The following is a 111,880-nucleotide window of genomic DNA, read 5'->3' as shown; positions in this document are numbered from 1 at the left end:
GCCATCGAGAAGCTCCTCGACGGGCTGCCGGAGATGGAGTTGGCCGTCCCCGCCGAGGAGCTCACGTGGCGACCCGGTTGGATCCAGCGCGCCCTGTCCTCGCTGCCCGTACGCTTCTCGGTCCCTCCCGAATCCGCGCAGGCTCCGCCGGGAGCACGGTACCCGGTGACCGAACCAGGTGGCGACACTCCGACCGCCCCCTCCGCCACCGAGGGGGCACCGGCATCCCAGGCGTCGACGCCCCATGTGCCGGCCCGCTGGTGGCGCCACCTGGCGAACTGGTGGACCGGTAACGCAGACTGACGCCGCCAGGTGGGCGAATCCCCCAGCGGCTCTGGCGGACCCGACGGCGCAGGCTGCTCGGCGACGCCGAGTCGGCGCTCATCGGTCAGACAGCGTCGAGTTCCAGGCCGTAGTAGCCGCCGCCGACGGCTTGAGCGGGCCAGAATGGAGCTGGCCGCGCCCCTGCGTCGGCCGGGCGTCGCGGAAGTCGCCGCCCGCTGGCAGTTCGCCGACAGCAGCCACTTCATCCGCGCGTTCAAGAACCAGTACGGGCAAACGCCCGCCGAGTTCGCCCGCGCGAACGGAACGAGCAGGGAAACCAAGTGACTGCAGCCCCCGCTCGCACTAGGGACTGATGGGCGGCTGAACAAGGCCTCGATGATCGAGATGCCGCCCGGGCAGAAGCCGCTTGGCGGGCCGGGCGGGCTCAGCCGGTTCCGTCATCCCGCGCGTCCTTCAGGCACTCCCTCATGGGAGGACTTACGCCATCGGACGAATCGTGTTGACGATCTGCCGCAGCACCTTGTCGCTCACGGTCCCCGGACCGCTGCTGTTGGAGAAGACGTAGAAGGTGACCGGCGCCCCCTGTCGTGAGGAGAATGTGGCGACGTACACCGTTCCCCCATTCGGTTTGCACGCGGTCCCCTTGCCGCCCTTCGTCTTGGTCACGACCTTTACCACCACAGCCTGGAGGCCGCCGATCGTCGCGTGCTCGTCTCCCCCTTCCACCGTCCGGGGGAGCACGCCTCCGATTTGGTAACCGAAGTTCGCCCATTGGAGCGCGTTGTGGGCGGCGGTCACCCCGAGGGAGTCCAGCTGACCTGACGGGGCCGAGGTGATGCCCTCGCCACCGAGCAGCCCCGACTGGACGATCGTGCACTCGCTGTAGTGGGGGCCGTTCTGGCTGATGTCGGCGACACCGTTCGAACCGACGGCGACGTTCCCGCTGGCGTCGCCGAGGCCCACACCCGTGCTGGGCGCCTCCACTTTCCAACCCGGCGGGACGTTGTACACCACGCCGAAGTCGGGAGCGGCCACGACCTGCCAACCTGGGACCACCGGTGGCGATTTCGGGCTGACGCCGGGCGGTGTCGAGGCTGCGGTACCCGCGGTGGACTTGGCGGCCACCGGACGTGACGGCGCCTTGGCGGCCGTACCGCCGTGCAGGAGATACCCACCGGCCGCCGCGGCCGTCACCAGCACGACGGCCCCCGCGATCTCCGCCAGCAGACGCCCACGGCCGCTCTTGCTCGCGGCCCCGGCCGGCGCAGTGTCGTTGACAGTCGAGTCCGACCCCGAAGGATTCGCCTGAGGCCAGCCGGCTGTCGACTGCCAATTGGCCGTGGGCTGAAGGGCGGGCCCCGTCGACTCGCGGAGAACCGCGAGGGCGGCGGCCGCGCTCTGCGGTCGTGCGGCAGGGTCCTCAGCCAGGAGATCCAGCACCAGACGGTCGAGGTACGGCGGCACATCGGCCCGGCGGGACGCCGGCGGTACGGGGGGCGACTCTGCCGGCGGTACGCCCGTCAGCAGTTCATAAAGGACGGTTCCGAGGGCGTGCAGATCCACACGGGGATCGGCGGTGTCCGTCCGCGTTACGCCGGCGCCCAGGTTGCAGAGCTTCACGTCCCCGTTGTCGAGGAGGAACAGATCGGCCGATGTGAGGCCACCGTGAACGACGCTCTGGGCATGCGCGGCCGTCATGGCGTCGAGGGCCTGCTCGGCCACCTTGGTGACCTGCCCGACGGACAGTCCGCCGCCCTGCGCGGCCAGGACGGTCTTCAGGTCCTGCCCTTCGAGGTACTCGGTCACCAGGAACACCGGGGACTCAGCGGTCCCGATGTCCAACATCGCCTCGACCGCGGGATGCCGTACCGCCGCTGCCTTCTCGGCCCGAAGACGGAACGCGGCGACGCCTGCCTGGTCGGTGGCGGCCGGTGCGGCGAAGGCCTTGACGGTGACGACCCGGTTCAGCCGTAGGTCGAACCCGCGCCATACCTCATCGACCCCGCCGCCGAGGCTGCCGATCGCCGTGTCGAGACGGTATCGCCCGGAAAGTACCTGGCCGGGTTGCTGTCCCAAGGTGTTCCGCACGATCGCCCCTCATCGCTTCCAGAAAACGCCTCGGTCGATGCCAAGGTCGTAGGGTTTCTCCGTCCACTGCACGGCGGTGATGTCCAGGGACTTGGAGCCCAAGATGACCACGCATATGTCGTAACTGGCTCCGTGACGGAACCCGCCGTCATTGATGGCGACTGGGCGACACTGGCTGGGGTAGCCCTTTGGATCCGCCGACAGGATGGTCTTAATGACGGAGTTGCCCGCGGAGTCGATCCCTGCCATCACCGTCTCGGCGACGGGCTCAAAGTCTATGTAGGGGTCATCGGGTCCGAGATTGGTCAGCGTGAAATGGGTGTAGTACGGGATGTGGTCCTTGTCCGAACGCGACAGCGGCAGGTTGGCCAGGTCGGTCTTGGAACCCTTGACGATCGAGGTCACGGTCACCCCCACCGCATCCGTATGCGCCCCCTGGATGAGGGGCACTTTGGCCATCTCACCGATCCGGTGCTGCTCACCGGGCGTGGCCTGACCAGGCACCGTTTCACCGACCGGATGGAGCGTCGGAAGTACGGTGGAGGACGGATGCGTCGTAGCCGTTGTCCTCGACTTCGCGCCGTCGCCCCCGAAGCCGTTCGACAGCGCGAAGACCCCGGCTCCGACCAGCGCCGCCGCCAGCACGCCACCGACGGCGGCGACAACGCCCTTCCGGCTCTTCGGCGCCTCGATGACGGTGGGCGCGGCGACCGTCGTCCCCAGGGCTTGATCCACGGGAGACGGCTGCCGGCGCAGGTACGGCGGCGGACCGGCGGGAGGAACGGCGGTGTGCCCGGACCGGCGCAGGAAGTCCCGTACGGCGGCGGCGCTGACGGGCCTTTCGTCGGGTGCCTTGGCCAGCAGGTCCAGGACCAGCCGTTCGAGATGAACGGGGATGTCCGGGCGGTGTGAACGCAACGGCACGGGCGCCTCGTTGAGGTGTTTGTACATGATCGCGGCGAGTCCCGGGTCGTCCGCGTCGAACGCGGGTTTCCCCGTGAACAGCTCGTACAGCACCCCGCCGAGCGCATAGAGGTCAGCGCGGAAGTCGGCCGGCGCACCGCGGAACTCCTCTGGAGCCATGTAACGAGGCGTGCCGAGCAGCCCGCCGGTGGCTGTCAGCGTCGTATGGTCGGCCAGCCGGGCGATGCCGAAGTCACAGACCTTCACCCGGCCGTCCTGCTGCAGGAACAGGTTCGCCGGTTTGATGTCCCGGTGGACGACACCGCGTGCGTGCGCCACCGCGAGTGCGTCGGTGATCTGCTCCGCCAGTCCCACCACCTGGTCGATCGGCAGCCCACCGGGATGCGCCGCGACGACCCGGGCCAGGTCGGATCCCTGGAGGAGCTCCATCACGAGGAACGTCACAGAACCCTGGGTGTCGATGTCGAAGACCGCGCAGATGCCTGGGTGCTGCAGGCCGGCGGCGGATTCGGCCTCCCGGCGGAACCGCGCGACCCCGTTCGCGTCCTGCGCCACCTGCGACGGGAGGATCTTGATCGCGATCGGCCGGTTCAGGCCGAGGTCGACCCCACGCCACACCTGACCCATGGCGCCTGCGCCGATGGGGGCGTCCAGCCGGTACCGCTGGGCCAGCAGCAGCCCAGGCTCCAGGCTCAGCTCACCCGGCAACGCCTCTCCCCGAACGATCTTCAAACGGCCGCCCGATATTTCACCACGAAGAGCAATGAAGCAGAACGCATTCCGAAAAATGCGCGGAATCCGGCGACGGCGGCGAAAGGGTCGGCCGGGACTCCGCGCAGGTCAGCGGGGGAGTAGCCCAAGATTCGTGGCGCACCGTAAAACCGCCGGCGAGTGCGGCGTCGACGGCGACCAACGACACCGACGGCCGCACGCCGGACACCGCCTCCCTCGCTCGACCGGCTGTCCCGTCAGGACCGCGACGCCCTGCTCCGCATCGCGGCGCTCCTCGGCGGTCGGTGACCGGCGCGCAGGGCACCGACCGGTGACACCGGCAAACGGTCCCTAACTATCCACCATTGCGGCAAGATCCTTTTTGGGTGATCATGGGCGCGTGGCCGCGACCCACCGGTGCCCGTAGGTTCTGGGAGAGGACGCATGTCGTGATATTCGCTGTAGTGGGGCTGGTGCTGGTCGGCGTCGTCGGCGTGCTGAACCTGGCGATCCTTCTGGTCATGCTCCGCCGGTGGCGAGAGGTGGAGGCCTCGGGCGGCTTCCCCACCACTGGCGCCGTCTCCAACGTCCGGATCATCGACCGGATTCCGAGCTTCTCGGCCCGTGCCCTCGACGGCACCGCCGTGACGGAGCGGACCCTGCTCGGGAAGGAGACCCTGGTCGGATTCTTCTCGCTCACGTGCAAGGCCTGCGTCGAGGCCGTGCCCGTCTTCGCCGGGCACGCCGAGCAACTGCGGGCCGCCGGGGGGACCTCCCTGGCGATCGTCCACGGAGACGACTCGGCCGACAGCGAGCTGGCCGCGATGCTCGGCGACGTGATGGACATCGTGATCGCCGAGGACGCGAAGGCAGAGCTGTCGAAGCGGTACGGAGCAAAGCACTACCCGACCTACGCCTGGTACGGCTCCAACGGCGTGGTGACCTCGGCGGGCGTGGGCGTCGCCGCCCTGCGGACCGAACTGGTCGCCCCTTAGCGCCCCGAAGAGCCACCCCCCAATGCCCCGCGGGCCCCGGCCGCCGCGTTCGACCCTTTCTCGACGGCACTCGGCCCGTGCGTGGAAACAGATCACCCCCCCACAAGGAGGAACGATGTTCCAGAGCATGACCCGGCGCGTCACCCACGCCATCGAGGCGCTGCTTCCCACCACCACCGCCGACGCCGGCTGCACGCCGGACCAGTGGATGGAGTACAAGGAAATGGGCGGCACCTGCTTCGGCCGCACCTGCTCGCTCAATGGCGCCTGCGTGAAACACTGCGGCGCCTGGTACAGCTACAGCCAGAACTACTGCTGATCCCGGCCCGCGTGACACCTGCTTGACGGCCGCGTGGCCGCCCTCGGCGAGGGCGGCCACGCGGCCCCGGCGCTCTCCGAACGTCCGCCAGGGGCGCTCACGCACCACCTCTTTCAGGAGCTGCCGTGCTGTACGTATCGCTCGCCTGCCGCCTCACCCTGGCGGCGGTGATGACGCTGGCGGCGGTGGCCAAGCTGCGCTCACCAGGTGTCTTCGCCGCCTCCCTGAAGGACTTCGACTTCATTCCGGCGCGGCTGCGCCGCCCGCTGGCCGTCCTGGTCCCGGCCGCCGAGCTGCTCATCGCGCTGCTGCTGGCCCTGCCCGCCACCGTCACCGCCGGTTTCCTCGCCGCCGCACTGTTCTGCTGCGGCCTGACGGCCGTCCCGACCCTCGTCGTGGCCCGCGGGAAGAAGGTGACATGCGCCTGCTTCGGCGCCGGCGAAGTGCCCATGAGCGGCTGGCACATCGCCCGCAACGCGGTGCTGCTGGCGGCGGCGAGCCTGGGCTCGTTCGTGGCGATATCTCGCAGCGACGGCGTTCCCGGCCAGGTACCCGGGATCGCGCTGGCCGTGGTCTCGGCGGGCGTGCTCATCGCTTTGACCGTCTTCGTCGATGACATCGCCGCGCTCTTCCAGTCCCCGGTCGCGGCCAGGGACCTCGGCCGGTGAGACGCCGGAGCCGGAAAGGACATCCGTGGAATACCTCGTCGCAGGGCTCGTACTGGCCGCGGTGCTCACCGCGCTGAACCTCGTGCTGACCGTCGCCGTGGCGCGTCGCTGGCGTGCCCGTATGAGCGCTCCGCCGGCCGCCCACCACCACGGCCACGACCACGTCGGCGGGGACCCGGAGCTGGGCATCGCGCCCGGAGACCGGATGCCCGAGTTCACCGCGACCACCGCCGACGGCGCGACGGTCACCAGAGACGAGCTGGCCGGCCGGCCGGCGTTGCTCGCCTTCCTGTCGTTGGACTGCTCGAGCTGCGACGACAGCGTCCCCGGATTCGCCGAGCACGCGCGCCGGGTGCGGGACGCGGGAGGTCGGGTACTGGCCACGGTGGTCGGCGTCGACGCGGCCGGCAGTGAACTGGCCGCCCGGCTCGTCGGCGTCGCGGACCACGTGGTGCCCGAATTCCTCGACGCGCCCGTCGGCGCTGCCTTCGGGGTCCGCTTCTACCCGGGGTTCGCCCACTACGGCCCTGACGGGGTCGCCACCGCGGCCAGTGTCGGCCTGGAGGGGCTGGGCGAGACCGCGCGGCCTTCGGTGCCGTGAGCGGCGACGATGACGGGACGGAGTCCGGCGTCTCCGTCGTCCGCGGGATGAAGGCGGCCTACGCGCTCGCCTGGCAGGCCTGCCCCAGCATGCTGTTCGTCCAGCTCGTCATGGCGGCGGTCGGTGGCGTGGCGCCGGTGGCCACCGCCTGGCTGACCAAGGTCGCGCTCGACGAGCTCACCGCCTCCCATCCCCGAACCGGGGCGCTGATGTGGATGGCGGCCGGCATCGGCGTCCTGGGCATCGCGATGGCCTCCTCCTCGGCGGTCACCACCTATGCGCAGGGGCGCGCCCGGCGCGCCATCGGCCTGCTCTCACAGGACCGGCTGTTCGACGCGGTCAACCGGATGAGCGGGCTGGCACGCCTGGAGGAACCGCGCTTCCACGACCGGTTGCGGCTGGCCCAGCAGTCCGCCGAACACGCCCCGGACCAACTGGTCCAGATGGGCCTGTCCTCCCTGCAGGGGACCCTGGGAATCGTCGGGTTCCTGGGCACCCTGGTGGCGATCAACCCGATCATGGCCGGCGCCGCGCTGGCGGCCGCCGCACCCGCGATGATCGCCCATCTGACGCTCAGCCGGCGGCGGGCAGGGCTGATGTGGCGCACCAGCCCCGGCATGCGGCGCAAGATCTTCTACCAGATGCTGCTGACGGACCTGCAGGCCGCCAAGGAGGTCCGCCTGTTCGGACTGGGGAGCTTCCTGCACGGCCGGATGCTCACCGAACTGCGCGCGGCCAACAACGCCGAGGACCGGCTGGAGCGGGGCGTCGTTCGCGTCCAGGTCTTCCTCGCCGTCCTCGGGGCGCTGCTGGCGGCCGGGGGGCTGCTGTGGGCCATGCACGCCGCGGCCGCCAGGACGATCAGCATCGGCGACGTGTCGGTCTTCATCGGCGCCCTGGCCGGGCTCCAGTCCGGGCTCAGCGCCCTGGTGCAGGGCATCGCCATGGGACATCAGTCCGCGCTGGTCTTCCACCACTATCTGACGGTGGTCGGGAGCCAGGACGACCTGGCCCGGCCCTCGCAACCCCGGGAGCTCACCCCGCTGTCCCACTCCATCGAACTGCGCGATGTCTGGTTCCGCTACGGCGAGGACGCCCCGTGGGTGCTGCGCGGGCTGAACCTGACCATCCCGTACGGCACCAGCCTGGCCGTGGTCGGGCTCAACGGCGCCGGCAAGAGCACACTCGTCAAGCTGCTCTGCCGGTTCTACGATCCGCAGCGTGGCGCCGTGCTGTGGGACGGGGTGGACATCCGCGACATTCCCGTGGCGCAGCTGCGTCAGCGGATCGGGGCGGTGTTCCAGGACTACATGGACTACGACCTCACCGCCGCCGAGAACATCGGACTCGGGGACCTGGCGGCGATCGACGACACGGACCGGGTCCGGGCCGCCGCCGAGCGCGCCGGGGTCCACGAGATCGTCGAGCGGCTGCCGGCCGGCTACCAGACGATGCTGAGCAGGGTGTTCCACGCGGGAGATGAGGAGGACGACAAGGAGGAGCTCGCGCGGACGACCGGCGTCCACCTCTCCGGCGGACAGTGGCAGCGCCTGGCGCTGGCCCGCGGGCTGATGCGTCAGGGCCGCGACCTGATGATCCTGGACGAGCCCAGCTCCGGCCTCGACGCGGAGGCCGAGGCGGCGGTCCACGATCGGCTGCGGGAACTGCGCGCGGGCTCCACCAGCGTCCTGGTCTCCCACCGGCTCAGCGCCGTCCGCCGGGCCGACCGGATCGTCGTCGTGCAGGACGGCCGGATTCTGGAGAGTGGCGACCACGCCTCCCTCATCGCGTTCCCGGACGGGGTCTACGCCCGGCTCTTCCGCAGTCAGGCGGAGGGCTACCAGGAGGACCCGGCGCCGTCGGCGGACGGCGCGCCACCCGGGGAGAGCGAGACGGCGCCGACCACGGTGACCGCCGGATGAGCCCGGCCCTGGGCTGGGCCGTCACGGCGGCGCTGGTGATCGGGGCCGTGCTGGCAGCCCGGCTGCTGCTGTCCACCGTCACCGTACGGGGCGGCAGCATGACCCCGACCCTGCACCACGGTGATGTGCTGCTGGTGCTGCGCCACCGCCGCCGGGCCAGGCCCGGCCGGATCGTGGTCGTCCAGCGGCCCCACCGGCAGACAGGGTGGAACGGCCCCGCCGACCCCTCCGGAGCCGCCGGGTGGTACGTCAAGCGGGTCGTCGCGGCGACCGGGGATCCGGTACCGCCGTGGGTGGCGGGGGACCGGCCCGGCAGCGTGCCGCCGGGCATGCTGGTGCTGCGCGGAGACCACCCCGGCTCGGAGGATTCAAAACAGTGGGGTCTGTGCCCGGCGGACCGGATGTACGGAGTGGTGCTGCTGCGGCTGCGCACCGGAGGCGAGCGAGCCACCGCCTGACCGGAGGCGGGATCAACCGAAACGGTCAGGCCTCGGAGACCATGTCCCGGGCCTGACGCGGGCAAGGATGTCCGATCCGTTCATGCCAGACGTGGTCGTCTCTCCTAGCGTGTGGGGCATGACGAATCCGAGACTCGCGGTGATCTCCATCATCACGAACGACATGCCGGCCGCCGTCGCCTTCTACGAATCGGTCGGGCTCCGGCTGAGCGGCGGCGGCCCGGCCGAGCCGCACTCCGAGTTCGGCGGCGCGGGCATCAAGGTCATGCTCGACACCCGCGAGGTGATGCTGGCGATAGACCCGCACTGGGAACCGCCGAGCGGCGGACACGCGATGGCGCTGGCGTTCGACTGCGAGACCCCTGAGGACGTGGATGCCACGTTCGACCGGATGGTCGCGGCGGGAGCCGGGATCTCCAAGAAGCCGTGGGACGCGTTCTGGGGGCAGCGCTATGCCGTCATCACCGATCCCGACGGCAACCCCGTGGATCTGTTCGCGGCACTGGGCTGAGGCTCGTCGAGCGCCTGCTGGTCCCTCCACAGGTGGGAGGCGTCGGAGTAGCCGGCGGCGGCCGCCGCCCCCGCGCGTGTCCGGCCGGCGGCCAAGAGACGATCGGCCCTCCGCAGCCGGAGCACGCGCTGCAGGTGCTTGGCGCCGTAGCCGTACCACTGCCCGGCGAGCCGCTGGAGCTGCCGGGAAGAGTAGCCGGTTCGTTCGGCGACCTGGGCGATGGAGAGTCCCGAGCTCAGGTCGGCGGCCACGTGGAAGGGGCGTCGGTCGGGCGCGAGGTCGGCCACGGCGTCGGCGGCGAGGTCGACCAACGCGAGGTCCGGGTGCTCAGCGGCGGCCAGTCGCCTCTCCCACCGCCGAGCGTCGCGCCCGATCACCGAGTCGAGGCCGACGACGCTGTCGACCAGCTGGTCCGCCCCCGTCCGCAGCAGCTGCGGCAGGACTCCCGGCCAGAATCTCAGCCCGAGCAGGCATCCACCTTGGCCCGGCGCGAAGACACGAGCGCACGAATCGGCGCCCGCGACCAGCAGCGTCTCACCGGTCCACAGCAGGTCCATGCAGCCGTCCGGGACGATGACGGACTCGTCACCGGTGAACGCGTTGCGCCAGATCGTCCCGTACGCGGCCGGCGCCGTCCGCTCCTCGTACCGTCTCGCGCCCGTCACAGGACAAGAATCTAACCGAGGCCGCCGGGAGCACGCCTTGGTCTCGTCGCGACAACTGCATCAGAAATTTAAATAAGCTGCTGATATAGTCGTGCGATGACGAGCCAGGAGACCACCCGATCACGCGGTTCCAAGGCCCGGCCTGCCCCAGCCGAGGCCCGGCCGTTCCCGCTGGAGCCGACGCCGATCCACGTGTCCGACGACGTGCTCGACGACCTGCGGCGGCGCCTCGAGCTGACTCGGCTGCCGGTCGACGCGGGCAACGAGGACTGGTACTACGGCGTGAACCGTGCGTACCTGCAGGAGCTCGTCGACCACTGGCGCACCGGCTACGACTGGCGTACGGCCGAGGCCGCGATCAACGCCTACGAGCACTACCGCGTCGACGTCGACGGCGTGCCGGTCCACTTCATGCGCAGGCCCGGCGTCGGGCCGGACCCGACGCCGTTGATCCTCACGCACGGCTGGCCCTGGACGTTCTGGCACTGGTCCAAGGTCGTCGACCCGCTGGCCGACCCGGGCGCGTATGGCGGTGACCCGGCCGAGGCGTTCGACGTGATCGTCCCCTCGTTGCCCGGCTTCGGGTTCTCCACGCCGCTGCCGGACGACCCGGACATGAACTTCTGGAAGATCGCCGACCTTTGGCACGTCCTCATGACCCGGGTCCTCGGCCACGACCGGTACGCCGCCGCGGGCTGCGACGTCGGAGCCCTGATCACCGGCCAGCTCGGGCACAAGTACGCCGATGAGCTGCACGCCATCCACATCGGCTCCGGCCTGAGGCTCGACTTTTTCAACGGCGACCGGGCCTGGGACCTCAGCGGCGGCCGGCCCATCCCCGACGGCCTGCCCGCCGAGACCCGTAACCGGCTCGTCGCGTTCGAGAAGCGGTTCGCCGTCCACCTCGCCGCGCACATGCTCGCCCCGAGCACGCTCGCGTACGGGCTGTCCGACTCGCCCGCCGGAATGCTCGCCTGGATCCTCGAACGCTGGGTGAACTGGAGCGACAACGGCGGCGACATCGAGACCGTCTTCACCAAGGACGACCTGCTCACCCACGCCATGATCTTCTGGGTGAACAACGCGATCGGCACCTCGGTCCGCACCTACGCCAACAACAACCGGTACCCGTGGGCCCCGTCCCACGACCGGCGACCGGTCATCGAGGCGCCCACCGGCATCACCTTCGTCGGCTACGAGAACCCGCCCGGCGTCGGCACCGACCAGCGTGTCCAGCACTTCCTCGACAGCGACCGCGCCGACTGGTACCACCACGTCAACCTCACCGTCCACGACCGTGGCGGTCACTTCATCCCCTGGGAGATCCCCGACGAGTGGGTCGACGACCTGCGGCGTACGTTCCGGGGTCGCCGATAGAAGTGGGCCGAGTAGTGATCACGTCCCTCAGGGGTGACCGAGGCGCAGTACGCCGAGCAGGCGGTGAACCGGGTCTCGGAAACCGGTGTTCCGGTGGCTGGCGATCATCGACATGTCGCGGTAGAGACGCTCCATGCGGGCGCCCTTGACCATCACCCGCGCGCCGGCGCTGCGGAAGATGTTGCGCTCCGCGGTCTCCCACGCCTGGACGATGACCTCCCGGGCGATGGCCCCGAGGTGCTGGTCCTCCTCGAACCCGAACGGATCACCACCGGAGACGGCGCGCTCGCACAGCTCCGCGTGCATCTGCGCGCAGCGCAGCAGAGCGGCCTCCGCCGTCGCCAGCTGGACGTTCGCGGCGCCGAGCCAGCGCTGGTAGTCCGGGTCGGTGCTCCGCGGGACGAGCGGCGGCAACGAGGTGGGCCGCGTGCGCGCCAGCCGCTCGTACTCGTCCAGCGCGTTGTACCCCGCCCCGACCGTGATGGCGGCGAGGGTCATGCAGAAGACCCCGAGGTTCCGGCCCGCGTACATCGGGTTGCCGTGCAGGCGCAGGCCCGGAGTCCCGCCGCTGACGTCGACGTCCATCATGTTCGTGCGTTCGAGGACGTAGTGGTCGGGCACGCGCCCGCCGTCGAGGACGACGCTGTGCGATCCGCTGCCGCGCAGGCCCAGCTGGTCACCCCAGTCGTCGAGCATCGTCCACTCCCCGCGCGGGGCGAGGAACAGCAGCAGCTCACGCTCGACGTCCTCCGGCGCGGTTCCCTCCGGGATCGCCTGGCCGAGGAAGTGGGTCGAGTAGGGGATGCCGGAGCAGTACCCGACCTTGCCGTCCAGCCGCCAGCCGTCCTCCTCGCGCCGGGCGACGACCTCCGGGGCGGCGACCGACGCCGCGCGGAGCTCCCGCCCGTCCCCGAAGACCTCCGCCTGGGTCTGCTCGCTGAAGTACGAGGCCACCTGCAGCGAATGCGCGGCCGCCAGGCCGAAGCACCAGGCGGTGGACGGACAGCCCCGGCCGAGCTCGATGAGCACCCGGACGAACGTCTGCACGTCGAACTCGTGGCCGCCGTACCGCCGCGGGATGTAGATCCGGTAGAGGCCGGCTCGCTGGAACGCCTCGTGGGTCTCCGGCGCGTAGTAGGTGCGCTCCTCGGTGTCGGCCTGCAGCTCGACCAGCCGGGGGCGAAGCTCCCGGGCGCGCCGGACCAGGTCGTCGGGGGTCAGGTCGGTTTCGGGCGGAGCGGCGTTCACGTCGTTCGTGACGGCCACGAGTGATCCTCCTCGACAGGGCGTGAGGTGACGCGGACCCTCAGTCTCGCCGGGGTGGGACCGACCTGTCTCCGGGGTTACATCAAGTCGTTACAAAACACCAGAATCTTCCTGACGGGCTCCGTCAACCGAGGCGGGGCTCCCGGAGGTCGTCCGGTACGGAGGCCGGCCAGCGGCCCAGCATCGCGTCCTTGACCTCGGCCCGGGCCATCGTCATGCACCTGCCCGCCCGTTCGGCGCGTTCGTCGTGCCGTCTGGCGGTGTTCGCCTTGATGGCGACGCTGGCCAGCGAGGTGAACAGGTCGACGTCGCTTTCACTGTCGAGCCGTACGCGGATCCAGTCGCCGCCGGGGGCCATCTGCACCCGGCCGGACTCCAGCAGGGGACGGCGGAGACGCCCGATGACCGGCCAGGTCAGCCGCAACTCCGCGGCCCCGTCGGCGTGCAGGTGCACGAGCTGACGACCGCCGACGTTCAGCGCCGTCCCGAGACCGCAGGCGGCCCGCCCGCTGCGTACCCCGGGCCACGATGCGACCCGCGCCATCGCACGGTCGCCGTACGACGTGGTCTCAACTCTCTTCACCCGCATAGGAGCATGTTTCACCCTGGAGGGCGGTGATCGGTAGTCCTGTGGCAAAAGACACTTCGTGGGACGGATACCTCACCGTCATCCACGGTTCAAGTGAAGCCTTGCAACAGGCCGCAGATCGGAGCTCTTTCCCTCGTGCGAGTGCCGTACGGCCGGTCGTTCGGGGGGCGGGTTCAGGCGCGCTCGGCGGTCAGGCTGCCCGAGTCGGTGCGCAGGTACAGCCGGCGGGGGGCCGATGGGTCGTGGGGAACGGCGGAGATCTTCCGGGTGCCGCTGTCGCTGTTCGCCTCCACGTTGTACGGCCCGCCGGGGACGGTGACGTGGAGCGATCCCGAGTCGGTGGTCGCGCGTACGTTGGTGGGCGCGGCAGCGAATTCCAGCCGGAGGCTTCCGGAGTCGGACGACGCTCGTACGGTCGTGGATCGCAGGCCGATGGCGCGGACCGACCCGGACTCGGACGCGATGTCCAGCGTGCCCCCCAGGTCCTCGGCCGTGACCGAACCGGAGTCACTGTGAGCCCGGACCGCGCCCTTGACGGAGCGGACCTTGACGGACCCCGAGTCGCTCTCCGCGTCGGCGGTCGCGACGCCGCTGATGTCGAGCGTGCCGCTGTCGGAACGGGCCCGGACGGTGACGGAGGCGGGGACGGCCAGCTCGTAGTCGACGCTGCAGCGCGAGCAGCCCTTGGTGAACGTCAGGGTCCCGTTGTCGAGTCGCTGCCCGGGATGGGGGGTGCCGTCCTGGTAGTGGACGGTCCGGTGGATCTTCACCCCGGAACCGCCCGTGGTGATGGTCACGCGGCCGCTGTCCTCGTTCACGTCCAGGGCCTTCACCGGTCCGCTGACGTCGGCGTCGGCGGTCAGTTCGTGGCGGTAGCCGGCGAAGTGTACGCCGACGCCGCATCCGGGGAGGGCGGTCACGGCGAGCAGGGCAAGAGCCAGGCCACGCTTTCTCACGAACGAGCTCCTCCGGGTCGATTGCACCGCACGCTACTGGAACGCGGCGCTGGACCCCATGGGGGCGGCAGGCGTGACGCGGGTGGGGTTATCCCCCTACGCCGTCAGGTCTCGGACTCGCCGTCGGGTTGGGCGGGAGGCGGGTCCGTGGTCTCACCTGCGGAGCTCCACGATGTGGACCAGCCCGAGCCGGTCTCCCCGCCGAGCGGCGGAGACCCCCAGTTGCGGGTGTCCTCCTTCAGCCGGTCGAACCCGCGGCGGATGCTCTCCCAGCTCTCGTCCGCGAGTGGCGTGCCGACGTCGGAGGACGAGTCGATCGACGCGTCGCTCAGCGGGTCGGGGCCGACCACGGGGAACGGACCGCTCGACGTCGTGGCACCGGTCGGCGGCGTCCGGGGCGAGGGGATGGAGCGATCCGGTTCCGGCGGTACGGGCGCGGAGGGGGCGTCGGTGGCCGCCGACCGGCCGGCCGCCGGGAACGCCTCGGTGCGGGCCTCCGGCTCGGGCGCCGACGGGCCGGAGGGCGAAGGGCCGGGCAGGGCCCCGCTCTCGTCGACCGGCGGCACTCCAGGACCGCCGCGACGGGGCGGCTCCGCGGCGGCCGGCATCGGTCCGGTCGGGGGTTCGGCGGGCGGCCGGTCGGCGGGGGCGGTGACGGGCGATGGTCCGGTGGGGGACCGGTCGCCGCGGGAGGAGGCCGGCGACGGCCTGGCCGGGTCCCCGAACCCGGAGTCGGGGAACGGGGCGTCCGAGGACGGCTGCCGCCAGGACGACGGCTCCTCCGGACGCCGGGACCGCCGTGCGGAGGACTCCGGCGTCGAGGCGTTCGTCTCGCCTCGGTGCCACGCGGAGGCGTCGGCGGAGCGTTCCGGGGCCGAGTCGGACGGCAGCGGTTCCCACGACGACGACGGCTCGGTCGGCCGAGGCTCCCAGGGGGATGGCCGCTCGGCCGGTCGCGGTTCCCACGGCGATGACCGCTCGGTCGATCGGGGCTCCCACGGCGAGGAGGGTTCGTCGGAGCGTGGCTCCCAGGGTGAGGGGCCCGAGAGCCGGTCCTGCCGCGGGGAGCGCGTGGTCGAGCGCGGTCGCCGCAGGTCGCCCTCGGTGGGTGAGACGGCGGCGACCGGTGCGAGGGCCTCCTCCTCGGCGGCCCGGTCGGCCGCGAGACGCCGACGGCGCTGCCGCCAACCCAGGATGAGGCTGAGGACGAGCAGGGTGCCGCCGCCGCTCAGGACGGCGACGAGCATGAGATCGGGCCCGCCTTTCGCCGAGGACCCGGTGGGAGCGGGCGTGGTGGACGAATCCGGCTGCTTCACGCCGGCGCCGCCGTGCTCGGCCTTGTTGATGCGGGCGGCGGTACGCAGCGAGCCCAGCGCGTCGGCCACGCCGGTGCCGATCGCGGTATTGCGGCCGTCGGCTGGCCGGTGCGTCGCGCCCTCCTCGAGCGTCTGCTTGACCTCGTCCGGCGTGAGGCGGGGATAACGGGCCTTGACCAGGGCGCTCATGCCGGCCACGAGAGCCGCGGACGAGCTGGTCCCGGTCCCGAGCACGTAGCCATGCCCCGCGACGTCGGCGCTGACGATCTCGACGCCGGGTGCCGAGACCGACACGTACGCGTGGCGGTTGGTGAACTTGGTCGGCTTGAAAGCGCGGTCGACCGCGCCGACGGCGATCACCCCGGGGTAGGCGGCCGGATAGTTGCGCCGGTTTCCCGTGGCACCGTCGTTGCCGGACGAGGCCACCAGCACGACGCCCTTGCCGAGGGCGTACTTGATCGCCGCCTCTTCGAGCGGGTTGCCGTTGTAGAAGAGCTTGCCGCCGCCGAGCGACATGCTGATGATCTGCGCGCCGTGGTCCGTGGCGTACCGGATTCCCTTGGCGATGGCGTCGCGCGAGCGGGCGACCTGCGCGTGGTCGTCCCGCATCGGATCGTTCAGCTCCCACGTGACCCGGATGGACAGGATCTTCGCCTCCGGCGCCACGCCCATGATCCCCGCGTTGCCGCCGGCGCCGTGCCCGTGGCCCGCGATGAGACTGGCCATCTCGGTGCCGTGGCGGCCCCAATAGCGGTTGCCCGGTTTGCGCGCGTGCCCGGTGAAGTCGGGGCCGTCGACCACGCGGCCGCTGAGGTCCGGCTGGTGACCGTCGACACCGGTGTCGAGCACGGCCACGGTCACGCCGTCGCCCCGTGAGTACTTCCACGCTCGCGCAAGGTGAAGAGCGCCCAGTGTCCACTGCTGGCCGCGGTACAGGTCCACCGTCGCCGTACGGCCGGCCGGGCGGACCGCGCGACCCGGCACCGCCGACTGGGCGGCCGGGACGGACAACACCGCTACGGCTGCGCTGACCAGCAGCGCGGAGACGAGGCGAGGAAAGGTGCGGCGGGGCTCGGATACGGGCACCGGTTTCCTCCCCGGTATCGGCGGCGGGCGTCATTCTGCCACGGAGGCATGCGAAACGCTCTCGCGATCACCGGCATTTCAGTGCGCTTGGGACGCGACGCGTCACGGAGCGTGGCGGGAGTGCCAGGTCAGAGGCGCGCGCCGATCCGGGTACCTTTCTCGTGGTGGGACGGACTCCGGGCCCGGTCTCCGCCGGCCGCGCGCGGTACGTCGCGTGCCCTTCCCTGGCGGCCGGCCGTATACCGGCCCGGTTCCGTCTGCTCCACCCGACGTACGCCGGAAGCCTCCCGCCGTATGACGACCCCCAGGGTGGTCCGGGCGCACGATCGGGGCATGGAAACGATGATCCTCGCCGGGCACGGTCCCTGGCACCACGAAGGCGGCCCCGGTTGGTGGCCCGTCATCCCTCTCGCGTTCGGTCTCTTCTGGCTGCTCCTCCTCGGCGGAGGCGGCTACCTGTTCTGGCGGCGTACGAAGTCGCCGGCGAAAGCGGAGTCCGTCCTCGCCGAGCGCTACGCGCGGGGTGAGATCGACGAGGAGGAGTACCGCGAGCGGCTGGCCGTCCTGCGCTCCTGACTCCCGTCATGGCCTCACCCGAGTGACCGAGAAAGGCCCGAGGCGTCCGGTCGTACGGCCGGCGGAGGAATGCGAGCCGGTGCGGGCGGCCCAGGGTGCGAAGCGTTCGAGTCGGGCGGCCGTACGGGTGGTGCTCCCCGAGGCCGCTCGGCTCACCTGGGTGTGGTCTCGTGGGGGCGTTCGGTGCCTGGGGCCGTGGTGGAGTCCTCGGGTCGGTCGGCGGGCGGGCCGGCCGCCTCGAGGAGCCTGCCGGCTCCGACCTGGTCGATGGGGATGCTCGCCGCGGCGTCGCTGAAACGCCGCAGGAGGCGGGCGAACTGGGTGCGCTCCTCCGGGGTCCAGTCGGCGACGAGCTGGCGGATGAAGTGCCGCCGGAACTCATCGGCCATCTCCTTGATCTGCCGGCCGGCGTCGGTCAGCTGGAGATGGGCGCGCCGGGCGTCGACGGGCGACGCCCGGCGGGAGACGAACCCCCCGTCGATGGCGTGTCCGACCAGCCGACTGGCGGTCGACGGGTCGACGTCGAGGTGCTCGGCGACGGCACCGACGGTGACGTCTCCGTGCTCCTCGCTCTGCCGGCAGATGGCGTAGATCACCATCAGGTTGGACAGCTGGATGCCCTGGCCCTGCTCGCATTCCTCACGGAGCCGCCGCAGCAGCTGCGGTTTGATCCAGAGCCTGCGGAGCTGGAAGGCGGCCTGCTCGATCTCCGCGACGCTCGCGTCGATGTCGGTACCCACACCGTCACAGTAATTGAGCCTGCGGGCCGAGCCCGCATCTCGCGAGATCATCCCCACCAGAACGCCGTTGCGATGATTCCGTACAGCACCATCAGCGTCGCGCCCTCCAGCCAGTTCGACTCGCCGTCGAGCACCACCAGGACGGTGATCACCACGGACATGATCAGGACGGCGATCAGTAGCGGGGAGAGCACCAGGGTGAACGACGCGCCGACCAGCGGAGAGAGCAGGACGAGCGCGGGGGCGACGACCAGGGCGATCTGCAGCGGGCTCTGGAGGATGACCGACAGGGCGTAGTCGGACTGGTTCTTGAGGGCGAGCTGGATGCCGACGACGTTCTCGACGGCGTTTCCGGCGATCGCCACGATGACGAGACCGGCGAACGCCTGGGAGATGCCGAGGGAGTCCATGGCGGGCTCCAGGGCGGCAACGAACCAGTCGGAGACGAACGCCGCGCCGACTCCGGTGACCGCCAGCATGGTCAGGGCGACGGCCAGGGGCCACGACGGCCCGTGGGGGCCGTCCTCCGCGCCGCCGGTCCGCTCCGCCGTGCCGGTCTTCTCGGCAGCGGAGGCGGTCGCGGCCGCGTCGGTCTTCTTCGCGGTGCTCTCGCCGGCGCCGACGGTGACCAGAGCCGTCTCTCCCGCCGCGGCGGGCGCCTCACCGGCCTTCTGCCGCTTGATCGCGCTGGGAAGGGAGGCGACGAACAGGCCCAGCAGCAGGATCGACACCACGACGGACAGGTTGCGTTCGTGCAGGGCCGCCTTTGTCGCGTGCGAGCCGAGCGCCGCGGTGAGGGACGGGACCAGCAGCGCCGCCACGGACAGCGTGAGCAGCATCGAGAGGGTACGGGCGGCGTCGCTGCCGAACTTCTGCGGCCCGTGCTTGATGCCTCCGAGCAGGAACGCCAGGCCCAGCACGAGCAGGACGTTCGCGAGGATGGAACCGACGATCGTGGCGGTCGCCACGTCGTACAGCTTCTTCTGCAGCGCGAACAGGACGACGAACAACTCGGGGAGGTTCCCCAGCGCGCTCTGGACGACCCCGGTCGCGCCCGCGCCGAGGCGGTCGCCGAGGGCCTCGACGCTACGCCCGACCAGGCTGGCCAGGAGCGCCAGCGCGAGCGCCGCGACGACGAAGGGAATGACGGTGCCGCCGATCTTGCCGAAGTGCGTGACGCCGGCCGCGACGGCCGCCACCACTGTGGCGATCATCAGGCGCCAGTCCGAGCGCGAGAATCCCATGCGGGAGATCATGCCGCATTCGGACCTGCGGATTTGACGGTTCCTTGACGTTCAGTGCATCGATGGGGATGTGACGGATACGCGGACGTGAGCCCCCGGCGGCAGGCCCAGGCGCTGGGCGGCGTTTCCGGAGTTCACCGCGAGAGCCAGGCATCCCACGGAATCGACGTAGGCCATCAGCTCCCCGGGAGGCGCCGAGGCGAACGTCTCGCCGAACGGCACGGTGAGGGTGCGGCGCCCGAGCGTCACGGTCAACGACGTGCCGGTCACCGCGCCGATCCGGTGCAGGTCGTCGGCGGTCACGGAGAGCTGGACGTTCCCGAACCGGTCGCAGGTCAGCACCTCGCCGTCGGCCGTACCCTCCTGGACGCGTCGCGTCGGCCGGGGAAGCATCACGAGGTCGGCGGCGTCGAACTCCGTGCCGACCGCCGCGATGTCCAGTCCCGCCGCGAGGTGGGCCGCCACCGGCGAGAACATGTCGCGGCCGTGGAACGTCGCCGACAGGGGCTCGAGCCACAGCTTGGAATTGGTCAGCTCGAAGGCCCGCGTTCCGCTGTCGGGCAGCGCCCACGACAGCAGCCCGTTGTCCGGCCCGACGAAGACCCGGTCGCCCGCGGCGACCGCGACCGCCCGCCGCGCCGTGCCCACGCCGGGATCGACGACCGCCACGTGTACGCCTTCGGGAAGGTACGGCACGGTCTGGGCGAGTATCGCCGCGCCGCGGCGCACGTCACCGGGAGGAACGAGGTGGGTGATGTCGACGATGCGGGTGCTCGGTGAGATGCGTGAGATGACTCCGTGACAGGCGGCGACGAAGCCGTCTTCCAGCCCGTAGTCGGTCAGCAGCGTTACGCAGTTGGTGAGCGCCACGCTTGAAGACTACGTCGAGGCCGGTCCCTGAGAACACCGCCAACGAGTCGCCGATCACGCGTAGCATGACAGCCCCCCGACCCGTACAGAGGGGACCTGATGCAACCGGCGAACGCCCGGGGCGATGGCCCTGAAAAAGACAAGGACGGCCGCCTGAACCAGCGCGACCGGGAGATCCTCGACTTCGAACGACAGTGGTGGAAGCACGCGGGCGCCAAGGAGCAGGCGATCCGCGAGCAGTTCGACATGTCGTCGACCCGCTACTACCAGATCCTCAACCAGCTGATCGACCGGCCGGAGGCCCTGGAGCACGATCCCATGCTGGTGAAGCGGCTCCGTCGGCAGCGGTCCGCACGGCAGCGCCAGCGGGCCGCGCGCAGGCTCGGCATCAACCTTTAGTCACTCTTGGGGACGCTCGGCATCCGGACCCGACTCGCTGCGGCGGAGCGGCCCGTCCCGGTGCCCGCACGGGCCGTGGCCGGGAAGCGGTGACTGCGGGGGCCGTTCGGGCTGTGCCGTGGGGCCGTGACCGCGGCGGTCGTACGGGCCGTGACCTGAAAGCCGTGACTGCGGCGGTCGTATGGGCAGCGGTCGTCGGTCGTGCGTCGTAAAGTGGCGTGACCGGCCGATGACGGACCGTGTGTTGCCGTGACCGGCTGCGACGGGCTCGCCAACCGAACGAGAGGGACGATCGATGAGCGCCGAGGCCCTGGAAGCCCAGACGACCGCCGGAGCCGAGGGCCTGTCCGCGATCCGTGCCCGCCCGCGGCAGGCGCTGATCGGCTTCGATTTCGACGGGACACTCTCGCCCATCGTCGACGACCCGGCTGCGGCGCGCGCTCATCCCGGTGTCGTGCCGGCGCTGAGCCGGCTGGCGCCGCTCGTCGGCACGGTCGCCGTGATCACCGGTCGGCCGGCCGCGACCGCCGTCGAGCACGGCGGGTTCGCGGGCCTGGAGAACCTTCTGGTCCTCGGTCAGTACGGCCGGGAGCGCTGGGAGAACGGCGTCCTGCAGGTTCCGGAGGCGCCGCCCGGGGTCGCGGAGGTCCGCGCCAAGCTGCCCCAGATCCTCCAGAACGCCCCTGAAGGCGTCACGATTGAGGACAAGGGCCTCGCGCTGGCGGTGCACACCCGGCGCGCCGCCGAGCCGCAGGTCGCCCTGGATCGGCTGCGCAGCATCGTCGCGGCCCTGGCCGAGCGCACCGGCCTCGTCGTCGAGCCGGGTCGCTTCGTGCTGGAGCTGCGCCCGCCCGGCATGGACAAGGGCGGGGCGCTGCGTGCGCTGGTCGCCGAGCGCGGCGCTTCGTCCGTGCTGTTCGCCGGCGACGACCTGGGGGACCTCACGGCGTACGACGCGATCGACGCGCTACGCAAGGAGGGCGTCCCGGGCGTGAAGGTGTGCAGTTCCTCCGATGAGGTCACCGCGTTGGCCGAGCGCGCGGATCTCGTGGTCGACGGCCCGCCGGGTGTGGTCACTGTTATCGAAGCGCTCGCGAGCGCATTGGCGTGACGGTAGAGTCGTCGCCCCAACCGTCCGACAACGGACGAAATGCCCGATTTCGGGTATAGGTGACGACCGAAAGGGTAGCCCGGTGGCCATTCGCAAAGAGACCATCAAACAGCAGGCGAATGAGATGGTGGTCCAGGCCATGCAGCCCGGCGACCAGATCATCAGCGGCGTGTACGCCATCACCGGCCCGAGCCCGTGGCTGATGAACCAGCTCGGCCTGCTCGGCCAGTTCTTCATCGACTACTACTTCGTCGCCGTCACCCGTCAGCAGGTCATCTTCGTCAAGATGAACCGCATGACGAACCGGCCCAAGGAGATCTCCTACGCCGTTCCGCTCCAGGCCGTCCAGATCTCCGACTACAAGCGCGCCGCCCTGTGGAGCTCGTTCCGCTACGCCGTGCCGAACGCGCCCAAGCCGATCCGGCTCAACGTCCACCGGATCTGGAGGCAGGAGCTCGACGCCCTGGTGGGCGCGTTCGGCGTGCCCGCCGCCTGACCTCGCGAGCATGGGTGGGCGCCTCCGGTCCGTCAGGAGGCGTTCGCCCGCGCAGGTCCGATCCCGAACTCTGAGCCCCTAGCTCTCGACTCGCCGCGGGCTCACGTCGCGCTCGCCTCCTCACTCGCTCCGCGGCCGGCTCGTCCCTCACCGACCACTCCGCTCGCTCGTCGGCTCGCTGCGGGGTCAGTCGCCGTCGTCGGCGAGGATGCCGTACAGGCGGCGCCGTGCGTCGTTGATGACCTCGAGGGCGCGCTCGCGTTGATCCTCGCTGCCGGCGTGCATGACCTGCCGGATCGCCATCATCAGCTGGCCCATCGCGGTGTGGACGTGTGTGGCGGCCTCCCCGGCGTCCTCGGTGATCTCCGCCCACGGCGGCGTCGGCCCGGCGGACTCGGCCGCGCCGCGGCCGTCGTCCGTCAGCGCGAACAGCCGTTTGCCGGACGACTCCCGTCCCGAGATGAGCCCTTCGTCCTCCAGCAGCTGCAGCGTCGGGTACACCGACCCCGGGCTGGGCCGCCAGATCCCGCCCGTGCGGCTCTCCAGCTCCTGGATCATCTCGTAGCCGTGCATGGGGCGTTCGGCCAGCAGCGCGAGAATCGCGGCCCGCACATTGCCGCGCTTCGTGCGGCGCCCGCCGCGCCCACGGCCGCGCGGACCGAACCCGGACCCGAAGCCCGGCCCCCAGTCACCGAACGCGGCGCGTTCCTCGCGGTGCCGTGATCCTCTGCGCATGACCTCTCCCCGACGATGTTCGACGATATATCGTACGGGTGGTCAGCCCTTGGTCTGGATGCTGTCCAGGATCTTCTTGGTCAAGTCGGGCGAACCAGTCAGTTTCACGCGTACCCACATCGCGAACTTTCCGCTCGTGTCCCGCAGGCCCACCTCGTTGATCGTGATCGTCGTGCCGCAGCGCCACGGGGTGATCTGCCCGCTCAGCGTGCCGTGGTGGTACGGCTGGGCGGTGCCGGCGGTGCACTTGAGGCGATGCCGGCCCAGACCCGGCGGCGGCAGGGTGACGTTCAGGTCGTGGGTGAGCCCGGCGAAGACGCCCGGGGTCGGGACGTCGTCCTTGACGAACTGGGCGTAGTCGGGGGTGGCGCGCAGCGCGGGCGCCTTCGCGCGGTCCGACACCGCGACCGGCCAGGTGGTGTGCTCGGCCTGCAGCTTCCAGGTCGGCGGCACGCGGATGCTCAGGCGGCCCGTCACGTCGGTCACCGCGACGAGGCCGTCCCCGGGCTTGGTGTGAGACTTCGAGGAACCGGTGAGCTTGCCGATCGCGAACGCGCCCCCACCGCCGACGACCAGCACCGCGGCGAGGCCGGCGACGACGATCAACCGCTTGCGGCCCGGCGAACCGGCGGGTGATCCGCCGCCCGTGTCGCCCTTGCGGTGCGACCCCGGCGTCTGGGGGCCGGTGCCGCGATGCGCCCCGATCGGCAGGTCGACGACCGTCTCGTTGCCGACGTCGGCCGGAGGCGGCGTGTTGATCGTCCGGTCCCGGGCGTTCTCGTACGGCGGCGCCGAACCCGGATCGTCCACTGGCGGGACCCGGACCGTACGGTCCGACGGCGATCCGGCGCCCGGGCGGTCGGTTGAGCCGGGATCGTCGGGGACCGGAGGGACATGGAGCGTACGGTCCGGCGGTGCCCCGCCCCCTGGGTGGCCCGTGGTACCGGGGCCGTCGGGGCCTGGCGGTGACCCGTCCCCTGGGCGGCCGGTGAAACCGGGGCCGTCGGGGCCCGGCGGTGACCCGCCCTCAGGGCGGCCCGTGAAACCGGGGGCCGGCGGTGACCCGCCGCCCGGGCGGTCCGTGGAACCGGGGTCGTCCGGGATCGAGGGGACGCGGAGCGTACGGTCCGGCGGCTCCCCGGAACCGGGCGGGACCGCCGGGCCGCCTCCGGGCGACATGCCCGGGCCCGGGGGCGGACCGCCCGGGGCCCATTCGCCGCCCGATCCGGAGTCCATCATCGTCGCCATGTCGCCGGTCTCGGGGGCGTCTCTCCGCGTCGCGTCGTCGGCGACGGACATCAGCGGGACGCTCAGGGCGGCCGCGAAGGCCTCGGCGGACGGCCAGCGGCGTTCTCGATCGCCCTCCAGGGCGCGCATCACGATCTCGTCGACGGCCGGGGGGAGGCCCGGCCGCGCCGCGCTCGGCGGAGCGTCCACCGGCGCCGGACCCGGGGGATCGCCGGTGAGGAGGTGGTACGTCAGCGCGCCCAGCCCGTACACGTCGGCCCGGACGTCGAGGCCGCCGCCGAACCGCGCCTGCTCGGGCGACATGTAGCCCGGGGTGCCGACCGGCATCGTGAACGCCCCGGAGGCGTGCGCGAGCGCCTTGGCGAGCCCCAGGTCGGCGATGAGCAGGCGTTCGCCGCCGTCGGTGGTCGACTGGAACAGGACGTTCGACGGCTTGAGGTCCCGGTGGATCACGCCGAGCCGGTTGATGACCTCCACCCCGTAGGAGATCTCGATGGCCAGCCGCAGCGCCTCGGCGACCGAGATCTCCCGCTCCCGCATCCGGTCCGCGAGCGTGCCGCGGTCGGCGTACGACATGACGAAGTAGGGCCGGCCGTCCTCGAGCTCCCCGATATCGTGCACGCGCACCAGGCGTTCGGAGTCGGCCCGGCGCAGGATCCGGGCCTCTTCCAGGAAACGACTTCGCACGTCAAGGTCGTCGATGAGCCCCCCGGCCAGCACCTTGACGGCCACGAGGGCATCGAGCAACTCGTCTCGGGCGAGCCACACGGAAGCGAAAGCTCCGGACCCAAGAACACGATCGATTCGGTAACGGCCGACGTTCGAAGGCATGGACACCCCCGTATCATGCCCAATGCGGGGCGATAGCGAGGGCGAGGCGGGTTCATGGCGTACGACGAGCGGACCGAAGAACTGGCAGGACGGGCCGCCAAGGGTGACGCAGCGGCATTGAATGAACTACTCAGAGTGATTGAGCCGGACGTTTTGCGGCATTGCTCCCGGTTCCTTCCGTGCCGGCAGGATGCCGAGGAGGCGTGCCAGGACGCGCTCATGCAGGTCGCGCGCAACATCGGGCGGTTCGAGGGCCGTTCGCGGTTCAGCACGTGGCTGCACGTGGTCGTGGCCAACTCCGCGCGCTCGACGTACCGCTCGCTCAAGCGCCGGTCGGTGGAGCAGGCGGGCGAGCTGCCGCAGCAGCGCCCGGACCCGCACCGTACGAGCGTCATCGCCGGTTCGCGCGTGGACATCCTCGAGGCGATGGAGGATCTGGAGCGTCGCAAGCCGGACCTCATCGAGGCCCTGGTGCTGCGCGACGTGTCCCAGCTCGAGTACACCGAGATCGCCCAGCAGCTCAACCTGCCCCTGGGCACGGTGAAGTCCAGGATCCACGAGGCGCGCAAGCAGTTCCGGCAGTCGCTCGGCGACGATTACAGCTGAGCGTCCAGGGAGGCGAGCTGGGCGCCGAACCACTCGTGGGGAGGCAGCGCCGTCGCGGCGGCGGCCAGCCGGGCGCACCGCTCGGCGCGCTCGTCGCGCGGCATGAGCAGCGCCTGGTTCAGCGCCTCGGCGGTCTGTGACACGTCGAACGGGTTGATCATGAGGGCGTCGTCGTCCATCTCGGCGGCGGCGCCCGCCTCGCGGGACAGCACGAGGGCACAGCCCCGTTCCGACAGCACCGGCCCTTCCTTGGCGACGAGGTTCATGCCGTCCCGGATCGGGTTGACCAGGAGGACGTCCGCCAGGCCGTACGCCGCCAGCGAGCGCGGATAGTCGTCGTTGACCTGCAGGATCAGCGGCTCCCAAGTGGCGTCCCCGAACTCGTCGGAGATCTCGGCCGCGATCCGCTGCACGGCGGCGGTGTACTCGCGGTACTCCGGCAGGTCGTGCCGGGAGGGGTAGGCGAAGGCCAGGTGCACCACCCGGCCGTGCCACTCCGGGTGCTTGGCGAGCAGCTCACGGTAGGCCGCGAGCCCCCGCACGATGTTCTTGGACAGCTCCGTACGATCGATCCGCACGATGAGCCTGCGGTCGCCGACCTGCTCGCGCAGGGCCTGCTTGCGGGCCAGCACGTCGGGTTCGGCGGCGCGTGCCCGGAGGGAGCCGCCGTCGATGCCCAGCCCGTGCACACCGACGCGGGTGACGCGGCCGGCGTGGGTGACGGTGCGCGCCACCGGGTCGACCTTCGCCTGCAGGACGGCGGCACAGCAGTCGATGAACGCGTCGGCCCAGCGCTGGGCCAGGAACCCGGCGTGGTCGGCGCCGAGGATGCCCTCCAGCACCTGCCGCCCGATGTCGTCCGGCAGCAGGCGGTAGTACTCCGGCGGCGCCCACGGCGTGTGCGAGAAGTGGGCGATCTTCAGGTCGGGGCGGCGCTCACGCAGCATCCCGGGGGCGAGCGTCAGGTGGTAGTCCTGGATCGCCACCTTCGCGCCCGGCCGCGCGTCCCGGGCCAGCGCGTCGGCGAACGCCGCGTTGTACGCCTCGTAGGACTGCCAGTCCCGGCGGAACCGCGCGTCGAAGTGCGGCTTGTTCGGGCTGTCGTACAGCATGTGGTGGACGAACCACAGTGTGGAATTGGCCACGGCGTTGTAGGCGCGGTGGAAGGTGCCGGCCGGGATGTCCAGCATGCGGACGGCGCCGGCGCCGTAGGAGTCCAGCCGGCCGTCCTCCACGCGGCGGGCCGCGGCGCGGTCGGCGTACGACAGCGCCGTGCAGATCCACAGGATGTCGCCGCCCACGTCCGCCAGGGCCGAGACGAGCCCGCCGCCGCCGCGCCGCATGGACAGCGTCCCGTCGTCGGCCAGCGCGAAGGACACCGGACCGCGGTTGGACGCGACGAGGACCTGCGAGTCACCCATGGGGTGGAGGGTAGTCAACAGTTCGCCGCTGACGTGGCGCCCGGACGAATGTCGCCACTTCATTGACAATGCGTTAACAGATATGTACAGTCCGTGGTTGATCTGTGATGTTCGGTGTGCTAGCTGCGTACAGGGCCCCCGTTCCGCCGGAGAGATGGTCCGGGGCCTCCCCGTGCGCCGTTGACCGCACCGGTATGCCAGGTCGCAAGGGAACCCGCCGCCCTGGGAGCGGACCGCACGCGGGACGTGCGTCGCCGTCCAGGGTTGAACGTGGGGGACTAGTGCGCCCAAGACCGTTCGGGGCGTGCCGCTGTGCGGAGTTCACTCCTACTCAGCGTTAAGGAACGGTAACCGGTCGAAGGTATCGGGTCGAACGGTGGGCGGTTCGGGCTCCATCCGGCAGAGACGTCATCTCGCGCGGATCCGGGCGTCCGAACCGCCACCGACCAGTCCTCGTTGCGCTTCCCGGCCCGGCGCACGGCCCCGGCGGCGTCTCGCGACCTGAGACGAGCTTGGCGGAGAACCGGTCAGTCACGTATACAAGTCCACAGACAACTTAATAAAGCTCATCCAGAGGGGTGGAGGGACCGGCCCGTTGAAGCCCCGGCAACCCTCCCGGAAATGCGGTTCTACGCGTGCTTCGGCACGTCCCAACTCGCGCTGACAGCGAGGCCGCCCGGGACAGGTGCCAACTCCGGCTCGTGACCAAGGTGGCACGGGAAAGATGAGGAGAGAGGCCTCGCTTCATGTCGCAGTCCGCCGCCCGAAACCTCGGCCCCGCGACCGCACTGACGTGCCGCGAATGCGGAGAATCCTACGATCTGGGCCCTCGCTACGCCTGTGAGCTCTGTTTCGGCCCCCTGGAAGTCTCCTACGACCACGCCGACGTGACCCGGGAACAGATCGAGTCCGGCCCGCGCAACATCTGGCGCTACCGCGGCCTGCTGCCCGTTCCGACGAACGTCGTCGACACGCCCAACACCGAGCCCGGCTTCACCCGCCTCGTACGCGCCGACAACCTCGCCGAGTCGCTGGGACTGCGGTCGCTGTGGGTCAAGGACGACAGCGGCAACCCGACCCACTCGTTCAAGGACCGGGTCGTGGCGGTCGCGCTGGCCGCCGCCCGCGAGCTCGGTTTCAAGGTCCTGGCCTGCCCGTCCACCGGCAACCTCGCCAACGCGGTCGCCGCCGCGGCGGCCCGCGCGGGCATCCGCAGCGCCGTGTTCGTGCCGTCCGACCTCGAACGCCAGAAGATCGTCACGACGGCGGTGTACGGCGGGACGTTCGTCACCGTCGACGGCAACTACGACGACGTCAACCGGCTGGCCTCGGAGATCGCGGGCGAGCAGGAGGACTGGGCGTTCGTCAACGTCAACGTGCGGCCCTACTACGCCGAGGGCTCGAAGACCATCGGGTACGAGATCGCCGAGCAGCTCGGCTGGCGACTGCCCGAGCAGATCGTCATCCCGATCGCGTCCGGCTCCCAGCTCACGAAGATCGACAAGGCGTTCCAGGAGTTCATCAAGCTCGGCCTGGTCGAGGATCGGCCGTACAAGATCTTCGGAGCGCAGGCGACCGGCTGTTCGCCCGTCTCGGCGGCCTTCAAGGCCGGGCTCGACGTCGTCCAGCCCGTCAAGCCCGCCACGATCGCCAAGTCCCTCGCGATCGGCAACCCCGCCGACGGGCCGTACGTCCTCGACGCCGTGCGCCGCACCGGCGGAGCCATCGAGGACGTCTCCGACGAAGAGGTCGTCGACAGCATCGCGCTGCTCGCCCGCACCGAGGGCATCTTCGGCGAGACGGCGGGCGGTGTCACGCTGGGCTCCCTCCGCAAGCTGCTGGCCGGCGGCGCACTCGACCCCGAGGCCGAGACCGTCTTCATCAACTCCGGTGACGGCCTCAAGACCCTGGACGCGGTCGCCCCGGTGGCCGTGCCGTCCGCGAACATCGCACCCACCATCGAGGCATTCCGAAAGGCAGGTCTGGCGTGAGCTCGATCAGTGTCCGCATCCCGACGATCCTCCGGAGTTACACCGGCGGTGAGGCCGAGGTGAAGGCGGCGGGCTCGACCGTACGGGAGGTCGTCGCCGACCTGGAGGCCAACTACTCCGGCATCGCAGGGCGCATTCTGGACGACAACGGCAAGATCCGCCGGTTCGTCAACGTCTACGTGGGCGAGGAGGACGTGCGGTTCGCCGACGGCCTCGACACGCCGACCCCGGACGGCGTCCAGATCTCCATCATCCCGGCCGTCGCCGGCGGCTGAGCCCACCTCGGGTCGCCGCCCGGCGGCCCCGCCCCGGCAGCGGCGCCGAATGGGGCGCCGACCTGCCGTGGCTCACGCTCGCCGGCTTCGTCGCGGGAGTGGCCGCCTTGAGCGGCGCGTCATTCGAGGTCCGGTTCCGCGCCGGCCGGGGTGACGCCCCGTGATCAATACAAACCCGTGATCCCCGGCGGTTGCTGAGTCTCCGGACTCGGCGATCGCCGGGGATCTTGCGTTGGGCAGCCGAAACGACCGAGGTGGACGCTCCTACTCCGCTCTCCCGCGTGGTAATTCGGGCTCACGTATGCGGATTTATCGGTAGACGTCGCGAGTTCCGCCTACGGGGTTCTCTTTTTGACCGACATCGGCCGCCCGCACTTCTCGGGTAAAGGCTGTTCCACGGACGGTAGCCGTGTGTAGGGTCGGCGATGGCCGCCGAAGCCGAGTCGGCGGGCGATCGACGGGTTCCGCATTGGTCCGGCGGGCTCGAATCAGTGGCCGTGGCCAATGGTCGCGGGAATTGCCCTGGTGGGAGTTGTTGGGAATGGCGCAAGGCACCGTCAAATGGTTCAACGCGGACAAAGGCTACGGCTTCATCGCGGTCGACGGTGGCAGGGACGTGTTCGTGCACTACTCGGCCATCCAGTCGGATGGCTACCGCAGCCTCGAGCAGGGGCAGCGGGTCGAGTTCGAGATCACGCAGAGCGACCGGGGTCCCCAGGCGGACTCGGTGCGGGCACTCTGAGTCCCATAGCCTGACGGAGGCCCGGCGCTTCGGCGCCGGGCCTCCGACCGTCTGAACACGCGTACCCAGCCCCCTCCGCCGTTCCTCCGACCGTCCGAACGCCCGCGTCCATCCGGCTCCGACGTTCCTCCGGCCCTCTGATCGGCCGCTCGCTCGGCCCACCCGGCAGTCTGAACGGTTGCGGCGGCTTCCGGCGTTGGAAAGGCCGCAGCGGCTCGTGGTGTCTCAAGGGCTGGGCCCGGCCCCGCCCGTTCGGCCCTCCGGCGCCGTCTCCGTGCTCCGGCGTGCGCGCCGGTCGCCGGTGTCGGCGGTGGCTTGGCGGGCGTCGTTGAGCCGGACTCGGGACAGGTGGCCGCTGGGGGTGGGACCGTCGGCCGCCGTCCATCGGGTTCGTCGACGTTCCCGGTCGGCCGATGTCGGGTGACCGATCGGCGACCGGGCCGGCGATCCACGCGGGGCGCTCCCGGTCGTACGACGTCGGCGCCGCCCGTACGCCGGGGATGGTGAAGGCCACGGCGTGGCCAGCGGACCTGGCGTTATAACGTGCTGGGGAGGGTGCCGGAGCGAAATGGCGAGAAGTTCACCCTGGTGAGGGCGGACCGCGCTTGCACTCTCGGGGGCAGAGTGCTAAACAAGCGGTTGGCACTCTACTATTGAGAGTGCCAACGAAGTGATCGAGGCGATGAGGCCTCGTGCCCGGCGACGGCATGGAAGTCGCCGGACGTGGTCGTCCGTCGCGGGCGTCGACTCGATCCAGTGATAGCCACCCCGTTCCGGGAGGATCTGGAGCTTATGGCTGCAAAGATGATCGCGTTCGACGAGGACGCGCGACGCGGCCTCGAGCGCGGCATGAACCAGCTTGCCGACGCCGTGAAGGTGACCCTCGGTCCCAAGGGCCGCAACGTCGTTCTGGAGAAGAAGTGGGGCGCCCCCACGATCACCAACGACGGTGTATCCATCGCCAAGGAGATCGAGCTCGAGGACCCGTGGGAGAAGATCGGGGCCGAGCTCGTCAAAGAGGTCGCGAAGAAGACCGACGACGTAGCCGGTGACGGCACCACCACGGCCACCGTGCTGGCCCAGGCGCTGGTCCGCGAGGGACTGCGCAACGTGGCCGCCGGCGCCAACCCGATGTCCCTGAAGCGGGGCATCGAGTCCGCCGTGGAGCGCGTCAGCGAGGAGCTCTCCAAGATCGCGAAGGACGTGGAGACCAAGGAGCAGATCGCTTCCACGGCCTCCATCTCCGCGGGCGACCCCTCGATCGGCGAGATGATCGCCGAGGCGATGGACAAGGTCGGCAAGGAAGGCGTCATCACGGTCGAGGAGAGCCAGACCTTCGGTCTGGAGCTCGAGCTGACCGAGGGCATGCGCTTCGACAAGGGCTACGTGTCGCACTACTTCGTGACCGACCCCGAGCGTATGGAGGCCGTCTTCGACGACCCCTACATCCTCATCGTCAGCTCGAAGATCTCGGCCAACAAGGACCTCGTGCCGGTTCTCGAGCAGGTCATGCAGAGCGGCAAGCCGCTCGTCCTCCTCGCTGAGGACGTCGAGGGCGAGGCCCTGGCCACCCTGGTCGTCAACAAGATCCGCGGTGTCTTCAAGTCCGTCGCCGTCAAGGCTCCGGGCTTCGGCGACCGCCGCAAGGCCATGCTGCAGGACATCGCGATCCTGACCGGTGGCCAGGTCATCAGCGAGGACATCGGCCTCAAGCTGGAGAACACCACGCTCGACATGCTCGGCCAGGCCAAGCGCATCGTGGTGACCAAGGACGAGACCACCATCGTCGATGGCGCCGGCAACCCCGACGACATCGCGGGCCGCGTCAACGAGATCCGCGCGGAGATCGAGAACTCCGACTCCGACTACGACCGCGAGAAGCTCCAGGAGCGCCTCGCCAAGCTGGCCGGCGGCGTCGCCGTCATCAAGGCCGGCGCGGCCACCGAGGTCGAGCTCAAGGAGCGCAAGCACCGCATCGAGGACGCCGTTCGCAACGCGAAGGCGGCCGTCGAGGAGGGCATCGTGCCCGGCGGTGGTGTCGCGCTGCTGCAGGCGAGCGCCAAGGCGTTCGACAAGATCGAGCTCGACGGCGACGAGGCGACCGGTGCGTCGATCGTCAAGCGCGCGCTCGAGGAGCCGCTGAAGCAGATCGCGGTGAACGCCGGCCTCGAGGGCGGCGTGGTGGCCGAGAAGGTTCGCAACCTCGAGCCGGGCCAGGGTCTCAACGCCGCGACCGGCGAGTACGTCAACATGTTCGACGCGGGCATCATCGACCCCGCGAAGGTGACGCGCTCGGCGCTGCAGAACGCCGCGTCCATCGCGGCGCTGTTCCTCACCACCGAGGCGGTCATCGCCGAGAAGCCGGAGAAGGAGAAGGCTCCGGCCGGCGACCCCTCCGGTGGCATGGGCGGCATGGACTTCTAAGTCCGTCAACGCTAAAGGGGCGGTCCTCGGTACTGGGACCGCCCCTTTCGCATGCCCGGCCCCGGCCTTCCGGCGTTCGCGGTGCCCGGCGGCCGTACGCGAGGACCGCTCACCCGGTCCGGGACGGTACGGCCCGACTGCTCGCGGCCGGGCCGGCCGCTTCTGGGCACCGGCGTAGGGCCCGGTCACGGTTCAGACCCGCGATGCGTCCGCGTCGACGTAGGGGCCGGCCACCGCCAGTCCAGCCGTGCCTCCTCGTCGACGTACGGGCGGTGCCCCGCAGCGGTGCCGTCGTGGTCGAGGGCGTCCGCGATGTCGGCGAGCATCGCGGAGACCGTGGGCCAGACCGGTGGCGCATCGGCGCCCTCGATCCGGTCGTACGTCATCACGGAGCCCCGGAGACGGCCGTAGCGCAGATCGGCGAAGAGCACGATGCCGAGGCCGCTCGTGGCGAGCGGCAGCCAGTGCTGTGACCACCGGACGCCCAAGGTGCCGGCAGGGGCGCCGTCGACCTCCTCCGCCGTTCCCCAGCGCTCGTCGGAGCCGTCCCGCTCGGCGAAGGCGTTCACGCGGACCCGCTGGAAGCACAGGGCCTCCTCCAGCGGATACAACCCGTACACGGGCGGGATTAGGCATCCGGCCGTCGGTGCGTCCCACATGCCGTCGGCGGCACGGTAGAGGGCACGGATGTCGGCGGGAAGCGGGACGCCCACCGTCCATGCCGCGTCGTCGATCGCCTCGTCGGTCGCCGGGGGGTTCACGGCGGCGGCGGTCGTGGGCGCGTGCGCGTGCAGCCAGGTGATGATCCGATCCCAGGAGGATGCCACGTCCGTCGTCACGGCCGGAACGCTAGCGAGAACCTCCGACAGAGAACGCGCGGGCGGCGGCGACGGCGAGGGGAGCGCAGGCGAGTACGCCGAGCGCGACCGGCATCGTACGGCGCAGACCGCGCGGGGAGACCGCGCCCTCCCGTACGGCGCTCCGCAGAACCGCGACCCCGATCGGCAGGTTGAGGCCCACAGCGGTGACGAGGCCGGGCGCGTAGCCGCGCGCGGCGACGGCGGCGGGCACGTGGGGGAGGGCCACGTTGAGCAGCATCACCCCTGCCACGCCCGCCGGGAGGTACGGCTTCCAGGCGGAAGGGCGGCCGGTGGTTCCGACGGCGACGGCCGCCGCGCCGAGCCCGGAGATCACCGCCATGAGCCCGTTGAGGGCACCCTGGTCGAGTCGACCGGCCTGGTCGATCCGGCCCGCGAGGACCGGAAAGCGGCGCATGGTGAGCGCCTCCTCGGCGTTGTGCAGCGCGAACGCGCCCGCCAGTGCCCAGGACCACCGCTTCCATCCGACCATGGCCGTCTCCCTAACGAAACTATGAGTAGCGTAAATGGCGACTGGCATAATACGCAACCGTGAGTATCGGAAGACCGCGGGACGCGGCTCGGGACCGGGCGATCCTCGCGGCGACCCTGGAACTCCTCGCCGAGGGCGGCTACCCGGCCCTCCGCGTCGACGACGTCGCCCGGCGCGCCGGAGTGGCCAAGACGACGATCTACCGCCGCTGGCCGTCAAAGGGCGAGATGGTCCTCGACGCCATCGCCGAGCAGCTGGGCGACCGATCGACGGAGGAGACCGGCGACCCGCTGGAGGACCTGCGGCGACTGCTCCAGGTCACGTACGAGCGCCTCGCTGAGACCGTCGCCGGCCGGGCCCTCCCGGCCCTCTCCGCCGAGATCATGGCCGATCGCGCCCTCGCCGAGGAGTACCGACGGCGCTTCGTCCACCCGCTCCGTGAGCGCGCACGGGCGCTCATCCACCGCGCGGTCGACCGGGGAGAGCTGCGCGGCGACGTGGACCCGGATCTGCTGATGGACGCCCTCATCGGGCCGGCGCTGTACCGGCCGATCGTTCTCGGCGTCCCGGCCCCGGCCGCGTCGGCCTCGGCGATCTTCGACCTGGTGATCAGCGGAGTGGGCCATACGTAAGCGTACGTGGGGTTTAAAACGTAAGCTTCTGCCCGTGGATCTCTTCAACTCCCCCGTTCTGCTCGTCGAGCAGCCCAAAAAAGTGTTCGCGGTCGAGTCGAAGTACACCGTCTTCAACGCCCAGGGCCAACCGGTCGCGATCGTCGGCGAGCCGAACCTGTCCGGGGGTAAGAAGGCGATGCGCTTCATGTTCTCGGATCTTTCGAACAACACGCGGCACACCCTGCACGTGATGCGTCCCGACGGTGTGCCGATGCTGATCATCGACAAGCCGTTCGCCCTGGCGACGCCGAAGGTGAAGATCACCTGGCCGAACGGCCAGCCGATCGGCGCCATCCAGTGTCACTTCGGGCTCAAGCCGCGCTTCACGATGCTGGACCCGCAGGACCGCCAGATCGGGGAGATCCGCGGTGACTTCTTTGCCTGGGACTTCCGGGTCACCGACTGGCAGGGCGTCGAGGTCGCCCAGGTCAACAAGCAGTGGGAGGGCCTCGCCGCCGCGTGGTTCACGACGGCCGACCGGTACGCCGTGCAGATCCCGTACCAGCTGCCCGACCCGCTCCGCACCCTCGTCATCTCCACGGCCATCACGATCGACGTGGTCCTGCGCGAGAACAAGAAGTAACCGCTGATCGCGCGGACGCGCCGGGCCCAAGGCGTCGCCTGTTGGTTCGTTGGAGTTAAGTCGGCCTACCGTTTGAATTCGTGATTTCGGCCTGTCTGTAACCGCATGATCGTCGAGAATCCTCTCGTGATCATGCGGAAGGCCGTGTCGTGGTCTTATTTCGTCGGCTCGGCGCTGTCCAGTTATCTCGGCCCGGCGTTCACCATAGTGATCTTCGCGCGGCTCGCCCCGGCCGGCACCGCGGCGCTCCGTATCTGGAGCGGTGCTCTCGTGCTCGCCGTGTGGCGGCGCCCGTGGCGGACTCTGCGGGCCGCCGACCCGGCCGGACGCTGGCTGATCGTGGCGTGGGGTGCCGTCCTCGGTCTGCTCAATCTCGCCTTCTACCAGGCGATCGCCATCCTGCCGCTGGGCACCGTCGCTGCGATCGAGTTCCTCCCGGTGATCGTCCTCGCGACGTTCGGCGCCCGTACACCGCGGAACATCGCCGCGGTGCTCGCCGTCACCGCGGGCGTCGCGGTACTGACCGACGCCCGGCTGACAGGGGCACCGCTCGGGTTCCTCTTCGCCTTCGTCGACGCGGTGACGTTCGCGCTCTACATCGTGGTCGCCCACCGGGCCGCACGGCGCCTGCCCGGGCGGCTCGGCGGAATCGACGGGCTGGCGGCGGCGATGCTGGTCGCCTGTGTGGTCACCGCGCCGTTCGCGGTACGGGAGGTCGTGCCGGTGCTCGCCGGCCCGCGTGCTCTCGCCGCCGCGCTCGGTGTGGGCGTCGCCTCAGTGCTGCCGTACGTCTGTGACCAGATGGCGATGGCCCGGATGGCGCGGTCGACGTACGCTCTGCTGCTCGCGCTGTTGCCCGCGACGGCCACGGTGGTCGGCGTGGTGGTGCTCCGGCAGTCGCCCTCGCTTCTCGAGATCGCGGGCCTGACGGCCGTCATGCTCGGGGTCGCCGTCCACGAGCACGGCCACGACGCCGAGCCGCCTCCCGAGGAACAGGCGGTCGAGGAGGCCGCGCCCGCCTCGGCCGACCTGGTCGGCTCATAGCCGGAAGCCCAGATCTCCGCACACCGACGAAGCCATCGAGCGGTGCTTTTGGTTAGGGGAGGCCGATCAGGTCGGCCATGCGGTCGACGGTGTGGTCGAAGAACGCGTCGGCGGGGTCGAGGGCGTTGGCGTACTGGCCGAACAGTTCGAACGTGACCATGCCGAACAGCTGGGTCCAGGCCACGGCGCCTCGGACGATCAGGTGGCCGGGGATGTCCGGTGCGATGAACGCGGCGATGCGGGCGGTCTGGTCGGTGAGGACCGGCGGCAGCGGGTCCTCGTGGGCCGGGGCGGCCAGCGCGCCGGCCTCATGGGCGTCGCGGGCGATGGCCATGATGGCGATGGGCACGCGGGTGGCGGAGGCGATCGTCGCCTCGGGGGCCTCGTATCCCGGCACCGGTGAGCCGTAGACCAGCGCGTACTCGTGCGGATGCGCGGTCGCCCAGGCGCGCACCGTGCGGCAGATCGCCTGCCAGCGCGCGCGGAAGCCGGCCGTGGCCGCGGCTCGGTCGGCGGCCTCCACCTCGTCGGCGAGCGCCGAGTACGCGTCGATGATCAGTGCGGTGAGCAGCTCGTCGCGGCTGGCGAAGTAGCGGTACAGCGCCGAGGAGACCATGCCGAGCTCGCGGGCCACGGCGCGCAGCGACAGCCCTTGGGCGCCGGAGACCGCCAGTTGCCGGCGCGCCTCGTCCTTGATCTCTCGGGTCAGTTCGGCCCTTGCCCGCTCACGGGCGGTACGGCTCGCGCTCATGGACGCAGTCTGACAGGGATGAGATCGGCGGACAAATTCGAGAGCAGTGCTCTTGCTTTGCGATCGACCTCTGGTGCACACTGCTCTTAAGCGAGAGCACTGCTCACAAAGGAGTCGAGATGACCGCCGCCACCCAGCCCCGCCACGTCCAGGCCGCCGGGTTCGAGATCTACTTCAACAAGTTCGTGCACTTCCTGACCAGGAAGGGGATCAGCCTCTTCGGCACACGGGTCCTCGCCGTCCGGGGCCGCACCAGCGGCGAGTGGCGCACCACCCCGGTCAACCTGCTGACCCACAACGGCGTCCGCTACCTGGTCGCGCCGCGCGGCCACACCCAGTGGGTGCGCAACATCCGCGTCGCCGGCGGCGGCGAACTGCGCCTGGGCCGCCGCGTCGAGTCCTTCACCGTCACGGAACTGCCGGACGACCAGAAGCCCCTGCTGCTGCGCCACTACTTCAAACGCTGGGGCTGGGAGGTCGCCCGGTTCTTCGACGTGGACATCAAGAACGCCGACTACGAGGTGCTCGCGGCCGTCGCGCCGACCGTCCCGGTGTTCCGGATCGACTGAGACTGAGTCAGATCTCCTCGTCGGTGTAGACGGCGTCGGCGTCGACGATGCGGTAGGCGTAGCCCTGCTCGGCGAGGAAGCGCTGCCGGTGGGCGGCGTAGTCCTGGTCGAGGGTGTCGCGGGCGACGACCGAGTAGAACCGCGCGCCCTTGCCCGACGCCTTCGGGCGCAGGACGCGGCCGAGCCGCTGCGCCTCCTCCTGCCGCGACCCGAACGTCCCCGACACCTGGATGGCCACCGAGGCCTCGGGCAGGTCGATGGAGAAGTTGGCGACCTTCGAGACGATCAGGACGGACAGCTCGCCGCTGCGGAAGGCGTCGAACAGCCGCTCCCGCTCCTTGATCTTCGTCTCGCCCTTGATCACCGGCGCGTCGAGGAGTTCGCCGAGCTCGTCGAGCTGGTCGATGTACTGGCCGATGACGAGCAACTGCTCGCCGCGGTGCCGCTCGACGAGGGCCTTGACGACCGATGTCTTGGTCGCCGTCGTCGCGCAGAAGCGGTAGCGCTCCTCCTGCTCGGCGGTGGCGTACGCGAGGCGCTCGGAGTCGGTGAGCGTCACCCGGACCTCGACGCAGTCGGCCGGGGCGATCCAGCCCTGGGCCTCCATCTCCTTCCACGGCGCGTCGTACCGCTTCGGGCCGATCAGGGAGAACACGTCGCCCTCGCGGCCGTCCTCGCGGACGAGCGTCGCGGTCAGGCCGAGTCGGCGGCGGGTCTGCAGGTCGGCGGTCATCCGGAAGATCGGCGCGGGCAGCAGGTGCACCTCGTCGTACAGGACCAGGCCCCAGTCGCGGGCGTCGAACAGCTCCAGGTGGGAGTAGACGCCCTTCCGGCGGGTCGTCATGACCTGGTACGTCGCGATCGTCACCGGCCGGATCTCCTTCTTGGTGCCGGTGTACTCCCCGATCTCGTCCTCGGTCAGCGAGGTGCGGCGCAGCAGCTCCTGTTTCCACTGGTGCGCCGAGACGGTGTTCGTGACGAGGATCAGCGTGGTGGCGGACGCGTGGGCCATCGCGGCGGCGCCGACGATCGTCTTGCCCGCGCCGCAGGGCAGCACGACGACGCCCGAGCCGCCGTGCCAGAACGACTCGGCGGCGTCACGCTGGTACGACCGCAGCTCCCAGCCGTTCTCCTCGAGGGTGATCGGGTGGGCCTCGCCGTCGACGTACCCGGCGAGGTCCTCGGCCGGCCAGCCGAGCTTGAGCAGGGCCTGCTTGAGCGTGCCGCGCTCGCTGGGGTGGACGGCCACGATGTCGTCCTCGACGCGCTGGCCGAACATCGCCTTGAGCTTCTTGGCCCGCAGCACCTCTTCGAGCACCGCGCGGTCCGAGGAGGCCAGCACCAGCCCGTATGTTGGGTGCTTCTCCAGCCGCAGCCGGCCGTACCGGCCCATCGTGTCGGCGATGTCGACGAGCAGCGCGTGCGGCACGGGGTAGCGCGCGTAGGTGATGAGCGCGTCGATCACCTGCTCGGCGTCATGGCCCGCGGCGCGGGCGTTCCAGAGCGCGAGCGGGGTGATCCGGTACGTGTGGATGTGCTCGGGCGCGCGCTCCAGTTCGGCGAACGGCGCGATCGCCTTGCGGCAGTCGGTCGCCAGGTCGTGGTCGACCTCGAGCAGTAGGGTCTTGTCGGACTGGACGATGAGCGGGCCGTCGGTCACGGGATGCCTTTCTGGGTGGAACCTCAGTGTCCAACACCCGGAACCCCCGTGAGGCTTCCCTCGCGCGATCGGTCAGTACGTGCCGCTGGTGCTCGACGAGTGATTGGCGAACGTGCCGATGCTGTACAGCACCACGAACAGGATGACGACCAGCACCACGTTGAGGACGACGCAGACCCACGACCACAGGGTCAGCTGCTTGGCGGACTCCGGGTCGGTGTTGTTCCGGTTCATGGCCATCGCGGCGAGGATGATGCCGGGCAGCCAGGCGATGCCGCCGCAGCAGAGCACGGCGGAGATGATGTTGGCGACGAGCGCCGCGACCGTGCCCCCGTTGGAGCCGCCGGCCGGTGCGCCCGGCGGCCCGTAGTAGCCGTAACCCTGCTGTTGCTGCCCGTAGGCGTTCTGCTGGGCGTACGGGTCCTGCCAGCCGGGCTGGGTGTTCTGCCAGCCCTGCTGGCCGTAGGGGTCCTGCCCGTACGGGTTCTGGCCAGGCTGACCGTACTGCCCATACGGGTCCTGCCATGTCACGGTGAGCCCCCAGGTCGACGGTCCAAGGATGTAAACGGCACGCCAAGCATGACGGATAAGTACGACTCATCCGATCACCGTTTGGTTCCATCTTGCCGCCCCGAAAGTCAATTGTCCGGGGGACCTTCCGGTTCGACGAGGAAGAGGCCCAGCACGAGAGCGGCGACGGGGACCGCGCCCAGGCTCAGGAAGACGCCCTGCGGGCCGTACGCCTCGGCGATGAGGCCGAATACCGGGGAGATCAGGCCGCCGACGCTGACTCCCAGACCCAGGGTGACCCCGGCCGCCGTGCCCGGTCGGGTCGGCAGGTAGTCCTGGCCGAGCTTGACGAGCACCGCGAACGGGATGTTCAGCGCGACGCCGCTGAACACGGCGAACAGCAGCGGAACGACCGGACCCGGGGCCAGGCGGAGCCCGACCAGCGCGGGGATCGCCAGCGCGCCGCCGATCTGCACCGTACGGACGAGGCCGATCCGGTCGGCGACGCGGCCGCCGAGCAGGGTTCCGGCGACGCCCCCGACGAGGAAGCACTCCAGCGCGCCGCCCGCGACCTCGCGCGAGGCGTGCAGATGCCGGATCCAGTACAGCTCGATGAAGGTGTTGACGCCGAAGAAGGCCACGGACCGCACGATCTCGACGCCGGTCAGCACGAGGAACGGCGGCCAGCGGTCTGTTCCCGTCCGCACCGCCGCGGACGCGGACCCGACCTGTCGCCGCCGGTTCCGGAGGAGGACGAAGGCGATCAGCAGAGCGGGAGGGATGAACAGCGCGGTCGCCCCGACGCCCATCGACACCAGCGCGGGCGTCGCCAGGACCGGAGCGAGGAAGAAGCCGACGCTGCCGCCTGCGGCGAACAGGCTCATCGCGGTGGCGCTGTCGCCGGCCGCCTCCCGAGCCCCCTTCCCGGCGGCCGGATGGAACATCGCCACGCCCAGCCCGGAGATCAGGATCAGGCTCCAGACGAGGGCGTAGGAGCTCACCAGGCCGGACAGTCCGAGGCCGAGCCCGGCGACCGCCACACCCGCCGCGGCCAGCCAACCGAGTCGGAGCCGGTCCACGGCCACGCCGATGAACGGCTGAGGCAGCGAACTGCCCAGCGTGGCGGCGAGGGTCAGCCCGGAGGCGGCCACGTAGCCGTAGTGACGGTCCAGCACGAAGTACGGCACGCTCGCGGGGACCAGGCCCTGGTACAGGTCGTCGACCGCGTGCGCGACCACCCACACCCACATCCGCCGCAACGCCGAGGCCGGTTCCGGCGCGGCCCGTTCCAGGGTGGTCGGTTCCAGCGGGGCCGACTCCGGCGTGGTCGGCTCCACGGCTGCCGGTTCCAGCGGAGCCGACTCCAGCGCGGCCCGTCCTGGCCGGGCCGGTTCCAGCGAGGTCGGCTCCGGCGCGGCCGGTCCTGGCCGGATCGGCTCCGGTGTGGACGGCGCGAGAGCGTCGGCCGCTCCGCTCACGGTCTCCGTACGGGGTGTTCCGTCGCCGACACGGGCCCCTTCGGCGGTCATGATCGAGGTCCTGAGTGACACATAGGCCCAGGATCGAGCCCGGCACGGGGAGCGGGCTTCCGGTACTCTGCCAACAAATGTCGGTAACCCGCCAACATCTCACCGGCCCGACGCGCAAGTCGTTGCAGCACGGTGCCCGGATCGACTGGCACGACCACGCCGGGCACCAGCTCGTCCATCCGAGCCGGGGCGTGCTGGAGGTCTCGACGAGCGCGGGTTCGTGGGTCGTCCCTCCGCACCGCGCCGTGTGGATCCCCGCCGCCGTGGCCCACGCCCACCGGGCGTACGGTCCGACGCAGATGCGGACCCTGGTCTTCGACGCCCGGGTCAACCCGCTCGGGCTCGCCGCGCCCACCGTCCTGGCGGTGACTCCGCTGATGCGCGAGGTGATCATCGCGCTCAGCGACGACGACGAACTGACCGCCCGCCAGCGGCGCAACCTCGAGGCGGTCGCCCTCGACCAGCTGCGCCGGGTCGAGGCACTCCCACTGTGCCTGCCGACACCGGCCGACCCCCGGCTCCGCGACGTGACGGACCTCCTGACCGCCGACCCCACCGACCAGCGCTCCCTCGCCGAACTCGGGCGGTCCGTCGGGGCGGGCGAACGCACGCTCAGCCGGCTGTTCCGGGAACAGACGGGGATGACCTTCCCGCAGTGGCGCACCCAGCTGCGGCTGCACCACTCCCTCACACTGCTCGCCGCCGGGGGCTCGGTCACCGCCGTCGCGGCCGCCAGCGGCTTCCGCAGCCCGAGCGCGTTCATCGAGTCGTTCCGCCACGCCTTCGGGGTCACGCCGGGCCGGTATGCGAGCGGCGGGAGCCCGCGCTGAGTCTTTGCCGCCCTACGGGTTGGCGATGGGCGCGGCCCGGTTACGCATCACGGCGTGACGCAGGTGATGAGTGTTGGGGAGCGCGAGGCGTTCCTCGCAGGAGTACGGCTCGGCGTGCTGAGTGTGACCGAGAGCGGCGGAGACCGGGCGCCGGTGACGGTGCCGATGTGGTACGCCTACGAACCCGGTGGCGAGCTGTACTTCATCACCGGGGCGAAGAGCCGAAAGGCCGAGCTGATCAGGGAGGCCGGCCGGGTCACGCTGTGCGTGCACAATGACGACCCGCCCTACCGGTACGTCGCCGTGGAGGGGCCGGTCACCACCGTCGACGAACCGGCCGGGGACGCCGAGCGCGCCGCGCTGGCCCACCGTTATCTGGGGCCGGAGCTCGGCGAGCGGTACCTCCAGAGCACCAGCGGAGAGGGCCTCGCGCTGATCCGGATGCATCCCGTGCACTGGTCCAGCGCCGACTTCGGCAAGCGCGGGGGATGATCCGCCGCGAGATCGAGCCGTGCTTCGCCGCGAGGACACGGCCGTGAAATGGGGAGGGTCGAGGGGCCGTATTTCGCTGGCCCCTCGACCCATGTCGGTGTGGTGAGCTGATGAATTCCGGCATCAGCCTGCCCCTGATGTGTTAACGGACGTTGTTGTAACGGCGGGCCGAGTAGCTGGCCACTAGGGACTTCGACCAGGTGTGGATGCCCGCCTTGGTGCCGGGGCGGGATTCCTCCCACACGACCACACGGCCCCTGCTCGCCCGGCTCATGAAGATCGCGACGTGCCCCTTCGAGGTGCTCTGGGGGTAGCGGGTCAGCACGTCACCGTACCTGAGCGAATTCTTGGAGATGGCGTGCGAATAGTTCAGGAGGCTTCCGGTCCACTGGGAGGTGTGGAGCCCCCAGGCCATCGAGACGTAGCCGGAGCAGTCCTGCCGGTAACGGCCGTAGCCGTTGCAGTAGTAGTGGCTCTGGGAGTACGTGACCTTGCCGAGCCAGCTGTGGGCGCGGGTCTTGATCTGGGCTCGGGTCAGGTGCAGGTTGCTGCCGGGGTTGCCCTTGCAGCTCTGGGCCGTGACGTCCGAGGCCTTCGCGGCCGCCGGCGCGGCTGCGGCCGGCGCGGCGACGGCGGCGTGTGCGGTCGCCATTCCGGTCGTGGTCAGGCCGGCCGCCATCATCGTCGCTGCCAGGGTCTTTGCGGTAATGCGCATCTGAACTCCCTTGTGGAGAGATGACCATGGGCATTACGGTCGGCCGACCGTGCGAAACCCTGCCTTCTGTGACGCGTGGGCCGCAAGTGCAAAAGAGTTACACTCGTGTGCGTTCGGTGACATTCGCGGATTGATCATGGAATACCGGCGCAGAGTGCCGGTGACCGGAAACGGCCATGGCGGCCGGGTTTCGAAGCCGAACGAGCCCTTGACGTGGGCCGATCCGCTGCTGCGGACCAAGACGAGCCGCCGGCGTCGGCGGGGCCGGTGCTGTGGGTTGGGATGGGCTGTTGACGTGGGCGGGGCTCGTGCTGTGGGTCAAGGCGAGCCGCCGGCGTCGGCGGGGCCGGTGCTGTGGGTCGGGACGGGCTGTTGACGTGGCCAGGGCCAGGGCTGTGGGTCGGGGCAGGCTGTTGACGTGGGCGGGGCCGTTGCTGTGGGTCAGGACGAGCCGCTGACCTCGGCGGGCCCGGGGCTGTGGGTCAGGACGAGCCGTCGACCTCGGCGACGCCGGTGATGCGGTGCAGGGCGAAGCGCTGTACGGCGGCCCGCGTCGCGTCGTACGCGGTGAGGAACCCGCCCTCCACGCGGGCCGGCTCGATGATGCGGCTGGACGCCTGCCCCTGCTGGTCGAGGTAGCCGATCCACACGCGGGCGCCCCGGTCGGCCGCCTGCCGGAGCTGCTTGACCATGGCCATGGCGGGGGAGCGCGGCGGCGCGCCGCTCGGGACGGTGGCCCGCGCGGCGTTCTCGCCCGCCCGGAGCGCGCGGACGGCCGCGGTCACGACCGACGGGTCCGGGCCGGCCACGCCGACCTGGGAGTGGTGCGCCGGTTCGTACGTGCCGTGCGTGGTCTCGGCCCGGCGCGCGTCGAGGCGGGTGACGACGACGGAGCCCTCCGGCGACTCGGCCACCGGCGCGTACCCCAGGGTGCGCAGGGACTCCAGCAGTTCGCCGCGGGAGATCCGGGAGGCCAGGACGGTCGGCGCGAGCCGGTGCAGCCGCAGCTGGTCCGAGCGGCGGTCGGCGAGGATCTCGTCGAGGACGGCCGGGTCGTCACAGCGGACGTACGCCGAGGCGACGCCGACCCGCAGCCGGCCGTGCCGGCGGGCGACGTCCTCGATGAGGTAGGTCAGCGGCTGCGGCAGGTCGGTGGTCGAATGCCGCTTGAGCAGGTCGATCAGCTCGGACGCACCGCGGCCCGCGTCGAGGGCCCGGCGCACCGACTGGGGGGTGAATCGGTAGACGGTGGCGCCGCCGGTGGACTCGACGTCGGCGGCGAGCGCGAGTTCGCGGGCCAGGTCGCTGACGAGCGGGCCCGGAGCGACCGCCGTCAGGTCGGCCTGGATGAGCACGTGGTCGACCGGCTCGGGCAGCACGGTGGCGAGCGCCTTGGCCGCGTCGCCGCCGGAGAGGAGCGCCCGGGCGTGGCCGGACAGGGCGCCGAGCCCGGTGACGCCGAGCACCTCGGCCTCGCGAAGGGTCCAGCCGACGAGGCGCTCGCGCAGGATGCCCCCGCGGCGCGGCTGCTGCCACGTGAGGTAGGCGAAGATCTCCTCGGCCCGGGGCGCGGTCCCCCGCTCGGCGTCACCGAGCGCGCCGAGCACCGAGCGTCGTACCTGCGGAGCGCTCACCCGTACGGCCTCGTCGGACAGCGCGTTGATGAGCCGGTCGCGGTCGTCGCGTTCGCCCGCGAGGCCGGGTGCCCGGTCGGTCAGCAGCCAGGCATTGGCCAGGTCCGTCCAGCGGCGCTCGACGTCCCGCAGCCGCCACAGGTCGTACGCCTGGCCCGGCAGCCACGCGGCGCCCGCCGGGCCCTCGTGGTCGCCGTCGCGGGCGAGCAGCCCGGCGGCGTACGCCACCTCGATGAGCAGCGCGGCCGTCCACTCGGGCACGTCGAGCTCGGTGGCGGTGGCGCGAAGGTCGCGGATGCCGAGGCCGCCGCCGCGCAGCACGCCGGGCGCGGCGACGCCCCAGCGGTCGAGCAGGTCCTCGATCGTGCGTACGAACGTGAACGCCTGGCCGCCGGCGGTGCGGTCGACGAGCGATCGCGGGCGCGCGGTGCCGTCGAGGGGCGGCGGTGCCGTCCGCAGCTCGGCGAAGACGCGGCCACCGCGCAGGTGCAGCCCGACCTCGCGGGGCAGCGTCACGGTGCGGTCGTCGGTCGCGGCCAGCAGGCCGCGCGCGAGAAGGCGCTCGATGGGGGAGGCGGCCGTGGCGAGGCTGACGGGCCGGCGGGCGCCGTCGACCCGGCCGACGGGCGGCCCCCAGGTGAGCCGGTCGAGCGCGGCCCTCGCCTCCGGGCCCGCGTCCTCGATCAAGACGGCGATCCGGCCCGGGATGTCGTCGACCGACTCCAGGCCGAGGTCGTCGAGCAGTTCCGCCAGCCGGTCGGAGGGATAGGAGGCGAACGCCTCCCGGAGTGACGGCCCGAGCCCGGCCGGGTGCGGGATGACCTGCCGCCCGCCGGGAACCACCCGGAGGGTCTCGTCCTCGCCCCACACCAGGGCCAGGGTGCGCAGCCGGTCCACGGTCTCCCGGATCCGGGCGCCGGTGGCCGGCTCGGCGGAGACGGCAGTCAAGAGGTCGTCGTACGTGGTGGGCGTGGGGAGGACCAGGAGCGCCTCGAAGACGTTCAGCGCGAGCCGGTCGAGGCGGTCGAGCGCCCGCGACACGGCGGATGCCGCGGACGCCCGGGCGGCCAGCGCTCCCATGTCGGCGGGCACGGGAGTGATCAGCTCGGGGCGAGCCTCGAACAGGGCGCGCAGATCGTCGTCGTCGCGCGCCCGCAGCCAGTCGGCGTAGGTCTCCGTGCTCACGACCACAACGGTATTCGTGGATGGCGACCTGATGGTCCCGCAGGGGCACGGAATCGACCGCCACCGCGCCCTTCCCCGCGTCGTGGCCGGAGGGCGTCAGGGAGCCGTCCCGACCTGTGCCTCGGCCAGGCGGCCGGTGGGGAGCCGGCCGCTCCTGTTCACGAAGGTCAGCGCGGTCGCCGAGAAAACGGAGAGGACCAGCAGCACGAGCCACGGCAGGCCCGCCACGTTCAGTGCGCGCGACAGGCCCATCGCGGCGGCGCTGAGCAGGTTGCCGAAGACGGCGCCGACTCCGGACAGCAGGTTGTTGACGCTGTAGTACGTCCCGACCCCGCGGTCGCCGGCGAGGTCGGCGATGGTGGCCATCTCGAATGGGAAGACCATCATCGTGCCGACGGTCAGGATCGCGGCGCACAGCAGGATGGGGAGCAGGCGGATGAGCGGCCCGCCGTGCGGGGGCGGCAACATCAACGGGACGAACGCGACACCCATGACGATCAGGCCGCGCACCATGACCTGGCCGGGTGTCCAGCGGCGCTCGCACCACTGCGTGAGGCGTACCTGTCCCACGAGACCGAGCAGGGCCGACAGGACGAACAGGGCCGTGATGCCGCCGCGCCCTCCGGACACGTGGCGTACCTCGATCGGCAGGCCGAACGTGAGCTGGTAGACGAGCGAGTACGACGCGAACATCGTCGTGGCGAAGGCGATGAAGACGCGGTCGCCGAGCGCGTCCCGCCACTCGGCCCAGAGCGGACGTTCCGAGCCCGCGTGGGCGCCGGAGCAGGCCGGCAACAGCCACCACTGCGCCAGCGTGAGGGCGGCGAAGACCCCGGCCGCCGCCACGCACAGCGTTTCGAAACCGGCGTCGACCAGCAGGATTCCGATGAGCGGGCCGATGAGCAGTCCGACCCGGCGGCAGACGCTCGCCAGGGCGAACGCCTCGACCTTCCGGTCGGTTTCCACCTGGGCGAGGTACGCGCGCCGGGCGGGGACGAACAGCGCGCGGGCGAGCCCGCTGAACAGCGCTGCCCCGATCAGCCATGGCACGCTGGTGGACAGGCCGAACAGCGCGCAGCCCAGCGCCTCGAGCCCGCATCCGGCCACGAGCATCGGCTTGTAGCCGACACGGTCGCCCAGTGTGCCGACGAAGGCGAACAGGCCCTCGCTGAAGTGGCGCAGCCCCAGGAGGATGCCGACGAGCCAGACCGCGAGCCCGATCCGGTGCGTCAGGTGGTCGGCGAGGTAGGGCGCGAGCATGAGGAGCCCGGCCGTCTCGCCGCTCTCGTTGATCAGCAGCACCTTGGCGGGACGGCCCATGGACATGAACCCCCGCACCGTGGCGATCACTGTTCTTCCCCTCGTACGGACATGGCGCTCCGATCGGACTGCGTGAGCGGGCCGTTGGGGGGCGGAACCCTCGGCGTGGGCTCCTCGGCGCCGTGATGGCCGACGACTCTATGGAGCAGCTTCTTTACTGTCCGTGACGAGTGGCGAACAGGGTTGAGGGTCCTTCCCCGGCCGCCACATCCTCACTGGCCACTGCAGTCTCGTCGGCCCCACCAGAGATGATTACCTCTGCTTAAGAGGTAATATCCAGACTTATGGGGAGTGACGGCGTTCGGCTGGGTGGCGACCTCATGGACGTGACCATGGCGATGCGCCGCCTTGTACGGCGCAGGCTGCGCGGTGTGACACCGCCGCCGGACCTGCGCCCGGGCCAGGTCGAGCTGATGCTGGTCGTCGACCGCCATCCCGGTGTGAGCGTGGCGGCGGCCGCCCGCGAGCTCCGGCTGGCCGACAACTCGGTGAGCACCCTGGTCAACCAGCTGATCCGGGCGGGGATGCTGCGCCGGGAGACCGACCCGGACGACCGGCGCGCCGCCCGGCTGGAGCTCACGGACGCGGCACGCCGGCGCATCGCGAACTGGCGGGACCGCCGGGCCCACCTCGTCGGGGCACGGCTCGACGAGCTGTCCGACGAGGACCGGGCGTCGATCGCCGCGGCACTGCCCGCCCTGCGTCGGCTGCTCACCCGCCTGGAGGAGCCGGTGGGCGACGCCGCCGACCGCCTGGCCGCGCCACCCACGGCGCCGGCCGGCGACGGCCGCCCGGCGGCGACATCCGCGCAGCCGTCCGACGACGAGGCCGACCGCCCGACCGCACTGGATGACGCTGCCGGTCGCCCGGCAGCGTCGGACGATGCCGTCGAACGCCCGGCCGCGTCCGACGACACAGCGGGCTGCTCGGCTGCTTCGGACGATGCCGTCGAGCGCCTGGCCGCGTCTGACGACACGGCAGGCAGCCAAGCCGCTTCAGACGACGCTGTCGGTCGCCCGGCGGCGTCATCCGCACACGCGTCTTCCGACGGGGGTGACTCATGAGCGACGAGAGCGACCAGGCAGACCGGTACGCGGTGGTGTGCCGGGGGTTGCGGCACGCGTTCGGCGGCAACGTCGCGGTCGACGGTGTCGACCTGGACGTGGCCGAGGGGGAGGTCTTCGGCCTGCTCGGCCCGAATGGAGCGGGCAAGACCACGACGATCCGGCTGATCACCACCCTCCTGCCCGCCGCGCCCGGCATGGTGGAGGTGTTCGGGCTCGACGTGGCACGCCATCGGATGGCGGTGCGCCGGGCGATCGGCTACCTGCCCCAGCAACTGTCCGCGGACGCCGCGTTGACCGGCCGGGAGAACGTCGAACTCTTCGCCCGGCTGTTCGACGTGCCACGCCGCGAGCGGCGCGAACGCGTCGAGGAGGTCCTGTCCGCGGTCGGGCTCGCCGACGCGGCCGAGCGGCGCGCGCAGACGTACTCCGGGGGGATGATCCGGCGGCTCGAACTCGCGCAGGCCCTCGTCAGCGCCCCGCGCCTGCTCATCCTCGACGAGCCGACCATCGGCCTGGACCCGGTCGCGCGCGACGGGGTCTGGGAGCGCATCCAGGAGGTCCGGCACGCGACCGGGATGACCGTCCTGGTGACCACCCACTACATGGACGAGGCGGACCAGCACTGCGGCCGGATCGCGCTCATGCACCGGGGCCGGATCCAGGCCCTCGGCACCCCGGCCGAACTCAAGTCCGGGCTGGAACCCGGCGCCACCCTGGAGGAGGTGTTCCGTGCCTACACCGGAGACCGGCTCGACGAGCCGGGAGACGGATTCCGCGACGCGCGCCGCACCCGACGCACCGCCGGTCGGCTCGGCTGAGCCCGCGGCCCCGGGATCGCTGGTCGGCTCGGTTGGGCCCGCGGCCTCGGGATCGTCGGCCGGGGCCTCGGGATCGCCGGTCGGTTCGGCAGAGCCTGCGGTCTCGGGTGCACCGGCCGACACGGCTGTGCCTGCGGCCTCGGGGCCGTCGGTCGGCTCGGCTGAGCTTGCGGCCTCGGGGCCGTCGGTCGGCTCGGTTGGGCCTGCGGCCTCGGAATCGTCGGCCGGATCGGCTGAGCCTGCGACGTCGGGACCGCCGGTCGGCTTGGCTGAGTTCGCGGCCTCCCGAATGCCGGTGGACTCGGCCGGGCCGCCGGCGCGCCGGGCCGCGTGGCGTCTGCTGCTCGCGCGGGTAAGCGCGATGTGCGTGGTGGAGCTGCAGAAGATGCGGCACGACCGGACGGAGATCTACACCCGCGCGATCCAGCCCGCGCTGTGGTTGCTGATCTTCGGGGAGACGTTCTCCCGGATCCGGGCCATCCCCACTGGACGCGTGCCGTACCTGGACTACCTGGCGCCGGGCATCCTCGCTCAGTCCGCCCTCTTCATCGCGATCTTCTACGGCATCCAGATCATCTGGGAACGCGATGCGGGCGTGCTGGCGAAGCTGCTCGTCACGCCGACGCCGCGGGCGGCGCTGGTCACCGGAAAGGCGTTCGCCGCGGGAGTGCGCTCCCTGGCCCAGGCCGTGGCCATCATGGTGCTGTCCGCGCTTCTCGGCGTGGCGCTGACCGTCAACCCCGTGCGCTGGCTCGGGGTCGTCGTGGTCGTCATGCTCGGCACCGCGTTCTTCTCGTGCCTGTCGATGACCATCGCCGGTCTCGCCATGTCCCGGGACCGGCTGATGGGCATCGGCCAGGCGATCACGATGCCGTTGTTCTTCGGGTCGAACGCGCTGTACCCGGTGAGCATCATGCCGGAGTGGCTGCGCGTCATCAGCCACGTCAACCCGCTGAGCTATGAGGTCGATGCCCTGCGCGACCTGCTGATCGGCACGCCGGGGCATCTCCCTCTCGACATCGCGGTGCTCGTGGTGGCCGCGGCGGCAGGCATCATGGCCGCGTCCGCGCTGCTGGGTCGGCTCGTCCGCTGAGCCGGCCCCGCCCCGCCGAGCCGGTTCCGGGAGCGACTGGACGGCTTGGCGGAGCGTGCCGCCGGGCGTGACTGGGCGCTCGCGGAACGGGCCGTCGGCCGTCGCTGGGCGCTCGCGGAGCGGGCCGTCGGCCGTCACCGGACGCTTGCGAAACGGGTCGCCGGGCGTGACTGGACGGCCTCGCGGAGCGGGCCACCGAGCGTCACCGGGCGCCTCGCGGAGCCTGCCGCCGGGCGTGACCGGGCGCCGAGCGGGTCACCGAGCGTCTTGCGGAGCGGGCCGTCTGGCGTTACTGGACGGCCTCGGCGGTCGTGCCGACCAGGCCCATGGCGAGGCGGGACCAGCCGTTGATGAAGCGCTCTTCGTCGATGCGGTTGGGTGCGGCGTACAGGGCGTCCTGGGCGAGCCAGTAGTTGACGATCGCCCCGCCGAGGGAGAGGGCGACGGCGTCCCAGTCCTCGTCGATTCCGGCCATCTCCGGCTGACCGGACAGCCACTTGCCGAACAGGTCGTAGAGGGGGTTGGCGATGCCCTCGCGCATCTCGGCGACGAGGTTGGGGAACTTGTCCAGATCGCGGAAGAGGACCCGGATGAGGTCGGCCTCCTCCCGCATCTTGGCCAGGCCCGCCGACGCGGCCACGCGCAGCCGGTCGACCAGCGGCTGGTCCTGGATTCCGGCCGACTGCTCGAAGGTCGTGGCGATCTGCTCGGCCGTACGGGCGATGTGCTCGCGCACGGCGGCTGCCAGAACCTCTTCTTTGGAGCGGAAGTGGCGGTAGAGCCCACCGGCACCGGGGGACAGGCCGGCCGCGGCCTCGATCTCCGCCACGGATGTCGCGGCGTAGCCTCGCTCGGCGAACAGCCGGAGCGCCTCGGCGACGATCCGTTCTCGGGTAGATCTCTGCATTTTCGTGTGCTCCTCCGAGAAAGAGCGTAAGCCATGGAACGGTCGCTCGATGTCGGACGGATTCGTCGTCTCACGCGGTGTGACAGTGCGCGTACGCGCGCGGCTGTCAGCGAATCCGCCGGATCAGCCCGGCGCCCACCCTTCCGGCGATGAGGTACACGACGGCGGCGATCCCGTAGTTGACGAGCACCGCCACGCGTTCGTCCTTGGGCGTGAACATGTCCCGGAACTCCCACGCGAGCCCCTCCGCCCGGTCGTTCACCGTGCGGACGATCGGGTTGGCGGGATTCGCGGAGAACACGACGAAGGCGATGTGCAGGGCCAACACCACCGTGACGACCGTCGCGGCGACCGCGACCACGGTGGCCGCGACGCCTGCGGCCCTGGCCAGGCCCCTTCGGAGTGGATCGCCGTCCGGCCGGTGTCGGCCGGCCTGCGGAACGGTCCGATCGGCGGAGGACTCGTCTCGGCCGGAATCCTGGGCGACATTTCCTGACTTACTGCGCCATCTCGCCATTTTCTTTTCTTACTCTCGGGATCGGTTTGCCGTCGGTGTGGTTCGGAGGGCGGTCACTGGGTATATCCCGCATCACGTAACCGCAGTTACGGGCTTGTAATTAATGCGAGCTCGGCCGGTGACCAGATCAATAGATCCAGATTTCGCGCAGACTCCGCGCCCTCCCACTCGGATCCCGTCGCATCGCCACTACCGGGAGGGCGCGGGCACGCGTGACTCGGCATGGTCCGTACCCTAAGGCGCGTGCTCGCTGTGGGATTCGATCTGGACATGACCCTTGCCGATACCCGTACGGGGATCGCCGCGGCCTTCGAGAGGCTGTCGGCGGAGACCGGGGTGCCCATCGATACGGCCGCCGTGGTCTCGCGCCTCGGCCCGCCGCTGGAGACCGAACTCGCCTACTGGTACCCGCCCGAGGACGTCCCGGAGTTGGCCGCGCGGTACCGCGCCTTCTACGGCGAGGTCGCCGTGCCCCGTACGTCCCCGATGCCGGGTGCGAGCGCGGCCGTCGACGCCGTACGGGCCCGTGGCGGACGCGTCATCGTCGTCACCGCCAAGAACCAGCGCGACGCCGAGGCGACCGTCCGGTTCCTCGGCCTTAACGTCAACGCCGTGGCCGGCGGGCTGTTCGGCGCCGGGAAGGGCTCGGCGTTGACGGAGTTCGGCGCGACGGCGTACGCCGGGGACCACGTCGCCGACATCGACGCCGCCCGAGCGGCGGGCGCCCGCAGCGTCGCGATCGCCACCGGCCCGTACGATTCGGAGGCGCTGCGGGCCTACGGAGCCGATATCGTGTTGCCCGATTTGCGGGGATTCCCGGACACTTTGAACGAACTGATCAACCCTGGTTCCCCGTCGAGGCAATAACCTTGATGTGACCCGCCCGGACAAGAGCTAGCAACGAGGTCCCCTGTGCCCACTGGCAAGGTCAAGTGGTACGACGCCGACAAGGGATTCGGCTTCCTCACCCGCGATGACGGTGGTGAGGTGTTCGTTCATTCCTCCGCGCTGCCCGGCGGCGTGACCTCGCTCAAGCCGGGGCAGCGCGTCGAGTTCGGGGTCGTCGAGGGCCGCAAGGGACAGCAGGCGCTGAGCGTCCGCACGCTCGACAACCCGCCGTCGGTGGTCAAGGGCAAGCGCAAGAAGCCCGACGAGATGGTGGAGATGGTCGAGGACCTGATCAAGCTCCTCGACGGCATCTCCACGACCTACCGCCGGGGCAAGCACCCCGAGGGCAAGATCGCCAAGAAGATCGGCGAGGTCCTGCGCGCGGTGGCGGACGACCTCGATCCGCAGTAGTCACGCGGCCGTGCCGACGATGCTCGGCGCGTCCTTGGGGTAGTGGTCGCACGGTGGTGCCGGCGACGCTCGGCGGGCCCTCGGGCGGCGATCGCAAGGTAGTCCTGGCGGCCGCTCGGCGCGTCCTTCGGGCGGTGGTCACGCGGTCGTGTCGGCGACGCTCGGCTCACCCTCGGCGGCGCGCTCGCGGCGTCGTACGGCGCGGCGGCCGCTGCGCCGGGACGCCAGCGTGACCAGGGACAGCGCGAGCGCGCCCGCCACGAAGGCGAGGGCGAGGTGGCCGTTCGAGGCGACGATCGACATGCCGAGCCCGGTCAGCCCGCCGACCACCCAGACGAGCTGGTGCACCGTCTCCGTCACGGCGAACGTCGACGAGCGGACCTCCTCGCCGATCTCTCGTTGCACGATCGCGTCCAGGCCGAGCTTGCCCAGCGACTGACCGAGCGCGCCGACGAACGCCACCACGAGCGCGGCGACGAGGCCGAAGAACGCCGCGCACACCGCCGCCGTCACCGTCGCGGTCGCCAGCGTGCCGAAAACGATCGCGCGCGGCGCCCGCGCCTTGACCAGCGCGCCCAGGCCGGTTCCGGCCAGCCCGCCCGCACCGGCGGAGGCCGCCAGCAGACCGAGCGCGATGTTGGGTGAGACCGGCTGGACGAACCCCTTGGTCCGCAGCAGGAACGCCAGATAGAGGATCAGGAACCCGGCGAACGCCCGCAGGGCCGCGTTCGCGAGCATCGCCTCCCCGACCACCGGCCCGACCCGCAACAGGGTCCGCCAGCGGCCCCCGCCGCTCGCCCGGGCCTCCTCCGGGTCCCCCGGCCGGGCATCCGTTTCGGGCGTGTCGACGTGGGACGGCAGCCGCATGGCGGAGATCGCGCCGATCATGAAGACGACCGTCGCGACGCGCAGGGCCCAGCCGGCGTTCGTCACGGCGACCAGACCGGCCCCGAGCGGCGCCACGATCGACGCGGCGACCAGGCCCGTGAAGGACGCGCGGGCGTTCGCGGTGACCAGCGCGAGGCCGTCGGGCAGCACCCGCGGCGTGACGGCGCTGCGGGACACCCCGAACGCCTTCGACAGCACGAGCGCCCCGAACGCCGCTGGCATCAGCGTCACCGGGTCCTTGTGCAGGACCGCCCCGGCCATCCCCCAGCACAGCAGGCCGCGCGCCAGCATCGTCCCGGCGATCGCGATGCGCCGGGCGTGGCGCATGTGGTCGAGCACCGGCCCGATCAAGGGCGCGACCAGCGCGAACGGCGCCATGGTGACCAGTAGGTAAAGGGCGACCTGGCCCCGGGCCTGCTGAACGTCAAGGTTGAAGAACATCGTGCCCGCCAGCGCGACCGCGATCAGCGCGTCCCCGGCGCTGTTGAGCGCGCCCAACTCGATCAGGCCGCCCAGTCCGCTGCCGCCCGCGCCCCCGGCGTGCGTGGCCCGGCGCGTCGTCCGGGCGGCCTTCCGGGCCACCCCGCGCATCGACCGTCCGGCGGCGCGCGTACGTGACCACAAACTCATGCCGTCAAGTCTGCCTCTTCCCGGCGAACCCATGCCCATCGATGAGCGACAATCGTGTATGTGAGTCCTGTGCGTTCCACCAGTCCGGCCGCCACGAGGCGGAGCCGTACCCCCGTGATCGACGCCATCGCCGCCGAGGCCGTCGATCTGGCACGCGCGGCGGCCGAGGAGACCTCCCGGCCGGAGTTCGTCGGCGAGCACCTCGGCATGGTCCCCGAGGGGGACCGGGTCGTCAGCCACTACTTCGCCTGCCTCGACCCGGCCTACCACGGCTGGCGCTGGGCCGTCTCGGTCGTCCGCGCCTCCCGCGCCAAGCACGCCACCGTCAGCGAGAGCGTCCTGCTGCCCGGCGAAGACGCCATGCTCGCTCCCGAATGGGTGCCGTGGAGCGACCGGCTGCGCCCCGGCGACCTCGGCCCCGGCGACCTGCTGCCGACGCCGGCCGACGACCCGCGCCTGGCGCCCGGATTCACGAGTACGGAGCAGATCGACGCCGAGCTCGGCTGGGAGCTGGGCCTCGGCAAGGCCCGCGTGCTCTCCGCCGAGGGCCGCGACGACGCCGCCGCCCGGTGGTACGGAGGGGAGTCCGGCCCGGAGGCGCCGGTCGCCCGTTCCGCGCCGGCGCAGTGCGAGACCTGCGGTTTCTTCGTGCCGCTCGCGGGCTCGCTGCGACAGGTGTTCGGCGTGTGCGCCAACGAGTACGCCCCCGACGACGGCAAGGTCGTCTCCGTCGACCACGGGTGCGGCGCCCACTCCGAGGCGGTGGTGGCGCCGCCCTCGGCCGAGGTCGCGCCGCCGATCGTCGACGAGATGGGCTATGACGTGATGCCGTCGGCCGTGCTGACCGACGAGGAGGCCCTCGGCCACAGCTGACCGCCGCCCGGGACGTCGCTCGGACACAGGCCGGGAGGCCGCTTGGGCACAGGTCGAGAGGTCGGTTCGGGTGCAGGCCGGGAGGCCGCTTGGGCACAGGCCGGGAGGTCGGTCGGGTGCAGGTTGGTCGGGTAAAGCTCGGCGGGTGAAGTTCGTCGGGTGAAGCTTGTCGGGAAAGTCCGGCAGTCGTGGAGAGGTACGACATGGACGACCCGTTCGGCACTGCGGCGATCCGTGCCCGGGTGCTGGATGCCTGGGCGGCGTCGCCGGCCCGGTTCCGCGAGGACGCCAACGCTGAAGAGGATCACACGCGGGGCGGCTACCGCGACCGGGTGATCGTCGAGCTGGCGCAGAACGCCGCCGACGCGGCCGCCCGTGCCGGCGTTCCCGGCCGGATCCGGTTCACCCTGCGCGACGGCGTGCTGAGCGCCGCCAACGTCGGCGCGCCGCTGGACGCCGCCGGGGTCGAGGCGCTGAGCACACTGCGGGCCTCCGCCAAACGCGACGAGGCCCACACGGTCGGCCGGTTCGGCGTCGGTTTCGCCGCCGTCGTCGCGGTCAGCGACGAGCCGTCCATCGCCTCCGGTGGGGTGGCGGTCGCCTGGTCGGCCGAGCGCACCCGCGAGGCGGTCGCGCGGATCCCCGCCGCTGCGGAACTGGACCGCCGCGGCGGCCACGTGCCGGTCCTGCGCCTGCCCTTCGCCGCGCCCGCCGGGCCGGTCGCGGAGGCGCCCGCCGGATCGGTTACGCAGGCCGCGTCTGCCACGCCGGTTTCGGATGCCGCGCCTGCTGGGCCGGTTTCGGGTGCCGGGTCCGCTGGGCCAGTTGCGGAGGCCGCGTCCGCCGGATCGGTTGCGGAGGCCGCGTCTGCTGGGTCGGTTGTGCAGGCCGGGTCTGCTGGGTCGGTTCCGGATGCCGCGCTCGAGGGGCCGGTTTCGGAAGCCGCGTCCGCCGGATCGGTTGCGGAGGCGGCGTCCGCTAGGCCGGTTGCGGGGGCCGCGCCTGCCGGGTCGGTTCCGGAGGGGTACGACACGCTCGTTCGGCTGCCGCTGCGCGACGCGGACGCCGAGACGCTGGTCCGGCGGCTGCTCGCCGAGACCGGCCCGGCCCTGCTCCTGTCCCTGCCCGCCCTCGCCGAGATCGCCATCGAGGTCGACGGCGAGGCCCGTACGCTCCACGCCACCTGGGACCCGCCGGCCGAAGGGGACGCGACCGGCTCGGTCACCGTGAACGGCACGACCTGGCGCACCGCCGAGGCCCACGGGGAGATCGCGGCGGACCTGCTGGCGGACCGACCGGTCGAGGAGCGGCCCTACTGGCAGGTCCGCTGGGCGGTCGCCGACGAGCCGCTGCCCGACGACGTACCGGCCGTGGTCCACGCGCCGACGCCGAGCGACGAGCCGCTCGGCCTGCCCGCGCTGCTCATCGCGTCGTTCCCACTCGCCCCCGACCGGCGGCACATCGCCCCCGGACCGCTGACCGACTTCCTCATCGAGCGGGCGGCCGAGGCGTACACCGCGCTGCTGCCGCCGGACCCGCGCCTCCTCGACCTGGTGCCCGGCCCGGTCGCCAAGGGCGAGTTGGACGCCCGGCTGCGCCGCGCGATCCTCGCCCGCCTCCCCGACCTGCCGCTCCTACCGACCGTCCCCGAGACTCGCGGGCCGGACCTCGCCGAGCCCGCGGCCGATGCGGACCCTGCCCGCTCCGGCGCCGATGCGGGCCCTTCCCGCTCCGGGGCCGAGCCGGGCATCGTTCGGCCCGGGGCCGAGCCGGGCATCGCTCGGTCCGGCGAGGAGACGGGCCTTGCCCGGTCCGGGGACGAGGCGTATCTCGCCCGGCCCGGGGGCGAGGTGGGTTTTGTCCGGGCGGGCGGCGAGGCGAGTGCGGCGGCGGAGCTGGCGTGGAGCGACGGACCGGTTCGGGTCCGGGGACGGGACGCCGTGGTCGTGGACGGCTCGGCGGCGCTCACGGAGGTGCTGGCGGAGGTCGTGCCCGGCCTGCTGCCCACCGGCTGGCCGGCCCGTCATCCGGCCCTGGTCGCGCTCGGCGTCCGCCGTCTGGGCCTCGCCGACGTCGCCGACCTACTCGCCGGTCTGGACCGCGAGCCCGTGTGGTGGCGGCGTCTGTACGCCGCGCTGGACGGCGCCGACCGCGACGCGCTCACCGGGCTGCCGGTGCCTCTCGCCGACGGCCGTACCGTACGCGGCCCGCGCGGGCTGCTCGTCACCGACCCCGAGGGGCTCGACGCCCTCGGCCTGCGCGTCGTCCATCCGGAGGCCACGCACCCGCTGCTGCTGCGGCTCGGCGCCGTCGAGGCCGGGCCACGCGCCGTCCTCACCGACCCGGCGACGCGCGGGGCGGTCGCCGCGTCGTACGACGAGGAGGACCCGGAGCCGATCTGGCACGCCGTCCTCACCCTCGTGGCCCGCGCCCACCTGCGGCCGGGTGAGGAGCCGTGGCTGGCCGAGCTCGCGCTGCCCGGCGACGACGGCGAGCCGTACCCGGCCGGCGAGCTTCTGCTGCCGGGCGCGCCGCTGGCCGAGGTGATGGCCGACGACGCGCCGTTCGGCGTCGTGGACGCCGACCTGGTCGAGCGGTACGGCGCGGAGGTGCTCGAGGCCGCCGGGGTGCTGCGGACGTTCGCGCTCGTCCGGGCCGAGGACGTCATCGAGCCGGAGTTCCACCTCGACGGCGAGGAGGAGTGGGCGGAGCCGTTCGACGCCGGGTACGTCATCCCGGAGTTCACGGCAGTGCGCGACCTGGAGTTCGTCGCCGACTGGCGGGCGGCTCTGCGGCTGCTGGCCGAGCCGGACCTGCGCGCCGCCGTCGTGAACCCCGCCCGCGTCGTCCTCGCCGACGGCCGCCAGGTGGACGTCCCCTCGTACACCGCGTGGTGGCTGCGCCGGCACCCCGTCCTGGACGGCCGCCGACCCGGGGAACTGTGCCTGGGCGAGGACCTGGCCGACCTGTACGACCCGGCCCCGGCGGATCTGGACCCACGCGTCGCCGCGGCGCTCGGCGTACGCACCGGCGTCGACGCGCTGCTGGCCGAGCCCGACGGCCCCGCCGAGCTCCTCGACCGCCTCGCCGACCCGGCCCGTACGGTGTCCCGCGAGCGGCTGCGGGAGCTGTGGGCCGCGCTGGCCCGTACGGACCTGGACGTCGACCCGCCGGACCACGTACGGGCCCTGGTGGACGGCGAGCCGGAGGTCGTCCCGGCCGAGGACGCCATCGTCGTCGACCGTCCCGACCTGCTGCCGCTTCTACACGGCCAGCCGCTGCTGTTCGTCCCGCCGCACGTCGCGGACGCGCTCGAGCTCTCCCTGGGCGGCGAGGAGGTCCCCGGCGTCGTCGAGTCGGCCGGCGAGGAGCGTCCGGTGCCCGCGGTGGCACGGGTGGTCCTCGCCGAGGCACCGGAGACGTACGTCCACCACGAGCGCCTCGTCGTGGACGGCCAGGAGGTCGCCTGGTGGTACGGCGACGGTACCGTCCACGCGAGCGGTCCGGCCGGCCTGGCCCGGGGCCTGGCGTGGGCGTGCGACCGCTGGCCCGACCGCCTGCTCGCCGAGGCCGCCCTTCGCGAGCCGGAGAATCTCCCGGACCTCCTCGCCGAGGAGGACCTGGGCGCCTGATCGCGGACGCACCTGATCTGTGCGCGGCCGGTGACCGGTCCGTCACCCGGACTGAATTAGGTCCCAGGTCCCTTGTGTGCCGCCGGAGCAGAGCCGTAGGTTCCGGCTGTCCATTTCCGGAGATCTCGGGAGACCCCTGGGTGACGCGGGTGGTTACGGGGTGACGCATATCAGTCCGACACCGGACGAATCAGCGGCCGACACACCTGGCGACAAGAACGCCGACGGCCTCCCCGAAGGGGACCAGATCCGGGGGAGCCGGCCGCGCCCGCCGGCGGTCCTCTCGGCGTTGGCCCTGCAGTTCCGGGCCGCTCCCGTCGGTGCGTCGCTGCTCGTGTGCGTCACGGCCGCCTACGGCGTCGGGCCGGCCGTCATGGCGTGGCTCGGCAAGCTGCTGTTCGACGAGCTCGGTGGTGGCCACGCCGACGCGGGGCGAGCCGTCGCGTTGGGCACGGCGATGGCATTGACCGGCGCCCTCACCGCGGTCCTCGGGCAGGTGGGCGGCTACCTCGACGAACTGGTCCGCCAGCGTCTCGTCGTGAACGTCGAGCGCCGGCTGTTCGCCAAGGTGAACGAGTTCCGGGGGCTGCGCAGGTTCGAGGACCCGGCCTTCCACGACCGGCTGAGGCTGGCTCAGCAGGCATCCCAGGACGCGCCGCACAACATCACGCTCTTCGGGCAGCAGGTCGTCCAGACCGTCGCCTCGGTCGGGGGGTTCCTCGGGGTGCTGCTCTCGGTGTGGCCGCCGATGGCGGCACTGCTGCTCGCCTCGTGTGCCGCCGCGCTGATCTCCCGGCTGGCGATAGCCCGCCGTCAGGTGGAGGTCTCCGAGGCCGTGTCGGCCAAGTACCGGCGCCGGATGTTCTACCGTTCCCTGCTCACGGATCCTCGGGCGGCGAAGGAGATACGCCTCTTCGGGCTGGGCGGCTTTCTCCACGGGCGGCTGGTGAGCGCCGTCGGCGGCGCGACGGAGGCGGAGCTGGCGGTCACGCGGCGCGTCGCGCTGACCCAGTCCGGGTTCGCCGTGCTCAACGGCGTGGTGACGGGCTTCGGCATCCTCGTGGTGGTGATCGGTGCGGCTCACCAGCGCTTCACCGTCGGCGACGTGACGCTGTTCATCGCCGCGGCGGCGGGCGTGCAGGGAGCGTTCGGCGGTGTCGTCCTCCAGGCCGGGTCGGCGGCCGAGGCGGTTCGGCTGTTCGGCCATTTCCTGGACCTGATGGAGGACCGCGACGACCTCGTGGCGGGTAACGGGCCGGCACCGCCCCTGCGGGGGCAGGTGGAGCTCCGCGACGTGTGGTTCCGGTACGACAAGGACGGCCCGTGGGTGCTGCGCGGCGTGAATCTGACCCTTCCGGCGGGTTCGTCGCTGGGCCTGGTCGGCGTCAACGGTGCGGGCAAGAGCACCCTCGTGAAGCTGCTGTGCCGGTTCTACGACCCGGAGCGCGGGGCGATCCTGTGGGACGGCGTCGACCTGCGGGACATGGACGTCGACGCCCTGCGCAGACGCATCGGCGTGACCTTCCAGGACTACATGACGTACGACCTCACCGCGGAGGAGAACATCGGCCTCGGCGATCTGCCGCGGGCCACGGACCGGGATCGGGTTCGCGCGGCGGCCCGGCTGGCCGGAATCGACGCCACGCTGCGACGCCTGCCGAACGGCTACGAGACGCAGCTCAGCCGCGTCCACCTCGACGAAGAGGACGGCGGCACGGGCGTGACGCTGTCGGGCGGGCAGTGGCAGCGGGTGGCCCTGGCCCGTTCGCTGATGCGTTCCGAGGCGGACCTGCTGATCCTCGACGAACCCAGCGCGGGGCTGGATCCCGAGGCCGAACACCAGATCCACCACACGCTCGGCGAGCACCGCGCCGGACGGACCGGCCTGCTCATCTCCCACCGGCTCAGCGCGCTGCGCGACGCCGACATGATCGCGGTTCTCGAGGACGGACGGATCTCCGAACTCGGATGCCACGACGACCTGATGGTCCTCGACGGCGGTTACGCCAGGCTCTTCAACCTCCAGGCCGCGGGCTACCGGCCCGCGGCCGTCTCCTCCGCCGCGCGCGGCGCGAACGACCAGAATGAGGTGGCTTCGTGACGCGTCGTGCGGTCGCCCGCCGGCCGGATTCCCTGCCCGTCCTCGCCGGCGTGACGGTGTTGCTCTGCGGCACCGCTGCGATCGTCCTTCGCTCGCGGCTGGCGCTGGTCCGGGTGACGGGGAGCAGCATGGCGCCCACCTTCGCCGACGGCGACCGCCTGCTGGTGCGTCGCACCGTACGACCACGGCGCGGGGACGTGGCGGTCTTTCGTAATCCCGTCGCAGGACCGGACACCGAGCCCGACCCGCCGTGGCTGGTGAAGCGTGTCGCGGCCGTACCGGGAGACCGGGTGCCGGAGGAGACGCTCGCCGCGGTCGGCGCCGCCCGCGGTGCCGTGGTGCCGCCCGGCCGTCTCATCGTGCGTGGCGACGCGGAGCGGAGCCTGGACTCCCGGCAGTTCGGATATGTCTCCGCGACCATGGTTCTGGGAACGGTGCTACGCCCGCTGTGAACACCGCGTCTTCGATCGTGTTCCGCCGAAAGAACGGGCGGCCTCCCATCGGCGTACGCCTTCCGGGAGACCGCCCGAACAACCGGCTTATCGGTTATCGACGACTAGCAACGCGTGGTCGTCTTAACGCACGGGCCGTTGCAGCTGTAGATGTACTTGTACCCACCAGAACACTTGCAGTACGTGCCGTGCTCGGGAACGCAAGCGCCGGCGGTCTGCTCCTTCAGCACTGCGCTCAGCAGCCTGTCGCTCATCGCGGCGAACATTCGAGTCACTGCAACCTCCTTAAGCGATGGAAATCGACTGGCTGTAATATATGTGGCTTCTCCGACCAAGATCAAGTCTTGCGCGGGGCTTTATTTCCAGCTATTCATAGAGGTATGTTCGCCCCTTGTTTGCATGCAAGGGGACTGTAGTCGGTAACGCTTATTCTATTGTTTATTGTCGGCGATTTCGCAACTCTATAAACGTTGAAATGGTTCCGGCTGTTCGAGTCTGATGTCTCACTCACCTGATCGGAGAGTCATCCATGCCCTACGTGGTCGCGGCACTGATCATCCTCGCCGTGGTCTGCCTGCTGAATCTCCTGCTGACGTACGGCATCATCCGTCGGCTGCGGTCGCAGAGCGGCGGGCATCATGACCCGGCCGAGGATCTGATGCTGCCGGTGGATGCGGTCGTACCGGAGTTCACCGCACGCACGACGACCGGTGGCACGGTCTCGCGGTCGACCGTGAGCGGCGGTGTCATCGCGTTCTTCTCTCCCGGCTGCGGCGCCTGCGAAGTGCAGCTACCGCGCTTTGTCGACCTCGCCCGTACGCTCGCCGGAGACGAGGACCGGCCCGTTCTCGCGGTCCTCCACGGCGGCGAAGAGGAGACCCGGGAGCACCTCGCCGCGCTGACGTCGGTCACCGACGTCGTCGTTGAACAGCCGGACGGTCCGATCGGCACGGCCTTCGACGTGTCCGGCTACCCGACATTCGCCCTGATCGACGCGGACGGGAAGATCACGGCGAGCTCCTTCGCGGTGAACCGGCTTCCGCTCCCGGCCGCGGCCGCTTCCGTCGCGCGCGCCGAATAGGCGCTGTGGCCGGACGGCGGGATCGCCTGGAGGGTGGACCGGCTGCTCGGGCGGCCGGTCCGCCCTCGTCCCTCGCGGTCTTCCCGCCGCCAGGGTCGGGGGGCGTCGCCGTCGGCGGTCAGGATGTCGAGCCGGCGGATCAGGCGGTCGCCTTCACGGGTCATGATGTGCTCGCCGCGGTCGGCGCGGCCCACGGGCGGTGGTGCCATCCGACTGTCTTGTCGTGCGTGGCGACGCGGAGCGAAGCCTGGACTCCAGGCAATTGGCTACATCTCGGCGGCCACCGTGCTGGGGACGGTGCTGCGGCCCCTTTGAGAACCGCCGTATCGATCGTGGCGCGAAACGAGCGGCCCCCCATTGGCGCACGCTTTCCGGGGAGCCGCCCGGACAGTCGAATTATCGGCTATCGCCCACTAGCAACGGCCGTCGTCCCACCGGCAGATGCCGTTGCAGTCGAAGATGTACTGCCACCCGTTCAGGCATTTGCAGGGTGAGCCGTGCTCGGGAACGCATGCGCCGGCCGACTGTTCTTTGAGGACTGCGCCCAGCAGCCTGTCGCTCATCGCGCCCAACAATCGAGACACCTGCAACCTCCTTAAACCGCCGGAAATCGGTTGGGTGAAACCTATGCCGCTTCCGGACCAAGATCAAGTCTTGTGTGAAAAGGCGGTGCAAGCTACCAATGGAGGTATGGTCGCTCCTATTTGTCGGTGCGATCGGTATTGGTTTTTCCATCATTCCGATGCCGAATAGGCGAAAGCGGTCACGTACCGGAAGTCAGGGTGTCGAGCCAGCGGATCAGGCGGTCGCCTTCACGGGTCATGATGTCGGGGTCGCGCAGGGCGTTGGTGAGGAGCGACATGCCCTGGTAGCCGGCGACGAGCGTGACGGCGAGGTCGCCGGGGTCGGGGAGGCCGAGCGCGCGGAACTGGTCTTCCGCCCAGTCCAGCAGCACGCGGATGACCCGGCCCACCTCCCGGTCGAGGGTGCCGTCGGCGCGTTTGTCGAGTTCGGCGGCGAGGGTGCCGGTGGGGCAGCCATAGCGGGCGGCGGTGTCGCGTTGGCTCACCCATGCCTCGACCAGGGCCTTGAGGCGGTCGAGGGGGTCGGGGAGCTTGTCGAGCTCGGCGGTGAGCTCGGCCAGCGACCCTTCGTGTTCGGACAGGGCGGCCTGGACCAGCTCGTCCTTGGTCTTGAAGTAGTAGTAGACGTTCCCGACGGGGACGTCGGCGGTCTTGGCGATGTCGGCGATCGTGGTGCGCTCGACCCCTTGCCGGTGGAGGACCTGGGCGGCCGCCGCCGTCAGGCGGCGGCGCTTGTCCACTCCGCGCACCCGGGACTTCGTTGAGTCAGTCACCCAACTAACTATAGACGGTCGCTCTGGACGGAGCGCTCAGGCTGCGTCACCGCGCCCCCAGGACCACAACGCCTCCAGGACCGGAGCCAGGGCACGGCCCCGGTCCGTCAGCGCGTACGTCACGCGCGGTGGCCAGGCGGGGGTCCGGTGACGTTCCAGGATCCCTGCCTCGGTCAGCTGCGCCAGCCGTTCGGAGAGCACCTTGTCCGACAGGCCCGTGAGGGCGGCGGCGAGCCGGGAATAGCTCAGCTCACCGGAGCGCAGGAACTCACCGAGGATCAGCGGGGTCCAGCGTCCCCGGAGCGCGCCGAGGGCGATCTCGACGGGACAGTTCGGGTTCGGCTCGACGACCGGGCCGGAACAGGCGTCCAGCAATTCCCTGCCGTGACCAACGCCTTGGTGAGCCACGAGCGTGCCTCCTAACGTCCTCGCGGACGATGCTCGACGAACGACGAGGAAGTGTCATGCGAGTACATCATCTGGACTGTGGATCCATGAGTGTGATCGCCCCGGTCGGTGAGGAGGTGCCGCCCGCGCGGGCGGTCTGCCACTGCCTGCTGATCGAGACGGACTCCGACGGCCTGGTCCTGGTGGACAGCGGATTCGGCGACGAGGATGTGGCGAACGCCCGCGAGAGGCTCGGCGCGGACTTCCTCGCCTTCGCCGAACCCGTCCTCGACCCCGGCCAGACCGCGCTCCGGCAGGTCGCCCGGCTGGGCTTCGACCCTGCGGACGTACGCCACATCGTGCTCACCCACCTGCACCGCGACCACACGGGCGGCCTTCCCGACTTCCCGCACGCCACGGTCCACCTCCACGAGGAGGAGTACCGGGCCGTCACCGATCCGGCCGCCGAGCATCACCGGGAGAGCGTCGAGCGCTTCATGCCGGCGCACCGGGCGCACGGCCCGCTTCTGACCCCGGCCCGGAGCCACCCCGGCGACTCCTGGTTCGGGATCGAGAACGTCGCCCGCCCGGAAGGCCTGGCAGCCGACATCCTGCTGGTGCCGCTCCCCGGGCACACGCCGGGGCACAGCGGCGTGGCCGTACGATCCGGCGACCGCTGGGCCCTCAACGCGGGAGACGCCTACTTCTACCACCGGGAGCTCGACGCGGACCCTCCCGTGTCCCACCCTGGGCTGGACCTGATTCAGCAGAGCGTCCAGGTCGACCCGGAAGCCCGGCTGGGCGCCCTGCACCGGCTGCGCGCCCTGCACCGCGTGCACGGCGACGAGGTCGACATCTTCTGCGCCCACGACCCGTGGGAGTTCCACCGCTCGGCCGAGTAGACCACGGCTTGGGAGGACGGCCTTGTCGCGCGGCAGGTCCACCCACGATCGGGTCGTCGGCCCGCTCCAGCGCAGGTGTCAGCCGGTCGTGTGGTCGGCGGAGTGCCGGTGGGCGGCGGCCTCGCGGGCACGCTGGAGGCGCGGGATGTACCAGCAGCCGAAGAGGCCCATCGCGCAGCCGACCACGCACACCCAGCGCCACCAGTGGTCGCGGGCGGGGAGCGGGACGATCAGGAGCACGATGAACGCCAGGGCGAACGCCGCGGCGCCGGCGGCCGCGGTCAGGACGTCGTTGGTCTTGATGGGCTCCGTGACGTGACGTCGCTCGCGACTCATGAGAATCAGCGTAACCGGCCGGCGTGATCGCCGCTGGATCGCGTTACGCCCTGGCGCCGTCCGAGCCGTACGGCCCGGGCGGCGAGAATTCGTCGATTTCCGCAGGTCCCGGGGTGCCGCGCAGGGGTGTGGTGCGTTACCTTCCCGGCAAGTGCTCGCCGGAGGGTTCGTCGACGGCCGGGCTCGGTGATCGGTGGCACGTTGTGCCGTTCTCCGGGAGGAGGGGCAGAGTCGTATGCATTGCTAACGACCTTGCGGAATACGAGTCACCCGCGTATCGTTAGCAAGAGTAATGACTCATGCTAAAGAACATGCCAACTTCGCAGACCAGAAGCCGTGCGGGCCTGGCAGCGGCCCTGCGCGTCTCCGTAAGCAGGCTGTCACGACGAATGCGCGCTCAGGCGGGACAGTCGCTGAGCGTCACCCAGCTCGCCGCGCTCGGCGCGGTCTCGCGGCACGGCGCGCTGACACCGGGGGAGCTGGCGGAGCACGAGAAGGTGCAACCCCCCTCGATGACCCGAGTGATCGCGGCGTTGGAGGAGCGGGGCCTGCTGACGCGCAGCCCGCATCCGACCGATCGGCGGCAGGTCATCCTGAGCGTGACGGAGGAGGGCGAGAAGCTCCTGAAGGAGGAGCGGCGCCGAAAGGAGGCGTGGCTGGCCCAGCGGCTGGCGGAGCTGACCCCCGAGGAACGGGAGATCCTGCGCCAGGCGGCGCCGATCCTGGAGCGTCTCAGCAAGGTCTGAGCCTGTTCCGGTCGCTGCGCAACCGCAACTACCGGCTGTTCGCGTCCGGTCAGGTCGTCTCCAACACCGGTACGTGGATGCAGCGGGTCGCGCAGGACTGGCTGGTCCTCGACCTCACGCACGGCAGCGGCGCGGCGCTCGGCATCACGACCGGCCTGCAGTTCCTGCCGCTGCTGCTGTTCGGCCTGTACGGGGGCGTGCTGGCCGACCGGTACCGCAAGCGGCGCGTGCTCATGGTCACCCAGGCGGTGATGGGCGTGCTCGCGCTGGTGCTCGGCCTGCTCGCGGTCACCGGCAGCGCCCAGGTGTGGCACGTGTACGCGCTGGCCTTCGGCCTGGGCCTGGCCACGGTGGTGGACAACCCGACCCGGCAGACGTTCGCGGTGGAGATGGTCGGTCGCGCCGACCTGTCCAACGCCATCGCGCTGAACAGCGCGATCTTCAACATGGCGCGGATCCTCGGCCCGGCGGTCGCCGGCGTGCTGATCGCCGCCATCGGCACCGGCCCGGTCTTCCTCGTCAACGCCGGCTCCTTCGGTGCCGTGCTGCTCGGGCTCTACCTGATGCGCGAGGACGAGCTGAACCTCCGGGAGCCCGTCCCCCGGGCGAAGGGCCAGCTGCGCGAAGGGCTGCGGTACGTCCGGCAGCGCCGCGACCTGGTCATGGTGCTCACGCTGGTGCTGTTCGTCGCCGCGTTCGGCATGAACTTCCAGATGACGACCGCGCTGATGAGCCGCCAGGTCTTCCACAGCGGCGCGTCCTCGTTCGGCCTCGCCTCGACCATGCTGGCCGTCGGCGCGCTGTCGGGTTCGCTGCTGGCCGCGCGTCGCAAGAACCTGAGGATGCGGCTGCTGTTCGCCGCGGCGACGGTCTTCGGCGTCCTGGAGATCGCGACCGGCCTGATGCCGGACTACGTGTCCTTCGTCGTGCTGCTGGTGCCCACGGGCATCGCGCTGCTGACGTTCAACACGGCCGCCAACGCGGTCATGCAGCTGAGCGTGCCGTCGGAGATGCGCGGCCGGGTCATGGGCCTGTACATGCTCGTGTTCGCGGGCAGCTCCCCGATCGGCTCCCCGCTCATCGGCTGGCTGGCCGAGGTCTTCGGGCCGCGATCGAGCATGATCATCGGCGGCGTCGTGTCCCTCGCCGCCGTCTTCGGGGTCGTCGCCGTCATGGCGCCGCGACCTGCGCTCGACGCCGTACGGGCAGGCAGGCTCCGGGAACTGCTCGCGACGACGCGGTGACGGCCTGGACGTTGGTCGGGCTGATCGGTCGGGGGCGGGGTCGAGGCCGGCCTCTCGTCGACGGGTCGGCCTGACGGTCCGTGAATGAGAGGCTGGCGCATGTGAGGCTTTTCGTCGCGCTCATTCCGCCGGAGACCGTGCTCGACGAGGTCGAGGCCGCGTTCCGCCCCCACCGCGCCGCGCATCCGGACCTGCGCTGGACGCGCCGGGCGTCGTGGCACGTGACGCTGGCGTTCTACGGCGAGGTGGACGATCGGGTCGTGCCGCGCCTGCTGCCCCGGCTCGAACGCGCCGCCGGGCGGCATCCGCACCGTACGGTGATGTTCGCGGGCGCGGGTGCCTTTCCGCGCCCCGCGTCCGCCCGGGTGCTGTGGACCGGTCTCGAGTCCGACCTGCGGCGTCTCGCCGACTCGTGCGTGGCCGCGGCCCGCAGGGAAGGCGTCGACGCGGACGAACACAAGCGCTTCCACCCCCATCTCACGCTGGCCCGCGCCCGCGAACCGCTCGACCTGCGGCCGCTCGTGGCCGAGGTCGGCGCGTTCGAAGGCAGCCTCTGGACGGCCGGCGAGATCCACCTTGTCCGTAGCCATCTCGGCGGTGAGGCACCACGGTACGAGACCCTCGCCGCGTGGCCCCTCGCATGAGCCGTGCCGCGACGGCACGACAAGAACCACGTCACATCGTCGCGACCGACCAGGTGACGCCGTAGGGGGCGAGGGCGTCCAGGAAATCGGCCGCCTTGAACGCCTGTGCCGGGGCCAGGACTCCGGAGGCCGCTCCGTCGACGGCCAGCCGGTGAGCGGCCTCCACCGCGATCACCGCGGTGGATCCCTGTATGTCGCTGCCTTCGGCCACTCCCCGCGCCCGGCCGCCCTCACGCCCCGTCGCCTCCACCACGAGGGTCCATCTGCCCGCGCTGCGGTGCTCGTCGGCCGGTCCTTCAGGCACGGCGTCCAGCAGCTCCGGAGTGATCGCGGAGAACGCGGCCACCAACTCGGCCTTGGCGACGCCCGACACGTGCCGGGCGGGAACGTGCCGGGGCACGGTGACGACGCCGGGCAGCGGGAACTTCCGCACCGCCGCCGGCCGGTCGTCTCCGGGGAAGGCCATCGAGTCGCGTCGTGTGGGGATGTCCTCATGCCACCGGCCGTCCTCGTAACCCAGGCCACCGCTGCTGAAGGTGTCGATGTTGGTGAGCGCGGTGCGCAGGGTTCCCCGTGACGGTGCCCCGCCGCCGCGGGCGAGATGTACGCCGATGACGACCTCCTCCACCGTCCCCGCCTGCTCGGCGACCAGGTGAGCCAGGAGGTCGGCGGGCAGCCCGTCATCGTTCACTCCGGGCACGACGCTCACCCCGGCCTTCTCGGCGGGCCCGGTGAAGGTGTCGAAGGTCCGGTGCATGTGCAGTTGCTCGCCGGCGATGTCCACGTAGTGGCAACCGGCGGTGATCGCGGCGCGTATCACGGCGTCGCCGGTCACCACGAACGGCCCGGCACAGTTGATCACGACATCGCAACCACGGAGAGCGGCCGCGTCTCCGGCCTGAGCCACCCGGAGCTCCGCGTCCGGCACGCCCGCTCCGACGGCCGCCGCGCGCAGCCGCCCCTGATCGCGCCCGGACAGTACGACGTCGATCCCCCGCCGGGCCAGTTCCGCCACCACCAGCCTGCCTGTGTAACCACCGGCCCCGTATACGACGATCTTCATCTCGACCTTCCCTTCAGTGATCACTGTTCACCGTAGGAGGTCCGGGCGGCAGAACGTATACGTCAGACAGTCGTGATCATACGTCTGCGTCTTCGTCCAAAGAGGATCAGTAAGCTCCCCGCATGGACGTACTCAGCGACGCGATCATCGCCATGCGGACCGGGCGACCGCATTCCGCGCGCACTGAACGGCGAAGCCCCTGGGCCGTGCGCCACCCGCCCTTCGTCGGTGCCGGGTTCCACGTGGTGCTGCGGGGGATGTGCCGTTTGATGGTCGACGGGAGTCCGCCGATCATGCTCGGCGCGGGCGATGTGGTGTTCCTGCCGCATGGCAGCGCCCACGAGATGGCCGACCCTTTCTCTGCGCCGACCGATCCGCGCGTCACCCCGCTGGTCGAGCTGGAGGACCAGATGCCGCACGACCGGCCCGACGCGTCGACGGTCACACTCTGCGGGGCCTACCTTCTGGATCGGGCCCGGCCGCACCCGCTGATCAACGAACTGCCGGAGGTCATCCACCTCCCGGTCCGGATCGGGCATGACCCGGCGCTGCGCGCCGCCGTCGGCCTGCTCGGCGAGGAACTGGACGGACGCCGACCCGGCGCGGACGTCAACATCCCCGCGCTGCTCGACACCCTGCTGGTCTACATGCTGCGGAGCTGGCTGGACCAACAGTCCGAGCACGGCACCGCCATCGGCTGGGCCGCCGCGCTAAGCGACCCTGCGATCATGGCCGCCCTGAGCGGCATCCATGGCGACCCTGCACGGCCATGGACGGTCACCGGCCTCAGCGCCCGTGCCGGCCTGTCCCGAGCGGCCTTCGCGAGGCGGTTCTCCGAGCTGATCGGCCAGCCGCCGCTGCGGTACCTGACCTGGTGGCGGCTGACCATGGCCGCCCGCCTGCTCCGTGACTCCGACGACCCCCTCGCCACGGTCGCCCACCAGGTCGGCTACACATCCGAATTCGCATTCGCCAACGCGTTCAAGCGGGAGTACGGCGTCGCCCCTGGCAGGTACCGCGCGAAGAGACCAGGGATCGACCGAGCCGGGGGCTCGTAACACGATCAGCTCCGCCCCGACCGCCAGGGCGAGCCGGTGATGCGCTCGTAGAGCTCGATGTAGCGGGCGCGGCTGGCCGCGACGATGTCGTCCGGGATCGGCGGGCCCGGCGGGGTGCGGTCCCAGTCGGTGACCGTCGCCGACCAGTCGCGCACGAACTGCTTGTCGAGGGAGTGCTGCGGACGGCCGGGCTCCCACTCGTCGGCGGGCCAGAACCGGGAGGAGTCCGAGGTCAGCAGCTCGTCGGCGAGGACCAGCGTGCCGTCCGGCGCCCGGCCGAACTCCAGCTTCGTGTCGGCGATGACGATGCCGCGCTCGGCGGCCAGTGTCGCCCCCCGACGGTAGATCTCCAGGGTCGCGTCGCGGAGGCGCTCGGCGGTGTCCGCGCCGATCTCCCGCGCGACCTCGTCGAAGGTGATGAACTCGTCGTGCCCGGCCGTCGCCTTGGTCGTCGGCGTGAACACCGGCTCCGGCAGCCGCGACGCCTCGACGAGGCCCGGCGGCAGCGGCACCCCCGAGACCGTCCCCTGCTTCTGGTACTCCTTCAGGCCCAGGCCGGTGAGGTAGCCCCGGGCGATGAACTCGACCGGCAGCATCTCCAGGCGGCGACAGCGGATCGCCCGTCCCGCCCACTCGGCCGGGACGTCCTCGGCGGAGATCACGTGGTTGGGCATGACGCCGGCGAGCTGCTCGAACCACCACAGCGACAGCTGTGTGAGGATCTTCCCCTTGTCCGGGATCGGCGTCGGGAGCACGACGTCGTACACGCTCACCCGGTCGGTCGCGACGAGGATCAGATCGTCGCCGTCCGCGTAGACGTCGCGGACCTTGCCCGAATGCACCAGCTCCATGTGTTCTCGCAATCTCATGCCCACGGCCCCGCTCGGGCCGACTCACCGCTACCTGAGAACGTACCGGTCGCGCAGGTGAACGGCCCGAGCGGGGATGGAGTGGTGCGCCGTCGGTCGCCGGGTGTCAGGCGGCGTGGCCGCCGTCGATGGCGAACGCGGCACCGGTGACGTACCCGGCCTCGTCACCGGCGAGGTAGGCGACCATCCCGGCGATCTCGTCGGGCGCGCCGAAGCGGCCGACGGCGGTGAGCGACCGCTGCCCCTCGGCGAACGGGCCGTCCGCCGGGTTCATGTCGGTGTCGATCGCACCGCAGTTCAGGACGTTCACCGTGATACCGCGCCCGCCCAGCTCGCGGGCCAGGCCCTTCGTGAGGCCGAGCAGGGCGGACTTGCTCATGGTGTACACGCTCATCCCCGGAGCGGGCACGTGCGAGGTCAGGCCGCTGCCGATGTTGATGATCCGGCCTTCGTCACCAAGGTGCCGGGCCGCCGCCTGCGACGCGAGGAACACGCCCCGCACGTTCACGGCCAGCGTCTGGTCGACCTGCTCGAGGGACAGATCCTCGAGCGGGCCCATGACACCGATGCCGGCGTTGTTCACCAGGATGTCGAGCCGGCCGAGGTCCGCCGCGACGCGGTCGACCGCGCCCACGACCGCCTGCGGGTCCGCCGCATCGGCCTGGACGGCCATCCCACGCCGGCCCGTTGCCTCGATCTTCGTGACCACCTGCTGGGCCTGCTCGTCGGAGTTCACGTACGTGATCGCGACGTCGGCACCCTCATGGGCCAGCCGATACGCGATCGCAGCGCCGATGCCGCGGCTGCCGCCGGTGACCAGGGCGACCTTGCCGTTAAGACGGGACATGCTCATCCTCATTTCTCAGCGGTGGAAGGGGTCAGGGTGTCGTTGACGGCCGCGGTGTCCCAGTAGAAGGGGCGGAACTCGGTGATGAGGCCGTCCCGGACCGTGATCAGCTGGAGCAGCGTCGTCTCGATCGACCGGCCGGTGGCGCGAGCGGTGAGGCGCCCGTGGTTGGCGACGATGACGGTGTCGCCGTCCACCCAGTGCCGGCGTTCGAGGAACTCCAGCGACCGCCAGGTCTCACTCATCGCGGCCATGAACCGCTCCATGCCGTCGTGACCGCGCCACACCCCGCCGTACGGCAGCGTCGGCGCCTGGTGCATCACGACGTCGGGAGCGAGATGCGCCGCCATGCCGCCGAAGTCGGCGACACCCGGCCCGCCCGCCGTGATGTAGCCGGCCTCCGCCGCGAAGAACGCGTCGAGCACGGTGAGGACGTCGCTCATCGGCACCCGGACCCTTTCTCGTCATGTCGGCAGCACGCCGGCGCACCCCCGTGGTGCACCGATTTCGCACTGCCGCCCCATGAACCCCGCGCCGCCGGGATCGGTTGCACCGGATGCACGGATTTCCCGCCGGAGGCGAAATGCGGGGCGCCGGGTCCTACTGGCGGCGAAGGGCGCGGGTGATCCCGGCGGCGATCGTCGTGGCGAGGATCCAGCCGACGACGACGAACCCGTACATCAGCCACTGCTGCCACCCGGCAGGTGGCAGGTACGCCTTCCGCTGCCCGAGGTCGATGATCGGCAGCAGCAGGTCCAGCGTGTAGATGAACGGGTTGAACGGCGGTGCCTTTCCGGGCTCCGCCGCGACCGGGTGCCGCGTGTGGAAGGCGACCGTCCCGATGACCAGCATCAGCGCGAGCCAGCCCGCTGCCCGCCACGGCCGGTAGCCGTACCCGACCGTCGCGTCCTGCAGGAATCCCCAGACCTTGATCGGCAGGGGGAGACCCGACCGGCGGCGGCGTTCCTTCGCCAGGAGTACGTTCCGGGCATAGGCGTCGTTGCCCGTGCGGCGGTAGGTCTCGGCCAGTTGCTCGTACGGCTGGGGCCGGAAATCGGGGGGTGTCCTGTCGAGCCAGGCCAGCCCCGCGTCCACGCTGGTGGACGGCGCGATCGCGTTGTAGGTGAGGCCGTCGAGCCGCAATGTGCCGGGCAGCGCCCCCGGCGCGTACTCCAGCAGGCCCAGCTGCGCGTACCGGAGGTCGACGGTGCCGCCCGGTGGGACGGCCGGCCGCAGGATCAGCTCGCGGGCCGTGAGCCACCAGCACCCCAGGCTCAACGCCGAATCGTCCTTGAAGCAGGCGCGGGAGAAGTCCAGCGGGCCGGTGATCCGCGCTCCCGACAGCCGGACGCTGCCCTCGACGGTGAAGTCGTCGCGGCAGTACATCCCGTCCGCCGCCAGGCCGCTGGCGTGCAGGCCGATGCGGTGCGGGTTGAGGATCCGTGCGCCGTCGAGGATGAGGGGACCGATGATCCGGGCGTTGAGCAGGCGCAGCTCGCCGTGGGCGGTGAAGCCGGCGGTGCAGCGCATCTCGCCCTGCACGGTGAGCCGGGCCCCGCGCAGCGCGTACCCGCCCGGGTCGCTCAGGCGGGCTCCGTCGAGGTCCAGCCGGCCTTCGACCGTCGCACCCTCCACGTCGATCGACCCGTTCGCGGAGAAGGAGTTCCGGGCGAGGAAGTCCCCGCCGACGACGATCCGGGGAGCCGCGAGCGCGCACGCCTTCGGATTGGAGAGCGTCGCTCCGTCGAAGTCGATGCTGTCGCCGATGCGGGCGCCGGGGAAGCGGACCTCGCCGTTCGCGTGGAAGCCGTCGCGGCACAGCAGGTCGGCATCCACCTGGAGACGATCCGCTTCGAAGACAGGGCCGCCCGGACCGCCGCCGGGATCGCCGAGCCGTGCTCCGTCCATGAACAGCGCCCCGGCGATGCGCGTGGCGATGAGGCGGACCGTCTTGTCGATCACGGTGTCGGTCAGCAGCAGGTGACCGTCGATGAACGCCGTCGACGCGTAGAGCCCCTCGCGAAGGTGCGATCCATGCAGGTCGATCTCGCGGGACCGTACGCCGTGGAGGTCGAGCGTGCCGGCGATGTGGCAGGAGCGCAGGCTGAGCGGATGGGTCACCGAGGCGAACCTGAGGTCGAGCGTGCCCACGATGCGCGCTCCGGTGATCCGTACCGCCGGAACGCCGGCGCGGCTGGGCGGCGTGACGCTGACGAGGAGTTGGCGGATCACCTCCGCCCGGATCGTCCGGTCGGATCCCCAGGCGCCGCCACGTCCCGGGTCTCCGCTTCCCAACCTCAGGCGTTCCCCGATCGAGAACGCCTCTGCCAGCTTCCGCTCCGAGGCGGTCAGTTGCTTGATCCGCACGAACACCTCCACATCAGTGATGTCCCGGAGAACGGGACATGTCCCATGAGTGGCCGGGATCGGTCGCCGCCGATGGGACGCGACGTTTCCGCGAAGGGCTCCGTGCGAGGCCGAGATCCGTGGGGTGAACGTGGGACGGCGGACGCCGAGGCGGTCTATCGTGATCGTTGACCGGCCGCACCGGACGGGCGCGCCGGTCGCGTCATGACTCGGGGATCACGATGGGGGTGGGCGTGAACGGCCGCACCTCCTCTCAGCAGCGCCTCCTGACGCTGCTGGCCGGATTCTTCGGCTTCGTCATGACCGCGGTCCTCGCGGCGATTCCCGGGACGGCCGTCGCCGACGTCATGCGCGCTGGCGGCACGGAGAGCGCGAACACCGCCGGGACCGGTGGGTCCGCGGCGACCGTCGCCTCCCTCGACCGGGGCCGCCGCTCCGCCCGCACGGCCGTGGCGGCGGACACCGCTCGCATCCTGGGCCGCGGAACGCCGGCGCACGTCGTTCCCCCGGAGGCTCCGGACACCGCCGCGGCACAGGCGACGGCACGTGACGTCCTCCGCTTCGCGGCGGCCGGCGCGCACCATGCCGGCGTCGTCGTGCTGCCGGTCGGCACCGGAGCCGGCGAGGGACGGCGCGTCGCGGACGTTATCGCGGCGCGCTCGGTGGCGCCGCCGGCCGTCTTCACCTCCGCCGTACGGCTTCGCGGGCCACCGCCCGGCACGGGTTCCTGACGTTCCCAGTCGTTGACCGCGGCGTTCCCGTGAACGCTGCGGTGTTCCCGTGCGGAGGCATGTCATCTCTCGTATCACCCTGCGGCGAGCACGTTCGGTGCTCGCCGGGTCACTCGCGTTCCCGTCCTCGGAGTCCCTCGCCCGTCCCACCGGCCACGGCACGGCCGTTCCCCGGGAGGACGGATGCTGACCGCGTTCGTCCGGGCCTGCCGGACCCCTGAACTGCGCCGGAAACTGCTGTTCACGCTCGGCATCGTCGTCGTGTTCCGGTTCGGCCAGAACCTGCCCGCGCCGGGCGTCGACGTGTCGGCCGTCCGGGCGTGCGCGCAGGCCGCCGCCCACGGCGGCCACGCCGACGTCTTCAGCCTGATCAACCTGTTCAGCGGCGGAGCGCTGCTCAAGCTCTCGGTCATGGCGCTGGGCATCTACCCGTACGTCACCGCGAGCATCATCCTGCAGCTGCTGACGGTGGTGATCCCGCGGCTGGAGGCCCTCAAGAAGGAGGGGCAGGCCGGCACCACCAAGATCACTCAGTACACCCGCTATCTCACGGTCGCGCTGGCGATCCTCCAGGGCACGACCGTCGTGGCGATGGCGGCGTCCGGGAACCTTTTCCCCGGCTGCGGGCAGCGGATCCTGATCGGCACCGGGATCCTCACCGTCGTCACGATGGTGGCCTGCATGGTCGCCGGCACCGCCGTCATCATGTGGCTCGGCGAGCTGATCACGGAGCGGGGCATCGGCAACGGCATGTCCATCCTGATCTTCACGCAGGTCGTCGCCGTCTTCCCGGGCGAGTTCTGGAGCATCTACACCAGGAAGGGCGGGTTCACCTTCACGCTGGTGACGGTGACGAGCCTGGCGGTGATGGCCGGGGTCGTCTTCGTCGAGCAGGCCCAGCGGCGCATCCCCGTGCAGTACGCCAAGCGGGTGGTCGGCCGGCGCGCGTACGGTGGCACGTCCACCTACATCCCGCTGAAGGTCAACCAGGCCGGCGTGATCCCGGCGATCTTCGCCTCATCGCTGCTGTCCGTTCCGGCGCTGGCGGCCCAGATGTGGCCCCGGAACACCGTCCTCAACCGGACCCTGGCCCCGCTCACCCGGCAGGACGACCCCTGGCACATGGCCACCCTGTTCGGGCTGATCGTGTTCTTCACCTACTTCTACGTCGCGATCACCTTCAACCCGACCGAGATCGCCGACAACATGAAGAAGTACGGCGGGTTCGTCCCCGGCATCCGCCCGGGACGGCCCACCGCCGGGTACCTCGACTACGTGCTCACCCGGATCACCGCTCCCGGGGCCCTCTACCTGGGACTGATCTCGCTCATCCCGATGGTGGCGCTGTCCCTGTTCGGCGCCACGCAGGACTTCCCCTTCGGGGGAACGAGTCTCCTGATCGTCGTCGGCGTCGCGCTGGACACCGTGAAACAGATCGAGAGCCGGCTGCAGCAGCACAACTACGAGGGGTTCCTGCGGTAAACGTGGCGGCCCGCCACACCGTCCCTAGCCGCGCAGGCGGTGGTCGAGGGCGGTGTGGCGGCGTCCGGCGCCGGCCGTGCGGACGGCGGCGGCCAGGGCCCTGGGGGAGCCGGCCAGGACGACGAGCTTCTTGGCACGGGTGACGGCGGTGTACAGCAGGTTGCGCTGCAGCATCATCCATGAGCTCGTCGTCAGCGGGATGACGACGGCCGGGTACTCGCTGCCCTGCGAGCGGTGGATCGTCACGGCGTACGCGTGGGCGAGCTCGTCCAGTTCGGCGAAGTCGTAGTCGACGCTCTCGTCCTCGTCCGTGAGCACGGTCAGCGTCTGCTCCTCCAGGGACATGCCGGTGACCACGCCCACCGTGCCGTTGAAGACCCCGGCGGCGCCCTTGTCGTAGTTGTTGCGCAGCTGGGTGACCTTGTCGCCGACGCGGAACACCCGCCCGCCGTACCGGCGCTCGGGCTTGCCCTCGCGGTGCGGCGTGAGCGCCTCCTGCAGCAGAGTGTTGAGGTTCCCCGCGCCGGCCGGTCCGCGGTGCATCGGCGCGAGCACCTGGACGTCGCGGCGCGGGTCGAGCCCGAACTTACGCGGGACCCGCTGCGCCACGATCTCGACGGTCAGCTCCGCGGTGGGCTCGGCCTCCTCGCACGGGAACAGGAAGAAGTCCGGGAATCCCCGTGTCTGCGGCGACTGTCCCGCGTTGATCCGGTGGGCGTTGACCACGATCCCGGACTGCTGGGCCTGCCGGAAGATCTTGGTGAGGCGTACGCGGGGGATCGCGTCGGCGGCCAGGAGGTCCCGCAGCACCTCCCCGGCGCCGACGGACGGCAGCTGGTCGACGTCGCCGACGAGCAGCAGGTGCGCGCCGCGCGGAACGGCCTTGACCAGCTTGTTGGCGAGGATGACGTCGACCATGGAGGACTCGTCGACGACGACGAGGTCCGCGTCGAGCGGATTGTCGCGGTCGAACTTCGGGTCGCCGCCGGGCTGCAGCTGCAGCAGCCGGTGCACGGTGGCCGCCTCGTGACCGGTCAGCTCGGCCAGCCGCTTCGCCGCCCGTCCCGTCGGCGCGACCAGCACGACCTTGGCCTGCTTGGCCCGCGCCAGCTCGACGATGGACCGTACGGTGAAGCTCTTCCCGCAGCCGGGACCGCCGGTGAGCACGGCGACCTTCTCGGTCAGCGCCAGGCGTACGGCCTCCTCCTGCTCGGGGGCCAGGTCCATTCCGGTCCGCTGCCGCAGCCAGCCGAGGGCCTTGTCCCAGTCGACCCCCTGGAAGGCGGACAGGCGGTCCTCACCGACGCCCAGGAGGTCGAGCAGCCCGGTCGCCAGCGAGCGTTCGGCGCGGTGGAAGGGCACCAGGTACACCGCCGGCACCTCACCCTCGGCGACCGCCACGCGCTCCCGGACGATCTCCTCCGCGGCGACCGCCTCCTCCAGGCAGGGGCCGACGAGCTCGCGCGGCACCTCCAGGATCTTCGTCGCCTCGGTGAGCAGGTTCGGCTCGGGCAGGTAGCAGTGCCCGTCGTCGGCCGCCTGCGACAGCGTGTACTGCAGGCCCGCCTTGATCCGCTCCGGGCTGTCGTGCGGGATGCCGACCGCCTGGGCGATCGTGTCGGCGGTCTTGAACCCGATGCCCCACACGTCGGCGGCCAGCCGGTACGGCTCCTTCCGCACGACCGAGATCGACTCGTCCCCGTACTGCTTGTAGATCCGCACCGCCAGCGACGTCGACACGCCGTGCCCCTGCAGGAAGACCATCACCTCCTTGATGGCCTTCTGCTCCTCCCAGGCGGCGGCGATGCGGTTCGACCGCTTCGGGCCCAGCCCGTACACCTCGACCAGGCGCTCGGGCTCCTCCTCGATCACGCGCAGGATGTCGGTGCCGAAGTGCTCGACCATCCGGTCGGCCATCACCGGGCCGATGCCCTTGATCAGGCCGGAGCCGAGGTACTTGCGGATCCCCTGGACGGTGGCGGGCAGCACGGTCGTGTACGACTGCGCCTCGAACTGCCGCCCGTACTTCGGATGCGACGTCCACCGCCCCGTCAGCCGCAAACTCTCGCCGACCTGCGCGCCGAGCAACGGCCCCACGACCGTGAGCAGCTCCGCGCCGGTCCGCTGTGTCTCACCCCCATGGCTACGCCCCGCCGCCCCCGAGATGGCGACCCGCGCGACGGTGTACCCGGTCTCCTCGCTGGCGAAGGTGATCCGCTCGAGCACGGCCTCCAAGACCCGCGTCCCGGGCGGAGAAGGCGTCTGTGGCTCCGACACGTGGACATACTGCCCGAGATCAGCGACAGCCGGTCAAGCTCGCGTTTCCGGTGGAGATCGATCCGGTGCGAATGCGGAGGGCGAGGGGGCGCTGACGGTCCGTTCGGTGGCGGCGACACCCGAGGCGGGGGCTGCTCGATTCTTGCGCTGGAGCGCATAGGCTCGGCTTGTGAACCGTGCTCCTCGATGGCTGTTGCCGACCGTGCTGGCGGCGCTCGTTTTCGCCGTCGTCCTCGGCACGCTCCTCCATTGAGGCGGATGCGCCGGGGCGGGTCCCCCGGTCGATCGGCGCGGGTCAGGGCGCGTACGCTCGCCGCTCTCCTGGCCGTGGGCGGGCCGCTGGTGTGGGCGGTTCCCGCCCGGGCGGCGGCGCCCGTACGGGCCCTCGCCGAGGGGGCGAAGGAGCTCTGCACGATCGACGACCCGCGCATCGACGAGTCCAGTGGGCTGGGCGCGAGCCGGCGCCATCCCGGGATCGTCTACACGTTCAACGACTCGGGCGGCAGTAATCGGCTGTTCGCGCTGGGGATCGACGACTGCCGGGTCCGGGCGGCGATCACGCTCGGCGGGGCGCACAACCGCGACTGGGAGGCGATGGCGGTCGGCGCGGACGGATACCTCTACGTCGGCGATATCGGTGACAACCTCACGGACCAGCCGTACTCCACCGTCTACCGCATCCCCGAGCCGAAGACGATCCGTACCCAGACGGTGCGCGCCAAGGCGTACCGGATCAAGTTCGAGGACGGATCGCACAACGCCGAGACGCTCATGGTCGACCCGCGGACGAACCGGATCTACATCGCGAGCAAGGAGTTCGGTGGATCGCTGTACGAGGGGCCGAAGAAGCTGAGTACCAGCGGCTACAACGTCATGCACCGCGTCGGTGACGCTCCGCTGTATGCGACGGACGGGGCGTTCGCGCCGGACGGGCGCACGTTCGTCATCCGCGGCTACTGGGACGCCGAGATCTACACCGCGCCCGGCAAGGAGCTCACCGGGGTCAAGGTCCCGGACCAGAAGCAAGGCGAAGGCGTGACGTACACCGCCGACGGCCGGTCGCTGCTGTTCAGCTCCGAGGGCGTACGGCAGCCGCTGTGGCAGGAGCCGGTTCCGAAGGAGGCGCTGCCGTCGCCGTCGCCGACCCCGAAGCACCGGGCGGCCCCCGGCGACCGGACCGGCGACGGAATGCACAAGGGCCACACGATGCTGGGCGTAGTGGTGGTCGGGGCGCTCGCCCTGGCCGGTGTGGTGGTGTTCGCTCGCAGACGAGCGTCATGACGAATGGGACGCTGACATGTCACGATCTGTTCTCGTGGACCTCGAGCTGATCGGCCTTCGGGCCCCCGTGCGGCGGTCGCGCCCCGTCGCGCCCGGCCCGTTCGCGCTGTTGTCCCTGCTGGTGGCCCTTCTCCCCATCGAGCAGCCCGCCGTCTGGATGGGATCCGTCGTCGCCTGCAACCTCCTGCCGTGGCTGCTCGGCCTGCGGGCGCACCGCACCGGCGTCTGGCGGCTGTCGGCGGCGGGCCTCGAACGCCTGGCGCCCGACGGCTCGGTCGAGGAGGCGTACGAGCGGGACCGGATCGAGGAGTTCACGGTCACCGCCGACGACGAGGTCTTGACGATCTTCCACAAGTTCGGGTCGACCGCCGCGGGCACCCTCACCGAGATGGGCTTCGACCCGCTCACGTTCTACATGACGGCCCGCCGGCTCGGGATCACCACTCACGTCATCGACGGCGACCGCTCGGTCTTCGACGAGGGCGACCTGCCGTCGGAGGAGGACGCGCCGCGCGCCCTCGGCCGCCGCGCCGAGCAGCGCCTGCGTGACCAGGAGGCGACGCTGCTGGCCGTCGCCCACGAACCGTACCCCGCCGCGCAGACGGCGCCGGCGACCCTGGACACCGCGGTGGCCGGGCGGCGGCGCTCGGTGGCGCTCGGGATCCTCCTCGCGCTGCTGGCCTTCACGATGCTCGTCCGGTCCGCCTTCGACGGCGGCCTCGGGCTCGGCGACCGGGTCATGGGCGGCCTGTGGGCGGTCGTCGGCGCGGTCGCGGTCCTCGGCGCGCGCCGCCGGCGGCTGACCGGCGCGCCGCTGTCCTGGGCGATCACCCCGACCGAGCTGCGCGTCCGGCACGCCACGGTCGCCGAGTGGCGGGTGCGCGCCGACCACGTCGCCGCCGTCGTCGTCGGCCCGGGCACGGCCGTCGACCCGGTGACGGGCCGGCTGACCGGGCGGCACACCGTCGCCACGGTGTTCGGGCACCGTTTGCAGGTGCTGGCGCGCCTTCCCGCCGAGGGTCTGGACGTCTTCCAGCTCACGCACGCCCTCAGCGAGCGCGGCTACCAGATCGTCACGCCCGAGCAGGGGGTGCGGCGGCCCTCCCAGTACGGCCTCGCGGGGCTGCCGGACATCTTCGCCCGGGTGCCCGGCGGCCGTCTCGTCGTCGACGAGGACGGCATCGGCTGGGCCGACGGAGCGGGCGACGTCATCCTGCGGATGCCCCGCGAACGCATCGGCGGCATGGAGCTCCTGACCGTCGACGGACACGCCTGGCTGCGCATGTACGACGACGACGGCGACGAGTTCCTGGCGGCGCCGCTGTCGATGCTCCGCATCTCCCGTACGGACCTGAGGGAGTCCGCCCGGCGGATGCGCCTGCCGATCACCGACGCGGAGTACGACGCGTACGTCAACGCCGCCTTCCACGGCTCCATGACCCGCATCGAGTCGGCCCTCGAACCGTCCCCCGCCCTCACGGAGCCGGAGACGAAGACCCTGCCACCGGTACAGCTGGACGTGCCCCGGCGCACCCGCGTGCTGGCGTACGCCGTCACCGCGACGCTCTGCGAGCTGGTCGCGGTGCTCGGATCGGTCTGGCTGCGCGGCGACCTCGGCGGGTTCTGGACCGCACTGTCGTGGGCCGCGCCGACCGGACTCGTCCTCGGGCTCGCGGGCACGTGGCTGTACGACCGCAACCGGCCACAGCTGCGCATCTCCGCGTCCGGGATCTCGTCGGTGACGCGGCTCGGGCGTACGGAATGGAGCGTGACACGGCAGGCGCTCGGCGGCGTGGGCATCGACGAGTCCGAGGCGCCGAGGCTGGTGGTGTGGAGCCCGGTGGGCCGGGTCCTGCGGCGGGTGTCGTTCCCGCCGGACCTGGCCGAGCTGCGCCGCGCCTGCGAGCGCCACGGCCTGCCCTGGGGCCCGCCCGACGCCGGCCACGCCGCCGCCCCACCCCCGGAGCTGTGACCGGCCGCTAGGGGTGTGTCCGGTGGATCTCCGTCCGGTTGGACGCCGCTCGCTGCGAACAAGATCCACCGGACACTCCTAGGCCGCCGCTTCCGCCTTGGCCTCGCGCACGCCGCGCAACGCGCCGGACCAGGCGATCACCTGGTCGAGCATGCCGCGGACCGAGACGTCGAGGCCCTCCGTCGGGACGAAGCCGCCGGTCGCGAACGCGGGGATCAGGGGGACCGCGGGCTGCGCGCGGACCGTGGCCACCTGGAGCTCGGCGAGCACGAGCCGGAGCGCCTCGGCGGCCCGGACTCCCGCGGCCCATCCGCCGTAGCTGACGATGCCGGCGGCCTTGTCGTTCCACTCCCGGTAGACGTAGTCCAGCGCGTTCTTGAGCGCCCCGGAGAAGGAGTGGTTGTACTCCGGGGTGAGGAACACGAAGCCGTCGAAGCCGTCGATCAGCGCAGACCAGTCGCGGGTGTGCGCGTGCTCGTACTGCTGATGGTTCGGATTGCCGCCCTCGTCGAGGTTGCCGAGGCCGTGGTGAGCGAGGTCGATCAGCTCGTAGTCGGCGCCGCCGTGGGCGCGCGCCGTGTCGAGCACCCAGGAGGCGATCTGTTCGCCCCGGCGTCCGGGTCGTGTGCTGCCGAGGATGAGGCCGATGCGGAGTGCCATGGTGTCCTTCCGAAGGAGTTGACGCGTCAACTCTAGGCAGCGCAGAGTTGACGCGTCAACTGCGGCCTCGTCGGTATGATTCCCGTCATGGCGGAGACCCTGGAACCCGAGGAATGGGAGCTCTGGGACACCTGGATGCGCGCGCAGCGCCTGCTCGTCCGGGAGCTCGACCGCGGTCTGCAGCGCGACTCCGGCATCTCGAAGGCCGAGTTCAGCGTGCTCGTGACGCTGTGGCAGGCACCCGGCCGCGAGATGCGCGTCGGTGAGCTCTCCGAGTCGCTCGACTGGGAGAAGAGCCGCGTCTCACACCAGCTGACGCGCATGGAGAACCGCGGCTTCGTGGAGCGGACCCAGAGCGGGGCCGCCGGCCGCCGCACCGGGATCGGGCTGACGGCGAAGGGCCGCCGCGTCGTGCAGAGCGCCATCCTCGGGCACGCCGGCAACATCCGCCGTTACTTCCTCGACTCGCTCACGCCCGAGCAGACCGCGGCCATCCGGGCATGGAGCGAGCAGATGATCGACAGCGTCGAGCCGAACTGCGGCGAGGCCGGCGACGGCGCCGCTTAGGGCCAGTCCGACGGTGGCCGGACGTAAGTGCCCCTGTCGGGAACCGTCCTCAGGTACCCGATCCGTTCGAGATGCGACAGCGCCCGGTGGACCGCCCGCCGGTCGACCTGGAGTATCGGGGCGAGCTCCTCGCCGGAGAGGATCTTCCGGCCGGGCGGCCAGTCGCCGCAGACGATTCGGTCCCGCATGACCTCAGTCGCACGACGGACGTTCGCGTCGTCCACAACGCCTGCCACCGACCGCCCTGGCGTTCTCGCGGCCAGCTCGACCTCGCCGATCCGGTGCAGCAGCCGGGACACGGACGTCTCATCGATGATCATCGGGTCGGTACTGATGGCGGAGAAGGCGGTGAACGCCTGCCGCCAGGCCGACCAGATGATGACCCACCCGCCGTACGTGCTCTGCAGGCTGGTCGCGACCGCCTCCGCGTGGAGGTTCCGGCCCGCGCCGCCCGGCGCCCGGGAGCGTCGCCGGGTACGGCCCGCCGAGCGCGTCACCGGCCCTCCCGCGTCCCGGGACACACGACCCACAGGACGCGAGCGATCTTGTCGGCCGCCTGAGCGATGTCGTCCGCCGCGCAGAGCGGCTCGTACTCCGGCGGCGATTCGCGGGTCGGGCCGGACCACTGCCAGAACCACATCAGCCGCCCGTCGCCGCCGGTCCCGCACATCACGGTCTGACGCAGGCCGGGATTGATTGCTTTCGCGTGGCGGTCACTGTCGGGCGGGTCACCGGCGGGATTGCTCGCCAGCACCCAGGCGCCACGGGTCACGCGGGCACGCAGACCCCGTGCGGTCAACGCGTCCGCCAAACGCTCGACGAGCTGCGACGTATGCGCCTCGACGGATGCCGGAGTCACCGGGCCCGCGGTGGGAGAACTCGACATCGGGACGTCACCCTTTCGTGTCTGCCGATGACGTTGAGTGAAGCCGCTGCGGAGACTCCGGAAGAAGGCCGATACTGGGCGACACAATGTGGACACTGTCTGTGTCCGGGTGTTTCGGGGACGAGCCGGAGGGCGCGATCGTGACTGGTAGCGGGACGCCGCCACGGTGGGCGGCGCGGTTACGAGCGGAACGAGAGCGGCGCTCGTGGAACAAGCACGAGATGGCCCGCCGGCTGCAGAAGGCCACCGGCCGGGCGTATCCGCCCGTCAGCTCGCTGGTCCGGCAGATCCTCGGCTGGGAGAAGGGCGAACACTTCCCCCGCGACTGGACGGCGGCGTACGCCACGGCGTTCGAGATGACCGAGGAGGAACTGTTCGGACTTTCTTCATATTTGGGCCTGGCGGGGGGTGGCGACGGCGGCGCAGGCTCGGCGTGGAGGGAGGTGGACCCCACGAAGCGCCGCGATGCCCTGAGACTCGGTATCGCCGCCACTGTCGCGCCGGCCGCGATGGCCGCTGTGCTGGGAGAGGCGGCGTCCGAGGCGATGGAGTTCACCCGGATGGCCGGGGCCTCCGCAGTGGGGGCCGCGACCTTCGACCACCTCCAGGCGGCCGTCGCCGCCATCGACCGGTCCTACACGACGGAGCCGCCCGCCGAGGTCTTCGCCGTCGCCCGCGCCTACCGCGCCCGCGTTCAGGAGCTGATCCGCAGCCCGCACACGCTCAAGCAGGGGCGCGAGCTGTACGTCTGGGCCGCCTGGCTGTCCGAACTGCTCGCCTGGCTCGCCCACGACCTGGGTCACCCCCTCACCGCCGAGGCGTACGCGATCGACTCCTACGAGCACGCCGACCAGGCCGGCCACGACGAGCTCTGTGCCTGGGCGGCCGACGCCCTCGCCTCGATCGCCACCTACACCGACCGCCCCGAGCGTGCCGTCGCCGCCGCCCACAGAGGCATCGCCAGGGCTCCCGCAAGCCATCCCATCGCCGTCCGCCTGCGCGCCAAGGCTGCCCGGGCCCATGCCTGTCTCGGCCAACGGGCCGAGTGCGAGGACCTGCTCCGAGGAGCCGAAGAGTTGCACGACCGCCTGCCCGCCCGGCCACCCACCCGCTTCGGCACGGACACCGGCCCACTCGCCGAGTACGCCGTGACGGCCTATCCCGCCTCGGCGTTCATCTGGCTTGCGGACTACGAGCGGGCGAGACGCCATGCGGAACGCGCGGTGGCCGTTCACACATCGACGCCGTCGACGGACCCGTCTCCGGGCCACGTGGCCATCGCACGGATCGACCTGGGGATCGCGCTGTGTCACCTTGGTGCTCCGGACGCGGCCGCCGCAGCCGGTGCGACCGCGCTCGCATCGCCGCGTGTCTTCGAAGCACTGCGCTCTCGCGCCGGGGACCTGGACGCCGCGCTGACGGCCCGATACGCCGAGACGGGGCACGCGCGGGACTTCCATGAGCGGTACCTGGAGCTGAGAGGGTGAAGCTCTGACGTCGAGGTGATACTTCCACCCATGATACTTCCAAGTTTGGAAGTATCCTCGGTGAGTGGACCATTTCATCGGACGTCAGCGTGAGCTGGCGTTGCTGGATCAGATGCTGGGTCGCGTCGCCGGCGGTGGCCGGGCCGGGCGGCCGGGGCGGGCGTTGCTCATCCGTGGGCGCCGCCGAGTCGGCAAGTCCCGGCTCGTGGAGGAGTTCGTGGACCGGGCCGGAGTGCCGCACGTCTACTTCACGGCCTCGGCTCAGCCGAACGTCGAGGCTGATCTAGCGCTCTTCGCCGAGGCCGTCGCCGGTAGCGATCTACCGGCCGCCGCGTTCTTCGCCGGACAGTCACCACGGACCTGGGATGCCGCGCTTCGCCTGCTCGCCGGGGGTCTGCCGGACCGGCCCTGTGTGGTCGTCATCGATGAGATGCCTTACCTCATCGCCAACGACCCGGGCTTCGAAGGCACCTTGCAGAAGCTCTTCGATCGAGAGCTGTCCCGGCGTCAGGTGTTCCTGATCTGTATCGGGTCGGATCTGGCGATGATGGAGGCCTTGAACGAGTACGGTCGGCCGTTCTACCAGCGCGCGACCGAGATGGTGGTGCCGCCGCTGAGTCCGGCGGACACGGCCGCGATGCTCGGGCTGTCGGCGGCGGAGGCGTTCGACGCCTACCTGGTGACCGGCGGTCTGCCGCTGATCCTCGACGAGTGGCCGAGCGGATTGCCCGCACTGGACTACCTGGCCGAGGCCGTCACCGATCCCACGTCGGCGGTGTTGGTCAGTGGCGAGCGGTCGCTGGCAGCCGAGTTCCCCGCCGACTCCCAGGCGCGGCTGGTGCTCGGCGCGATCGGATCGGGCGAGCGGACCTTCACGCAGATCGGCCGGGCGGCAGGTGACCTGCCGCATGCGTCGCTGACGCGGGCGCTGGACCTTCTGGTCGCCAAGCGCATCGTCGACGTGGACGTACCGCTGTCCGTGAAACCGTCCCGGGAGAGCCGCTATTCGGTCGCCGATCCGCACCTGCGGTTCTGGCTGGCCCATCTCGGCCCGTACATGGCGGAGATCGAGCGTGGTCGGGGCGACCTGGTGATGCGGCGCATTCGCGGTTCGTGGACGAGCTGGCGCGGCCGGGCGATCGAGCCGGTGATCCGCGAAGCGCTTCGCCGCTTGCCGGAACGTCTTCCCGAAGGCACGCAAGCCATCGGCGGGTACTGGACGCGCACCAACGACCCGGAGATCGACGTGGTGGGGGCCGACCGCGCGCCGGTGGCCAAGGCCATCACCTGCGTCGGGTCGATCAAGTGGCTCGAGAACCGTCCGTTCGCCGGCGCGGATCTCAGTCGGCTGATCGTGCATCGGTCGAAGCTGCCAGGCGCCGACGACTCGACACCCCTGCTGGCGATCTCACGAAGCGGTGTCGACCAAGGCCTCACCGGCGTTTCGACCTTCGGCCCGGAAGACCTCATCACCGCATGGCGGGCGGGCGCGTGACGTTCTGACAATCTAGGCATATAGTGTCAGCATGTCTGGCTCGATGGTCGAGAAGCGGGAGCAGGTCGTGGCCGCCGCGCTCGGTGTCTTCGGCAGGTACGGGTACCGCCGTACGTCGATGGATCTCATCGCCCAAGCGGCGCGGATGTCCCGGCCGGCCGTCTACCAGCACTTCAAGAACAAGGAAGAGATCTTCCGTGCGGTCGGGCAGCTGATCGCCGAGCGGGTCACGGCGGCGGCGCGAGAGGCGGGACGGGCCGGGCGGCCGGTCGCGGATCGGCTGTACGGCGCGCTGGTCGTCAAGCTCGACCTGTTCGCGGGCACGATCGACGCGGAGTTCCGAGCCGAGTTGTTCAGCGAGGCGGCAGACATCGCCCAGGACGTCGTCCGGTCCTTCGAAGACGGCTACCGCGACGTCGTCGAGGCCGTACTCCTCGACTGTGCCGGCGAACTGGACCTGCTCGGCCACGCGCTGTCCGCCCGCGACGCCGCCACGCTCCTGCTCGACGCCCTGGCCGGGATCACTCAGGCCCGGGAGGAGCCGGAGATCCTGCACGCCCGGCTGCGGCAGCTCGTCGAGCTGACCGTACGAGGCCTCACTGGCAACCCCGAGAAGAGATGATCACATGAGTCTGGTCCTGAGCTTCCTCGCCGGAGTCTTCGGTGCGAACGCCACCCCGCACTTCATCAAGGGCATCACCAAGGAGTGCTTCCCCTGTGTGTTCGGCAGCGGCCCGCTGGTCAACCTGGTCGCGGGCTGGGCGATGTACGTCATCGCCGCGCTGACGGCCGTCGCCGCCGACATGACGGCCCATCCCGTGCCCGCCTTCTCGGCCGCGGCCGCCGGTGTTCTGGCCATGGGAGTGTTCCACGCCACCATCGGCGCCTTCGGCAGGGGCCGGGCGGCCTCGTCCTCTGGATCGTGACCCGAGCGGGCGCCGTCGTGTGACGCTCCGGCACCCCCGTGCGGTCTCTCGCCGCCCGGCCCAACGCCGCCCGGACCCCCGGGCGGCCGCTGTCGCCGAGTCGCCCGGGTCAGGCCGTCTTCACCGGCCGCCGGGTCAGGCCGTCTTCACCGGCCGCCGGGTCGGGCCGTCTTCGCCGGGCGGCGCTCGGGGCGGCGGCGCTGGCCGGCGTAGAACATCGTGGCGCCGGTCAGCACGAACAGCCCGGCCGCGATCTGCGCGGTGACGCTGAGCGGCGGGTGATCCGGCCCGTCCGGCAGACGCGGCTTCAGGAGTCCCAGCGGGTCCTTGCGGAGCGTGACCCGCTGGAGGGCCTTGACGTCGTCGTAGCAGTTCTGCTGTTCGGAGAGCACGTACGTCTTGACCTCACCCGCCGTCTCGACCACCGTGCAGAAGAGATCGGCGCCGCGGCGGTTGTGCCGGTCCTCCACCTTGGTGACGGTGGCGGAGGCCGGCGTGCCGAGCGTCTTCATGTACAGCTCGTAGAGGCCGGGTCCGGCGAACAGCGTCAGGGCCAGGCCGCTGCAGGAGACCACGACGGCGGCTCCAGCGCGATGCCAGACCCCGCCGGCGAGGGTTGCGGCGACGGCCCAGGTCGCGAGGGCGACGATCACGCCGACGACGATGAGGCCGTGCGGATACTGGGCGAGCCATGCCCCGAGGACGAACAGTACGGGGATGGCGCAGGCCCACGTCAGGGAGCTGAACAGCCGGCGGGCGGGCGAGAGGGGCCGGTCCGCGCCGGTCGTCACCGGCGGAACGGTGTCGTGTGACGCCATCGGCTCAGAGACGCTCGACGACGTGGTCGACGCAGGCGGTGAGCGCCTCGATGTCGTCCGGGTCGATCGCCGGGTACATCGCGATGCGCAGCTGGTTGCGGCCCAGGCTGCGGTACGGCTCGGTGTCGACGATGCCGTTGGCGCGCAGGACCTTCGCCACCTCGGCCGCGTCGACGCCCTCGAAGTCGATCGTGCCCACGACGTTCGAGCGCTGGGCGGGGTCGGTGACGAACGGCGTGGTGTAGGAGGTCTTCTCCGCCCAGGTGTAGAGCCGACGCGCGGACTCGGCGCTGCGCCCGGTCGACCAGGCCAGGCCGCCCCGCTCCAGGAACCACTCGATCTGCTCGGCCATGAGCAGCAGCGTCGCGACCGCGGGGGTGTTGTACGTCTGGTCCTTGCGGGAGTTGGTCACCGCGATGGTCAGGTCGTAGAAGTCGGGGATGTAGCGGCCGGAGGCGGCGATCTCCTCGATCCGGGCCAGCGCGGCCGGCGACGTCAGCGCCAGCCACAGCCCGCCGTCGGAGGCGAACCCCTTCTGCGGCGCGAAGTAGTAGACGTCGGTCTCGGCGACGTCGACAGGCAGTCCGGCGGCGCCGCTGGTCGCGTCGACGAGCACGAGCGCCGACCCGGCCGACCCCGCCGGCCGCTCGATCGGCATGGCGACGCCGGTGGAGGTCTCGTTGTGGGTGAACGCGTAGGCGTCGACGGTGTCGTCGGCCACCGCGGACGGATGAGCGCCCGGCTCGCTCTCGATCACCGACGGGTCGGCGAGCCACGGGGCCTTCTTCGTGACCTTCGCGAACTTCGAGGAGAACTCCCCGAACACCAGGTGCTGCGACCGCTCCCGTACGAGCCCGAACGCCGCGGCGTCCCAGAACGCCGTGGTGCCGCCGTTGCCCAGCACGACCTCGTAGCCCTCGGGCAGCGAGAACAGCTGCGCCAGCCCTGTGCGGACGCGCGTCACGAGGGACTTGACCGGCCGCTGCCGGTGCGAGGTGCCGAGGTAGGTGGCGCCGGACGCGGCCAGGGCGGCCACCTGCTCGGGACGGACCTTCGACGGCCCGGAACCGAAGCGGCCGTCGGCGGGCTTGAGGCCGTCGGGGATCACGATGTCGGTCACGTTCAGCAAGCGTAGTTGAGGCACGGCGTCGTGCAGCGGACCTTTCCAGAGCTTGAGACGCCCCGTACGTGTCCGTACGTCTGCCGGCGCGGGTGGCCCCAACCCCTCGATCCGAGTCAGAGACGGCGGCGGAGCGCCCACGCCACCAGGACGAGCAGGCCGAGCGCGCAGCCCACGGACACGGTCGCCGGGTAGAACCACGGGCGGCCCGCGCGGTGGGCGTCCAGCGCCGCGCCCCCGGAGTCGTACGACAGCAACGCGAGGGCTCCGGCCATCACCCAGGCGACGATCTTCCAGGAGAGCGCGTCGCGACGACGGGCGTGCTCGCGCCGCTCGCGTTCCTGCCGCAGCAGCTCGACATCGCGCTCATCGGGCTCCTCGTCGCGGGGGCCGGTGTACATGACCCCATCCTCCCTCCGGCCGAAAGGCGAACGGCCCGTGGTGCCGGAGCATCACGGGCCGTACGGGACGGAAAGCCCTTTTAGTGCTTGTCGAGCACCTCGGACGCGCCGTCGACGTCGGTGACCGGGCGGGACGCCGGGCCGACGTACTTGGCGCTCGGGCGGACCAGACGCCCGGTGCGCTTCTGCTCCAGGATGTGCGCGGCCCAGCCCCCCGTACGGGCGCAGGTGAACATGGCCGGCATCATGTGCGGCGGTACCTCGGCGAAGTCGAGGATCACCGCGGCCCAGAACTCCACGTTCGTCTCGATCGGACGGTCGGGACGACGCTCGCGCAGCTCGGCCAGCGCGGCGTCCTCCAGGGCCTTGGCCGCCTCGAACCGAGGGGCGTTCAGCTCCTTCGCCGTACGGCGGAGCACGCGGGCACGAGGGTCCTCGGCGCGGTAGACGCGGTGGCCGAAGCCCATGAGCCGCTCATGGTTGTCCAGGATGTCGGTCACGACCTTGCGGGCGTCACCGAGCTGCTCGACCTTCTCGATCATCGGCAGCACGCGAGCCGGGGCACCGCCGTGCAGCGGGCCGGACATCGCGCCGATCGCACCGGAGATCGAAGCCGCCACGTCCGCGCCGGTGGAGGCGATGACGCGAGCGGTGAAGGTCGAGGCGTTCATGCCGTGCTCGGCGGCCGAGACCCAGTACGCGTCGATGGCCTTGACGTGCTTCGGGTCCGGCTCACCACGCCAGCGGATCATGAACCGCTCGGTGATCGTCCTGCCTTCGCCGACACGGCTCTGGGGGACCATCGGCAGGCCGAGGCCGCGGGCGCTCTGCGCCACGAACGACAGGGCGGTCACCGACGTACGCGCCAGGTCCTCGCGGGCCTGCTCGTCGCTGATGTCCAGCAGCGGGCGCATGCCGTACGCCGGAGCGATGATCGGCAGCGCGCTCTGGACGTCGACGCGGACGTCGCCGGAGTGCACCGGCAGCACGTGCGGCTCGGCCGGAGCCAGCCCGGGGCTGAAGCTGTTGTCGACCAGCAGGCCCCACGCGTCACCGAAGGAGACGCGGCCAACGAGATCTTCGATGTCCACTCCCCGGTATCGGAGAGCCCCGCCCTCCTTGTCCGGTTCCGCGATCTCAGTCTCGAAGGCGACTACGCCCTCGAGGCCGGGTTTGAAGTCGGACATGTTCTGTCCTGCCTTTCGTCCCCTTGATGTACAGACGCCAACTGGTAATTGAACCGCTTCATGGGGGCCGAGCCGTACTCGGGGGGGTGTGAGATGCGCAATTCTTTCCGTTTGGGCAACTCTCGCGGGACCTTGTCGCGCCGTCCATGGGCTCACGCGAGAGGATGTCCTGTCGTGGAGCACCATGATGTCGCAGCCTTCCGAGAGTCCTACATGGGCGTGGGCCTGCACGCCCGCGACCTCGCGGCCGACCCGCTGACCCAGTTCGGCACCTGGTTCACCGACGCCGTCGGGGCGGGGCTGACCGAGCCCAACGCCATGGTCCTGAGCACCGTCGATGCCGACGGCCGGCCCAGCGTGCGGACCGTGCTTCTGAAGGGCTACGGGCCGGACGGCTTCCGCTTCTTCACCAACCACCGCTCCCGCAAGGCGCAGGCGATCGCCGCCGATCCCCGGGTGGCCCTGCTCTTCCCGTGGCACCCGCTGCGCCGCCAGGTGATCGTGGAGGGGACCGCCGAGCTCCTGTCACGCGAGGAGTCGGCGGCGTACTTCGCGACCCGGCCGTACGGCTCGCGGCTGGGCGCCTGGACGAGCGAGAACCAGTCCGCGGTCATCACCGACCGCGCCGAGCTGGAGCGCCGCTACGCCGAGCTGGAGGAGCTCTGGCCGGACGAGGTGCCGCTCCCGGACTTCTGGGGCGGCTACCGGGTGATCCCGGCGAGCATGGAGTTCTGGCAGGGGCGCCCGGACCGGCTGCACGACCGGCTCCGCTACCGGCGCGCGGCCCCGGGCGAAGAGGGCGAATGGATCACCGAGAGACTTAGTCCGTGAGCCCCGACCCCGATTCCCCGTCTGCCGACCTGCACTCCGCCCCCGACGATCACCCGGCTCCGGCCCGGCGTGCCATGCGCCTCGGCGCGCTGGCGCGACGGGCCGCCATCGACACGCGCCCGCTGAGCGAGCCGGCGTACCGGCGGCTGTGGATCGGGCAGGCCGTCTCGTTCGCCGGCTTCGCGCTCACCTCGGTGGCGATCTCCGTCCAGGTGTACGACCTGACGAAGTCCTCGTTCTGGGTCGGGCTCCTCGGCCCGGCCAACCTGATCCCGCTGATCGTCTTCGGCCTGTGGGGCGGCGCGGTCGCCGACGCGATGGACCGCCGGCGGCTGCTCATCCTCGCGTCCCTGATCACGTGGGCGTCCACCCTCGGCCTGCTGGTCCAGGCGCTGCTCCACCTCAGGAACGTTCCACTGATCATCGGGCTGGTCGTGGTGCAGGCGGTCGGGGTCGCCGTCTCCTCGCCGACCCGCGGCGCGGTCATCCCGCGCCTGCTGCCGGTCGAACTGGTCCCCGCGGCCAACACCCTGAACTTCACCGCCTCGCAGGTGGCCACCTTCGCCGGCCCCGTGCTGGCCGGCGTCGTGATCGGGCACGGCGGCTACGCGATGGCGTACGGCATCGACGCCACGCTGTTCACGGTCGGGCTGTACGCCACCGTCCGCCTGCCGTCGATGCCGCCACTGGGCGACGAGACGGGACGGCCCGGACTGCGCTCGGTCATCGAGGGCCTGCGCTTCCTCGCCACCCGCCCCGTCCTGATGATGTCGTTCGTCGTCGACATCATCGCGATGGCCGTCGCCATGCCCAGGGCGCTGTTCCCGGAGGTCGCCGAGACCCGCTTCGGCGGCGAGGAGGCCGTGGGCTGGCTCATCGCGGCGATCGCCGTCGGCGCCGTCATCGGCGGCCTGCTGTCCGGCTGGATCGGCCGGATCCGCCGCCAGGGCGTCGCGCTGATCGCCGTCATCGCGGCGTGGGGCCTGGCCGTGGCGGCGGCGGGACTCGCGCATTCGCTGTGGCTCGCCGTCCTGTTCCTCGCCCTCGGCGGCGCGGCGGACCTCGTGTCGGCGGTGTTCCGGCAGACGATCCTGCAGACGTACGCCCCGGACGAGATGCGGGGACGCCTGCAGGGGGTGTTCACGGTCGTCGTCGCGGGCGGTCCCCGGCTGGGAGATCTCCGCGCCGGGGCGCTGGGCGCGGCGGTCGGCGCGACCGCGTCCTGGGTCGGCGGCGGACTCGCCTGCGCGGCCCTCGTCGTCCTCGTCGGGCTGGCCGTTCCGTCCTTCCGCCGCTACACCACGGACCGGTAGCCCAGGGCCTGGTAACGGCACAGCGGCCGGCCCGGGCCCTGGGAAGGGCAGAAGAGCGGGGGTCAGGCGGGAACTCGCCGGGGCAGGGCATTGCCCCGGAGCGACCGGCGCACTACCGTTCGCAACGCCCACATGATCATCCGTACCCGCCCGGAGATTTCATGCAGCGACGCCTGCGAGCGGCGATGACGCTCGCCCTGATCGGCCTGCCCACGACCCTGACCGTGGCCCCCGCCCACGCCGCCCCCCGCACACCGGGGACCGTCGGCCGTACGCCGGGGGTCGTGACCCGTACGTCGGAGGCCGTTGCTCGTGCGCCGTGGGCCGCAGCCCGTACGGCGGAGGCCGCCGCCCGTACGCCGGGGGTCGCCGACGTCGACGGCGACGGTTACGGAGACCTGGCGATCGGGGCGCCGGGCGCGTCCGGCGGCGGCAGGGTGGCCGTCGTGTACGGCTCGCGCGGCGGCGTGAACGTCAAGCGCCATCAGGTCCTCGCCCCGCTCCGGGCGGGAGGCGCGTTCGGCACGGCGGTCGCCACCGCGGACTTCGACGGTGACGGGCACGCCGACCTGGCGGTGGGCGCGCCCGGCCACGGCACGATCGAGATCTTCACCGGGAGCCGGTCCGGGCTGAGCCGGCGGGCGGTCCTGACCCCCGGCGGCGGGGCGGGACGGGCCCTCGCGGTCGGCGACGTCGACCACGACGGGCACCCCGACCTCCTCGCGGCGACGAACTCCGCCCTCCTGGTGATCGGGTTCGCCAGCGGCGACGCGAAGGTCGTGGCCACGATCAAGGGCAGGACCGCGGCGCACGTCGCCCTGGCCGCCGGTGACGTGAACGGCGACGGGTACGCCGACGCGGCGTGGAACGCCGACGGCCGCCTGCGTCTCCTCCATGGATCGAAGACCGGGCTGCGGGCGGCGTCCGGCACGGCGAGCGTCGGGTCCACCGGCGGCCTGGCGATCGCCGACGTCAACGGCGATCGCCGCGGGGACGTCGTCGCGGGCGACCCCGCGGGATCCCACGGCGGGCTCGTGAAGATCTACCCCGGCGGCGACCTCGGGCACCCCCGGGCGTTCTCCCAGGACTCCAGCGGCGTTCCCGGCGCTGGGGAGAAGGGCGACGAGTTCGGCGCCGCGGTCGCCGCGCGCGACGTCGACGGCGACGGGCGCGCCGAGGTGGTGGTCGGCGCTCCGGGCGAGGACATCGGCAAGCGCCGGAACGCCGGTGCCGTGACCGTCCTGCGCGGGAACGCGCACTGGAAGCTGGGCTCCGGCTCCTCGTCGTTCAGCCAGAACACCGAGGGCGTGCCGGGCGTCGCGGAGACCGGCGACCGGTACGGCGGGGCGCTCTCGCTCGCCGATCTCGACGGCGACACGAGGCTCGACCTGGCCGTCGGCACCCCCGGCGAGAACGGCGGCGACGGCGGCGTCTCGATCTACCCGGGCCAGGGCATCGCGGGCATGACGGTCTTCGGCGGCAAGTCCGCCGGCGTGTCCGCCGCCAAGGCCGCCTTCGGCGCGTCCGTCGCGGGCTGACCGCCCAGCGGAGCAGCGTCCTGCACTAGAGCGCGACCCTAGTGGAGGACCTCGGCGGCGACCTTGAGGTCCGAGACCAGGCCGGCGTACGCCGCGTCGCGGTCGTCGGCGCGCAGCACGGCCGACGGATGGACGGTCGCGACGAAGAAGCCGTTCTGCGTGGCCGACTCGTCGTCCAGCGGCGGGCGCGGGATCAGCTGGCCGCGCTGCTTCGTCACCCGGAAGGACGGGCCGAGGAGCGCCTTGCCCGCCGTCGCGCCGAGCACCACGATCACCTCGGGGTCGATGATCCGCAGCTCGGCGGTGAGCCAGGGCCTGCACGCCGAGATGTGCGCGGCGTCCGGCGTCTGGTGGATGCGGCGCTTGCCCGGCCCCGACTGGCTGAACCGGAAGTGCTTGACGGAGTTGGTGACGTAGGCGTCACCGCGCTCGATCCCCGCCTCGGCGAGGGCCTTGTCCAGCAGCCGGCCCGCCGGGCCCACGAACGGCGCGCCCTGGCGGTCCTCCTGGTCACCGGGCTGTTCGCCGACCAGCACCACCCGCGCGGCCGGGCCGCCCGATCCGAGCACGGCCTGGGTGGCGGGCTCGTACAGGTCGCAGCCGTGGCAGTCCTGCACGGCGCGGCGCAGCCCGTCGAGATCCGCCCCGGCCGGGACGTAGTGTTCGGCACCTTCGAAACGTGTCATCGCGCGCTCAATCTACCCAGGGCGGGGCGTCCGCACCCGCTGGGAAGAGCGGGTCCGCGCGGGACGTTCCAAGAATAAGGACACGAGGATCGCCCCCTGCCCTTTTCGGTTGCCCAACCGTCGCTGATCCGCCGTAGCATGGGGCGAGACTGGAGGAAGCCTTGACCGCACACGGCTTGATCGACACCACGGAGATGTATCTCCGTACGATCTTCGAGCTCGAAGAAGAGGGCATCGTCCCGCTTCGCGCGCGCATCGCCGAGCGGTTGTCGCAGAGCGGCCCCACGGTCAGCCAGACGGTCGCGCGGATGGAGCGGGACGGTCTGGTCCGGGTCGAGGGCGACCGTCACCTGGAGCTCACCGGCACCGGCCGCTCCCTGGCCGTACGGGTCATGCGCAAGCACCGGCTCGCCGAATGCCTGCTCGTCAACGTCATCGGCCTGCCGTGGGAGGACGTCCACGTCGAGGCCTGCCGGTGGGAGCACGTGATGTCGGAGGAGGTCGAGCGGCGCATCGTCGCGCTGCTCGACGGCCCGTCGACCTGCCCGCACGGCAATCCGATCCCCGGCCTGGTCGAACTCGGCGGCGCCGCCGAGGCACCGGAGGGGGAGCCGCTGGCGCTCATGACCGATGTCGCGACCGAGAGCGGGGTCCCCGTGGTCGTGCAGCGGATCAGCGAGCAGGTCCAGGGCGATCGCGCGCTGATGGTCCAACTCAAACAGATCGGGATTCAACCGGGACGAGAGGTGACGCTTGCGGCCGGCGACGACGGTATCCGAGTGACGCGTGACGACGAAGCCGACAGCCCGTCCGCCGAGATCCCGCGCCGTGTGGCCTCTCACGTCTTCGTGTCGAAGCGCTGAGTTGCCGGTTCCACGTATCCCGGCGCGGCGTTCGTCGTTCAATAATACGGGGGGACGATGTCCGGGGGGCCGAGTGAGTGATCGCAAGGTGACAGGCCCATGACGCGCCGGCGTGATACGCACGTCGACGCGCTACTGCCGCCGAAGACCGTGCTGGACGCCATGGAGATGGCGGTCATCGTCTGCGACCGGTACGGCAACGTCATCTATACCAACCCCTTCACCGAGACCCTCCTCGGATTCGGTGGCCCGGAGTACATCGGCCGGTCGTGGCTGTCCCTCGGCGTCGCCGAAGAGGACCACGAGCAGGCCAAGGACCTGGCCCGGCGCGTCCTGCGCGGCGCGGTGTGGGAGGGGACCTTCTGCAACGTCCGGGCCGACGGCAGCACCGTCTACACCCGGGCGTACGCCGTGCCCCTGCGTCACCCCTCCGGCAGCGTCGAGGGCCTGGTCATCTTCGGCCGGGAGGCGCTGCGCAGCAACCAGCGCGACCAGGACCGCTACGGCCTGCTCGAGCGGATCGGCGAGCGGCTGGCCGGCTCGCTGGAGCTGCAGCAGACCCTGCGCCGGGTCGCCGACACCCTCGTCCCCCAGTTCGCCGATCACTGCTTCATCGACCTGTTCAGCGGCGACCAGCTCGTCCGGCGGGTCTCCCGGCACGCCGGTGACTGGACCCCGCCGCCGGGCACCTGGCGGGAGATCGGCGACACCGTCGAGTACCCGCCCGGTCACTTCTGCGCGAAGGCGATGACGCGCCGCGACGCGGTCCTGGTCGACAACGTCGTCTCCGATCGGATGAAGGCGCCGACCCCGGCGAGCAAGCGGCTCGGCGAGGAGGTCGGCGTGACCTCGATCATCGCGGCGCCCTTGCTGGCGCGCGGGGAACTGCTCGGCGTGATGAGCCTGGCCCTGTCCGGCGTCACCGTGCGGCCCGACCCGCACTACGACGGATTCGACCGCGACCTCATGGGCGCCATCGCGAGCCGCGTGGCGCTGGCGATCGACAACGCCATGCTGTTCGAGGAGGAGCGCGAGACCGCCCTGGCCTTCCAGAAGCAGCTCCTGCCGGGCGACCGGCCGCCGCCCCTCGACGGGCTGGAGATCGCCTGGCGGTACGAACCGGCCCGTCCGCTGGAGTCGCACGGCCAGGGCATCCAGACGCAGGTCGGCGGCGACTGGTACGACGTGATCCCGCTGTCGGCGGGCCGGGTCGGCCTGGTCATCGGCGACGTCGAGGGCCGGGGCGCCCGCGCCGCCGCCGTCATGGGGCAGCTTCGGGCGGCACTGCGCGCGTTCGCGCAGGACGACAAGCCGCCGGCCGACATCCTCCTCAAACTGGACGAGTGGGTGCGCACGATGAGCACCCCGGTCCAGTACGCCAACGGCGCCACGCCGAACGGTCAGGAGACGCCGCTCGTCTCCGTCACGTACTTCGTGTACGACGCCTGGTCCCGCCACCTCTCCTTCGCCAACGCGGGGCACCAGCCGCCGCTGCTCGTGCTCGACGGCGAGGTCGGCGAGCTGGAGGCCAGCGGCAGGGGCGCCATGCTCGGCGTCCGCCAGCCGGGCGTGGGCGGCGACATCCGGTACGAAGAGGAGACCCGCGAGCTGCCGCCCGGCAGCACGCTGGTCCTCTACACCGACGGGCTGATCGAGCGCCGGCCCAAGGAGGACGGCGACCACCACAGCCGGGAGCAGGCGCGCGAGCTGCTGTACCAGGCTGTTCGCAAAGCGGCCCGCGGCGACGTCGAGTCGATCGCCAACGCGGCGTTCGAGGCCGTCCCCGGAGACATCGACGACGACGTGGCCATCGTCGTCGTCCGCACCTCGCCGACCCGGCTGCACGTCGAGGAGCGCAGGTTCCCCGCCGAGCCGATCATGGTGTCGGAGGCGCGCCGGCTGGCCGCCGAGACGTTCGCCGACTGGGGCATGCTGGACGAGCAGTCCGAGCTGGCCTGCCTGCTGGTCTCCGAGGTGGTCACCAACGTCGTCCTGCACGCGGCCAACACCCCGGCCCCGCGCCGCGAGTTCGTGCTGGAGGGCGCGCTGGGCCTCGACGGCCCGGGCGGTTTCGACGACCCGTGGGAGCTGCCCGACCTGAGCCGCCGCGAGCCCGTCACCAAGGAGTTCACGCTCCGGCTGCGGCGAGGCGAGAAGGCCGTCTGGGTCGAGGTGCTGGACAAGGACATGCGCCTGCCCCGCATCAGGAGCGCCGGGGAGACCGACGAAGGCGGCCGTGGCCTCTACCTCGTCGACCAGCTCGCCGCCCGGTGGGGCTCCCGCCCGACTAGCGATGGCAAGGCAGTGTGGTTCGAGATCTCCCTCAAGTCCTGAGGCGGGCCAGAGCCGCACGGAAGCTCCTTGCCGCCGCTGTTGACGCGCAAAGGCGACAAGCCGGGCAACGGCGCGTCCACCTCGGCGGCAAGCTGTCAACGGCGGCGGCAAAGCGGGGGCGTCGCCCCCGATCAGCCGTCGGTTGACGTCCCCGTCTCCGTTCCGAAGCCGTTCAGCGACCGGCGTTCGTCGTCGGTGAGCGTCTCTTGGAATACCGTGATGTGCAGGCCGGCCGCGGCGTCGAGGCGCGCGTTCAGCGACTGCCAGGGGGTCAGCGTGGGCGGGGCCACCTGCTCGGCGCCGGCGGACACCAGCCGATCGGTCGTGGCCTGAGCGTCGTCGACCTCGAACGCGACCCGGATCTTGGGCGCGACCTGACGACCTACCTCGACGTCGTCGATGTACCGCTTGTGGGCCGGGTTCGCGATCTCCAGGGTGGCCCGGCCGACGTCCAGGATCACGACGCGGGCGTCCTCGTCGCTGGAGAAGGCCGCCTGCTCGGGGAGGCCCAGCGCGTCGCGGTAGAAGGCGAGCGCGGCCTCGTAGTCCTCGGCCTCGACGACCAGGCGGAGCTGGCGGACGGGCGAGGGCCCGCGGTCATCTGTCATGGGAGGACTCCGATCCGAGTAGACGTGACTTTACGGAAACCAGTGTGCGAGGTGTGCCGCCGCCGCCCGACACGTCGGACGGCGACTGAGGAGTTGAGCAGGCCCCGAGCGTGGTGCGCGCCACAAGCATCACGCATCTCCGACGACCGTTCAGTCGACTCTGGTCAGTACGACGGTCCAGTCACGACTCCCTAGACCCTCGACTCGGTCCAGCTTCCAGATCTGGTCACTGACTCGGAAGGTGTCACCGACATGGAGAGTATATTCGTCCTCTTTGTCCGACGTTACCGCAAGATAGACTTCCGCCGATCCATCTGGAAGAGCGACGGCATTGAAGACGCCAAAGCTGCCGATCGAAGTGTTTCGCTGCCTGCCGTGTTTCAAAAAAATTTCAGTTGGCGTCACGACTAATCCAATGTTGTGTATCTGGGCCTCATCGAGTCCCTGAACTCTTTGGCCGTCATCATCTCGGGATGCTGGGAATTCCATGGGTTGCGTAGACGGATCCTCCCGCTATCGTCTATGCCCGTCACCTCGTAAGCATGGCAGTGGTGAAGCTTATGCGGCAAGCGATTCTCGCCGGTGCGCAGGTCTCGGGTGCCGACCAAGATTGGTTTATTTTCTACGAGTTGTTCGCGAAAGTCGTCGAGAAGCTGACGGTCCGGGCTTCGTCCCTTGTGGTCATAGCCGGTGGGGAATTCCCATGGCCTCGCGGGTTGGCCGGTGAGCTGGGTGAGCAGTTCGGCGCGGTCGCTGGGGTTGCTGCCCTGGTTAAGGCGCACATATCCCTGTGGCGCGTCGCCGCCATCACCTTGTACGTCCCAGCGATCCGCCCACTGTCGTCGCCGTCCGTCGTTCCAGGTCTGATCGGTGCCGGCGATCGCCTTCTCCAGGACCGGAGCCCAAGCGGCCCCGGTCGTGGTCGAGTCGGCGAAGGCGGGCTTGCCCGGCTCGTCGGAATGCACGGGGAGATCGGGTGTCACGGTCAGAGTGATCGGTCGTCCCGTCGGCTCGTAACGCATGCGCGATGCCGAGTACTTGGCCTCGTGGAGCCGTACCTTGTAGTTGCCGTCATCGGTTTCGCGGACGCAATCGCGTATTGCCTCTGGCCGGTGGGAGGCAACGGCGCCGAGCGTGGCGATTATCCCGCAATCGCCGAGATCGCCCTGCTTTGTCTGCTCTCGTGTTGGTTCGCCATTGAACAGCGGAGTCCGTGTGCCGTCCGTGCGTTCAAGAGGTGTGTCGTAGCGCTCGGGAACCAGCCGCGGGTCCTCGTGCGGATCCTGGAAGTCGGGCCGGCCGACCACCTCGGCCAGTTCCGTTCGGTGGTCACGTTGCTCGGCGCCGAAGGCTCGCTTCAGGTTCGTCAAAAAGCCGCGCTCGACCGCACTGTCGTCACGGTTGCCGACTCGGACATTATCGTCGGAGACCCCAGCGCCAGACAGTCCATTTCCTGCCTCCGCGCGGTTGCCGAAAGTCGAGTCCAGCGTTTCCGGAAGAACCTCGGTCTCGCCGGTTGCAGATCTGCCCTTCGACTCGCTGCCGTCGGCCCCGCCGGCGTCGGGTGGAAGGGCCGTGGCTTCTGCCGTGTCATCAGGCTCGTCGGGTTGTTCTGCGGTGCGTGTAGCCCCGTGGTCAAAGGCGGCGTTCTCTGGCGGGTCGGATTCTGGGGACGCCGGTGGTTCACCGGGCTCATCGACAGGCGGGGTAGGCGGCGGAGCCGCGTCGTCCTCGGCGGTGCGGGTGGTCGACTCGCTTGAGAGCTCGTCCGGCTCCGCCTCCTCTATGGCATCTGCGGCGCTGCCGGTAGACGACGTCAGATCACGCTGCTCGTCCAGGCTCAACGCGTTCCGCGCATCGGACGACTCATGATCTTCGGCCTGCGGGCCCGCAGGACGCGTCTCGCCGTCCACCGGTTCGGGAATCGCCGGCGCGACCTCATCCTGCTGCTCCGCCTGGCTCATGCGGGGCTCGGGTTGCTGCTCGATTTCACGGCCGTGAGGGGGGATACCGCCTGGGCCCGCGTTCTCGAAACCGCCGGATTCGTCGTTCGAACCATCTTCGGCACCGACAGGCGTCTCGTCATCGACGGCGGGCCCCTGACCTTCCCTCCCCGGCGGGTCGGCCGGCTCGGGAGGAGGCGCCGACTCCTCCTGCCCCTCACCCGCTTCCGGGCTCTCTGGTGCCGGCGGCGGTGGCTTGTCGTCTTGTTCCCTCATCCGGTTTCCGCCCTCGCCCAGTGCTGCCGGTAGAGCCGGGTCCACGGCAGGACGTCGCGCCGCCAGGCGTCCCGGGCGATGTGCACGAACACGCAGGCTTCGTAGTCACGGTGCTCATGGTCGGTCGCCGCGGCGAGGGGGACGGCATCGGCGATCCGGTGCGTCCACGTGATGGTCTCCTGCCACCAGTGGCTCTGCGCCGCAACGGTGTCGGGGTAGTCCTTGACGCGGGTCTTGAGGTCGGTGGCGTGTTCAGGCCGTACGGCGGTTGCGGCGCGCGACCGGAAGGCACAGCGATGTTCGCAGCCCGCGCATTCGGGGAACGGCGCGAGGGCCGCGTCCACCTGGGAGTTCCTGGTCGCCAGCCCGCGGAACCGGTCGGCCAGCTCGTCGTCGGTCGCGAGCGGCGCACGGTCCGCCCCGGCGGCGTCGGCCGCCTGGGCCCGGACGTTGGGGACCTGGATCAACGCCGGCCGGTCGAGGCCGTCGTGGTAGGCGAAGGCGGTGAACGGCGCGAGGGTGGAGGCGTAGCGTTCCTGGTCGTCGGAGAAGCGCATGGTAGCGCCGATCAGCCGGCGATCGTCTTCGGCGGGAAGCCGGTGCATCACCTTCAGGTTGGTGTTCTTGTAGGCGTCCTCGACGAGCTTCCCCGGAACCTGCTCGACGATGACGAGTGCCTCGCCGTACTTGCGGTTCTCCGCGAGCGTGTTCGCGAATGCCTGCGCGGCCCGCGCCTGGGCGTTTCCTTCCTTCGCGTCTCCGAGCGGCGCCGACCGCCCGAGCAGCCGATGGGCCTCCTCCACCACTGTGACGTGGGAGAGCTCGCCGCCTTTCCGGCTCGCCTTGTAGTACTCGGTCATCGTTTGCAGGATCAGCGCGGTGAGCAGCGACTGTTCCTTCTCGTTGTCGCCGACCTCGGCGAGTTCGATGACGACGGGCCGGCGGAGCAGCTCGTCGATCGGATAGGAGACGGCGCAGTCCAGGGTGCTCGCACAGGCCCCTTCGGCCAGCGATTCGGCTCGTAGGCTGGAGGCGGCGATGATGTTGGACCGGACATCTCCGGAGTAGTCGAGACGTTCGGTCTGCTCCCGCATCCGGGCGACGAAGTCGGTCAGGGTCGGCCAGTTGCCTCGGTGCCGGTCGTCGGCCCGGTCGGTGGCGACGATACCGCGGCGAGCGTACGTCTCCCGGAGTGCCCTGTTGTAGATCGCTGGAAGCGGGTCCCACAACCCGAAGGCCGCGTCGAAACAGGCGAGGAGACCGGCGATATGGCTGCCGATCCGGACGCCTGACGGCACCTCGAACGGATTGAGCCGGAAGGGTGCGACGTCTTCGTTGCCGACCGTGAAGACGACCAGGTCTTCGAGTCCGGGGCGGGTGGCCAGCCACCGGTAGTCGTCGAGCGTGGTGTTGACCGGTTCGAGCGCGAGGAACGGCACCCGGTGGTCGCGCCACAACTGTTCGCAGAACGCCAGCGCGCTGTTGGTCTTTCCCGATCCCGTGGTACCGACGAGCAGGGCGTGACGGGTCAGCTCGGACAGTTCGATCCCCAGCGGCCCGGCGAGTCTGTCGGCCACCAGTTGACGTCCCAACTCCAGAGACGGGCCGGCTGGATGGTAGTCGGCTTCACCCGCCAGCCCCGGACGCCGTACCGGGAATCCGGGCACATGCCCATGCACGGCCAGCGGAAGCCGTATCGCCGAGCATGCCTCGCGTGGGTCGGCGAGCTCGGCCAGCAGCCGTACGACCGGGGGCGGGGCCAGGGGCAGGCTCTCGGCGTATCGCGCGTCCCACCGGAGGTGGTCGAGCGTCGTGACGTTCCGCCATGCGGTGTCGAGCTCGTCCGGCCGTGGCCGGACCACGATGTGCGGCGCTCCCGGGAACGTCTCGGTCAGCGCGGACCGTTCGCTCGGCCGCTGCGGTGGGGAGATCGTGGCGGCGACCAGTTCGGCGAGGGACTCGGGCAGGTGCGCCGGCGATGCCAGAGCGATGCGCGACCGGAATGTCCGCGCTCTGTAGCGGCGCGCCGCGTCGGCGTAAAGCCGCTCGGCGTCCACCGCGAAGGCGTCCGGCGCCAGTTCGACTCCGGAGGACCACAGGCCGTCCGGCATCTTGCCGGGACGGGCGAGCCTGCCGTACTGCGTGGCGAGCATGTCCAGCTGCGTCGCGAGGTCTGCGGACCCCGGGTACGGCGCCAGCCCCACGGTGAGCAGAACCGGGTCGGGGTGGGCGGTCAGCGCCTGCCACAAGGGCTCCCACGAGGGCGCGGCGACCGTGAACGGTTCGACCGCCACGTAGTACTCGACGCCGGCGTCCGGGCGGTTCGGTACGCCCACGCGGATCCGCTTGCGGATCTCCGCCACCCCGTCCGGTGCCGGTCGGAATGGTGCCAGCCAGGTGTTCATCTCGGCGGTATCGGTGATCTCGCTCGCGTGCACATGGCGGGGGAGCTCGGACAGCCGGCCGCGTAGCCGCTGGGCGGCCGACACGGTCTGCTGGTGGTCGGAGCCGTGCACCCGGCCGAGCACGGCACAGGACAGCCGCCGGCTCGCCGGATCCATGAGGTAGCGCAGTTCGACACGGGTCTCGTACGCGGCGTCCCACTGCCCCGCCAACCAGGCGGTCTCGGCTCCGACGGCCTTCGCGAGCCGTTCGGGCTCGGAAAGGTCGGCGTACTCCCGCGTCTCGGTCAGGTCGGCTGCCGCCTCGACCCGTATCCCGACCCAGGCCCATGACCCGCGCGCGTCTGCGGCCGACAGGACCCCATCAGCCATGGACGCCGAAGGGGCGATGAGCAGGCCGACGCGATCGTTTCTCAACCGTCAATTCCGGACGCTCCCATCATTGGGGAGGATCGGGGACGGGGACGGGGACGGCGCCCCGGCGGCGGGGTTCCATCCCTCGGCCACGGGGGACGGGGCGGCCTGTCCCACGGTCAGGTGCATGTCCTGGATCGGCAGATCCCTGCCGAAGGTCGAGGCGATCGGCACCTCGACGCCCTGGACGGCGACCTCCACACCCTCGCGGACCGCCGAATGCACGGCCTCACGCATCGCCCGTACCTTCTCGGTCCGCAGCATCTGGCCGACAGAGCCCGATCGCCCGAAGATGCCGCCGATCACGTCCTTGATGAAGATCCCGATCAGTTGATAGCCGCGTCTGACTCGCCACATCATCCATCCCACGTAAAGGCTGGTGCCGTAAGGGAACACCGATACATAGGCGACGTAGTAGCGCTCCGGGATGACCAGGCGGTTGTTCACCACCTCGGGGTTCAGGATGTCACTCCGAATCCGCATGGCGGCCGCATGCACCGGAATGCGCCTACGAGCAAGGGAACCATAAATCGCCGCATACGACGACGCCGCCGCAGGCGCGTTGTTCTCGAGAAGAGTCCGCCACTCCGCGATCGGCTCCCCTGACTGCGAGAGAAGCAGGACCAGCCAGTACACGCATCCGGAGATGAAGAATCCGAGCACGGCCAGCGTCTCGAGCCCAGAAGCAGTTCCCAGGAAAAGGCTGAAAACTCCAAGGAGGATGAAGAGCGAGAACAACATCAGGGAGATGACGGCAGCCCTCATCGCCAGTGAGTAGAGCGCCCTCCACGACACCGACTCGTCGAGGGAGAGCTCCATGGGAACGAATTTCAGCGACTGGGTGCGGTAGGCGATGTCACCGCCTCCCGGCCCCGCTGCGGCGAAGCCACCTCCGGCCCCATTCGTCGATCCCGCTTCAGCGTTCACGGACCCTCCTCATCTCAGTACGGTCAGGCGATCTCGGGTTTCTGCGGGACGGGCGGCGCGCCGCCTCTCACCAGCCGAAGTTCACGGTGATGTCGTTGCTGGACGCTGCGGCGGAGCCCTGAACGCTGAAGCTCCGGTCCCCCGTCTCAGTCTGCTTTTTGCCGTCGTAGTCGGAGTAGGTGGCCACGTAGTGGGCCACTCCGTCGGTCTGGGAGGAGAAATCGACATGCTGTCCAGAGGAGGGGTCGTACCCAGGGGTTACGGCGACGGTCGGATAAGTGGTGATCGACCATTTCACCGACAGCTCGGACCCGAAGATGTACACGCTGAACGGGCAGTTGTCCGGGCTGTCTTCCGTGCTCCGCGCACACACGTCGATGTGTTCTTTGACCTTGGTCTGGACGGCGGCGTCCGCGCCCGGCGCCAGCGTCGGCGCCGCGAAGTCGAACGTGATGATCGGTTGACCGGTCACCTCGCCGCTATCGATCACGCCGCTTCGTGTGGAGCCGTCGATCAGGGCACCGCCCCGCGCCGTCGCGGTGTAGACACCGGGAAACGCGTAGAGCTCGTCGGAATCGTCGCTGCCCACGTCAATGCCATTGATCGTGACGGGCCTCCCGGCCACCGACTGCAGGCCTATCACGAGGAACGGCGACTGGAGGAGATAGGTGGAACCACCGCCGGACGCCCGGGTGACCATGATGCTCTGTGTGACCGTTTCATGGCCGAGCTTGTATGAGACCTGGACGACGTCGATTTCCTGCCCAGTCGACGCGGTCCTCGACTCGGTTCTCAATATCCGCGCGTGACTCGGCCGGGTACGTGCGTCAGCGACCGCCTTGGGGACGAGCAACGGACTTCCGGTCAGGTCGTCACCGGCGTCATGCGCCACGAGTTTGAACGCGGCGGCCGTATCCCCTTCGGCGAGATGATGGAAATAAGCCTGTACGGTCGACGCGGGCGTCGGTGGCGCGAACACCACCGACACTCCGATTGCGCCGCCGACGACGGCGACCAATACGATGCCGATAATGGCCAGCATTCGCCGGCTCGGCCTGCGAAGGGCCATGCCGTCTTTGCCCTGCAGGGTCGGCACGGTCAACTCCGGACCCGGCATCAGCGTCGGCACCGATGAATCGGTCGGCCGATCAGCGCCGACTGAACCCGTCGTTCCCGTGCCGCTACGGGCCACTGCCGATGCGGTGGACTGCAAGACCGCGACTCCGCACTGCGAGCATGATGCCATGGAGGTGGCTGTCGGGGAACCGCACTGATAGCAGGTGTCCATTAGCTTCGGCTGCCCCCGAACCGTATATCTTAAAGACCGTTTCTCTACACCTCACAGAAGTGACCTGACTCGGCCACCGGATCCCCGTCAGAGAGAAACTCAAGGGCTGCGAGTGTAGCGTGTCACCGCCGCCAAAGCCACGGGCAGCGTTGGTCGAAGCCGAAGGCAATGAAGCGGAGCCGCATCAAGGTATAGGCAACGTACGGCCGTGAACCCGGACGGGAATCGGTGTTGCTTCCCCATGTCGCGCCCCCAGCGACCGGCCCGCTCAACAGGCCCGAGAACTCGCCGCGCAAAAGGCTCCCGGCCTGTCGCGTTTCCTGCCGCAGCGCCGCGACCTCCGGCCTTTCGTCCGAGGCCTCCCTTCGTACCCGGCCGCTCTGTCGCTGCGTTCTCTCGGCGGCACGGAGTGGGATTTCGATGCCGGCTCATTGACGCTCCGTCCTGGAGCAGAGGGTCGGCCACCTGGTACCGAGACAAGCGGTGTACCGGCCGTGACGGGTAAGGCGGTGAGTGTCAACGGCCGCGGGGGGCGTTTACGAGGCACATCGGCGTTTCTAAGGTGGAGGCATGCTGGCGTGGGAGGTCCGGCAGCCCGGGCCGATCAGGACCGAGCCCCTGCGGGCGGTGGACCGGCCGGTTCCGGAGCCGGGGCCCGGGGAGGTGCTCCTGCGGGTGCGTGCCTGCGGGGTGTGCCGGACCGACCTGCACGTCGCCGAAGGGGACCTGCCACCGCACCTGCCCGGCGTGACGCCCGGCCACGAGATCGTCGGCGAGGTCGTGACCCCGGGCGAACGGTTCGCCGCGGGCGACCGGGTCGGCGTGGCGTGGCTGCGCGGCACCTGCGGGATGTGCAAGTACTGTCGCCGCGGCGACGAGAACCTCTGTCCCCGCTCGGTCTACACCGGCTGGGACGCGCACGGCGGGTACGCCGAGTTCGCGGTCGCACCGGAGGCGTACATCTATCCGCTCCCAGGAGACCGGGCCGACGTCGAGCTGGCGCCGCTGCTGTGCGCCGGGATCATCGGCTACCGCGCGCTGCGCAGCGCCGCGTTGCCGCCCGCGGGGCGGCTCGGCATCTGGGGTTTCGGCGGGTCGGCGCACCTGGCCGCGCAGGTCGCCATCGCCGAGGGCGCCGTGGTCCACGTGTTCACGCGGGCGGCGGCGGCCCGCGCCCTGGCGCTCGAACTGGGGGCGGCGTCCGCGCAGGACTCGTTCGACCCGAGCCCGGAGCCGCTCGACTCGGCGATCATCTTCGCGCCCGCCGGCGAGCTCGTCCCGGCCGCCCTCGAGCGCCTCGACCGCGGCGGCACGCTCGCCATCGCCGGCATCCACCTCACCGACATCCCGGCGCTGAACTACCAGGCCGACCTCTTCCAGGAGCGCCGGCTCCGCAGTGTGACCGCCAACACGCGTGCGGACGGTGAGGAGTTCCTCCGGCTGGCCGATCGGCTGCGGCTCAAGGTGACGGTCACGCCCTACCCCCTGACCGAGGCGGACCGTGCGCTGGCGGACCTGGCCGCCGACCGGGTCAACGGAGCTGCGGTGCTGCTCCCTCCAGGCGGTCACTGATCGCCGCCGGGGTGTTGTTCACGTCCGGCCCGCGACGGGGCGGCGGTGCTGCTCTCTCCCGGCCATCGCTGACCGGCGTCGGAGTGGTGTTCACCTCCGGCCGGCGCCGGCGGGCGCGGCGGCGACGTAGGCCCACGACTGGGTGAACCACAGCTCCCGGCCGATCAGGCGGGGGCGCGCTCCGGTCTTCGGGCCGCCGTCGAGCTCGGCGGTCAGCTCCTGCCGGATCCGGTCGCCGTCCCCGACATCGGCGAGCCACGGTTCGACCGGACGCTCGATCGTGAACACCTCGAGCCGGCGCGTCTCGCCCCCGGCCTCGTGGACCAGGTCCATGAGATCGCCGAACGTGCGCGTCGTCGTACGGGCCGGGTCGCGGAGGCGCTCGATGCGGCCGCTGTCGCCGGCGCGGGTCCGTACGAGGTCGGCGATGACGAGCCGTCCGGCGCAGACGCCGAGGAGCCGCCGGACCAGGGCGACGGGGTCGGTGTCCGGCGTGGGAGTCAGGCGGGCGGTGATGAGCGTGAACGGCCCATCGGGTACGGACGCGGCGTCCGTGCTGGTCACATGGCGGACCCACGGGCTGAGAACGTCCGAGGTACCGCAATCGAGGTCGAGGCAGGTGTCGTCGGGTCGAGGCTCGGCGAAATCCACAAGCCTGCGCAGGTGACAGGTGGCTTCGCTGAGAGCGTGCGCGCTGGCTTGTGGCATCGATGTCTCCCGGCAGAAGAGTGCTCCGTACGCGGTATGACGTCTCAGGAGCATCTTGGGTTCAGAGAGGGCCCTCCGGATTCATCCGTACTGCTCGAGCCTTCAGGCTGGAGGTAAAGCCTAATGCCGTGTCCAGACCCGTCATAGTTCCGAAACCACTCTGCCAAAGATACGGGACGCGGTAGGGTGCGGTGTTGTGCAGTTACGGTATGCCTATCGTCTGGACCCGACTCCGGGGCAGCGTGTCGCGCTGGCCAAGGCGTTCGGGTGTGCGCGTGTGGTGTTCAACGACGGGCTGCGTGCACGGCGGGACGCCAACGCGGCAGGGCTGTCGTACCCCTCTGATGGGGAGTTGTCCAAGCGGGTCATCACCGAGGCGAAGAAGACCTCCGAGCGTGCCTGGCTGGGTGAGGTTTCGGCTGTGGTGCTGCAGCAGGCGCTGGCCGACCTGAACACCGCCTACCGCAACTTCTTCGCCTCGCTGAGCGGGACACGGAGGGGAGCGAAGGTGGCCGCGCCTCGCTTCCGGTCCAGGAGGGACAACCGGCAGGCGATCCGCTTCACCAAGAACGCCCGCTTCGCCATTACCCCTGGTGGAAAATTGCGGTTGCCGAAGATCGGTGACGTGGCGGTCCGCTGGTCCCGGCCCCTGCCCGCCGAACCGTCCAGCGTCATGGTGGTCAAGGACGCGGCCGGGAGGTACTTTGTCTCCTTCGTGGTCCAGGTCGGCGAGCAGCCCCTCCCGCCGGTCGAGGCCGAGACCGGGATCGACCTGGGATTGGGGCATTTCGCGGTTCTACCGGACGGGCGGAAGGTCGACTCGCCGCGTTTCCTGTGCCGGGCGGAGAAGAAACTCAAGCGGCTGCAGCGGGCGCTGGCCCGCAAACAGTCCGGATCGAACAACCGGGACAAAGCTCGCCTGGCCGTGGCCCGCCAGCACGTCAAGATCGCCGACGCGCGCCGGGAGTTCCATCACCAGCTTTCCACGGAGCTGATCCGCGAGAACCAAGCGATCTACGTGGAAGACCTGGCCGTGAATGGACTGGCGCGCACCCGGCTAGCCAAGAGCGTTCACGACGCCGGCTGGTCATCCTTCCTCGCAATGCTGGAGTACAAGGCCGCCTTGTACGGACGGACCTTCCACCGGATCAACCGGTGGTTCCCCTCTTCCAAACTGTGCTCCACCTGCGGGGCACGGCAAGAGGCAATGCCGCTGAACGTCCGCTCATGGACCTGCCCGTGCGGGGCTGTCCATGACCGGGATGTCAACGCGGCCAAGAACATCCTCGCCGCCGGACGGGCGGAGAGGCTAAACGCCTCCCACGCCAGTGGGCGGGACGGCGCAAGCCGTCCCGGTGGAGGGCAGGTAAGACCACCCGGTCAGGGTGGCAGGCCCGTTGAAGCAGGAAGCCACAGAGGTGCCGCATGAAGCGGCACGGACTGAATCCCCAGTCTTACAGACTGGGGAGCGGGTCACTTTCCGCCCTGGTGCTGCGTCCACATCATGAGCGCCACGATCACGAAGACGACCATGAGCCCGATGACGCGATCACGGGACATGCCGAGACCGACGCGTTTCGCGACGCGGCTGACGACGAACGCCAGCAGGATCGCCAGTAGTGCGAGCGTTACGACCCCACTCACGCTTTTTCTCCTCTGGTCCGACCCGGGACCAGACTAACCCGGCGGAGCCCCGCGCTGCATGACGCCGCTCATCCGCGGGTACGGCGAGGAACATTACAGGTGGTAATGCGACGATTACCGACAGGGGGAGACATGCGGCGTCATCTGCACCTGCGCGCGCTTCCGGCGGCGGCCGCGATCGTCACGGCGGCCGTCACCGTCACGGTGGCCCCGGCGTCCGGCGCCGGTGCCGCGGGGCCGACGTCGGTGACGGTCGCGCCGGCGTCCCGGGCCCCGGTGTCCGCCCAGGACCGCGCCTGGCTGCGAGAGGCCCATCAGGCCAACCTTGCGGAGATCGACGTCGGCGAGCTGGCCGGGAAGAAGGGCGCGACCTCGGAGGTGCGCTCGGCCGGCCGGATGCTCGTGACCGACCACACCGCCTTCGACGGCAAGGTGACCCGCCTGGCCGAGCGCCTCGGGGTCTCCTTGCCCAAGACGCCCACGCCCGCCGACACGGCCGCCGCCGACCGGCTGCGGAACGAATCGGGGAAGGCCTTCGACCAGGACTTCCTCAGCACCATGGTGAGCGGGCACCGGAAGGTCATCGCCGACACCCGGACCCAGGTCTCCCAGGGATCGTCCACCCGGGTGATCGCCCTGGCCAAGAATGCCCTCCCCGAGCTGCGCAAGCACCTGGCGATGCTGCGGAAGACCCAGACCTCCGGCTGATCGGCCACCCGGTCCTCGCGCGCTCACCGTTCTCCGGGGCGGAGTCGGTGAGCGGGTCGTGGCCG

The 111,880-nt window shown here is 70.8% G+C and carries 109 protein-coding genes and 1 riboswitch (1 of these 110 cut by a window edge); of the genes, 57 read left to right on the top strand and 52 right to left on the bottom strand.

Translation table 11 applies throughout. The features are described 5' to 3' along the window. On the top strand, window positions 1–303 hold the 3' portion of the coding sequence (locus ABEA24_RS37210) for a cytochrome P450 family protein (RefSeq protein ID WP_345437288.1). The gene continues 1,023 nt to the left of window position 1, outside the view; 303 of the gene's 1,326 nt are visible here — the last part of the coding sequence; its start codon lies beyond the left edge, outside the window; its stop codon occupies window positions 301–303. Window positions 304–312: 9 nt separating this feature from the next. After that, a complete protein-coding gene (locus ABEA24_RS37205; protein WP_345437286.1) occupies window positions 313–609 on the top strand; it encodes a helix-turn-helix domain-containing protein in 297 nt (98 codons plus the stop codon). Window positions 610–762: 153 nt separating this feature from the next. Here ABEA24_RS37205 and ABEA24_RS37200 read toward each other — a convergent pair whose 3' ends face one another. Together ABEA24_RS37200 and ABEA24_RS37195 are read right to left on the bottom strand one after the other, a co-directional pair. Further along, complete coding sequence (locus tag ABEA24_RS37200) at window positions 763–2,373, bottom strand: serine/threonine-protein kinase (protein WP_345437284.1); 1,611 nt, start codon at window positions 2,371–2,373, stop codon at window positions 763–765. A 9-nt stretch (window positions 2,374–2,382) separates the two neighbouring features. Continuing rightward, a complete protein-coding gene (locus ABEA24_RS37195) occupies window positions 2,383–4,005 on the bottom strand; it encodes a serine/threonine-protein kinase (protein ID WP_345437282.1) in 1,623 nt (540 codons plus the stop codon). Between the two features lie 452 nt (window positions 4,006–4,457). On the opposite strand from ABEA24_RS37195, the gene ABEA24_RS37190 reads away from it, so the two are divergent. The 7 genes from ABEA24_RS37190 to ABEA24_RS37160 all read left to right on the top strand — a co-directional run bounded on the left by ABEA24_RS37190 (window position 4,458) and on the right by ABEA24_RS37160 (window position 9,482). Then, window positions 4,458–5,003: a TlpA family protein disulfide reductase gene (locus ABEA24_RS37190; RefSeq protein ID WP_345437280.1), complete on the top strand. Its 546-nt coding sequence runs from the start codon at window positions 4,458–4,460 to the stop codon at window positions 5,001–5,003. A gap of 115 nt (window positions 5,004–5,118) precedes the next feature. Continuing rightward, on the top strand, window positions 5,119–5,322 hold the full coding sequence (locus ABEA24_RS37185; protein WP_345437278.1) for a hypothetical protein: 204 nt from the start codon (window positions 5,119–5,121) through the stop codon (window positions 5,320–5,322). A gap of 125 nt (window positions 5,323–5,447) precedes the next feature. Next, window positions 5,448–5,990: a MauE/DoxX family redox-associated membrane protein gene (locus ABEA24_RS37180; protein ID WP_345437276.1), complete on the top strand. Its 543-nt coding sequence runs from the start codon at window positions 5,448–5,450 to the stop codon at window positions 5,988–5,990. A 25-nt stretch (window positions 5,991–6,015) separates the two neighbouring features. Continuing rightward, window positions 6,016–6,591 (top strand): peroxiredoxin family protein, encoded by a 576-nt coding sequence (locus ABEA24_RS37175; RefSeq protein WP_345437274.1) that lies wholly within the window; start codon window positions 6,016–6,018, stop codon window positions 6,589–6,591. Next, window positions 6,588–8,513 (top strand): ABC transporter ATP-binding protein, encoded by a 1,926-nt coding sequence (locus ABEA24_RS37170; RefSeq protein WP_345437272.1) that lies wholly within the window; start codon window positions 6,588–6,590, stop codon window positions 8,511–8,513. The genes ABEA24_RS37175 and ABEA24_RS37170 overlap by 4 nt, the downstream gene beginning before the upstream one ends. Continuing rightward, window positions 8,510–8,971: a S26 family signal peptidase gene (locus ABEA24_RS37165; RefSeq protein ID WP_345437270.1), complete on the top strand. Its 462-nt coding sequence runs from the start codon at window positions 8,510–8,512 to the stop codon at window positions 8,969–8,971. Before ABEA24_RS37170 ends, ABEA24_RS37165 begins: the two co-directional genes overlap by 4 nt. 118 nt (window positions 8,972–9,089) lie before the next feature. After that, window positions 9,090–9,482 carry a VOC family protein gene (locus ABEA24_RS37160; RefSeq protein WP_345437268.1) on the top strand — a complete coding sequence of 131 codons (393 nt, stop codon included), beginning with the start codon at window positions 9,090–9,092 and terminating at the stop codon, window positions 9,480–9,482. Here the strand turns inward: ABEA24_RS37160 and ABEA24_RS37155 are convergent. Beyond that, window positions 9,422–10,147, bottom strand: coding sequence for a helix-turn-helix domain-containing protein (locus ABEA24_RS37155; protein WP_345437266.1), 726 nt, complete (start codon window positions 10,145–10,147; stop codon window positions 9,422–9,424). The genes ABEA24_RS37160 and ABEA24_RS37155 overlap by 61 nt on opposite strands. Before the next feature lie 96 nt (window positions 10,148–10,243). Between ABEA24_RS37155 and ABEA24_RS37150 the strand changes: the two genes are divergently transcribed. Continuing rightward, a complete protein-coding gene (locus ABEA24_RS37150; RefSeq protein WP_345437264.1) occupies window positions 10,244–11,524 on the top strand; it encodes an epoxide hydrolase family protein in 1,281 nt (426 codons plus the stop codon). 27 nt (window positions 11,525–11,551) lie between these two features. On the opposite strand, the gene ABEA24_RS37145 is transcribed toward ABEA24_RS37150, so the two are convergent. The 4 genes from ABEA24_RS37145 to ABEA24_RS37130 all read right to left on the bottom strand — a co-directional run bounded on the left by ABEA24_RS37145 (window position 11,552) and on the right by ABEA24_RS37130 (window position 16,737). Next, window positions 11,552–12,790, bottom strand: a complete 1,239-nt coding sequence (locus tag ABEA24_RS37145; RefSeq protein ID WP_345437262.1) for an acyl-CoA dehydrogenase family protein — start codon at window positions 12,788–12,790, stop codon at window positions 11,552–11,554. Window positions 12,791–12,914: 124 nt separating this feature from the next. After that, window positions 12,915–13,373: a luciferase domain-containing protein gene (locus tag ABEA24_RS37140; RefSeq protein WP_345437260.1), complete on the bottom strand. Its 459-nt coding sequence runs from the start codon at window positions 13,371–13,373 to the stop codon at window positions 12,915–12,917. A 179-nt stretch (window positions 13,374–13,552) separates the two neighbouring features. Further along, window positions 13,553–14,335 carry a DUF4097 family beta strand repeat-containing protein gene (locus ABEA24_RS37135; RefSeq protein WP_345437258.1) on the bottom strand — a complete coding sequence of 261 codons (783 nt, stop codon included), beginning with the start codon at window positions 14,333–14,335 and terminating at the stop codon, window positions 13,553–13,555. Between the two features lie 104 nt (window positions 14,336–14,439). Beyond that, entirely contained in the window at window positions 14,440–16,737 is a 2,298-nt protein-coding gene (locus ABEA24_RS37130) for a S8 family peptidase (protein ID WP_345437256.1), read from the bottom strand. A 333-nt stretch (window positions 16,738–17,070) separates the two neighbouring features. Between ABEA24_RS37130 and ABEA24_RS37125 the strand changes: the two genes are divergently transcribed. Continuing rightward, window positions 17,071–17,313, top strand: a complete 243-nt coding sequence (locus ABEA24_RS37125; protein ID WP_345437254.1) for an SHOCT domain-containing protein — start codon at window positions 17,071–17,073, stop codon at window positions 17,311–17,313. 152 nt (window positions 17,314–17,465) lie between these two features. Here the strand turns inward: ABEA24_RS37125 and ABEA24_RS37120 are convergent, their stop codons facing one another. From ABEA24_RS37120 to ABEA24_RS37110, 3 genes are read right to left on the bottom strand one after another with little or no spacing between them, the layout of a single operon-like run. Continuing rightward, window positions 17,466–18,053 carry a MarR family winged helix-turn-helix transcriptional regulator gene (locus ABEA24_RS37120; protein WP_345437253.1) on the bottom strand — a complete coding sequence of 196 codons (588 nt, stop codon included), beginning with the start codon at window positions 18,051–18,053 and terminating at the stop codon, window positions 17,466–17,468. A gap of 47 nt (window positions 18,054–18,100) precedes the next feature. Next, window positions 18,101–19,297 carry a calcium:cation antiporter gene (locus ABEA24_RS37115; RefSeq protein ID WP_345437251.1) on the bottom strand — a complete coding sequence of 399 codons (1,197 nt, stop codon included), beginning with the start codon at window positions 19,295–19,297 and terminating at the stop codon, window positions 18,101–18,103. A 51-nt stretch (window positions 19,298–19,348) separates the two neighbouring features. After that, window positions 19,349–20,167: an SAM hydrolase/SAM-dependent halogenase family protein gene (locus tag ABEA24_RS37110; RefSeq protein ID WP_345437248.1), complete on the bottom strand. Its 819-nt coding sequence runs from the start codon at window positions 20,165–20,167 to the stop codon at window positions 19,349–19,351. A gap of 99 nt (window positions 20,168–20,266) precedes the next feature. Here ABEA24_RS37110 and ABEA24_RS37105 point away from each other — a divergent pair, with 99 nt between their 5' ends. From ABEA24_RS37105 to ABEA24_RS37095, 3 genes are all read left to right on the top strand, one after another. After that, window positions 20,267–20,566 carry a DUF3263 domain-containing protein gene (locus tag ABEA24_RS37105; RefSeq protein ID WP_345437246.1) on the top strand — a complete coding sequence of 100 codons (300 nt, stop codon included), beginning with the start codon at window positions 20,267–20,269 and terminating at the stop codon, window positions 20,564–20,566. A gap of 295 nt (window positions 20,567–20,861) precedes the next feature. Further along, complete coding sequence (gene otsB / locus ABEA24_RS37100; protein ID WP_345437244.1) at window positions 20,862–21,677, top strand: trehalose-phosphatase; 816 nt, start codon at window positions 20,862–20,864, stop codon at window positions 21,675–21,677. 82 nt (window positions 21,678–21,759) lie between these two features. Next, complete coding sequence (locus ABEA24_RS37095; protein ID WP_345437242.1) at window positions 21,760–22,173, top strand: hypothetical protein; 414 nt, start codon at window positions 21,760–21,762, stop codon at window positions 22,171–22,173. Between the two features lie 186 nt (window positions 22,174–22,359). Here ABEA24_RS37095 and ABEA24_RS37090 read toward each other — a convergent pair whose 3' ends face one another. Further along, a complete protein-coding gene (locus ABEA24_RS37090) occupies window positions 22,360–22,908 on the bottom strand; it encodes a PadR family transcriptional regulator (protein WP_345437240.1) in 549 nt (182 codons plus the stop codon). A gap of 42 nt (window positions 22,909–22,950) precedes the next feature. After that, complete coding sequence (locus tag ABEA24_RS37085) at window positions 22,951–24,987, bottom strand: serine/threonine-protein kinase (protein ID WP_345437475.1); 2,037 nt, start codon at window positions 24,985–24,987, stop codon at window positions 22,951–22,953. Between the two features lie 54 nt (window positions 24,988–25,041). Between ABEA24_RS37085 and ABEA24_RS37080 the strand changes: the two genes are divergently transcribed. Beyond that, window positions 25,042–25,593 carry an RNA polymerase sigma factor gene (locus tag ABEA24_RS37080; protein WP_345437238.1) on the top strand — a complete coding sequence of 184 codons (552 nt, stop codon included), beginning with the start codon at window positions 25,042–25,044 and terminating at the stop codon, window positions 25,591–25,593. Here the strand turns inward: ABEA24_RS37080 and ABEA24_RS37075 are convergent. Then, window positions 25,584–27,014 carry an alpha,alpha-trehalose-phosphate synthase (UDP-forming) gene (locus ABEA24_RS37075; RefSeq protein ID WP_345437236.1) on the bottom strand — a complete coding sequence of 477 codons (1,431 nt, stop codon included), beginning with the start codon at window positions 27,012–27,014 and terminating at the stop codon, window positions 25,584–25,586. The two genes, ABEA24_RS37080 and ABEA24_RS37075, sit on opposite strands and share 10 nt — an antisense overlap. 563 nt (window positions 27,015–27,577) lie before the next feature. Beyond that, window positions 27,578–27,745: riboswitch (SAM riboswitch) on the top strand. 15 nt (window positions 27,746–27,760) lie between these two features. Here ABEA24_RS37075 and thrC point away from each other — a divergent pair. The 4 genes from thrC to groL all read left to right on the top strand — a co-directional run bounded on the left by thrC (window position 27,761) and on the right by groL (window position 32,446). Then, window positions 27,761–29,005 (top strand): threonine synthase, encoded by a 1,245-nt coding sequence (gene thrC / locus ABEA24_RS37070; protein ID WP_345437234.1) that lies wholly within the window; start codon window positions 27,761–27,763, stop codon window positions 29,003–29,005. After that, entirely contained in the window at window positions 29,002–29,280 is a 279-nt protein-coding gene (locus ABEA24_RS37065; RefSeq protein ID WP_345437232.1) for a MoaD/ThiS family protein, read from the top strand. The genes thrC and ABEA24_RS37065 overlap by 4 nt, the downstream gene beginning before the upstream one ends. A 541-nt stretch (window positions 29,281–29,821) precedes the next feature. Beyond that, window positions 29,822–30,022, top strand: coding sequence for a cold-shock protein (locus ABEA24_RS37060; protein WP_345437230.1), 201 nt, complete (start codon window positions 29,822–29,824; stop codon window positions 30,020–30,022). Window positions 30,023–30,814: 792 nt separating this feature from the next. After that, complete coding sequence (groL, locus tag ABEA24_RS37055) at window positions 30,815–32,446, top strand: chaperonin GroEL (RefSeq protein ID WP_345437228.1); 1,632 nt, start codon at window positions 30,815–30,817, stop codon at window positions 32,444–32,446. A 185-nt stretch (window positions 32,447–32,631) separates the two neighbouring features. Here groL and ABEA24_RS37050 read toward each other — a convergent pair whose 3' ends face one another. Both ABEA24_RS37050 and ABEA24_RS37045 read right to left on the bottom strand, forming a co-directional pair. Next, entirely contained in the window at window positions 32,632–33,285 is a 654-nt protein-coding gene (locus tag ABEA24_RS37050) for an SMI1/KNR4 family protein (RefSeq protein WP_345437226.1), read from the bottom strand. Window positions 33,286–33,295: 10 nt separating this feature from the next. Further along, window positions 33,296–33,796 carry an HXXEE domain-containing protein gene (locus tag ABEA24_RS37045; RefSeq protein WP_345437225.1) on the bottom strand — a complete coding sequence of 167 codons (501 nt, stop codon included), beginning with the start codon at window positions 33,794–33,796 and terminating at the stop codon, window positions 33,296–33,298. Between the two features lie 59 nt (window positions 33,797–33,855). On the opposite strand from ABEA24_RS37045, the gene ABEA24_RS37040 reads away from it, so the two are divergent. The 3 genes from ABEA24_RS37040 to ABEA24_RS37030 all read left to right on the top strand — a co-directional run bounded on the left by ABEA24_RS37040 (window position 33,856) and on the right by ABEA24_RS37030 (window position 36,097). Next, complete coding sequence (locus ABEA24_RS37040; protein WP_345437223.1) at window positions 33,856–34,428, top strand: TetR/AcrR family transcriptional regulator; 573 nt, start codon at window positions 33,856–33,858, stop codon at window positions 34,426–34,428. A gap of 34 nt (window positions 34,429–34,462) precedes the next feature. After that, window positions 34,463–35,053, top strand: a complete 591-nt coding sequence (locus ABEA24_RS37035) for an LURP-one-related/scramblase family protein (RefSeq protein WP_345437221.1) — start codon at window positions 34,463–34,465, stop codon at window positions 35,051–35,053. 132 nt (window positions 35,054–35,185) lie between these two features. Beyond that, a complete protein-coding gene (locus ABEA24_RS37030) occupies window positions 35,186–36,097 on the top strand; it encodes an EamA family transporter (protein WP_345437473.1) in 912 nt (303 codons plus the stop codon). Window positions 36,098–36,149: 52 nt separating this feature from the next. Here the strand turns inward: ABEA24_RS37030 and ABEA24_RS37025 are convergent, their stop codons facing one another. Continuing rightward, window positions 36,150–36,848 (bottom strand): TetR/AcrR family transcriptional regulator, encoded by a 699-nt coding sequence (locus ABEA24_RS37025; protein WP_345437219.1) that lies wholly within the window; start codon window positions 36,846–36,848, stop codon window positions 36,150–36,152. A 119-nt stretch (window positions 36,849–36,967) separates the two neighbouring features. On the opposite strand from ABEA24_RS37025, the gene ABEA24_RS37020 reads away from it, so the two are divergent. Beyond that, window positions 36,968–37,417 (top strand): nitroreductase/quinone reductase family protein, encoded by a 450-nt coding sequence (locus tag ABEA24_RS37020; protein ID WP_345437216.1) that lies wholly within the window; start codon window positions 36,968–36,970, stop codon window positions 37,415–37,417. A gap of 7 nt (window positions 37,418–37,424) precedes the next feature. Here the strand turns inward: ABEA24_RS37020 and ABEA24_RS37015 are convergent, their stop codons facing one another. The 3 genes from ABEA24_RS37015 to ABEA24_RS37005 all read right to left on the bottom strand — a co-directional run bounded on the left by ABEA24_RS37015 (window position 37,425) and on the right by ABEA24_RS37005 (window position 41,116). Next, window positions 37,425–39,077: a DNA repair helicase XPB gene (locus ABEA24_RS37015; RefSeq protein ID WP_345437214.1), complete on the bottom strand. Its 1,653-nt coding sequence runs from the start codon at window positions 39,075–39,077 to the stop codon at window positions 37,425–37,427. 72 nt (window positions 39,078–39,149) lie between these two features. Next, complete coding sequence (locus ABEA24_RS37010; RefSeq protein ID WP_345437211.1) at window positions 39,150–39,608, bottom strand: hypothetical protein; 459 nt, start codon at window positions 39,606–39,608, stop codon at window positions 39,150–39,152. A gap of 107 nt (window positions 39,609–39,715) precedes the next feature. Further along, on the bottom strand, window positions 39,716–41,116 hold the full coding sequence (locus ABEA24_RS37005; protein ID WP_345437209.1) for an MFS transporter: 1,401 nt from the start codon (window positions 41,114–41,116) through the stop codon (window positions 39,716–39,718). Window positions 41,117–41,193: 77 nt separating this feature from the next. On the opposite strand from ABEA24_RS37005, the gene ABEA24_RS37000 reads away from it, so the two are divergent. Continuing rightward, entirely contained in the window at window positions 41,194–41,946 is a 753-nt protein-coding gene (locus ABEA24_RS37000) for an AraC family transcriptional regulator (RefSeq protein ID WP_345437207.1), read from the top strand. 54 nt (window positions 41,947–42,000) lie between these two features. Next, window positions 42,001–42,438 (top strand): pyridoxamine 5'-phosphate oxidase family protein, encoded by a 438-nt coding sequence (locus ABEA24_RS36995; protein WP_345437205.1) that lies wholly within the window; start codon window positions 42,001–42,003, stop codon window positions 42,436–42,438. A gap of 142 nt (window positions 42,439–42,580) precedes the next feature. Here the strand turns inward: ABEA24_RS36995 and ABEA24_RS36990 are convergent, their stop codons facing one another. The 3 genes from ABEA24_RS36990 to ABEA24_RS36980 all read right to left on the bottom strand — a co-directional run bounded on the left by ABEA24_RS36990 (window position 42,581) and on the right by ABEA24_RS36980 (window position 47,322). Then, a complete protein-coding gene (locus ABEA24_RS36990) occupies window positions 42,581–43,153 on the bottom strand; it encodes a hypothetical protein (RefSeq protein WP_345437203.1) in 573 nt (190 codons plus the stop codon). 482 nt (window positions 43,154–43,635) lie between these two features. Then, the gene (locus ABEA24_RS36985) at window positions 43,636–45,972 is read right to left on the bottom strand and encodes a helicase-associated domain-containing protein (RefSeq protein WP_345437201.1); all 2,337 of its coding nucleotides are present in this window, start codon (window positions 45,970–45,972) and stop codon (window positions 43,636–43,638) included. A 96-nt stretch (window positions 45,973–46,068) separates the two neighbouring features. Beyond that, on the bottom strand, window positions 46,069–47,322 hold the full coding sequence (locus ABEA24_RS36980) for an MFS transporter (protein ID WP_345437199.1): 1,254 nt from the start codon (window positions 47,320–47,322) through the stop codon (window positions 46,069–46,071). 254 nt (window positions 47,323–47,576) lie between these two features. Between ABEA24_RS36980 and ABEA24_RS36975 the strand changes: the two genes are divergently transcribed. The 3 genes from ABEA24_RS36975 (at window position 47,577) to ABEA24_RS36965 (ending at window position 50,270) form a co-directional block, all read left to right on the top strand. Continuing rightward, on the top strand, window positions 47,577–48,356 hold the full coding sequence (locus ABEA24_RS36975; RefSeq protein ID WP_345437197.1) for a MarR family winged helix-turn-helix transcriptional regulator: 780 nt from the start codon (window positions 47,577–47,579) through the stop codon (window positions 48,354–48,356). Next, window positions 48,353–49,177 carry an ABC transporter ATP-binding protein gene (locus ABEA24_RS36970; protein ID WP_345437195.1) on the top strand — a complete coding sequence of 275 codons (825 nt, stop codon included), beginning with the start codon at window positions 48,353–48,355 and terminating at the stop codon, window positions 49,175–49,177. The genes ABEA24_RS36975 and ABEA24_RS36970 overlap by 4 nt, the downstream gene beginning before the upstream one ends. 265 nt (window positions 49,178–49,442) lie before the next feature. Next, window positions 49,443–50,270 (top strand): ABC transporter permease, encoded by an 828-nt coding sequence (locus tag ABEA24_RS36965; RefSeq protein WP_345437193.1) that lies wholly within the window; start codon window positions 49,443–49,445, stop codon window positions 50,268–50,270. A gap of 289 nt (window positions 50,271–50,559) precedes the next feature. On the opposite strand, the gene ABEA24_RS36960 is transcribed toward ABEA24_RS36965, so the two are convergent. Beyond that, a complete protein-coding gene (locus ABEA24_RS36960; RefSeq protein WP_345437191.1) occupies window positions 50,560–51,177 on the bottom strand; it encodes a TetR/AcrR family transcriptional regulator in 618 nt (205 codons plus the stop codon). A gap of 106 nt (window positions 51,178–51,283) precedes the next feature. After that, window positions 51,284–51,694: a hypothetical protein gene (locus ABEA24_RS36955; RefSeq protein WP_345437189.1), complete on the bottom strand. Its 411-nt coding sequence runs from the start codon at window positions 51,692–51,694 to the stop codon at window positions 51,284–51,286. A 243-nt stretch (window positions 51,695–51,937) separates the two neighbouring features. Here ABEA24_RS36955 and ABEA24_RS36950 point away from each other — a divergent pair, with 243 nt between their 5' ends. Continuing rightward, window positions 51,938–52,561 (top strand): HAD family hydrolase, encoded by a 624-nt coding sequence (locus ABEA24_RS36950; RefSeq protein ID WP_345437187.1) that lies wholly within the window; start codon window positions 51,938–51,940, stop codon window positions 52,559–52,561. Window positions 52,562–52,606: 45 nt separating this feature from the next. Beyond that, complete coding sequence (locus ABEA24_RS36945) at window positions 52,607–52,993, top strand: cold-shock protein (protein ID WP_345437185.1); 387 nt, start codon at window positions 52,607–52,609, stop codon at window positions 52,991–52,993. A 138-nt stretch (window positions 52,994–53,131) separates the two neighbouring features. On the opposite strand, the gene ABEA24_RS36940 is transcribed toward ABEA24_RS36945, so the two are convergent. Next, a complete protein-coding gene (locus tag ABEA24_RS36940) occupies window positions 53,132–54,511 on the bottom strand; it encodes an MFS transporter (protein ID WP_345437183.1) in 1,380 nt (459 codons plus the stop codon). 60 nt (window positions 54,512–54,571) lie between these two features. Here ABEA24_RS36940 and ABEA24_RS36935 point away from each other — a divergent pair, with 60 nt between their 5' ends. From ABEA24_RS36935 to ABEA24_RS36920, 4 genes are all read left to right on the top strand, one after another. Next, window positions 54,572–55,384: a DUF3027 domain-containing protein gene (locus ABEA24_RS36935; RefSeq protein WP_345437181.1), complete on the top strand. Its 813-nt coding sequence runs from the start codon at window positions 54,572–54,574 to the stop codon at window positions 55,382–55,384. 203 nt (window positions 55,385–55,587) lie between these two features. After that, window positions 55,588–59,016, top strand: coding sequence for a sacsin N-terminal ATP-binding-like domain-containing protein (locus ABEA24_RS36930; protein WP_345437179.1), 3,429 nt, complete (start codon window positions 55,588–55,590; stop codon window positions 59,014–59,016). A gap of 160 nt (window positions 59,017–59,176) precedes the next feature. Further along, on the top strand, window positions 59,177–61,117 hold the full coding sequence (locus ABEA24_RS36925) for an ABC transporter ATP-binding protein (RefSeq protein WP_345437177.1): 1,941 nt from the start codon (window positions 59,177–59,179) through the stop codon (window positions 61,115–61,117). Next, complete coding sequence (locus ABEA24_RS36920; RefSeq protein ID WP_345437175.1) at window positions 61,114–61,569, top strand: S26 family signal peptidase; 456 nt, start codon at window positions 61,114–61,116, stop codon at window positions 61,567–61,569. Before ABEA24_RS36925 ends, ABEA24_RS36920 begins: the two co-directional genes overlap by 4 nt. Window positions 61,570–61,673: 104 nt before the next feature. On the opposite strand, the gene ABEA24_RS36915 is transcribed toward ABEA24_RS36920, so the two are convergent. Next, window positions 61,674–61,844, bottom strand: coding sequence for a hypothetical protein (locus tag ABEA24_RS36915; RefSeq protein WP_345437173.1), 171 nt, complete (start codon window positions 61,842–61,844; stop codon window positions 61,674–61,676). Between the two features lie 254 nt (window positions 61,845–62,098). Between ABEA24_RS36915 and ABEA24_RS36910 the strand changes: the two genes are divergently transcribed. Next, window positions 62,099–62,650, top strand: coding sequence for a TlpA family protein disulfide reductase (locus ABEA24_RS36910; protein WP_345437171.1), 552 nt, complete (start codon window positions 62,099–62,101; stop codon window positions 62,648–62,650). A 413-nt stretch (window positions 62,651–63,063) separates the two neighbouring features. Here ABEA24_RS36910 and ABEA24_RS36905 read toward each other — a convergent pair whose 3' ends face one another. The 3 genes from ABEA24_RS36905 to ABEA24_RS36895 form a co-directional block, all read right to left on the bottom strand. After that, window positions 63,064–63,234, bottom strand: a complete 171-nt coding sequence (locus ABEA24_RS36905; RefSeq protein WP_345437169.1) for a hypothetical protein — start codon at window positions 63,232–63,234, stop codon at window positions 63,064–63,066. 179 nt (window positions 63,235–63,413) lie between these two features. After that, on the bottom strand, window positions 63,414–64,007 hold the full coding sequence (locus ABEA24_RS36900) for a TetR/AcrR family transcriptional regulator (protein WP_345437166.1): 594 nt from the start codon (window positions 64,005–64,007) through the stop codon (window positions 63,414–63,416). 36 nt (window positions 64,008–64,043) lie between these two features. Next, a complete protein-coding gene (locus ABEA24_RS36895) occupies window positions 64,044–64,415 on the bottom strand; it encodes a winged helix-turn-helix transcriptional regulator (RefSeq protein WP_345437164.1) in 372 nt (123 codons plus the stop codon). An 86-nt stretch (window positions 64,416–64,501) separates the two neighbouring features. Here ABEA24_RS36895 and ABEA24_RS36890 point away from each other — a divergent pair, with 86 nt between their 5' ends. Beyond that, window positions 64,502–65,296, top strand: a complete 795-nt coding sequence (locus ABEA24_RS36890; RefSeq protein WP_345437162.1) for an MBL fold metallo-hydrolase — start codon at window positions 64,502–64,504, stop codon at window positions 65,294–65,296. A gap of 78 nt (window positions 65,297–65,374) precedes the next feature. Here ABEA24_RS36890 and ABEA24_RS36885 read toward each other — a convergent pair whose 3' ends face one another. Then, on the bottom strand, window positions 65,375–65,632 hold the full coding sequence (locus tag ABEA24_RS36885; protein ID WP_345437160.1) for a DUF2530 domain-containing protein: 258 nt from the start codon (window positions 65,630–65,632) through the stop codon (window positions 65,375–65,377). 299 nt (window positions 65,633–65,931) lie between these two features. Between ABEA24_RS36885 and ABEA24_RS36880 the strand changes: the two genes are divergently transcribed. The 3 genes from ABEA24_RS36880 to thpR all read left to right on the top strand — a co-directional run bounded on the left by ABEA24_RS36880 (window position 65,932) and on the right by thpR (window position 68,266). Continuing rightward, on the top strand, window positions 65,932–66,378 hold the full coding sequence (locus ABEA24_RS36880; RefSeq protein ID WP_345437158.1) for a MarR family winged helix-turn-helix transcriptional regulator: 447 nt from the start codon (window positions 65,932–65,934) through the stop codon (window positions 66,376–66,378). A gap of 2 nt (window positions 66,379–66,380) precedes the next feature. Next, window positions 66,381–67,622, top strand: a complete 1,242-nt coding sequence (locus ABEA24_RS36875) for an MFS transporter (protein ID WP_345437471.1) — start codon at window positions 66,381–66,383, stop codon at window positions 67,620–67,622. 101 nt (window positions 67,623–67,723) lie between these two features. After that, window positions 67,724–68,266 (top strand): RNA 2',3'-cyclic phosphodiesterase, encoded by a 543-nt coding sequence (thpR, locus tag ABEA24_RS36870; protein WP_345437156.1) that lies wholly within the window; start codon window positions 67,724–67,726, stop codon window positions 68,264–68,266. Between the two features lie 31 nt (window positions 68,267–68,297). Here thpR and ABEA24_RS36865 read toward each other — a convergent pair whose 3' ends face one another. Further along, window positions 68,298–69,329 carry a saccharopine dehydrogenase family protein gene (locus ABEA24_RS36865; RefSeq protein ID WP_345437154.1) on the bottom strand — a complete coding sequence of 344 codons (1,032 nt, stop codon included), beginning with the start codon at window positions 69,327–69,329 and terminating at the stop codon, window positions 68,298–68,300. Between the two features lie 122 nt (window positions 69,330–69,451). On the opposite strand from ABEA24_RS36865, the gene ABEA24_RS36860 reads away from it, so the two are divergent. Next, window positions 69,452–70,387, top strand: coding sequence for an AraC family transcriptional regulator (locus tag ABEA24_RS36860; RefSeq protein ID WP_345437152.1), 936 nt, complete (start codon window positions 69,452–69,454; stop codon window positions 70,385–70,387). Window positions 70,388–70,392: 5 nt separating this feature from the next. On the opposite strand, the gene ABEA24_RS36855 is transcribed toward ABEA24_RS36860, so the two are convergent. The 4 genes from ABEA24_RS36855 to ABEA24_RS36840 all read right to left on the bottom strand — a co-directional run bounded on the left by ABEA24_RS36855 (window position 70,393) and on the right by ABEA24_RS36840 (window position 74,470). Further along, window positions 70,393–71,238 carry a phosphoribosylaminoimidazolesuccinocarboxamide synthase gene (locus ABEA24_RS36855; RefSeq protein WP_345437469.1) on the bottom strand — a complete coding sequence of 282 codons (846 nt, stop codon included), beginning with the start codon at window positions 71,236–71,238 and terminating at the stop codon, window positions 70,393–70,395. Window positions 71,239–71,362: 124 nt separating this feature from the next. Continuing rightward, window positions 71,363–72,103, bottom strand: a complete 741-nt coding sequence (locus ABEA24_RS36850) for a 3-oxoacyl-ACP reductase family protein (RefSeq protein ID WP_345437150.1) — start codon at window positions 72,101–72,103, stop codon at window positions 71,363–71,365. A gap of 8 nt (window positions 72,104–72,111) precedes the next feature. Next, window positions 72,112–72,546 carry a nuclear transport factor 2 family protein gene (locus ABEA24_RS36845; protein WP_345437148.1) on the bottom strand — a complete coding sequence of 145 codons (435 nt, stop codon included), beginning with the start codon at window positions 72,544–72,546 and terminating at the stop codon, window positions 72,112–72,114. Between the two features lie 157 nt (window positions 72,547–72,703). Then, a complete protein-coding gene (locus ABEA24_RS36840; RefSeq protein WP_345437146.1) occupies window positions 72,704–74,470 on the bottom strand; it encodes a translocation/assembly module TamB domain-containing protein in 1,767 nt (588 codons plus the stop codon). A gap of 221 nt (window positions 74,471–74,691) precedes the next feature. On the opposite strand from ABEA24_RS36840, the gene ABEA24_RS36835 reads away from it, so the two are divergent. Continuing rightward, window positions 74,692–75,201, top strand: a complete 510-nt coding sequence (locus tag ABEA24_RS36835) for a hypothetical protein (protein ID WP_345437144.1) — start codon at window positions 74,692–74,694, stop codon at window positions 75,199–75,201. Window positions 75,202–75,384: 183 nt separating this feature from the next. Continuing rightward, window positions 75,385–76,683, top strand: coding sequence for a preprotein translocase subunit SecY (gene secY, locus ABEA24_RS36830; protein WP_345437142.1), 1,299 nt, complete (start codon window positions 75,385–75,387; stop codon window positions 76,681–76,683). 24 nt (window positions 76,684–76,707) lie between these two features. Here the strand turns inward: secY and recD2 are convergent, their stop codons facing one another. Beyond that, window positions 76,708–78,960, bottom strand: coding sequence for an SF1B family DNA helicase RecD2 (gene recD2 / locus ABEA24_RS36825; RefSeq protein ID WP_345437140.1), 2,253 nt, complete (start codon window positions 78,958–78,960; stop codon window positions 76,708–76,710). Window positions 78,961–79,218: 258 nt separating this feature from the next. On the opposite strand from recD2, the gene ABEA24_RS36820 reads away from it, so the two are divergent. Together ABEA24_RS36820 and ABEA24_RS36815 are read left to right on the top strand one after the other, a co-directional pair. Continuing rightward, entirely contained in the window at window positions 79,219–80,241 is a 1,023-nt protein-coding gene (locus ABEA24_RS36820; protein ID WP_345437466.1) for a hypothetical protein, read from the top strand. Window positions 80,242–80,257: 16 nt separating this feature from the next. Next, complete coding sequence (locus ABEA24_RS36815; RefSeq protein ID WP_345437138.1) at window positions 80,258–82,213, top strand: hypothetical protein; 1,956 nt, start codon at window positions 80,258–80,260, stop codon at window positions 82,211–82,213. A 78-nt stretch (window positions 82,214–82,291) separates the two neighbouring features. On the opposite strand, the gene ABEA24_RS36810 is transcribed toward ABEA24_RS36815, so the two are convergent. Then, complete coding sequence (locus ABEA24_RS36810) at window positions 82,292–82,873, bottom strand: NADPH-dependent FMN reductase (RefSeq protein WP_345437136.1); 582 nt, start codon at window positions 82,871–82,873, stop codon at window positions 82,292–82,294. 87 nt (window positions 82,874–82,960) lie between these two features. On the opposite strand from ABEA24_RS36810, the gene ABEA24_RS36805 reads away from it, so the two are divergent. Continuing rightward, complete coding sequence (locus tag ABEA24_RS36805) at window positions 82,961–83,440, top strand: MarR family winged helix-turn-helix transcriptional regulator (RefSeq protein ID WP_345437134.1); 480 nt, start codon at window positions 82,961–82,963, stop codon at window positions 83,438–83,440. Here ABEA24_RS36805 and ABEA24_RS36800 read toward each other — a convergent pair. Both ABEA24_RS36800 and ABEA24_RS36795 read right to left on the bottom strand, forming a co-directional pair. Beyond that, window positions 83,437–83,937 (bottom strand): GntR family transcriptional regulator, encoded by a 501-nt coding sequence (locus tag ABEA24_RS36800; RefSeq protein WP_345437132.1) that lies wholly within the window; start codon window positions 83,935–83,937, stop codon window positions 83,437–83,439. The two genes, ABEA24_RS36805 and ABEA24_RS36800, sit on opposite strands and share 4 nt — an antisense overlap. After that, on the bottom strand, window positions 83,934–84,326 hold the full coding sequence (locus ABEA24_RS36795; RefSeq protein WP_345437130.1) for a hypothetical protein: 393 nt from the start codon (window positions 84,324–84,326) through the stop codon (window positions 83,934–83,936). The genes ABEA24_RS36800 and ABEA24_RS36795 overlap by 4 nt, the downstream gene beginning before the upstream one ends. Before the next feature lie 86 nt (window positions 84,327–84,412). On the opposite strand from ABEA24_RS36795, the gene ABEA24_RS36790 reads away from it, so the two are divergent. The 4 genes from ABEA24_RS36790 to ABEA24_RS36775 all read left to right on the top strand — a co-directional run bounded on the left by ABEA24_RS36790 (window position 84,413) and on the right by ABEA24_RS36775 (window position 88,234). Beyond that, window positions 84,413–85,813, top strand: a complete 1,401-nt coding sequence (locus ABEA24_RS36790; protein WP_345437128.1) for an NsdA family TPR-like regulatory protein — start codon at window positions 84,413–84,415, stop codon at window positions 85,811–85,813. 64 nt (window positions 85,814–85,877) lie between these two features. Then, window positions 85,878–87,308 (top strand): ATP-binding protein, encoded by a 1,431-nt coding sequence (locus ABEA24_RS36785; protein WP_345437126.1) that lies wholly within the window; start codon window positions 85,878–85,880, stop codon window positions 87,306–87,308. Window positions 87,309–87,339: 31 nt separating this feature from the next. Continuing rightward, window positions 87,340–87,930: a TetR/AcrR family transcriptional regulator gene (locus ABEA24_RS36780; protein ID WP_345437123.1), complete on the top strand. Its 591-nt coding sequence runs from the start codon at window positions 87,340–87,342 to the stop codon at window positions 87,928–87,930. A 4-nt stretch (window positions 87,931–87,934) separates the two neighbouring features. After that, window positions 87,935–88,234, top strand: a complete 300-nt coding sequence (locus ABEA24_RS36775; protein WP_345437121.1) for a hypothetical protein — start codon at window positions 87,935–87,937, stop codon at window positions 88,232–88,234. A 146-nt stretch (window positions 88,235–88,380) separates the two neighbouring features. Here ABEA24_RS36775 and ABEA24_RS36770 read toward each other — a convergent pair whose 3' ends face one another. The 4 genes from ABEA24_RS36770 to ABEA24_RS36755 form a co-directional block, all read right to left on the bottom strand. Then, a complete protein-coding gene (locus ABEA24_RS36770) occupies window positions 88,381–89,025 on the bottom strand; it encodes a hypothetical protein (protein WP_345437118.1) in 645 nt (214 codons plus the stop codon). A gap of 31 nt (window positions 89,026–89,056) precedes the next feature. Next, the gene (serC, locus tag ABEA24_RS36765; protein WP_345437116.1) at window positions 89,057–90,172 is read right to left on the bottom strand and encodes a phosphoserine transaminase; all 1,116 of its coding nucleotides are present in this window, start codon (window positions 90,170–90,172) and stop codon (window positions 89,057–89,059) included. Between the two features lie 116 nt (window positions 90,173–90,288). Further along, on the bottom strand, window positions 90,289–90,573 hold the full coding sequence (locus tag ABEA24_RS36760; protein ID WP_345437114.1) for a hypothetical protein: 285 nt from the start codon (window positions 90,571–90,573) through the stop codon (window positions 90,289–90,291). Window positions 90,574–90,653: 80 nt separating this feature from the next. Beyond that, a complete protein-coding gene (locus ABEA24_RS36755) occupies window positions 90,654–91,760 on the bottom strand; it encodes a citrate synthase 2 (RefSeq protein WP_345437112.1) in 1,107 nt (368 codons plus the stop codon). Window positions 91,761–91,934: 174 nt separating this feature from the next. Here ABEA24_RS36755 and pdxH point away from each other — a divergent pair, with 174 nt between their 5' ends. From pdxH to ABEA24_RS36740, 3 genes are all read left to right on the top strand, one after another. Then, window positions 91,935–92,591, top strand: a complete 657-nt coding sequence (gene pdxH / locus ABEA24_RS36750) for a pyridoxamine 5'-phosphate oxidase (RefSeq protein ID WP_345437110.1) — start codon at window positions 91,935–91,937, stop codon at window positions 92,589–92,591. Further along, window positions 92,588–93,904, top strand: coding sequence for an MFS transporter (locus tag ABEA24_RS36745; RefSeq protein ID WP_345437108.1), 1,317 nt, complete (start codon window positions 92,588–92,590; stop codon window positions 93,902–93,904). The genes pdxH and ABEA24_RS36745 overlap by 4 nt, the downstream gene beginning before the upstream one ends. 161 nt (window positions 93,905–94,065) lie before the next feature. Continuing rightward, a complete protein-coding gene (locus ABEA24_RS36740; protein ID WP_345437106.1) occupies window positions 94,066–95,442 on the top strand; it encodes an FG-GAP-like repeat-containing protein in 1,377 nt (458 codons plus the stop codon). Window positions 95,443–95,480: 38 nt separating this feature from the next. Here ABEA24_RS36740 and ABEA24_RS36735 read toward each other — a convergent pair whose 3' ends face one another. Then, window positions 95,481–96,128 (bottom strand): UdgX family uracil-DNA binding protein, encoded by a 648-nt coding sequence (locus ABEA24_RS36735; protein ID WP_345437104.1) that lies wholly within the window; start codon window positions 96,126–96,128, stop codon window positions 95,481–95,483. Window positions 96,129–96,289: 161 nt separating this feature from the next. Here ABEA24_RS36735 and ABEA24_RS36730 point away from each other — a divergent pair, with 161 nt between their 5' ends. Then, on the top strand, window positions 96,290–96,991 hold the full coding sequence (locus ABEA24_RS36730; RefSeq protein ID WP_345437102.1) for an iron-dependent transcriptional repressor DtxR: 702 nt from the start codon (window positions 96,290–96,292) through the stop codon (window positions 96,989–96,991). 99 nt (window positions 96,992–97,090) lie between these two features. After that, window positions 97,091–99,325, top strand: a complete 2,235-nt coding sequence (locus ABEA24_RS36725) for a SpoIIE family protein phosphatase (protein WP_345437100.1) — start codon at window positions 97,091–97,093, stop codon at window positions 99,323–99,325. Window positions 99,326–99,456: 131 nt separating this feature from the next. On the opposite strand, the gene ABEA24_RS36720 is transcribed toward ABEA24_RS36725, so the two are convergent. The 6 genes from ABEA24_RS36720 to ABEA24_RS36700 form a co-directional block, all read right to left on the bottom strand. Next, a complete protein-coding gene (locus ABEA24_RS36720; RefSeq protein ID WP_345437098.1) occupies window positions 99,457–99,933 on the bottom strand; it encodes a VOC family protein in 477 nt (158 codons plus the stop codon). Window positions 99,934–100,083: 150 nt separating this feature from the next. Next, the gene (locus ABEA24_RS53790; RefSeq protein ID WP_425551283.1) at window positions 100,084–100,422 is read right to left on the bottom strand and encodes a DUF6406 domain-containing protein; all 339 of its coding nucleotides are present in this window, start codon (window positions 100,420–100,422) and stop codon (window positions 100,084–100,086) included. Then, a complete protein-coding gene (locus ABEA24_RS36715) occupies window positions 100,341–102,152 on the bottom strand; it encodes a C2 family cysteine protease (protein WP_345437096.1) in 1,812 nt (603 codons plus the stop codon). The genes ABEA24_RS53790 and ABEA24_RS36715 overlap by 82 nt, the downstream gene beginning before the upstream one ends. Next, window positions 102,149–104,926 carry a helicase HerA domain-containing protein gene (locus tag ABEA24_RS36710; RefSeq protein ID WP_345437094.1) on the bottom strand — a complete coding sequence of 926 codons (2,778 nt, stop codon included), beginning with the start codon at window positions 104,924–104,926 and terminating at the stop codon, window positions 102,149–102,151. The genes ABEA24_RS36715 and ABEA24_RS36710 overlap by 4 nt, the downstream gene beginning before the upstream one ends. Window positions 104,927–104,974: 48 nt before the next feature. Then, window positions 104,975–105,787 (bottom strand): hypothetical protein, encoded by an 813-nt coding sequence (locus ABEA24_RS36705; RefSeq protein ID WP_345437092.1) that lies wholly within the window; start codon window positions 105,785–105,787, stop codon window positions 104,975–104,977. Between the two features lie 175 nt (window positions 105,788–105,962). Further along, window positions 105,963–107,024, bottom strand: a complete 1,062-nt coding sequence (locus tag ABEA24_RS36700) for a hypothetical protein (protein WP_345437090.1) — start codon at window positions 107,022–107,024, stop codon at window positions 105,963–105,965. 729 nt (window positions 107,025–107,753) lie between these two features. On the opposite strand from ABEA24_RS36700, the gene ABEA24_RS36695 reads away from it, so the two are divergent. Then, window positions 107,754–108,755: a zinc-dependent alcohol dehydrogenase family protein gene (locus ABEA24_RS36695; protein ID WP_345437088.1), complete on the top strand. Its 1,002-nt coding sequence runs from the start codon at window positions 107,754–107,756 to the stop codon at window positions 108,753–108,755. 90 nt (window positions 108,756–108,845) lie between these two features. Here the strand turns inward: ABEA24_RS36695 and ABEA24_RS36690 are convergent, their stop codons facing one another. Further along, window positions 108,846–109,463: a class I SAM-dependent methyltransferase gene (locus ABEA24_RS36690; RefSeq protein WP_345437086.1), complete on the bottom strand. Its 618-nt coding sequence runs from the start codon at window positions 109,461–109,463 to the stop codon at window positions 108,846–108,848. 196 nt (window positions 109,464–109,659) lie between these two features. On the opposite strand from ABEA24_RS36690, the gene ABEA24_RS36685 reads away from it, so the two are divergent. Next, window positions 109,660–110,892 carry an RNA-guided endonuclease InsQ/TnpB family protein gene (locus ABEA24_RS36685; protein WP_345437084.1) on the top strand — a complete coding sequence of 411 codons (1,233 nt, stop codon included), beginning with the start codon at window positions 109,660–109,662 and terminating at the stop codon, window positions 110,890–110,892. A 44-nt stretch (window positions 110,893–110,936) separates the two neighbouring features. Here ABEA24_RS36685 and ABEA24_RS36680 read toward each other — a convergent pair whose 3' ends face one another. Further along, window positions 110,937–111,107 carry a hypothetical protein gene (locus tag ABEA24_RS36680; protein WP_345437082.1) on the bottom strand — a complete coding sequence of 57 codons (171 nt, stop codon included), beginning with the start codon at window positions 111,105–111,107 and terminating at the stop codon, window positions 110,937–110,939. 132 nt (window positions 111,108–111,239) lie between these two features. On the opposite strand from ABEA24_RS36680, the gene ABEA24_RS36675 reads away from it, so the two are divergent. After that, window positions 111,240–111,815, top strand: coding sequence for a DUF4142 domain-containing protein (locus ABEA24_RS36675; RefSeq protein WP_345437080.1), 576 nt, complete (start codon window positions 111,240–111,242; stop codon window positions 111,813–111,815). The last annotated feature ends 65 nt before the right edge of the window (window positions 111,816–111,880 follow it).

Source organism: Actinoallomurus vinaceus, from assembly GCF_039542055.1.
In the GTDB taxonomy this organism is placed as follows: Bacteria; Actinomycetota; Actinomycetes; order Streptosporangiales; family Streptosporangiaceae; genus Actinoallomurus; species Actinoallomurus vinaceus.
Note: the sequence above shows the minus strand (reverse complement) of the source record. Positions and strands in the feature narration are given on the sequence as shown.

Bases quoted from the DNA above. Each gene is read 5' to 3' on its own strand.
- otsB (WP_345437244.1), top strand. From the start codon at position 20,862: ATGAGCGCCGAGGCCCTGGAAGCCCAGACGACCGCCGGAGCCGAGGGC.
- ABEA24_RS37090 (WP_345437240.1), bottom strand. From the start codon at position 22,908: ATGCGCAGAGGATCACGGCACCGCGAGGAACGCGCCGCGTTCGGTGAC.
- ABEA24_RS37020 (WP_345437216.1), top strand. From the start codon at position 36,968: ATGACCGCCGCCACCCAGCCCCGCCACGTCCAGGCCGCCGGGTTCGAG.
- ABEA24_RS37150 (WP_345437264.1), top strand. From the start codon at position 10,244: ATGACGAGCCAGGAGACCACCCGATCACGCGGTTCCAAGGCCCGGCCT.
- ABEA24_RS37115 (WP_345437251.1), bottom strand. From the start codon at position 19,297: ATGGGATTCTCGCGCTCGGACTGGCGCCTGATGATCGCCACAGTGGTG.
- ABEA24_RS37030 (WP_345437473.1), top strand. From the start codon at position 35,186: ATGCGGAAGGCCGTGTCGTGGTCTTATTTCGTCGGCTCGGCGCTGTCC.
- ABEA24_RS36940 (WP_345437183.1), bottom strand. From the start codon at position 54,511: ATGAGTTTGTGGTCACGTACGCGCGCCGCCGGACGGTCGATGCGCGGG.
- ABEA24_RS37045 (WP_345437225.1), bottom strand. From the start codon at position 33,796: ATGGTCGGATGGAAGCGGTGGTCCTGGGCACTGGCGGGCGCGTTCGCG.
- ABEA24_RS36860 (WP_345437152.1), top strand. From the start codon at position 69,452: ATGGACGTACTCAGCGACGCGATCATCGCCATGCGGACCGGGCGACCG.
- ABEA24_RS36850 (WP_345437150.1), bottom strand. From the start codon at position 72,103: ATGTCCCGTCTTAACGGCAAGGTCGCCCTGGTCACCGGCGGCAGCCGC.
- ABEA24_RS36990 (WP_345437203.1), bottom strand. From the start codon at position 43,153: ATGCGCATTACCGCAAAGACCCTGGCAGCGACGATGATGGCGGCCGGC.
- ABEA24_RS37080 (WP_345437238.1), top strand. From the start codon at position 25,042: ATGGCGTACGACGAGCGGACCGAAGAACTGGCAGGACGGGCCGCCAAG.
- ABEA24_RS37165 (WP_345437270.1), top strand. From the start codon at position 8,510: ATGAGCCCGGCCCTGGGCTGGGCCGTCACGGCGGCGCTGGTGATCGGG.
- ABEA24_RS36975 (WP_345437197.1), top strand. From the start codon at position 47,577: ATGGGGAGTGACGGCGTTCGGCTGGGTGGCGACCTCATGGACGTGACC.
- ABEA24_RS36910 (WP_345437171.1), top strand. From the start codon at position 62,099: ATGCCCTACGTGGTCGCGGCACTGATCATCCTCGCCGTGGTCTGCCTG.
- ABEA24_RS36930 (WP_345437179.1), top strand. From the start codon at position 55,588: ATGGACGACCCGTTCGGCACTGCGGCGATCCGTGCCCGGGTGCTGGAT.
- ABEA24_RS36845 (WP_345437148.1), bottom strand. From the start codon at position 72,546: ATGAGCGACGTCCTCACCGTGCTCGACGCGTTCTTCGCGGCGGAGGCC.
- ABEA24_RS36795 (WP_345437130.1), bottom strand. From the start codon at position 84,326: ATGTCGAGTTCTCCCACCGCGGGCCCGGTGACTCCGGCATCCGTCGAG.
- thrC (WP_345437234.1), top strand. From the start codon at position 27,761: ATGTCGCAGTCCGCCGCCCGAAACCTCGGCCCCGCGACCGCACTGACG.
- ABEA24_RS37085 (WP_345437475.1), bottom strand. From the start codon at position 24,987: ATGCCTTCGAACGTCGGCCGTTACCGAATCGATCGTGTTCTTGGGTCC.
- ABEA24_RS36775 (WP_345437121.1), top strand. From the start codon at position 87,935: ATGAGTCTGGTCCTGAGCTTCCTCGCCGGAGTCTTCGGTGCGAACGCC.
- ABEA24_RS36955 (WP_345437189.1), bottom strand. From the start codon at position 51,694: ATGGCGAGATGGCGCAGTAAGTCAGGAAATGTCGCCCAGGATTCCGGC.
- ABEA24_RS36690 (WP_345437086.1), bottom strand. From the start codon at position 109,463: ATGCCACAAGCCAGCGCGCACGCTCTCAGCGAAGCCACCTGTCACCTG.
- ABEA24_RS36780 (WP_345437123.1), top strand. From the start codon at position 87,340: ATGTCTGGCTCGATGGTCGAGAAGCGGGAGCAGGTCGTGGCCGCCGCG.
- ABEA24_RS36815 (WP_345437138.1), top strand. From the start codon at position 80,258: ATGTCACGATCTGTTCTCGTGGACCTCGAGCTGATCGGCCTTCGGGCC.
- ABEA24_RS37060 (WP_345437230.1), top strand. From the start codon at position 29,822: ATGGCGCAAGGCACCGTCAAATGGTTCAACGCGGACAAAGGCTACGGC.
- ABEA24_RS36890 (WP_345437162.1), top strand. From the start codon at position 64,502: ATGAGTGTGATCGCCCCGGTCGGTGAGGAGGTGCCGCCCGCGCGGGCG.
- ABEA24_RS37105 (WP_345437246.1), top strand. From the start codon at position 20,267: ATGCAACCGGCGAACGCCCGGGGCGATGGCCCTGAAAAAGACAAGGAC.
- ABEA24_RS36720 (WP_345437098.1), bottom strand. From the start codon at position 99,933: ATGACAGATGACCGCGGGCCCTCGCCCGTCCGCCAGCTCCGCCTGGTC.
- ABEA24_RS36810 (WP_345437136.1), bottom strand. From the start codon at position 82,873: ATGGCACTCCGCATCGGCCTCATCCTCGGCAGCACACGACCCGGACGC.
- ABEA24_RS36705 (WP_345437092.1), bottom strand. From the start codon at position 105,787: ATGGAGCTCTCCCTCGACGAGTCGGTGTCGTGGAGGGCGCTCTACTCA.
- ABEA24_RS53790 (WP_425551283.1), bottom strand. From the start codon at position 100,422: ATGGAATTCCCAGCATCCCGAGATGATGACGGCCAAAGAGTTCAGGGA.
- ABEA24_RS37185 (WP_345437278.1), top strand. From the start codon at position 5,119: ATGTTCCAGAGCATGACCCGGCGCGTCACCCACGCCATCGAGGCGCTG.
- ABEA24_RS36820 (WP_345437466.1), top strand. From the start codon at position 79,219: ATGCGCCGGGGCGGGTCCCCCGGTCGATCGGCGCGGGTCAGGGCGCGT.
- ABEA24_RS36710 (WP_345437094.1), bottom strand. From the start codon at position 104,926: ATGGCTGATGGGGTCCTGTCGGCCGCAGACGCGCGCGGGTCATGGGCC.
- ABEA24_RS36725 (WP_345437100.1), top strand. From the start codon at position 97,091: ATGACGCGCCGGCGTGATACGCACGTCGACGCGCTACTGCCGCCGAAG.
- ABEA24_RS36970 (WP_345437195.1), top strand. From the start codon at position 48,353: ATGAGCGACGAGAGCGACCAGGCAGACCGGTACGCGGTGGTGTGCCGG.
- ABEA24_RS36715 (WP_345437096.1), bottom strand. From the start codon at position 102,152: ATGAGGGAACAAGACGACAAGCCACCGCCGCCGGCACCAGAGAGCCCG.
- ABEA24_RS36755 (WP_345437112.1), bottom strand. From the start codon at position 91,760: ATGTCCGACTTCAAACCCGGCCTCGAGGGCGTAGTCGCCTTCGAGACT.
- ABEA24_RS36790 (WP_345437128.1), top strand. From the start codon at position 84,413: ATGTGGACACTGTCTGTGTCCGGGTGTTTCGGGGACGAGCCGGAGGGC.
- ABEA24_RS36865 (WP_345437154.1), bottom strand. From the start codon at position 69,329: ATGAAGATCGTCGTATACGGGGCCGGTGGTTACACAGGCAGGCTGGTG.
- ABEA24_RS36675 (WP_345437080.1), top strand. From the start codon at position 111,240: ATGCGGCGTCATCTGCACCTGCGCGCGCTTCCGGCGGCGGCCGCGATC.
- ABEA24_RS37025 (WP_345437219.1), bottom strand. From the start codon at position 36,848: ATGAGCGCGAGCCGTACCGCCCGTGAGCGGGCAAGGGCCGAACTGACC.
- ABEA24_RS37125 (WP_345437254.1), top strand. From the start codon at position 17,071: ATGGAAACGATGATCCTCGCCGGGCACGGTCCCTGGCACCACGAAGGC.
- ABEA24_RS36855 (WP_345437469.1), bottom strand. From the start codon at position 71,238: ATGGAGCTGGTGCATTCGGGCAAGGTCCGCGACGTCTACGCGGACGGC.
- ABEA24_RS37160 (WP_345437268.1), top strand. From the start codon at position 9,090: ATGACGAATCCGAGACTCGCGGTGATCTCCATCATCACGAACGACATG.
- ABEA24_RS36695 (WP_345437088.1), top strand. From the start codon at position 107,754: ATGCTGGCGTGGGAGGTCCGGCAGCCCGGGCCGATCAGGACCGAGCCC.
- secY (WP_345437142.1), top strand. From the start codon at position 75,385: ATGCTGACCGCGTTCGTCCGGGCCTGCCGGACCCCTGAACTGCGCCGG.
- ABEA24_RS36885 (WP_345437160.1), bottom strand. From the start codon at position 65,632: ATGAGTCGCGAGCGACGTCACGTCACGGAGCCCATCAAGACCAACGAC.
- ABEA24_RS36805 (WP_345437134.1), top strand. From the start codon at position 82,961: ATGGCGGAGACCCTGGAACCCGAGGAATGGGAGCTCTGGGACACCTGG.
- ABEA24_RS36760 (WP_345437114.1), bottom strand. From the start codon at position 90,573: ATGTACACCGGCCCCCGCGACGAGGAGCCCGATGAGCGCGATGTCGAG.
- ABEA24_RS37005 (WP_345437209.1), bottom strand. From the start codon at position 41,116: ATGACCGCCGAAGGGGCCCGTGTCGGCGACGGAACACCCCGTACGGAG.
- ABEA24_RS37000 (WP_345437207.1), top strand. From the start codon at position 41,194: ATGTCGGTAACCCGCCAACATCTCACCGGCCCGACGCGCAAGTCGTTG.
- ABEA24_RS36735 (WP_345437104.1), bottom strand. From the start codon at position 96,128: ATGACACGTTTCGAAGGTGCCGAACACTACGTCCCGGCCGGGGCGGAT.
- ABEA24_RS36835 (WP_345437144.1), top strand. From the start codon at position 74,692: ATGGGGGTGGGCGTGAACGGCCGCACCTCCTCTCAGCAGCGCCTCCTG.
- ABEA24_RS37075 (WP_345437236.1), bottom strand. From the start codon at position 27,014: ATGGGTGACTCGCAGGTCCTCGTCGCGTCCAACCGCGGTCCGGTGTCC.
- ABEA24_RS36960 (WP_345437191.1), bottom strand. From the start codon at position 51,177: ATGCAGAGATCTACCCGAGAACGGATCGTCGCCGAGGCGCTCCGGCTG.
- groL (WP_345437228.1), top strand. From the start codon at position 30,815: ATGGCTGCAAAGATGATCGCGTTCGACGAGGACGCGCGACGCGGCCTC.
- ABEA24_RS36740 (WP_345437106.1), top strand. From the start codon at position 94,066: ATGCAGCGACGCCTGCGAGCGGCGATGACGCTCGCCCTGATCGGCCTG.
- ABEA24_RS36880 (WP_345437158.1), top strand. From the start codon at position 65,932: ATGCTAAAGAACATGCCAACTTCGCAGACCAGAAGCCGTGCGGGCCTG.